The organism is Candidatus Dormiibacter sp. (genome assembly GCF_050999135.1).
Taxonomy (GTDB): Bacteria; Chloroflexota; Dormibacteria; order Dormibacterales; family Dormibacteraceae; genus Dormiibacter; species Dormiibacter spiritus.
Genome location: NZ_JBPCPN010000027.1, coordinates 1 through 114466, shown reverse-complemented (window position 1 = coordinate 114466; position 114466 = coordinate 1). Strand labels below are relative to the sequence as shown.

The window sequence follows — 114466 nt, the reverse complement described above, 5'->3', positions numbered from 1 at the left end:
CAGGGGCTGCCAAACTGGGCGAGGCAGGCGTGCCTGTCGTGGGCGGCCACAGCATTGATGACGCCGAGCCCAAGTTCGGCTATGCCGTCACGGGCGAGGTGCGGCCCGATCAGCTGGTCAGCAACCGCGGCGCCCGGCCCGGTGACCTGCTCTACCTGACCAAGCCGCTGTGCAGTGGACTGGTCGCCACCGCCATCAAGCGGCGGGCCTGCCCGCCGGCCCTGCAGGATGCTGCAGTCGCGCTGATGAGCCATCTCAACCGGCGGGCGTCAGAAGCGATGCTCGCGGCGGGGCCCAGCGCCGCCACTGACGTGACTGGCTATGGGCTGCTCGGCCATCTCCGCAATCTGACACATGGGGCGGAGATCGAGCTCGACAGGGTACCGCTACTGCCGGGCGTGTGGGACCTGGCCGCTGCCGGTCTCTACCCGGACGGCAGCCGGCGCAACTTAGCGGCGATCGAAGACCAGGTGGATTGGGGTGATCTGGACGAGATCGAGCGGCTCCTGCTCTGTGACGCGCAGACCTCCGGTGGTTTGCTCGTGGCGCTGGCGCCGCAGGCAGCCGCGCGCTTCGAGTCGCTGCTGGCGGATGAACCCTATCCGGCGGTCCGGATCGGGAAGGTGACTGAGGGCCGGATTCGGGTGCGGCGGTCGGTCGGTTCCGGCTGAAAAGTGGCGCCCGGCCTACGCGTCCACGGCGGGGAGGCAAGGGGTCGGCGCTTGCTGACGCCGCCGGGCATTCGACCCAGCCAGGGGCTGATCAAGGAGGCGATCTTCAATTCGCTCGGGACTCGCGTCGTCGGCGCCAAGGTGCTCGATCTCTTTGCCGGTTCAGGCGCACTGGGCATCGAGGCGCTCTCCCGTGGGGCCGCGCAGGCAACATTCGTCGACAATGATCAGCGAGCGCTCCAGGTACTGCGTCAGAACCTGGCGCGGCTGGGCCTGGAAGGCCACGGCGCCGCCCGGCAGGGCCGGCTGCCGGGCTGGCTCGAGGTGAATGCGGAGCTGGTCGGAGAGGCAGCCCTGATCCTGCTCGACCCTCCCTACAATGATCCGGCTTTGGCCGGGGTGCTGACATCGCTGGATGGCCTTATCAGAGCGCCGGCCAGCGTGGTCGTGGAGCATTCGGGCCAGCTGGACCTCCCTCGACTCGCCCGGTTGCGGCAGATCCGCTCGAAGCGGTACGGAGACACCGGAGTGACCTTCCTCGAGCTTCCCGCCGCGGCTGTCGGCAGCTGATGCTTCGCCGAGCGCTCTACCCCGGAAGTTTCGATCCCTTCACACTGGGCCACCAGGATGTGGTTCAGCGGGCGCTCAGTCTCTTCGACGAACTGACGCTGGCGGTGGCGGCCAACCCGGAGAAGCGGGCAGCCCTCTTCACCGTGGAGGAGCGAGTGGCGATGATCCGGGAGGTGTTCGCTGAGCGGCCCGAGGTGGAGGTCACCTCGTTCACAGGCCTGACTGTTGACTTCGCCCGCGAGTGCGGCGTCCCCACACTCGTGCGAGGGCTGCGGGCTTATTCGGATTTCGACGCCGAGCTGCAGCAGGCGCTCATGAATCGCAAGCTCGCGCCGGACGTGCACACGGTTTTTCTGATGTCCAGCTTTGCTCACATCTTCGTGTCCTCATCTATCCTGAAGGACATCGCCAGCTACGGCCGTGACATCACAGATTTCGTCCCAGCAGCGGTCGCCAGTCGTGTCAAGGAGAAGTTCAGTTGAAGGTCGACGAAGTCCTCGACCGTATCGAGTACCTGATCCACCACGCCCGCCATGTGCCTTTCTCCAGCCAGGTGATGGTTGACGAGGACGAGGTCATGGACCTGCTGGATCAGCTGCGCTTCAATCTGCCCGAGGAGATCAAGCAGGCGAACTGGACAGTGCAGGAACAGCAGCGTCTCATCACCGAGGCTCACGGCGAGGCTTCCCGGATCCTGAGCCGCGCCAACGAGCGGGCTGAGCAGGCGGTCCAAGAGCACGAGATCCAGCGGCGGGCCAAGCGCGACGCGGACCAGCTGCTGGCTTCGGCCACTGCGCGGGCCGATCAGGTCATCAGGGACTCCGAGACCTACGCGCTGGAACAGCTGCAGCAGCTGGAGGCGCATTTGAGCCGAACCCTGGGCACCGTCAAACGCGGTGTGGAGGTACTGCAGACGAGTACTGCCGCCGCCCCGGCGGAGGAAGCGGAAGCCGACGCCTCCGACAGCCGCTCGGGCTAGCAGGGGCCCGTGGTTTCCGGGAGCCCCGCGACGGGGGCTCTGGTACACTCCGCCGTCGGTCATGGCACATCCCAAAGTCAAGCTGTCCAAGGGACGCAAGGGCCGCCGCCGCTCGCACCTGGCTCTGCTCACCGCCTCGCTGACGCCGTGCCCGCAGTGCCGGCAGCCGCGAGCGTCGCACCGCGTCTGCCCCAACTGTGGCCACTACGCGGGTCGGGAAGTCATCAAAACCGACTGATCCCGACTCCTTTCGACTCGCCGTGACAGTCGCCTTCATCTTCCCCGGGCAGGGGTCGCAGCACGCCGGCATGGGCGCCGGTTTGGTCGCCGATGCGGAGATCGCGGACCTCTGCGACAGGTGCTCGACCGCGGCCGGCGTGGACCTCCGTCACCTGCTCGTCGAGGCCGACGACGAGGAGCTGAAGCAGACTGCCAACGCGCAGCCAGCACTGGTCTTCATGGGGCTGGCGCTGGCGCGCCTGCTGGTCCGCCGCGGCATCCGGCCGGCTGCGGCTGCAGGGCATTCAGTGGGCGAGTACGCCGCCCTCTGTGTGGCGGGGGCGCTGAGCCCGGAGGATGCCGTCAAAGCTGTGCGCGAGCGAGGTCGAGCCATGAAGGAGGCGGCGCCGCCTGGAACCAGCTCCATGCTGGCGATTCTCGGTCTGCCGGAGCAGAGCCTGGAAGCTGCCCTGATCGGCATACCCAGCGTCTGGCCCGCCAACTACAACACGCCCACCCAAACTGTCGTGGGGGGGACGATGGCGGGGCTTGACCGCGCCGCTCAACGGCTGCGGGAGGCGGGCGCCCGGCGCCTGGTGCAGTTGAACGTGGCGGCCGCCTTCCATACGCCTCTGGTGGAGCAGGCGGGGACCTCGCTCCGCGGCCTGCTGGAAACGCTCGAGTGGGGAGCACCGCGGTTCCCGGTGGTGGCCAACCTCAGCGCCGAGCCGTACGAGGAGCCCACGTCCATCGCGGCGGGACTCGAGCGGCAGGTGAGCTCGCCGGTGCGTTGGGGCGCGTCTGTGCTGCGTCTGAGCCGGCTGGGCTGCGAAACCTTCTATGAGCTGGGCCCCAAGCGAGCGCTGAGCGGCATGATGCGAGAGCTGGTGCCAGATGCCAGCGCCCAGCCGATCTCCTCCCCGGAGGCGGCGGAGCAGGTACATTAGTCGCGTTTGCCACCAGCTTGGGCGAGTGCTCAGCCAGGTGAAGTGCCACCCATGCGGAGGGATCGTTGGAAAGCGAGAAAATCAGTTTTGAAGACTTCAAGAACATAGTCGTGGAACGTCTCGGCTGCGAGCCGGAGCAGGTCACGATGGATGCCTCGTTTCAGGAGGACCTGAATGCGGACTCCCTGGACCTGGTCGAGTTGATCTATGCCTTCGAGGAGAACACGGGGCTCGAGATCCCGGATGAGGACGCCGAGAAGATCACGACGGTCGGTCAGGCGTGGGAGTACATCCAGGAGAAGTCGGCCTCATAGTTCGAACCGGACGCCGTCCCGACCTGGACAATCCAGTCCCCGTCGGAACTCTTGAGCAGTTGCAGGAGCGGATAGGGATCGCGTTCAAGAACCCATCGCTCCTGCAGGAGGCGCTGACTCACAGCTCCTTCGCCAATGAGAGCCCGCACATCTCGGCCCGCGACAACGAGCGTCTCGAGTACCTGGGCGATGCAGTCCTGCAGCTGATCACCGCCGACTATCTATTCAAGCTCAGGCCGGGTGCCCATGAGGGCGAGATGACCCAGGTGCGTTCGGCCATGGTCAACACCAACACTCTCGCCCTGCTGGGTGAGAACCTCGGCCTGGGCAGCTTCCTCTATCTCGGCAAGGGCATCGCCAAGGGCGGCGGTCGGAGCCTCAAGTCGCTGCTGGCGAACGCTTTCGAAGCAGTGCTCGGCGCCATCTTTTTGGACGCCGGCTTCGACGCCGCCTATCACCATTACCTGGCTCAGTTTCACGCGCTCCCCGAGCCGCTGCAGGACGAGAATCACAAGGGGCGGCTGCAGCGCGTCGTTCAAGACCTGTTCAACCGCGCGCCCGTCTACGACAGCGTGGGTGCAGGGGTGGGCCGGCGGCGGGAGTACACGGCAGTGGTCTACGCCGGCTCTGAAGCCCTGGGAACCGGCCATAGCTCCACCAAGCAGGGGGCGGAACAGGATGCCGCACTGGCGGCGCTGGCCAGGCTGGAAGGCGCGGGAAGCGCGAGTCTGCCGGGCGCCTTGGTCCTGGCGGCGCCGGCCACTTCGCCGCTGAGCACGGGGAACGGATCTGCAGTGCCGCGGCGCCGCTCGCGCGGCGGCCGCCGCCGAGCTGACGTCACAGCCGCGGCCGATCACCAGGCCGGCGTGGCCCCAGGTGTCAGGGCTGAACCGCGCGAGGCGGCCCAGGAGCCGGCCCAGCCAGTGCCGGGTGAGCCACCGTTCTTGAAGGCCGGCAGAGAGCCGGCTTCGGTGGTGACCCAGCACCCTGTGCCCGGCGAGCCCCCGTTCGTTGCCAAACCGGCCGCATCCCGCGGCTCGCGGGCTGGCCGAGGTCGTTCCACCGCGGCAGGGGCTGAGCAGGAGCCCGCCGCTCGGGCAGGCGCCGGTCCCGGAGGCCAGGAAGAGCCGGCGGCAGCGGCTGATCAGCCCGCGGCCCAGGTGCGGGGCAGAGAACAGCTGACAGGGCCGCCGGTCGGGGTTCAGGGGGCAGGAACGTCAGTCTCGCCGGCCTTGAGCCCTGCCCGCGAGGCCGCGCCTTCTCGCCGCAGCCGGGGCCGCCGGCGACGTGCCGCCAGCGAGGCGCCGGGCGGAATCAACGTAGCCGGGGGAGGTGACGGAAGCGCCACGGCGGCCCCCTCGGCGGCAGCGCCGGCTGGCGCGCCAGCTCTACCGGAGGTCGCGACCGCCCCGAGCCAGACACGGCCAGCTGGTCAGCGGAGCTCTGCTGGCGCCCCAGCGCCCGACGCGGCGGCGGCCACGCCGTCCAGATCCAGTGCTCCTCTTCGCCGGCGGTCGCCCCGACCCCGGCGGGCGCCTTCCCCACAAATCGGCTCAAGTCCCGCAGACACCGACCCGCCCTAAGCGGACGAGCCTTCTCGCTGCGGTGGGCCGGGGTTCCCAGTCGATGGCGGCAAGTTCTTGTAGCAGTTGTACTGCCGGTGCCCCACATGGTGCGGTCCGGAACCAAACCGCCGTTCTATCTGCTAAGGTCAGGGCGCCAGTGCGCCTGCGTTCCATCACCCTCTCGGGTTTCAAGACCTTTGCGCGCCCGACAGAGATCAGCTTCGATCCTGGCGTGACGGCGATTGTCGGCCCGAACGGTTCGGGCAAGAGCAACGCCGTCGATGCCTTCAAGTGGGTGCTGGGCGAGTCGCAGGCCAAGGATCTCCGCGGCAAGAAGATGGAGGAGGTCATCTACTCTGGCGGCCAGCGCCGCAGCCGCGCTGCTCAGGCCGAGGTGACGATCCTGATCGACAACGCCGATGGACGCCTGCCCCTCGACTACGGTGAGGTGGCCATCAGGCGCCGGGTGGACCGCAGAGGCGAGAGCGATTACTTTCTGAACGGCAGCCGGGTGCGCCGGCGGGACCTGCTGGAGCTGCTGGCGCCCACCGGCCTCACTACCGACTCGTACGCCATCGTCGACCAGCGGGACATCGAGTCGATCATCAGCTCGACGCCAGAGCAGAGGCGGCTGCTCATCGAGGCGGCGGCCCAGGTGAAGGGCGTGAAGCTGAAACGTACCCAGGCCGCCGGCGAGCTTCGCGAGCTGGCTCAGAACCTGCTCCGGCTGGAGGACGTGAAGGGCGAGATCGAGCCGCGTTTGGCGGCGGTTGGCCAACAGGCCGAGGCCGCGCGCGAAGCTGCCGGGGCCCAGCGCCGGCTTGAGGTGCTGAGGGGCAGTCTGGCCTGGGAGGAGTGGCGCGAGGCGAGGGACGCCCACCGGCGCGCCACTCAGCAGGTCCAGTCGCTTCAGCGGCGGCACGAGGAGCTGCAGACGGCTGCTGAAGCAGCCGAGTGGCAGTTCAAGGAGGCGCGCGAGCGGCTGAGCCGGGCGCAGGACCGACGTCTCGAGCGGCAGAAGGCGGTGAGCGCCGCCCGGCTCGCACTGCAGCAGACCGAGCACGAACTGTTGCTCAATGAGGAACGGCGCCGGTCGCAGGCGGCACTGGCCGTGGCCTCTGAGGCCGAGGCTGAGCATCTCGCCCAGCGGCTGGCGGCAACTGAAGAGATGCGAGCGGGTCTGGCGGTCGAGCTGAAGGCTGCCGAGAGATCGCTGAGCGAGATCGCGCCGGCGCGACCGCCCCCTCCCACGGATGCAGGCGAGCGAGCGACGGAATCCCGACGGCAGGCAGAGATCGCCCAACGTCGTCTGGGCGAGGCGCGCACGTCCCTGGCCGCGGCTGAGGCCCGGCGCCAGGTCCTGCAGGAGAACGGCGAGCGGCTGGCGCGAGAGGTGACCGCTGCGGAAGCTGCTCTCGCCGGCGCCGAAAGCGAGGCCGAGCGGGCCCTGGGGACGGCTCGCGAGGCGGCCGAGGCGCTGGCTCAGATGGGCCGGCTGCAGGCAGAGTTGCAAGGGCTTGATTCTCTCAGCCCAGCGCCGGGACCTGGTCGACTTCGCGTCGGCGACGTGATCCTCGCCCGACCCGGCTATGAGGCGGCTCTCTCGGCCGTCCTGGGGCCGCTGGTCGACGCCTGGACAGCGCCCACCCAGCCCCTCGCCCGGCAAGCGCTGGAGAGCCGGCGAGAGCAAACTACAGTGCTCTTTCCACTGCCCGGCGAGCCGGCGGCGGAGCCGGGCAGCTTGTTCGACCACGTCACCTGCGAGCCTGGCTTCGAGCCTCTCGGGCGCAGGCTGCTGGGCAGCAGGGTGATCGGCCGCGAGGTGAGCCTCGACGGCACGTACGCCGAGCCCGGTCTGCTGCGATCGGGACACGACCCGCGGGTGGCGAACGCCGCGCGCCGGCGCCAGTTGGTGCACGAGCTGCAGCGTCTCGAGCCGCTGGCGAGCGGCGCGGTCGAGCGCGAGGCAGAAAGCCGCCAGGCCCAGCGCCGGGTGCAGTTGCTCCGAGCCCAGGCAAGCGAGCGCAGCCGTCTCGAACAGCTGCTGGCGCAGATCCGGACCGCCGCCGAGGCTGAGCAGCGAGAGTCCGCCCGGCTGCCTGACCTGGAGCTCGCAGCTGGCCGCGCGGGCGCCGAGGCGGAACAGCTGACGCAGGCGGACGAGCTGCACAGGCGTCGGCTCGAGGAGCACCGCGCCGAACTCCGCCGGTTGGAGCTCGAGAGGCTGCGCTGGCGCGAGCGGCTCGGAGATCTGCGCCGCCAATCCGCCCGGCTGGAGCGAGACAGCGCTGACTTGGAGCGGGCGATCGCGGCGCAGCGCCAACGGTTGGCGGTGGCAGAAGGCGAAGCCGCAGCTACCGAAGCGGGGCTGGGCCGACTCGCGCAGGCGGTGGAGCAGGCGCGGCTGGACCTGGCCCGGGTCGAGGCCTCCCAGCCGGACGAGGAAGAGGAGCTGGCGGCGGCGGCGAAAGCGTTGGTGGCCAAAGAGGAGGCTCGGGTCGCAGCGCGGCTTCGCGTCAGCACCCTGGAGGGCACCATCGGCCTGCATCGCCGCGAGGCCGAGCTCTGCGCTGCCCGCATGGAGGAGCTTCGGGCGCGGATGCCAGAGGGGCTGGCGCCCGAGGAGGTACCGGGCGGCAAAGCTCGAGAGCGGGAGATGAAGCAGCTGGAGCGCCGGCTGACCGAGATCGGTCCCACCAACTCCCTGGCCGAGGCCGAGTTCAGCGAGCTGGAGGAGCGCTACAGCACGCTGTGCAGCCAGCTGCAGGACATCACAGCGGCCCGGGCCGATCTGGAGCAGTTGATCGAGAAGCTCCGCGCCGAGGAGGAGAGTCGCTACGACGCGGTCTTCGGTGCAGTGGCTGCCAACTTTGAGGAGTTCTTCGGCGAGCTGACGGCGGGGGGACGGGGGACGCTGAAGCATGTGCCCGGAGAGGAGGGCCCTCGCAGCGGCCTCGACATCCTGGTTCAGCCGCCGCGGAAGCGGCTGCAGAACGTGTCATTGCTTTCCTCCGGTGAGCGCTCGCTGACAGCGCTCGCCCTTGTGCTCGCGCTGCAGGAGATCAACCCGGCACCCTTCACGATCCTGGATGAAGTGGACGCCGCTCTTGACGACGCCAATGTCGCGCGCTACGGCGAGGTGCTGCAGCGCCTGGGCCGCACTCGCCAGCTGATGATCATCACCCACAACCACCTGACCATGGCCAGTGCCTCGGCCCTGTTTGGTGTTCATCTGGACGAGAGCGGCTGCTCGCACCTGGTCTCAGTGCGCCTGCAGGATGTCCAGCCGGTCGGCCGAGCGGCCGCCGCCCGCACCGCCTAGCAGGGTGATGAAAAGGGTCGTCGAGTGATTTGGCGATCCAGGTGGTCCAGATTCGGGTGCTTTTTCGAGCACCGGAGTGAGCGCATCTGAACGATGCGTGAACGAGAAGCACAGAAAATAAGCCCGAAGATGGGCCGCATGGGCGCCAAGGTGCCGACGAGGCCGCAGGCCCGAAGCCCTTTTTCGTCGGCCTGCTAGAGAACTGCCGTCGCGGGAGCAGCTGCAGTTGCTCATCTCACGGGCTGGAGGCGGGACCCGGCTGGGGTGACTGGCTGAGCAACAGCGGCTTGAGCGGCTTCTGGTTGAAGTCGAAGTCCTTCTGCAGATCCCCCAGCTGGGTGGCAGCTTCGCGGACGGTCGGCCGGGGATCCGGCCGTCCGTCAGTCTTGGGGTCGAGGCGCTGGCCGCCCAGGAAGTCGTCCTCGATGAACTTGGCGTAGGCGTCATGGCTCAGGACCTGGTGGTCGATGAAACCAGGCTTGGCGTAGGGGCTGATCACCATGCTGGGTACGCGCAGACCGTAGCCGTTCTGGTCGACCTCGGGCGGCGTCACATGGTCGAAGAAACCGCCCCAGTCGTCCCAGGAGAGGAAGACAGCGGTGGAGCTCCAATCGGGGCTCTGCGTGATCGAGTTGATCAGCCCTGTCACGTAGGACTGGCCGTCGCTGACCTTCGCCGGCGGGTGCTCGCTGGTCTTGCTGTTGGGCACTATCCAGGAGACTGCCGGCAGTCGGCCGTTCTTGGCGTCGTCTGTGAAGTGGTTCAGATCCTGGATGTTCTGGGTCTGGCCGTCGTCGTGGACTGTGCTGAACCAGGGAAGGGGATTCCAGATGCCCGGTGTGCCGGCGTTCTGCTTCTTCTGGACGCAGGTGTTCTGGCTGGGGTCCTCGCAGTCGGGCTCGGTGCCGGTGGCGACGTAGTACTTCCAGCTGACGTTGTTCTTGTGAAGCAGGTAGGTGAGGTCGGTCCAGGCGTAGAGCGGGTTTACGGGGCCGCTCTGCGTCTTGGCCTTGGTGCTCGAGTCGCCTGGGTTGTTGGGGTTCTGGAGAGCGTTGAGGCAGCTCTGCGGATCCTTGGCGTTGGAGCACTTGGCAGCCCACTCGGAGACCAGGAAGAGGTGCTCAGGCAGACTCCACGACGCGTTCGGCTCGAACATGTGGTCGTGCAGCGTGTAAGCCTGGGCGTAGGCCCAGTAGTTGGGGATGTCGCGCGCGTCCTTGTAGCCCATGACGTCCTCGTGCGCGCCGTTGGTGCAGGCCGGATCGTTCGGGTCCTGGCAACCACGCGCCCCCTTTTCCGCTTGCTTCACAAAGCCATCCATCCTGCCGGCATTGATGTCGGCGGTGGCATCCACCTGTCCATGAGGGCCGCCGGAGTTGATGTCATTGGGGTCGTGAAACGGCTTGATGCAGCTGCCCCTGGCGTCGGGCGAGCAGACGGTGAACTGCCCGTTCTGGCGAGGCAGGCCGTCAACTCCCGGATACATGCCGAAGTACTCGTCGAAGGAGCGGTTCTCCTGCATGACGACGACTATGTGCTGGATCTTGTGGATGCCGCTAACTGACGCCGGCGGCGCCTGCTGCTGGGAGCAGGCCGCCAGCAAGACTGCGCTGAGGGCGAGGAGCGGAAGGGCGCGTCGGTGGCACATGGTCAGCAGACTTAGCTACGTCTGCCAGGAAGCGATACGGGGGAGGTAAAACCTTGGTAAGACGCCCGCCCGCCGGTAAGCAGCCCCGGGCAGCTGACTGGTTGCACGGCCCGTGTCTTCAGGCAGGCACTTACCTCGGGTGGTCCGGCGCCTTGGCGGGTCTCAGCTCGCGATAGGTGCGGGCCAAGTCAGCACAGATCTCGAAATTCTCGCAGAACTTGGGGTTGCTCGAACTCTCGCGCACGCCTTGAATGGTCGCCTTCAGCTGTTCCCAGTAGAGATCTATGGCGAAGGCGTCGAAGAGCAGATCCTCCGAAATCAGGCGGTGGACCGCCAGGGTCGAGACCTCCTCGAAGAGATGGGCCAGCGGCACCAGGTCGCCGGGCAGCGGTTCATCGGTGAGCAGGCGGGCGAAGGAGCCTGCCATCGGCGGCTCGTGGACGATTCGCATGATGCCCAGGAAGGCCGGCAGGTCCGCCTGGCCGGCGGTGCCGAACTCAGGCTCGCGCCGGGGAGGTCGGCTGGGATCGAAGTACTTGGGGCCGGGCAACTTAGTGTCCCATCAGCTCAATTCAGTTACCGCTGGGATCTGATGGGATCTGCCTGGGTCGGGGGCCAGAACCGCCATTGCCTGCACAATCGTAGCCGTGCCATCCATCTGGGAGCGCGTCGCCACCCGCACGCGCAGCTTCTTTCAGGACGGCTTGCACGCCGCCGGCAGTCCGCTGGAGCCCGGCTTCTACGACGAGCTGGAGGAGCTGCTGGTGGGCGGCGATCTGGGCCCCGCGCTCGCTGCCCGCATCACGGCCGGGGTCCGGCAGCGCAAGCCTCGAACGCTGGAGGACGCTCGCCAAGCACTTGTGCAGGAGCTGGCGGCGGCCATGTCACAGCGCCCGCGCGGCCTGTTCATCGACGCTCGACCCTCCTGCGTGCTCTTCTACGGCATCAACGGTTCAGGCAAGACGACCACCATCGGCAAGCTCGCCTATTTGTTGAGCCAGGACGGCTTCAACCCGCTGGTGGTGGCCGCCGACACCTACCGCGCCGCAGCGATCGAGCAGATGCAGGTTTGGGCGGATCGAGCTGGCGTACCCTGCTTTGCCGGCCAGCCGGGTGGGGATCCCGGCGCCGCTGTCTTCGATGGGCTGCAGAGCGCCGTCCGGCGCGGCCACGGTGTGGTGCTGGTGGACACGGCAGGCCGGCTCCAGACCCAGCAGAATTTGCTCCAAGAGCTGGCCAAGATCGGCCGCGTGGCCGGCAAGGCGCTGCCCGGCGCTCCCCATGAATCCCTCCTGGTCCTGGACGGCAGTCTGGGCCAGTCCAATCTGGTCCAGGCGCAGGGATTCAACCAGGCCCTGCCAGTCAGCGGCCTGGTGGTGACCAAACTTGACGGCACAGCCAAGGGCGGGGCCCTGGTCGCCATCGAGCAGGCGCTGGGGGTGCCGACCAAGATGATCGGCGTGGGCGAGGGCCTGGCGGATCTGGGGCCCTTCGAGGTGCAGCGCTTTGCCGAGACGGTCTTCGGCTGATGGGAGTCGCCGACCCCCACTGCCACACGACTGCCTCAGACGGAATGGTCAGCCAGAGTGAACTGGTCGGAGCTGCGGTGGCGTTGGGCCTGGATCTCATCGCCGTCTGCGATCACGACACCATGGCCGCAGTGCGTGAGACGCAGTCGCGCGGTGAGGAGGCGGGCTTGGTGGTGGTCGCCGGCCAGGAAGTGACAACCCGCTGGCCGGCCCAAACCCACCTGGTCGGCTGGTTCCTGAAGACACCTGTGAAGAGCGGCCAGACCTTGGCGGCCACCGTCGAGGCGATCCAGGACCAGGGCGGCCTGGCCATCCTGCCCCATCCCTTCATGCCCACGTACTTCGCCTCCTGCCAGCCTGACGCACTCGTTGCGCTGCTGCAGACGCATCGGCTGGACGGCATCGAACTCGTTCACACCGCGCCGCTCGGCGCTGCTCGGCGGCGCCGGCTGGAGCGCTTCTGTGCCGATCACGGCGACCGGGTGGGGGCACTGATCGGCGCCAGTGACAGCCACTTCGGCGGCCATGATCTGGGCCGGGCTCTGACTGAGTATCCGGGCCGGACAGCGGCCGATTTCCGGCAGGCGGTGCTGGAGCGCCGGACCCTGCCCAGAATCGGCCGCCGGGCCTCGGTGCCGGCTGGAGCGGCGCTTCGCCAGCAGTGGCGGAGCCTGGTGGATCTACCGCTGCGACGATTGCTGGGCCAGTTCGAGTAGGGCCTCGTGCACCCGGGGCGGCCCGGCCAGGATGTCGCCGCTTCGCAGCCACTGCTCGCCACCTGACCAGTCGCTGACGCGGCCGCCCGCCGCCAGCACCAGGCAGGCGCCAGCCGCCATATCCCAGGTGCCCAGCCCCAACTCGAAGAAGCCGTCCAGGGCGCCGGTCGCTGTCCAGCCCAGGTCGAGCGCGGCCGCGCCAGGCCGGCGCAGGTCTTCAAACCGCCGCAGAGCCCCGGCCAGCATCGGCTCGTAGCGATGGAGGCGATCCTTGCGGCGGAAGGGGAAGCCCGTGGCCAGCACGGCGCCAGAAGGCGCTGGGTCGGGCCGGCGGTCCAGGCGCTGTCCGTTGAGGAGCAGATCGCCACCGCGCTCGGCGGCTGCCTCGAAGCTCAGCCAGGGGCCGATGACGACGCCCACCTCGGGTAGACCGTCCCCGATCAGGGCCACCGAAACCGCTACCAGCGGCAGCCCGCGGGTGAAGTTGGTGGTGCCGTCCAGCGGATCGACCGCCCACCTGGTCTCGGCCTGGCTCCCGCCTGACTCCTCGGCCAGCACCGGAATGCCGGGAGCCCCGGTCGCCAGCACCTCCACGATCGCCTCCTCGCTCTCGCGATCAAAGCGGGTGACGTAGTCCCCGGCCGCCTTCAGATCGGCAGTGTGACGGCTCAGACCCGCCCGCTGCAGGACTGCGGCTCCAGCGCGGGCGGCCGCCAGGGCCAGGGGTAGGTAGCCGGCCCCGGCTGCTACCGCTCCGCCTCGAGACCGACCCCGAACAGCGCCTCCAGGTCATGCCGGGAGAACTGCTGAAAGGCAACCATTGTCTGAGTCCGCTCGATGCCCTTGAGAGGCGACAATCCGTGCATCACCACGCTCGCCAGTTCGTCGTGCTGGCGGACTCTGATGATCACCACGAAGTCCCACTCCCCGGTCACCGTGTAGACCTCGGCGACGCCTTGAGCGGCGGCCAGCGCCGGCCCGAGTTCGGCGAGTCCCTCCCGGGTGGCCTGGATCAAGGTCACGGCGGTGAGCACGCTGGAAGTCTAACCTTCAGCAGTGCCGCCCGCCCACCTCGTGCGCGACGATCCGCTGGCGCCTGATCCGGGCTTTGCCCAGCTTTACGGCCAGCTGCCGGAGGTTGAGGATTTGGAGCCCTGGCTCGCCTGGTGCCGTGCGGCCGGCGGGTCTGTGCTGTATCTCGGGGTGGGCGCCGGCCGGCTGGCCCTGCCGTTACTTCGGGCCGGCGTGGAATTGGTGGGGGTGGACGCCCATCCCGGCATGTTGGCCATCCTCCGCCGTCGGTCGCCTGGCCTGCGGTTGCTGCGGGCCAGACTCGAAGACGTGTCCCTGACGACTCGCTTTCCACTGGTTATGGCCCCGTCGGGCCTGCTGCAGACGGAGTCCTTGCTGCGCCGGGCAGCGTCGCTCAGCAGCCGCTGGCTGGCCTTCGAGCTGCTGAATCCGCACTGGCTGCTGGCTTCGCCAGGGCCCGGTGTGAGGGTGCTTGCCACGAGCGGAGACAGAGTTCAGCTGGAGGTCGATTACCTCGGCGGCAAGTGGACCCAGCAGGCTGAGGTGCAGCTGACCTGGCCGGAGGCGATTGAGCACCGGCTGCTCCAATGTGGGCTGGAACTGGTGGTCATGCGCGGCGCCAGCGACAAGGCAGGGCTTAGCGAGAGCCCTACCTTCGCGGTTCTGTCTCAGCTGTTGGAGTAGCGGTGGTAGAGGCGCAGAATGCCGTCGACGTACGTGTGGCTGCCAGGGTAGATGCCTGATTTCTGGGTGGCGCTCTCGCCCTGGTAATAGGAGGCGAGGACGAGCGTCTTGTCGCCGTGGAAGTCGCTGAGGTACTTGCGGAGCAAGGCGGTCCCCAGCAGGGCGTTGTCGTGCGGATTGTTCAGGTCCACCCGACGGCCAAGCAGCGCCGGCCCTGCCCAGTCAGCCGTGTAAGGCTCCACCTGCATCAGGCCGACGGCGCCGGTGGGGGATAGGGCTGCCTGGTTCCAGCCGCTCTCCCACTCCGACACCGCGAGCACGAAGGCCGGTTCGACGCCCAGCTGGGCCGCCGCCCGGCGCAGGATCTGCTTGGCCTGCTCGCCGTGCGTGGAGTCGCGAGGCGGTGCTGCCGCCGGTGCCGGGTTCCCGCTCGGCTGGGCCCCGCTGGGTGCCGGGCCCGGTGCGGCGGCCAGACTCAGGACCTGACCGAGCCGGAGGTGATTGGGGTCACTCAGGTGGTTCAGCTGAGCCAGCAGGGACACCGGCACACCCGTCCGGCGGGAGACGCGATACAAGGTGTCACCCTGGCGCACCGTGTAAGTCCGCCCACCCGCAGCCGAGGCTGACGGTTGGTTCGCCGCGGGATTGCCTGTCACTTTCAGATTCTGCCCCGCGCTCACCTGGTTGGCGTTTCCCAACCGATTCTCGCTGACCAGCCTCGAAACCGGTTCACCGCTGCGCTGGGAGATCTGCCAGAGATCCTCTCCCGGCTGGACCGTGTAAGCCGAGGCTGTACTGCCGCTGGCTGCCAGTGCAGCGGCTACGAATGCGAACGAAGCTACAAGTATTTGCTTACCCACCACACCGCAAGGATGACACCTTTACACCTCGTGTGTCAACTAGTACCGAAATAGTCGCCATTCACGCACATTTGTTCGCGTTCTGAAAACTGGGCAGCGAACTGTGATAATGTGTCAAGTAGTGATCCTTGACAGTCTCGCCTCACGTGAACTGCAGATAGCCCTTTTCGAGCACTATGGAGCCCTGTTGACGGAGCACCAGCAGCAGGTTCTCAACCTCTATCTGAGGCAGGACTGGTCAATCTCGGAAATCGCTCGCAGCCAAGAAACTTCACGCGCCGCGGTGCACGATCTGATCCGGCGCAGCAGCCAGTCTCTGGCGGACTACGACACCCGGCTGGGCCTGCTGGCCGCCGATCGAGCGCGGCAGAATCAGCACTCCGCGCTGGCGCGGGAACTGGCCCGGCTGCGAGCTCGCCTGGAAGGCGTTGAACGGGAGCTGTCGTCAGGTGAGTTCTGACACCGCGGTGAGAGCGGACTCGCTGGCTCACCGATCCCTGCCCCCGGCCGCCGCCGAACATGCGCTCGGTAAAGTGCTCTGATGTTCGAAAGCTTGAGCGAGCGCTTGGGTGGGGTCCTAAAGCGCCTGAGCGGGCGCGGCGTCCTGCGGCCGGAGGAGGTCGACGCCGCCCTGCGCGAGGTCAGGTTGGCGCTGCTGGAGGCGGACGTCAACTTCAAGGTGGTCAAGGACTTCGTGGCCCGGGTCCGCGAACGGTTGGTCGGCGTCCAGCTGAGCGAAGCGTTGACCCCTGCCCAGCAGGTGGTGAAGGCGGTTCAGGACGAACTGGTCGAACTCCTGGGTGGCAATGCGACGGGTCTGCGCTATGCCGCCCAGCCGCCGACTGTGTTGATGCTCTGCGGCCTGCAGGGCTCCGGCAAGACGACCACGTCGGTCAAGCTGGCGCTCCTGGCGAAGCGGGAGGGGCACCGACCGATGGTGGTGGGGCTCGATCTGCGCAGGCCCGCCGCCACCGAGCAGCTCCGGGTGCTGGCTGAGCGGGAAGGCATAGCTTTCTTCTCCGGCCAGGGAGCGGTGGAGGACCTGGCGCAGCAGGCGCTCAGCGAGGCGCGGCGCACCGGGCACGACTTCGTGGTCCTGGACACCGCCGGTCGGCAGGTGGTGGATCAAGAGCTGATGGCCGAGCTGGGCCGGCTGCGAGAGGCCGTGCCGGTCACAGAGTCGCTGCTCGTGGCTGACGCCATGACTGGGCAGGAGGCAGTCCGCACGGGCCAGTCCTTTCACGAAGCGGTGGGTATCGACGGGGTTCTCCTGACCAAGCTCGACGGCGATGCCAGGGGCGGCGCCGCGATGTCGCTCAAGTACGCAACCGGGCAGACAGTGCGGTTTGCCGGAGTGGGCGAGAAGCCCGGCGACCTGGAGGTGTTCCGAGCCGACCGCATGGCCTCTCGCATTCTGGGCATGGGGGACGTGCTGAGCCTGATCGAGAAGGCCGAGCGCAGCGTCGATCGCGAGGCGGCGGAAAAGGTCGAGAAGAACCTGCGCACGGGGCACGTCACCTTCGACGACTTCCTGCTGCAGTTGAAGCAGCTGCAGAGCATGGGCTCGGTTGCCTCGGTGGTCGAGATGCTGCCTGGCGGCAATCAGCTGAAGGGACAGCTGGCCGACGTCAACCCAGAGGCCGAGGTCAAGCGGATGGAGGCGATCATCCTGTCGATGACGCTGCAGGAACGCAGCCGGCCCCAGCTCCTGGACGGCTCACGCCGCCGGCGCGTGGCGGCCGGCAGCGGAACCACCGTCACCGATGTCAACCGGGTGTTGAAAGCGCGCGAGCAGATGCAGCAGGTGCTGAAGCAGATGGGTATAGGTTTGGGGACCGGCAAGAAAGGCGGCAGGCCCCGCGGAGTAGGCAACCTCGGCGGCCTGGGCCGTCTATTCGGCTGAGCCGGCCGTTCAGCCCCGCAATCTTCAGGAGGATTCAGATTTGGTCAAGATCAGGTTGACGAGAAGAGGCGCCAAGAAGCGTCCCTTCTACCGCCTTGTGGTGGCTGACGCGCGGTCGCCACGCGACGGTCGGTTCATCGAGCAGTTGGGCTACTACGACCCGCTGACCGACCCGGCCACTGTAAAGATCGACGAGGAGAAGACGCTGCGCTGGCTCGGTCAGGGCGCCCAGCCCTCCGACTCGGCTCGCGTCCTGCTCAAGAGAGAGGGGATTCTGGAGCGACATGCAGAACGAAAGCCGGCCTCCGTTTAGGCGTGGCGGCTCCTTCGGTGGCCGCCGCGACTTCGGCGGCCGGGGCGAGGGTGCCTACCCCCGCTCTGACGCTCCCAGCGGCTCGGAGACCGATTACAAGGCTCTTGTCGAGTTCATTGCCCAATCAGCTGCCGACAGTCCGGGCGAAGTGGAGGTGCGGGCTGTTGAGCGGGGCCGCGGCACGACCGCGCTGAAGGTGAAGATGGCGGAGGCGGACCTGGGTCGGCTGATAGGTAAGTCCGGCCGCAACATCGAAGCGCTGCGAACCCTGATCCGAGTCGCCTCGCTGCGCGAGCGCAAGCGAGTGTTCGTGGACCTGGTGACAGGTCGCTGACAAGGACCATCGATGGTCAGGGTCGGTCGGGTGGCTGGCGTCTTCGGTCTCCGGGGAGCAGTCAAGGTTGAGTCGTTCACCGATTTCAACGATCGCTTTGCGCCTGGTTCGCAGCTCCTGATCAGGGGCAACAGAGAAACGATCGAGTGGAGTCGCGAGAGCCCGGCCGGCTTTGTGGTGAAGCTGGCCGGAATCGAGGATCGCTCTTCAGCCGAACGGCTGCGGGGTGGCTACCTAGAGGTTCCCGAGGCTGCGGTTCACCAGCTGCCCGCGGACACCTGGTACCACCACGATCTCGTGGGACTGCCGGTCAGCACCGAATCGGGCAGGCCCCTGGGGGTGCTGAGCGAAGTCCAGATGCTGCCTGCCAACGACGTCTGGGTCGTGAGGGATGGGCGCGCCGAGCACCTCGTGCCGGCGACCTCCGGCGCCGTCCTGCGAGTCGACCTCAGCGGCAAGGGCGTCACTGTCGCCGACTGGCTGCTGGAGACTGAGGACTCGTGCTGAAGCCGGCTTCCGCCTCAGCCGCTTTTCGTATCGACGTGCTGAGTATCTTCCCCGAGCTGATCCGGGTGGTGGCCGGCTTCGGCGTGGTGGGCAGGGCGCTTCGCTGCGGGCTCTTGGAGCTGCGAACCCACGACCTGCGCGACCACACTCAGGACAGGCACCGGCAGGTCGATGACGCCCCCTTTGGAGGTGGGGCCGGGATGGTGCTGAAACCCGAACCGATCGTCAGCGCAGTGGAGTCGATCCGAACCGAGAACTCGGGCCCGGTGGTCCTCCTCGAGCCCTGGGGTGAGCGGCTGGATCAGCGGTTGGCCGCTCAGTTGAGCGAGTCGCCGGGTCTGATCATCGTCTGCGGTCGCTATGAGGGGATCGACGACCGGGTCCGGCAGGCCCTGGGGGCGCGCGAGGTCTCGATCGGCGATTATGTCCTGAGCGGCGCCGAGCTGCCGGCGATGGTCCTGATCGATGCTGTGGCGCGGCTGCGGCCGAGGGTGGTGGGGGCTGAGGAGTCCCTGAATCAGGACACCTTCGCGCCCGAACCGGGCGGCTGGCCGCAGTTCACCCGTCCGGCGGAGTACAGGGGCCTCCGGGTGCCCGAGGTGCTTCTGTCCGGCGATCACGCCGCCATCGCGCGCTGGCGGCGCCAGCACGCCCGCCGCCCTGTACCGTCTACAGAGAATCCCTGATGAACGAGAAGACTTGAGAGGTTGAGATGAGCGTCATCGATCAGCTCGAAGCTGAGCAGTTGAAAGAGGATGTCCCGGAGCTCCGGCCCGGTGACACAGTTCGCGTCCACGCCAAGGTGGTGGAGGGCACGCGAGAGCGCATCCAGGTGCTGGAAGGACTCGTCATCCGGGTCACCGGGGGTGGCCTGAAGCGCAACTTCACTGTCCGGCGTGTGGCCAACGGTGTTGGCGTCGAGCGCACCTTCCTCTTGCACTCACCCCGCATCGACAAGGTGGAGGTGATGCGGCACGGTCAGGTCAGGCAGGCGCGGCTCTACTACCTGCGCAGCAAGATCGGCAAGGACGCGCGGATCAAGGAGCGCCGCGAGGGCGGCACGGGCAGCAAGGCCGAAGCCCAGCGAAGCCGCACGAATCGGCGCCAAGCGGTTTCTTTGGCGGCGACGAGCGCAGCCCCCGAAGAGGACGCCGAGTAGGCCACGGGGGGCGTTGCCCGGTAGCCTTCAAGCCGACCAGGTACCGCCAATGGCTCCCGGAAGAGGACGCCGAGTAGGTCGAAGGCTGAACCCTCGGCGCCTTGAGTCAGCCCAACGCTAACGGTGGCCTATTGGCTGAACTCTGGAACCCGTCAGACGTCGGCGTTCTTCGCCTGCCATCCGGTCGCCTCGTGCGGGGCCGTGGCCTGCGTTGGGCGCTGCCGCCGGGATCAGACCCCACGTTCGCCGTCTACCTCCTGGGCAAGTCACCGCCTGGCACCCCATGGGAGAGCCAGTGGTTGCGCTGGTCTGACTTCTGGCTGCCCAGCGACCGGTCGCAGGCGAGGGACCTCCTCGCGGAGGCCTGGCACCGAGCCTCGGCCGAGCGCGTCGAAATCGCATGCGGTGACGGTCGTGGGAGAACCGGTACGGCCTTGGCCTGTCTCGCCGTCATCGACGGAGTCCCAGCCGATCAGGTGGTGGCCTTCGTGCGTCGGAACTACGACGCCCGCGCCGTCGAGACACCGTGGCAACGACGCTATGCCGCGCGCTTCACCCTTCAGTGAGCCCGTGCCACTAGCCGGCGTCGCGTCCGTTGTGCGAGCATGCCGGTTCAACTCCTCTCCGACGATCAGCTAGCCACCCCGACCGCCTTGGCTTCGGGGTTCAATGGGCCGGTGAGGTACTTGGGGTTCATTCCTCACTGACCCGACCGAACGTTCCGTGTCCGATCTTCCTCACGACACGGCTTGGTCTTCACAGATGGCGTTGTCTCCCCGCCAGGGCTGAGGCAGACTTGGGTGACCGTGAAACGACGCCGCCGTCCCGAGCTGTGGGCCTCAGAGCGCATGGCCCGGGAGATGGGCTACCAATGCGTGGCTGGCATCGATGAGGTGGGCCTGGGGCCGCTGGCCGGGCCCGCGGTGGCAGGGGCGGTGGTGCTCCGTCTCGGCGACCGTCTGAGCGGTCTCGACGACTCCAAGAAGCTCACGCCTTTAGAGCGAGAACGCTTGGACAGGGTGATCCGGCGCCGCGCTGTGAGCTGGGCGGTCTTCGAAGTGCCGCCGGCGGACATCGATCGGTTCGGGCTCACCCGGGCTCGGCAGCGAGCCATGGAGGGCGCTGTGCGGGCGCTTGCCCTCCCCGCCGACTACCTCCTGATCGACGCCTGGGACGCACCCGACCTGCCGCTGCCGCAGATGTGCGTCATCAAGGGCGATGCGACCTCCGCCTCGATCATGGCGGCCAGCATAGTGGCCAAGGTGCACAGGGATCGAGCCATGGTCGAGTACGACCGCGAGTACCCCGGCTACGGTTTCGCAGTCCACAAGGGGTACGCCACCGCCTTTCATCGCCAGGCTCTGCGGCGGCTGGGACCGAGTCCCATCCACCGCATGTCCTGGGCGCCGATCCGCTCGGCGTTGGCGCTCCGCAGGGCCGATGGCCAGGCCTGAAGCTGAGCCCGTCAGCGTTGCCCGGGCCGAACGGGCGCGAGCCCTGGGCCGCTGGGGTGAAGAGGCGGCGGCTGCGCTGTTGCAGGCCCATGGCTACAGCATCCTGGGCCGCGGCTTCCTCGCCCGGCGGGGCGAGATCGATCTCCTCTGCCGGCGCGGAGACAGGCTGCTTGTCGTCGAGGTGAAGACCCGCAGCAGCTCGGCTTACGGCAGTCCACTGGAGGCAGTCGGCGTGCGCAAGCGCCGGGCGCTGCTGGCCGCCTTGGCCGAGTACCGGGCGCTGTCCGGCTGGCGCGGCCGCATCGACTTCGCGGTCGTCGCCGTCCAACCGGGCAGCCAGCCGCAGTTGATCGAAACCACCTTCGGCTAGTCGTCTAGAAGGTCCGGTCCGCGAGTAGCTGAGACGCTCTTGGTTGAGGTCGTCCTCCCCCCCGCCCCGGGGGACGGCAGGTGCGGGGCCTTGGATTGCAGCCTGGACCAGCCGCCATTTCGGTCCTGGGCATCTCGCCGCAGCTCCTGGCCGCCCGAGAGGGGTTGGACGGACCTTGGACGCAAGGTCTCACCGAAGGGCGTCGGGCAAGGCGGGCCGCTGACGCCCCCTCCGAGCCTCCCCCGCGCCGCGGGGGGAGGACGCAAAATGCCTGCGCGGCTTCTTAAGATCTCGGGGACCGGACAGGCTAGAAGGGAAACCTCGTCAACTGGTGGGCAGGTGTGTCGGCGGCCGCCCGGCCGGGAAGCACCACCCGCGGTCGGTGGCGCACGCACTCGGCGGGATGGACCTCTGGGCGCAGGCCGTTGAAGATGGGGAAGCGCAGCGTGCCGTCGGGCGCCCACTCTGAGTAGCGCACGCTGATCGCCAATTCGGGGCGGCACCAGCGCACCGCGCCCGCTACGACCGGAGGCGGCAGCAGCGGGCACTCATCGGTCGCGAGCCGAGCGAGCTCCTTGGCGAGAAGAGAGGCGGCGGCGTCGTCGTAACCGCCCACCACCGCCCCGCAGGGCAGGAGGCGGCCCTGCTCGTGGTAGGCGACCAGAAGCGCGCCGAACGGCTCGCCGCCTGCGCCGGGAGTCGAGGCCACAACCACGAAGTCATCGCTCTTCACAGCCTTGATCTTCAGCCAGAAAGGGCTGCGCTGGCCTGGCACGTAGGGACTGCTGCGGTGTTTGGCCACTATCCCTTCCAAGCCACGCTCGAGGCAGGCCTCAAAGAGTTCAGCTCCCTCGCCCTCAATATGGTCGGGGACGAACAGGTGGCCGCCCGTCGTGACAGTCTTCTTGAGCCTCGCCCGGCGCCGGACGAGCGGCTGGCGGAGGAGCGAGCGGCCCTGAGCGAACAGCAGGTCGAAGGCGAGAAAGCCCAGTGAAATCTGCTCCGCCTCGGGGCGCCCGGCGGCGAGGCGCCGGCGCAGGCGGCCGTAATCCGGGCGCCCCTCCTCATCGGTGGCGACCAGCTCGCCGTCGATGATCGCCGGCTGCTTCACCTGCCGGCCGAGCTGGGCCAGCTCGGGCAGAACAGCTGTGAGATCGGTCAGGGCCCGGTCCTGAACGCGCACGGCGCCTTCCGGATCGACGAAGAGGATGCAGCGCAAGCCGTCCCACTTCACCTCGAAGAGATAGTCGGGGGAGCGGAAGGGCGCTTCTGCGGAGACGGCCTGCATGGGCCGGATCTGCTCCGGGAAGCCGTCCAGCTCGATGCTGAGCTGGTCAGCCACGACGGCTGAGCCGGCTATGAGGCCTTCTTGCGAGCGGCGGGCTTGGCGGCCGGCGGCGACTTGTCGGCGCGCTGCTTCTTGGCTGCATCGACCGAGGCCTTCAGTGCTTCCATCAGGTCCATAACCTTAGGCGCAGCCGACGGCTCCGGTGCTTCCACGACCTGGGCGCCCTCCACCTTGGCGTTGACGATGGTCATCAGCGCCTCGTGGTACTCGTCCGTGTAGCGCTTGGGATCGAAGGACTCCTCGGCCAGGCTCTGAACCAAGCTCTTGGCCATCTGCAGCTCCTTGGGGCTGATCTTCACGGCGTCCTCGGCGAGCCCCTTCAAGCCTTCTGTGGACCGGATCTCATCCGGCCAGTGGAGAGTGTTCATGATCAGCATCTCCTCGTGCGGCTGCAGGCTGCAGAGGTGCTCTCGATCCCTGAAGGCCACTTTGGCGACTGCCGTCATCTCCGTCGCAGACAGCGCCTCCCGGAGGAGGTGGTAGGGCTTGCGACCCGCGTCTTCGGGCTCCACGTAGTAGGCGGACTTGACGTAAAGCCCATCCTGGATGTCGGTCCCGGGCACAAACTCAGCGATCTCGATGGTGTGCGCCGTCGGCAGCGGCAGGTTCTCCAGATCCTGGTCTTCGATTACCACGTAGTCATCGCCGCCGACCTGGTAGCCCTTGACGATCTCGCTGTACTGCACTTCGTGCTCGCCCCGCTCACACCAGCGCTTGTAGCGCACTGGCGACATGTGCTCGCCGCAGAGCTGGCGGAACGACGCGGAGTGCGACTCAGTGGCGACATAGAGGCGAATGGGGATGCTCACCATCCCGAAGCTGATAGTTCCTTTCCACATGGAGCGAGGCATTGCGGGTGGATATTACTGCTTTAGCAGGGCTTGCGGCTACTCAACGTAGCCGGGCGCGCGAGATGATCGGTCGGCAGCCGGGACCTGATGCTGCCAGGCCTCAGGGTCCAGGAAACTAACGTTGCAGTGATGAGGCTGGGCGACTTCGAGATCCATCTGCTCCGCGCGGGTGGCTGGCGGAGCGACGGCGGGGCGACGTTCGGAGTGGTGCCGAAGGTTCTCTGGGCGAGGCAGAAGCCGGCCGACGAGCAGAACCTGATCCGCACCGACTGCATAGGCGTGGTAGTGCGGCACAGAGGCCGGGTGATCGTCTGCGAGACTGGCATCGGCACCAAGCTGAGCGAGAAGCGAGCCAGGCAGATGGGTGTCTGGCAGCCGGAGGGGCTGCTGACTGCACTGCGGAAGCTCGGCGTACGGCCCGACGAAGTGGATGTGGTGACGAGCACCCACCTGCACTGGGATCACGCAGGTGGCTTTACCCGCCGATCGCCGAGCGGCGAGGTGGAGCTCACCTTTCCGCGGGCAAAGCACTTCGTGCAGCGGGCGGAGTTCGACTTCGCGCTGTCGCCCGACCCCCGCTCGCGGGCCGGCTACTACGACGAGGACATCCTGCCGGTGGCGGACGCCGGTCTCCTGGAGTTCGTCAGCGGGGAGGCAGAGGTCCTGCCGGGCCTGGTTCTGCGCCAGACCGGCGGCCACACACCCGGCCACCAGCTCGTCGTGTTCCGGGCGTCCGACGAGCTTTCCTGCGCGATGACCGGCGACCTGGTGGGTCTGCGGCCGCACCTGCGGGTGCCCTGGATCCCGGCCGCGGACCTGGACGTCCTTCGCAGTCTGGAAGAGAAGGCGCGGCTCCTGCGCGAGGCTGCCGAGCATCGCTGGCTCCTGGTGCTTGCTCACGAGCCGGACGAGCCCGCTGGCTACGTCGACGCGGCGGGCAATTGGAGCCCTGAGGATAGGCTCGAAGGCTGAGCCGCACCACCGGCGCCGCAGCTACCTGAGCGAAGTCGGGACCGGTGTGCGAATTGCGTCCTTCTTCACAGGCGCCCTTGCCGCCGGCGGCAGCCGCTGGCTAGGCTGCCCGTCGTGCTGGCACGGGCGTTTGCGGCGCAGGTTCAGGGCTTGGCCGGGCGGCCGGTTGAGGTGCAGGTGGACATGAGCACTGGCGCCGTGGCGTTCTTCTTGGTGGGCCTGGCCAGCGGCTCTCTCAGGGAGGCGAAGGAGCGCGTCCGCTCCGCCATCCGCAACAGCGGGCTGCCCTTTCCCCAGCGCCGCCTGACCGTCAACTTGGCGCCGGCGGAACTGCGCAAGGACGGCGCCGGCCTCGATCTGGCCATCGCGGTTGCCATCTGCCTGGCAGCGCTGGGTAAGCCATCCCAACCCGGGCTGGCCTTCATCGGCGAGTTGGCCCTGGAGGGCAGTCTGCGCCACGTCGACGGCGTGCTCGTCCTGGCTGAGGGGCTGCGCCGAGCGGGGCTGGAGAAGCTCTTCGTGGCCGAGGTCGACGCCGCCGAAGCAGCGCTGATCGAAGGTCTCGAGATCTATCCGTGCCGCACTTTGAGGCAGGTCTTGGACCACCTGCTGGGCGGGGAGGCCATCCGCCCCTACCAGGGCCGGCCGCCGGCGGTGGCCGGAACAATCGAGAGCCCCTGGGATCTGAGCGAGGTGCAGGGCCAGGAGGCTGCGCGCCGAGCTGTCGAAGTGGCTGCGGCCGGCGGCCACCATCTGCTGATGACGGGGCCGCCCGGTGCCGGAAAGACCATGCTGGCCCGCTGTCTCCCCGGCCTTCTACCACCTTTGGATCTGCCCGACGCACTGGAGGTGGCGCGCGTCAGGAGCGTTTTGGGCGAGCTGGAGGGCACTTCGCCTCTCACCTGGGAGCGTCCCTTCCGAGCCCCTCACCACAGCATCTCGACAGCCGGTCTGCTGGGCGGTGGCACAGGGTTGCCGCGGCCGGGGGAGATCTCTCGCGCCCACCATGGAGTCCTGTTTTTGGACGAGCTGGCCGAGTTCCCGGCCGCCTCCCTGCAGTCGTTGCGCCAGCCTCTGGAAGATGGCCGCGTAACGCTCATCCGGTCCGCCGGGGCTGTTACCTATCCGGCCAGGTTCCAGCTGGTGGCCGCCACCAATCCCTGCCCCTGCGGCTATCTGGGGGATTCCGGCCGAGCTTGCCGATGCGGCCCTGGCGCCATCCAGAGCTACCAGCGTTCCCTCTCGGGACCTCTGCTCGACCGCATCGATCTGCAGGTCTCAGTGCATCGGACACCCCCGCATCTGCTCGGCCGTCCGGCCGAGGCGGAGCCATCAGTGCTTGTGCGCGAGCGCGTGCTCGCCGCTCGCCAGCTCCAGCTGGACCGCCAGGGATGCCTGAACAGCGAGCTGACGGGCGCCAGTCTGCGGCGCTGGGCTGAACTCGAGGCGGGCAGCAGAAACCTGCTCCAGCGCTGGTCGGAGGAGCGCACCCTGTCGGCCCGGGGCTTTCACCGTGCCTGGCGGGTGGCCCGCACGCTCGCGGACCTTGCGGGGGACGGCCGTATCCGCTCCGGCCACATCCTGGAAGCCCTTGGTTACCGCCTGGATGAGATCGCTGCCTGAGCCGGAGAGCCTCCGGGTCAGGGGCCGCTGGCCGCTGCCGCCCGGCCACCGCGTGGCGGTGGTGGGCGCCCGCCGGCCGACGCCCTATGGCGAGGCGGTGGCGGAACGGCTGGCCGGAGACTTGGCCCAGTTGGGGGCTGTAGTGCTGAGCGGGCTGGCCCTGGGCATCGATGGCGCGGCGCACAGAGGTGCGCTGGCGGCTGGCGGCTGCACAGCCGCTGTGCTGGGGACGGGCCTGGACGTGATCTATCCCCGCTCCCATTCCGGTTTGGCAGAGCAGATCCTGGCCCAGGGTGGTTGCCTCATCAGCCAGTTCCCTGATGGGACGCCGCCGCAGCGAGCGAACTTCCCTCGCCGCAACGGCACCATCGCGGCCCTGGGCGACGTAGTCGTGGTGGTGGAGGCCGGTCTCGGCTCCGGAGCGCTGATCACCGCCGAAGCGGCGCTGGGCTTGGGCAAGCCCGTGCTGGCAGTGCCCGGCAGTGTTTTCTCGCCGCTGAGCGTTGGTTGCCACCAGCTGCTTCGCGACGGGGCCGGGCTGGTTCAGAACGCCCGCGACGTCGTCGCCGAGCTGGGCGGCGACCTGGCGGTGCTGGACGATCCCCTGCAGCCGCCCGCCGGTCTCGGCCTGGAACGACAGAGCGAGCTTGGCCGCGATCCCTTGCTGCCGCATCTCTCCGACAGCCTGCCGGCCGAAGTAGGGCAGCTGGCCGCGCGGCTTCAGCTGCCGCTGCCCGATGTGATGGCGCGGCTCAGCCGGCTCGAACTGGAGGGAGCGGTCCGCCGCTGGGGGGGCGGCTATGTCAGGCTGCCCCGCGGTGGGGGCCGGCCAGCCGTCCGTCGCTAGCCGCTGCCGGGAAGGGCCGCCAGCGCGTCTGCGAAGGGGAAGCCCGAGCGGCGATGGGCAGTCATGAGCTACTGTCCGGAAGCGGAACAAACCGCCCGGCGGCATTGTAGATAGGAAGCTGTGGCACCAGGTCTGATCATCGTCGAGTCTCCCGCGAAGGCCAGGACGCTCAAGCGTTTTCTGGGCGATCGCTTCGACGTGCTTGCTTCCATGGGCCACGTCCGAGACCTGCCGGGTAAGGACCTGGCGGTCGACATCGAGGATAACTTTCGGCCCCGCTACGAGGTGGTGGACAGCCGCAAGCAGGTGCTGAGCGAGCTGAAGAAGGCCGCCGGCAAGCGCAGCGATGTGATCCTGGCCTCCGATCCTGACCGCGAGGGCGAGGCCATTGCCTGGCATCTGTGTGAGGTGCTCAAGCTCCGCTCCCCGCGGCGGATCGAGTTCCACGAGATCACCGACGCCGCCGTCAACAACGCGTTGGCGCACCCGCGAGAGATCGACATGCGGCTGGTCAACGCCCAGCAAGCCCGGCGGGTGGTAGACCGCCTGGTCGGCTACCGGCTCAGCCCCTTCCTCTGGCGGCGGGTCCAGAAGGGCATAGGCGCCGGGCGTGTTCAGTCGGTGGCACTCCGCCTGGTGGTGGACAGAGAGAACGACATCCGCCGCTTCGTGGCAGAAGAGTCGTGGACGGTTGACGCGCTTTTGAGCCAGGCAGGCTCCGAGCAGCGTTTCAAAGCCCGCCTGCACCGGCGGCTGGCTGAGCCCGAGGTCAAGCTCGAGCTCAAGACGGAGGCCGAGGCGCTGGCGGCCGCCGCTGAGCTGGCGGGGGCGGAGTACCGGGTCGCGGGGGTGGAGCGCCGGCAGCGCGCCAAGAGCGCGCCGGCGCCCTACATCACTTCCACGCTGCAGCAGGAGGCCTCCAGCCGCCTTCGCTTCGCGCCCAAGCGCACCATGCGGCTCGCCCAAGAACTGTATGAGGGCGTCGATCTGGGCGCCGAGGGCGCTACGGGCCTGATCACCTACATGCGGACCGACTCCACTCGCGTTTCCGAGGAAGCCGAGAAGAAGGCGAAAACCTGGATCAGGGCCAATGCGGGCGAGAAGTACCTGGGCAAGCCCCGCCAGGAGAAGAGCCGGCCGGGCGCTCAGGACGCCCATGAGGCGATCCGTCCGACCGATCCAGGCCGGCGCCCGGAGGACGTGCGCCAGCACCTGAGTGGAGACCAGTACCGCGTCTATGACCTCATCTGGCGTCGCTTCATCGCAAGCCGGATGGCGCCTGCCCAGTACGCCCTCACCACGGCGGAGGTCGAGGCAGGCGCGTTCGGACTGCGGGCGAGCGGCTCGGTCCTCACTTTCGATGGCTTCTACCGCGTCTGGCAGCGCGGCGAGGATGATGAGGACGGACAGCTGCCTGACCTGAAGCAGGGCGAGCGGCTGGACTTCCACCAGCTGCTGCCCGAGCAGCACTTCACGCAGCCGCCCCCGCGCTACACGGAGGCCACGCTCATCAACGAGCTGGAGAAGCGCGGAATCGGCCGTCCTTCGACATACGCCAGCATCGTGGCCACCATCCAGGACCACACATATGTGGAGCAGAAGGAGCGAAGGCTCCACCCGACAGCGCTGGGTGAAGGCGTGAACCGGATAATGGTCGAGCACTTCGCCGAGATCGTGGACGACCGCTACACGGCCGCCATGGAGGAGCGCCTGGACGAGGTCGAGGCCGGCCGCCGGGAATGGGTGCCAGTCGTGGGTGACTTCTTTGGCCCGCTGGAACGGATGTTGGGCAAGGCCTCGGAGGCCATGCCCAGTGCGACAGGTGAGGAGTGTCCTGAGTGCCACGAGGGCCAGCTCGTCCTGCGGGCAAGCCGGTTCGGTCCGTTCAAGGGCTGCTCCCGATACCCCAAGTGCAAGTACCGGCAGGCGACCTTGCCTGGCGGCGAAGCCCCTCAGCCCAAGCTGCTGGCGGAGGCCTGCCCGGAGTGCGGCCGGCCGCTGCAGCTGCGGACGGGGCGCTACGGCGAGTTCGTTGGCTGCTCCGGCTACCCCGAGTGCAAGTACATCCGGCGCGACACTGATCCCAGCCAGAACAAGCCGACCGGGGAGAAGTGTCCCGAGTGCGGCGAGGGCGAGCTGATCGAGCGCAAGGGCCGTTTCGGCCAGTTCCTCTCCTGCAGCCGCTACCCGGACTGCAAGTACAGGCGGAACGCGGCCCGGGCGGCAGGCGCCAAGACGGCCTCCGAGCCCAAACTGCTGAGCGAGACCTGCCCCCTCTGCGGCAAGCCGATGGCGGAGCGGCAGGGTCGCTTCGGTCCCTTCAAGTCGTGCAGCGACTATCCCCGCTGCAAAGGGCCGCAGAAGGCAGCCGGCCCCCGGCTGCGCCGCGAGAAGGTCAAGGTCTGACGGAGTAGGGAAGGCAGTCCGCTGCCTTTCCGGCCGCCGCTGCTGGGCCAGAGGCTGAAAGCGCCGCAGCCGCGGATGGTGTTGCAGGGTTGCGTAGAATCGGCAGAGCCGGTGCGGCCCTCGGGCCGGCCGAGTAACACACGCACGTCCCTTTCAGACCCCTGCCGGTGCGATCCGGACGGTGGGCGGGCGGAGGCAACAGGAGGTCTTGTCGATGTCTCAGGTCTCTTTGAAACAGCTGCTGGAGGCTGGCGTGCACTTCGGCCACCAGACCAGCCGCTGGAATCCCAAGATGCGGCAGTACATCTTCACTGCCCGCAACGGACTTCACATCATCGACCTGCAGCAGACTGTGAAGCTGCTCGACGTGGCGCTCGACTTCGTGAAGAGCGTGGCTGCGTCCGGCCGCCCGGTCCTGTTTGTAGGCACGAAGAAGCAAGCGCAGGAGACCATCCAGACGGAAGCGGCTCGCTGCGGCATGTTCTTCGTCAACCGCCGCTGGATGGGTGGCATGCTCACCAACTTCAGCACTGTCAAGAAGCGGATCGACAGGCTGCAGCAGCTGCGCAAGATGCAGCAGTCAGGCCAGTTCGAAAGCCTCAACAAGAAGGAGGCCAAGAAACTGCAGGACGAGCTGGATCGCCTGATGTATCACTTTGACGGCATAGCTGACATGAAGAGGCTGCCGGGCGCGGTCTTCGTGGTGGACCCGCGCAAGGAGCACATAGCCGTGCTGGAGTCCAACCGGCTCAAGATCCCGGTGGTGGCGATCACCGACTCCAACTGCGACCCGGACCTGATCGACAAGGTGATCCCCGGCAACGACGACGCGATCCGGGCTGTGAAGCTGCTCACGAGCAAGATGGCTGACGCCTGCTTGGAGGGCCGCCAGCTGGCCATCGAGCGCGGCGCCGACCTGCCCCCGATGGAGGAGCGGGAGTTCCTGGAGCCGACTCGCTACGAGCTGCTCGAGGAGTACATGGACGACGAGGAGGAGTATCTCCCCGACGTGAGCGAGGACGAGTTCGTGAGCACCGGCGAGGAGGTGCGCGCATGATCGACATCTCGCTGGAGCGCGTGAAGCAGCTGCGAGACATGACAGGCGCCGGCATGATGGACTGCAAGAAAGCGCTTGAGGATGCCCAGGGCGACCTTGACAGGGCGGTGGTGATCTTGCGCGAGCGCGGCATCGCCAAGGCAGCCAAGCGCGCGGATCGCGTCACCTCCAACGGCGTGGTCGAGGCCTACCTGCATCGAACAAGTGAGGACTACCCGCCCCAGATCGGCGCGCTGATCGAACTGAACTGTGAGAGCGACTTCGTCGCCAAGGGCACGGATTTCCGCACTCTCGCCCGGGAGCTCGCGATGCACGTGGCGGCGGCCGCGCCCCGCTGGGTGAGCCGGGACGAGGTGCCTAGCGAGCTGGTCGAGCAGGAGCGGACGCTCTATCAGCTGAGAGCCGAGCAGGACGGCAAGCCCGCCCAAGCCATCCCGAAAATCGTCGCGGGCCAGCTGGAGGCGTTCTACAAGGACTCCTGCCTGCTGGACCAGCCCTACATGCGCGACCCCGCCACTCCTGTGAGAGAGCTGGTGGCCTCGGCCGTGGCCAAGCTGCAGGAGAACATAACGGTGCGCCGCTTCCAGCGGTTCAGCATCAAAGAGGGCTAGCTTGACCTCAGGGACACCGCGTTGGCGGCGCGTGCTGCTGAAGCTCAGTGGTGAAGCGCTCGGCGGTCGGAAGGAGTACGGCTTCGACTTCCAGGTGGTCAGCGTCATCGCAGAGCAGGTCGCCCGCGTGCACCAGCTTGGGGTCGAAGTGGCCCTGGTGGTCGGCGGCGGCAACATCTTTCGCGGGCGCCACGCGGAGGAGGGAGGCTTCGACCGCGCGACCGGCGACTACATGGGAATGCTGGCCACGGTGATCAACGCCCTCGCCCTGCAGGAGGGCCTTGAGAAGGTGGGCCTGCATGCGCGGACCATGACCGCCATCCAGATGCCGCAGGTGGCCGAGCCCTACATCCGGCGCCGAGGTATCCGGCATCTCGAAAAAGGTCGGGTGATCATCCTGGCCGGCGGCAGCGGCAATCCCTACTTCACGACTGACACTACTGCCGCCCTCCGAGCTGTCGAGTTGGAGGCGGAGGTGGTGCTGAAGGCAACCAAGGTGGACGGCATCTACTCAGCCGATCCTCTGCGGGAGCCCAGCGCCGAGAGATTTCAGCGACTCGATTACCTGGAGGTTCTGAACCGAGGGATCGAGGTGATGGACAACACGGCTCTGACCCTCTGTATGGACAACGGCGTGCCCATCATTGTCTTCGATCTGCTTCAGGCCGGGAACCTGGAGCGCGTGATTCGGGGCGAAAACATCGGCACCTTCGTCGGAGCGCCGGGGTCGCGAGTAGAACCATCGACGGCAGCGACCACGGGAGGACATTGAGCCATGGCCGTAGACGGCATCCTGAAAGACGCCGAGGCCAAGATGGGCCGCTCGCTCGAGCACCTGGAACATGAGCTGCTGACGATCAGGACCGGGCGGGCGAACCCTGCTCTGCTGGACAGGGTCCAGGTTCCCTATTACGGCACCCTCACGCCGTTGAACCAGCTCGCCCAGATCTCCAGCCCGGAAGCGCGCCTGCTGGTGGTCCAGGTCTACGACCGCGGCCAGCTGGGAGTGACCGAGAAGGCCATTCGCGAGTCGGGCCTCGGTCTGAACCCCGCCAACGACGGTCAGCTCATCCGGGTGCCCATCCCGCCGCTCACTGAGGAGCGCCGCCGGGAGTACGTCAAGATGGCCAAACAGCGGGCGGAGGAAGCGCGGGTGGCTGTGCGAAACATCCGCCGCGAGGAACTGCACAGGGTCCAGGCGGAGGAAAAGGCGGGGGAGATCGCCGAGGATCAGGCGCGCCGCGCCGGCGAGCGTCTGCAGAAGCTCACCGACACGTACGTGGCGAAGATCGAGGGTATCGCCCAGCGCAAGGAAGCCGAGGTAATGGAGGTCTGAAGAGTTGGAGCAAGGGGAGGCAGGCCTCCCCTTCCAGAACCCCTCCCGGCCGCGCATGGATGTCGGCTGGTTGTCCAGGCCGCGTGTACCCCACTCGACAGTTTGTTCTGATCGACGCCGACGCTGGGATCCGGCCGGGATGAACCCGGCCTGTCGACCTGACGCGCGACCAGGCCAGCATGGCTCGAGGGAGAGATGGAGCAAGGGGAGGCAGGCCTCCCCTTCCAGAACCCCTCCCAGCCGGGCCTGGATGTCGGCTGGTTGCCCGGGCCGGGCCGCGTGCTCCCCAATCGACAGCTTGTCTCTGATCGTCGCGGACGCTGGGATCCGGCCGGGATGAACCCGGCCTGTCGACCTGACGCGCGACCAAGCCAGCCTGGCTCGAGGGAGAGGAAAGGCAGTCCACTAGCACAGCCGACCGCGGCGCTGAAGCGGCCACTGTGACGGAGCGGGCGGCGGACGGAGTGCCGCGCCACGTGGGGATCATCATGGACGGCAACGGGCGCTGGGCACGGCGCCACAACCGCCCCCACACGTTCGGCCATCGAGCTGGCGTGCGGGCCATCAAGAAGGTGATGTATGCCTGCGAATCGATGGGGATCGAGATCCTCAGCATCTACGTCTTCTCGACTGAGAACTGGGCGCGGCCGCGGGCCGAGGTGCGAGCGCTCATGCGCCTCTTCCACGAGGCCATCCAGCGCGAGTTCGAGGAGCTGAATCAGCGCGGCATCAGGATAGTTGTCAGCGGCCGGCGCCTAGAGCTCTCGCAGCGCATGCAGGAACGCATAGATGACGCCGAGCTGCGTACCGCTGGCAACCGGCAGGGCGTCCTCAACGTCTGCCTGAACTATGGCGGCCGGGCGGAGCTGGTGGACTCCATGCGGGCGCTGGCGGCGGAGGGTATCGCCGCCTCCGACATCGACGAGAACGCCATAGCAGGGCACCTCTATCACCCGGAGCTGCCCGAACCCGACCTCATCATCAGGACTGCGGGGGAGCGCCGTATCAGCAACTTTCTGCTCTGGCAGGCAGCTTATGCCGAGATGTACTTCACTGACACGCTCTGGCCGGACTTCGACGAAGAGGATCTGGCCCGCGCGGTGGCCGACTTCTCGACCCGGGTCAGGCGGTTCGGTGGCCGGCCGGATAGGGCGGCGGCGGAGGGATGACCACCACGGCTGCCCCGGGCGGATCGGGGGCGAGCCGGCGCCCGCGCAGCCAGCTTCTGATTCGAACCTTGAGCGGCCTCCTCATTTTGGCGATCGTGGTGGTGCTGGTGGCCGTCGGGAGGCCGGGCCTCTGGCTGTTGGCGGCGGTGCTGGGCGGTATCTCGATCTGGGAGTTCCGCCGCCTCTCCGGCCTGATCGGACACCAGGCGCCGCTCTGGCTGCTCTACCCGCTGGCGGCCTACTTCGCTCTGAGCGGGACCGTCCTGAAGCCGGTGCCGGTGCTTGCGGTGCTGGCGGGCGCCCTGGTCGCGGGCCTGACAGCTCTGCTCTTCCTGCCACCGCGCCGGGACGGCCTCGGCCGCTGGGCGTTCGCCTTGGCGGGCGCCCTCTACGTGGGCCTACCCTTCAACTACTACCTGCAGCTCTATGAGGCGCACGCGGGATTCGTCGGCCAGCTCTGGCTGGTGGCCGTCATCTCGACGGTGGTCGTCAGCGACAGCGCCGCCTACCTGATCGGCCGAGCCCTCGGCCGACATCCTTTCTTCCCTGCGATCAGTCCCAAGAAGACCTGGGAGGGTGCCATCGCGGGAGTCGTCTTCTGCGCCCCCGTCATGGGCCTGGCTGGGGCGCTACTGCTGCACATCGGCCCCTGGCACGGCATCGCGCTCGGCCTGCTGGTCGGGCTGAGCGCCGAGTTCGGCGATCTGGTCGAGTCGCAGCTCAAGCGGCTGGCAGGGGTCAAGGACTCCTCGCAGCTGATTCCCGGGCATGGCGGCTTGCTCGACCGATTGGATTCGATCTTCTTCCCCCCGATTGTGGTCTACCTCTACCTGCAGGCGCAGGGGCTGCTGTGACCGGGCGGGTGCAGCGCATAGCCATCCTGGGCGCGACCGGCTCCGTCGGCAGCCAGGCCCTTCAGGTTATCGACCGCTATCCCGACCGTTTCCAGCTGCTGGGCCTCGTGTGCGGCCGGCGGCCGGCGCCGCGGCCGGCGGAGGTCATCATTGCGGGCGGCGAGCCTGATTTCGACGCCCGCCTCGAAGCGCTGGTGACCGATTCTCGCTGCGACATAGTGCTGGTGGCGATCCCGGGCGCCGTTTCACTGAGGCCCACCCTGGCCGCCCTGGCGGCCGGCAAGACAGTCGCGATCGCGAGCAAGGAGGTCCTGGTGATGGCTGGTCAGGCGGTCATGGCGGCCGTGGGACGGCCGGATCAGCTGCGCCCGGTGGATTCCGAACACTCAGCGCTCTGGCAGTGCCTCTGGGGTGAGAGCCCCGCCAGCGTCTCCCGCCTGCTGCTCACCGCCAGCGGAGGCCCGTTCTGGAGCCGGCCCGAGCTCGAGCTCGAGCAGGTAACTGTGGCAGAGGCGTTGAAGCACCCGCGCTGGTCGATGGGACCCAAGGTGACCGTCGACTCCGCCACGCTGATGAACAAGGGGCTGGAGTTGATCGAGGCCCATCACCTATTTCAGGTGGGTCTGGCAGGGATAGACGTGGTCATCCACCCGCAGAGCGTCGTGCATTCGCTGGTCGAGTTCGTGGACGGTTCCCTCAAGGCGCAGCTGGGAAATCCTGACATGCGGCTGCCGATCGGCCTTGCCCTCGCCTACCCAGAGCGGCTGCCGGGCGTGGTCGAGCCGACCCGGCTGGACAGCCTCGAGAGTCTGGCGTTCGAAGCCCTGGACAGCCAGCGCTTCCCAGCTGTCGAGCTCTGCCGAGAGGCGGCACGCCGCGCCCGCGGTTATCCTGCAGTCCTCAACGCGAGCAACGAGGAGGCGGTGGCAGCGTTTCTCGCCGGCCGCATCGCGTTCACGGGCATCCTGGCTGCCGTGGAGTCGGCCCTGGCCGCCTGGCCGGGTGGTGGTGGGGAGGACCTGGCGGCCGTCCTGGCGGCTGACACGTTCGCGCGGAATCACTTCCGAGAGCGGCTCGTTAAGGTGAGCACATGACCCAGATGTTGAGGGCTGGCCGGTGAGCGCAGTTTCGCTCTTGATTGGCGTGGTCGCCATCGTCGGCGTCTTCCTGATCCTGGTCATCCCGCACGAGCTCGGTCACTTCAGCCTCGCCAAGCTGGTCAACGTGAGGATCCACGAGTATTCCGTCGGGATGGGACCCCAGCTTTTCTCGTTCCGGCGGGGCGAGACGCTGTACGCCCTCCGCGCTCTGCCCATCGGCGGCTACGTTCGCCTGGCGGGAATGCAGTCGGGGGAATACGAAGACCCGCGGGGTTTCTACAGCGTCCCGGTTTGGAAGAAGCTCCTCATCCTGGTCGCCGGGGCGGTGGTCAACTTCCTGGTCGCCGCCGCCCTGATGACGGGGATCTACCTGACGCAGATCAACAGTGATCCCGGCTTGGTCGATGCAGTCACTGTTGCCGGCGCCGCCCAGCAGGCGGGTTTGCAACCGGGCGACAGGATCCGCGCTGCCGACGGCCAGCCGCTCCAGCGCAGCGACGACCTGCTCAGGATCGAGAACGATCGGCCGGGCCAGCCACTGACCCTCGATGTCGTGCGTCAGAACGGCACCCGCGCCTCGCTCACTGTTCAGCCTGCCTACGACAGCCAGCGCGGCCGCTGGTTGATAGGTGTTTCGCCGCGACCTGTGGTCTCGGTCACCGACGCGGTGGGAGCCGGGGTCAGCTTTCCGGTGCGCATAGTGGCTCTCACGTTCCAGCACTTCGCCGAGCTGTTCAATGGCCAGATCGCCGGTGGCGTCTCCGGCCCCAACGGCGTCACGGGAGCCGTGGGCATCGGCGCCATCACCTACCAGGCGGCCAATCAGTCGCTGCTCAACTACCTGGCGGTCGCGGCCTACTTCTCAGTGGCGCTGGGCATCGCCAACCTGCTGCCGCTGCCAGCCTTGGACGGCGGCCACATGACAGTGGCGATCGCCGAGGCGCTCCGGCGCAAGCCATTCGATCGGGCCCGGGAGGCGGCGGTGCAGAGGGCGGGCCTGCTCGCGCTGCTAGCCCTCGGTTTGGTGGTCGTCTACCTGGACCTGCAGAGGTTGCTGCTGGGCCAGCTGACGATTCGATGACTCTCGCCGCTCAGCAGGGGCTGGCAACCAGGCGGCGGTCGATCCCCGTCCGGGTGGGTGACGTTGTGGTCGGTGGCGCAGCGCCCATAGCTGTCCAGACGATGACCAAGACCGACACCCGGGATGTGCGGGCGACTCTGAACCAGATCGCCCAGCTCAAGGAGGCCGGCTGCGAGATCGTCCGGCCGGCGGTTATCGACCATCACGCCGCCGAAGCGCTGCGTGAGATAGTGCCCCGCTCGTCGCTGCCCATCATCGCCGACATTCACTACAACCACGAATTGGCCCTGATGGCGATCGCCGCTGGTGTGCATGGACTGCGTCTCAACCCGGGCAACATAGTCGACCCAGACAAGGTCCGGAAGGTTGTGCTGGCAGCCAAGGAGCGGGACATCCCCTTCCGGATCGGAGTCAACGCCGGCTCCTTGCCGGAGGAGGTGCACCGCAATCTGCGAGAGGCGCACGCAATCGACAGGGACGATCGAGTCAGGACGGCTGAGCGCATGGTGGAGGTCGCCCTCGGCCACTGCGAGATCCTGGAGGCGCTCGACTACGGCCCCGGTCACATCAAGGTCTCTCTCAAGGCGACTGACGTCTGGACGAATGTGATGGCCAACCGGCTATTCGCCGAAAAGCGCCCCTATCCCATCCACCTCGGTGTGACCGAGTCGGGACCAGTCGAGGCCGGCAGCATCCGCAGCGCGGTCGGCCTCGGCATCCTGCTCAGCGAAGGCATAGGCGATACCATCCGCGTCTCGCTGGCCACGGCCGATCCGACCGAGGAGATCCGGGTCGGCTACGAGGTGCTGAAGGCGCTCAGCTTTCGTACCCAGAGCGCCACGCTCATCGCCTGTCCGACCTGCGGCCGGCTGGAGTACGACATGGTGCCCACCGTCAAGGCGGTCGAGGCGCACATGGCGAAGATCAAGGTTCCCATCACTGTCGCGGTCATGGGCTGCGTGGTGAACGGGCCGGCGGAAGCCCGCCACGCCGACATCGGCGTAACCGGCGGCCGGGGCAAGGGCGTCATCTTCAAAAAGGGAGTGCTTTGGAAGACGGTGCCGCAGGCTGAGCTGCTCTCCGTGCTGCTGGCTGAGATCGACGCACTGGCCGCTGAGCGCGCGGCGCTGGAACCGATCCCCGAGCCGGCGTAACCGGTTCATGAGGCGCCAGTCGCACGGCGGAAGACCCCGCCGCCCCTTACCCGCTTAGCGGCGGCGCACGACCTGGAGCTTCACGCCGGCCAGTAGGCGCTCGAGCTGGGCGCGGTCCCAGAGCGTGGCGTCGGTCTCGAAGGCAAGCTTGTCGTCAGCCTTCAGGAAGCGGTAGGTGGGCAGGAGCAGGCGTCCCTTCGGCTGCAGGACCACCAGCTTCAGCTCCTTCAACCGGCAGCGCCGGCTGAAGATGCCGCGCAGATGAATGAAGCCACCTTCCAGCCCGATCGAGAAGGGTGTCCGCACGACCTCCATCACGGCGTAGGCGCCGGCCGCGACTGTGATCAGCCCGATCACCGCCTGGCCGCCCAGACCCTGCTCGAAGCCGAGCGCCAGCAGCGCAATCCCGGCCAGCCCGACCAGGCCGCGCAGGGCGAGTGCAGCGCGCGTTGGCCGGAGAAGCGTGGGCATCATGAATAATTGAACCTTCCCATGATTGAAGTGAGGAGCGCCAGCAGAGGCGGCCGGGAGGCCCCGGCCCCTACCGAGCCGCGCTGAGCGGCTCCCTCAACCGGCCCTCCGTGCCGTTGGCACGGCTCTCTCACTCACCTGGCAGGACCAACCATGACCGAAACCTACGACGACTCCTTCGTTAAAGAGCTCACCCGGATGTCCGACGACTTCGACCGCTGGTACACGGATGTCGTCCGCAAGGCAGAGCTGGCCGACTACACCCCAGTCCGCGGCTGCATGGTCATCCGGCCCTACGGCTATGCGCTCTGGGAGGGCATCCAGCGCGCTTTCGACGACATGATCAAGTCCAGCGGCCACGAGAACTGGTACTTTCCGCTGCTCATCCCCGAGGAGCTCTTCATGAAGGAAGCGGAGCACGTGGAGGGCTTCACCCCGGAGGTGGCGTGGGTGACCGAGGCTGGCAGCCACGGCAAGCTGGATCAGCGGCTGGCCATCAGGCCAACCAGCGAGACGATCATCGGCACGCTCATGCGGCGCTACGTCCAATCCCACCGGGACCTGCCCAAGCTGACCAACCAGTGGTGCAACGTCGTCCGCTGGGAGCTGCGCACCCGTCTCTTCCTGCGCACCGCCGAGTTCCTCTGGCAGGAGGGCCACACGTTTCATGCCAACGCCGCGGAAGCGATCGAAGAGGTCGATCGCATCCTGGAGTACTACCGCGTCCTGGCGGAGGACTGGTGCGCCATGCCGGTGTTCGCCGGCTGGAAGACGGCCACCGAGAAGTTTCCCGGCGCGGTGCACACCAAGAGCATCGAAGCACTGATGCGAGACGGTCTGACGCTGCAGGCGGCGACCTCGCACTACTTCGGGCAGAACTTCAGCCGCGCCTACGACGTCTCCTTCGCCAACCGGGAGAATGTGCGCGAGTTCTGCTACACGACTTCCTGGGGCGCCACGACCCGGTTGATCGGAGGGCTGGTAATGGCCCACGGCGACGACTTCGGGCTCATCCTGCCGCCGAAGCTGGCGCCGGTTCAGGTTGTCGTGGTCCCCATCTACCGGACCGACGAGGCGCACCGTGAGGTGGCTGACTTCATCGCCGGCTGGGAGCCGGAGGTTCGAGCCGCCGGCATCCGCCTCAAGGTCGACTGGAGCGATGAAAGGCCCGGCGCCAAATACAACCAATGGGAGCTGAAGGGCGTGCCGCTACGGCTGGAGGTTGGGTCGCGCGAGGTGGCGGCGGGAGAGGTGAGGGTCGTCGACCGGCTGACCCGAGAGAAGCGGCAGCTCGGTGTCAACGCTCTGGGCGAGCAGCTCTCCGCGGAGCTTAGCGCCTTTCAGGCGGCGCTCTACCAGCGGGCGCTGGAGTTTCGGCAGGCGAACACTGCGGTGGTGAAAAGCCTGGCTGAGCTGGTCGAGCATTTCAGGACCCGGGCGGGCTACGTCAGTGCGCCGTGGTGCGGGGAAGCAGACTGCGAGGCGAAGGTCAGGGAGGCCACGGGAGGTGTGAAGAGCAGCAACTATGACCCGGACCGCAAGGCCGAAGGTGAATGCCTGGTCTGCGGCCGCCCCGGCAGGTATCAGATCAACTTCGCCCGTTCCTATTGACCCCGCGCGGATTCGGAACAGCGGAAATCGGGTAAGCTTGAAATCAGTTCGATCACACGGTGGTCGTAGCGCGCATTCTGGGTCCTCTCTCCCCGTCGCTGAACGGTAGTCCTGGTCTCGCCAAAGAACCCCCCAAAGAGAGAGGGACAACCCCAGGAGCACGTTTTGCAGACATTCGCCGAAGCGGGTCTATCGACCCGCACCCTGACAGCGCTCAGCGCTCAGGAAATCGAGATTCCCGTCCCCGTCCAAGTCGAGGCCTTGCCCGCCATCCTGCGCGGCGAGGACTGCGTCATCGAAGCGCCCACCGGGTCGGGCAAAACGCTCGCCTACCTGCTCCCGCTGGTGGAGGGCATCGGCGCTCAGCGGACAGGTCCGCGGGCGCTCATCGTGTCACCCACCCGAGAGCTGGCGCTCCAGATCGCCGAAGTGCTGGAAACGCTTGACCATGGAGTCAGGCTGGCCACGCTGTACGGAGGCGTCGGCTACGCGACCCAGACCAACGCCTTGAAGAAGGGCGTGGATGTGGTCATCGGCACGCCTGGACGACTCCTGGACATGATCGGCAAGAAGCTCCTCAGCTTGAGCCGGGTCGAGTACCTGGTGCTGGACGAGGCGGATGAGATGCTGGACGCGGGCTTCGCGCCAGATGTCGAGCGGATCATCGGCATGACCTACAACCCGCAGACGGTCCTCGCCTCCGCCACGATGCCTGAGTGGGTGGAGAGGCTGATCTCAAAGCACCTCCAGGACCCGGTCAGGGTCAAGGTGGCGGCCACAGCTGAGGACAACACCCTGGAGCACGGCTTGGTCCAGGTGGAACGGGCCAACCGGTTGCGAGTGCTGGGCCAGCTCCTGCAGCAGCTGCAGGGAACTGCCATAGTCTTCGGGCGCACCAAGCACGGCGTCCACGACCTGGCCCGCGACCTGCGCCGCATGGGCATCGACTGCGCGGAGCTGCAGGGCAACCTGTCCCAGAACGCTCGCGACAGGGCAATGGCCGCGTTCCGCGACAAGCGCACGCCTGTGCTCGTTGCGACCAACGTCGCCGCGCGGGGCCTGGATGTGAGCGCTGTGACGCTGGTTGTCAACTTCGAGCTGCCTGACACGCCGCAGTGGCTGACCCACCGCATCGGGCGCACTGCTCGGATGGGCGAGAAGGGCTGGGCGGTCACGTTCCTCTCGCCCGAGGACCATCCCCGCTGGCGGAAGCTGCAGCATCTGGGCGCGCCCAAGCTGCCGGTGCTGGATGTCGATCATCTGCTGGACGAGGGCGGCTGGCGCTACCACGAAGGGCGACCGGAGCCGGCCGTGAGCGAGAATCGCATCCAGCGGCCCACCGGCCATAACGCCCGGCGCGGGCGCTGGCAGCCGCGACGGCCCGGCCGCTCCTCCACCACGCGCTAGCGCTTCCCATGGCGTTTTCCTCGCGTGACACTCAAACTCGCGAGGAAAGTTTGCGGCCGTTTGGTATGAACCAACTACCGTGAGCATCTCGGAGCTGCTGCGCCTGACCGAGCACCTACCGCCCGCCGACCGGGAGGTGGTCGAGCGGGCTTACGAGCGTGCCGTGGACGCCCATGCCGGCCAGCACCGGCTCTCGGGCGAAGACTACGTCGAGCATCCGGTCCAAGTGGCCGCCATCCTGGCGGACCTGAAGCTCGACGCCACCACCCTCGCGGCAGCCCTCCTCCACGACACTGTCGAGGACACGCATTTGGGGCTGGAGGAGGTCGGCCGGGAGTTCGGTCCTGATGTCGCCCAGCTGGTCGGGGGAGTGACGAAGCTCTCTCGGATCTCTTTTCGCTCCGACCAGCAGCGCCATGCCGAGAACCTGCGCAAGATGCTGATCGCCATGGCGGAGGACATCCGCGTGGTGCTCATCAAGCTGGCCGATCGGCTGCACAATATGCGGACTCTGGATTCACTGCCGGAAGTCAAGCGCCGGCGGATCGCCCGGGAGACACTCGACATCTACGCTCCGCTGGCCCACCGACTTGGCATCGGCCATATCAAGTGGGAGCTGGAGGATCTCGCCTTCCGAACCCTCGAGCCGGAGTCGTTCCAGGCTGTCGTCGGCCAGCTCAACAGCAAGCGCCAGGACCGCGAGCAGCTGGTGGCCGATCTAGCCGAGATACTGGAGGGAGAGCTGGCCAAGATCGGCATCACCGCCACGCTCTCGGGCCGGCCGAAGCACATCTACTCCATCTGGCAGAAGATGACGAGGGACGTCAAGGACTTCAGCCAGATCTATGACTTGCTGGCGCTGCGGGTTCAAGTTGATTCGGTCAAGGACTGCTACGGCGTGCTGGGCGTTGTGCACTCGCTCTGGAAGCCGCTGCCGGGCCGGTTCAAGGACTACATAGCGATGCCGAAGTCAAACGGCTACCAGTCCCTGCACACCAGTGTGATCTCTCATGGCGGCGAGCCGATCGAGATCCAGATCCGCACCCACGAGATGCATCAGATCGCCGACTACGGGGTCGCAGCACATTGGGCCTACAAGGAGAGGGGCGCGGATCCCCGGCTCGATGCCAAATTGGGCTGGCTGCGAGTGCTGATGGAATGGCAGAAGGAAGTGGTGGACGCCGAGTCCTTCGTCGACGCCGTCAAGATCGATCTCTTTCAGGACGAGGTCTTCGTCTTCTCGCCCAAGGGCGACGTACTCAACCTTCCGGCAGGCTCGACGCCTGTCGACTTCGCCTACCGCATTCACACTGAGGTCGGCCACCGCTGCGTGGGGGGCAAGGTCAACGGCCGCATGGTGCCGCTGGACTACGAGCTCAAGAACGGCGAGATAGTGGAGATCCTGACCGCCAAGGCGCCGCACGGCCCCAGCCGCGATTGGCTGAACTTCGTGAAGAGCGCCTCCGCCCGGGATCGGATCCGGCGCTGGTTCAAGTCCCAGCGGCGGGAGGAGAACGTGGCCAAGGGCCGCGATCTCCTGGAGAAGGAGCTCCACCGCATGCACCGCATCCCTCTGGTTCAGCTGCCGGACGGAAAGCTGGAGGAGATGGCGCAGCACTACAAGTACTCGAGCGCTGACGATTTCCTGGCCGCGATCGGCTATGGCGATGTCTCGCCGCACGCGGTGGTGATGCGCATGGCGCTGACGAGGGGCACCGATGGCGACGAGCTGACCGCCATCCCGCTCATCCCCCAGACCGTGCCGACCCCGAGAGTTCTGGTGCGGGGCGAGAAGGACATCCTGAGCCGCATGGCGCCCTGCTGTCAGCCGGTGCCGGGCGACGCCATCGTCGGCTTCACCACCCGAGGCAGAGGCGTCACAGTCCATCGCCGGGACTGCGTCAACGCAGTCAATGCGCAGGACCCTGAGCGTGTCGTGCCAGTCGACTGGGACGTCGAGGCGACCAGCATCTACCCGGTGGGGATCAAGATCGAGGCCTTTGACAGGACAGGGCTGCTGCGTGACATCGCCACAGTCGTGGCCGAGCAGCGGGTCAACATGTCAGCGGCAGCTGTGCACGTCTACGACGACAAGACGGCTGTGGTCTCCACCACTGTGGAGATCGACTCCTTGGCTCAGCTTTCGCGGCTGATGGAGCGGCTCGAGTCGGTCCGCGACGTCCATACGGTGGCTCGAGAGGCAACCTGAGAGGCGGAGTTGGACAAGTCGCCAAACTTCAAGGTGCTGTCGACGGCGGACGGGAGTTTCGCCACCAATTCCTACCTGGTTCTGGACGAGGCGACGCGCGATGCCGCTGTGATCGACGCCAACCTGGAGCCGGAGTTGATGGTGGAGCTGGTCCAGAACAACGGAGCGAATGTGCGCGGGATTTTGCTCACCCACACGGACGGCGATCACATCGCAGGCCTGCCGCGCTATCGGGAGGCCTTCGGTGAAGTTCCGATCGCGGTCCACGGCACCGAGCTGGCCACGCTCACCGATGGCGTGCCGCTCCGGCGCAACTGGGACCTCGGCCTGGGTACGTTGGAGAACATAAGAGAGCTCATTCCCGGCACGCCATACGCGGTGGGCTCACTCGTATTCGACGTGCTCCACACCCCAGGCCACAGCCCGGGCGGCGTCACGCTGCGGATCGGCAACGCGCTCTTCACAGGGGATGCCCTCTTCGCCGGGTCCATCGGTCGCTCCGACTTCAGCAACTCCGATGGCGAGGCGCTGCTGGCAGGGATCAGGCGCGAGCTCCTCTCCCAGCCCGACGATTTCCTGGTCTTCAGCGGGCACGGTCCGGTCACGACGATCGGCCAGGAGCGCCGCTACAACCCCTTTCTCTAGTCGACCAGGATCGCCCGGGCACAGCTACTTAGACTTGGGGGCCGTGAGCCGAAGCCAGCCGATCCGCGCCGCCCGGGGCATGCGTGACATCCTGCCGGAGCAGGTGGCACTCTGGCGGGGGGTGGAGATGGCCGGCGAGGCGGCGGCACGCAGCTACGGTTACCAGGAGATCGAGGTTCCCATCATCGAGCCGGTGGCGCTCATCGAGCGGGTGGGCGGCGATACGGACGTGGTGCGCAAGGAGATCTACAGGATTCAGAGCCACGGTGATGCGTCGGGGGAGCGGGAGGGTCACCTGGCGCTGCGTCCGGAAGCCACAGCCGGAGTGGTGCGGGCCTACTTCCAGGGCGGCCTGAATCAGCTGTCGCAACCTGTCCGCCTGACGACCAGTGGACCCATGTTCCGGCACGATCGCCCGCAGGCTGGCCGTTACCGCCAGTTCTACCAATTCGACCTGGAGGTGATCGGCGACCCCTCCCCGGCCTACGACGCCGAGGTGATCGAGGTCAGCCGCCAATGGTTGAGCAGCCTCGGCTTGGCAGGGGTGAGCTTGGTCCTCAACAGCATCGGTGACGGCCGCTGCCGCCCGCCCTACCTGCAGAGGCTGAAGGAGTACTACCGACCGCTCAAGACCCGGCTGCATCCCGACTGCCAGCGCCGGCTGGAGGAGAATCCGCTTCGGCTGTTGGACTGCAAGGAGGAGCAGTGCCAGCCCTTCAAGGCCGCGGCGCCGCGGATCACTGATCATCTCTGTCAGCCCTGTGCCGAGGCCTTTGCCGAGGTCCGCTCGCTGCTGGACGGGGCGGCGATCGAGTACCGGTTGGACGCCCATTTGGTCCGTGGCCTCGACTACTACACACGGACGGTGTTCGAGTTCGAGCACGCAGCGCTCGGCGGAGCCCAGAACGCCCTGGGCGGCGGCGGCCGCTATGACGGCCTCGCAGCGGCCTTGGGCTATCCGGATACGCCCGCCGTCGGTTTTGCCGGCGGCATCGATCGCGTGGTGCTGGCGTCGCCGTTGAGCGAGCCGGTAAAGCCGGCACAGGTCTGGGTGCTGCCGGCGGAGCCGGGGCTGGAAGCCGAGGCCGCCCGCGTCGGCCGGCTCTGCCGCGCTGAGATCCCCGCAGTGGTTGACTTCAGCCGCCGCAGCCTCAGTGCCAAGATGCGCGCTGCCGGTCGCGCGGGCAGCCGCTGGGTGGCGATCATGGCCGCCGACGAAGCTCAGCGCCAGGCAGTGCAGCTGCGCGACATGCGCAGCGGCGACCAGCGCGAGGTGCCCTGGGATCAGCTGGCGGTGGTGATGGCCGGCAGCCTTTCTTCGTGAGCGGGTTCGGCGCTCCGCACTGTGGTGCGCTGCGCGCCGGTGACAGCGGCCGCTCGGTCGAGCTCTACGGCTGGGTGGGTCGACGCCGCGACCATGGTGGTCTGACGTTCGTGGACCTGCGTGACCGCTGGGGCACCGTGCAGGTGGTTTTCAACCCCGAGCTGGCGCCCGCCGCGCACGCCGCCGCAGCCGCGCTGCGGGCGGAATTCGTCATCAAGGTCACTGGCGAGGTGCGACTTCGGCCGGAAGGGATGCGCAACCCGCAGCTTGCCACAGGGGAGGTGGAGGTGGCCGCCGAGCGCCTCCAGGTGCTGAGTGAAAGCCTGACCCCGCCATTCCAGCTCGAGGACGCCACCTCCGCCGACACCGACGAGAAAACGCGCCTCAGCTACAGGTATCTGGATCTGCGCAGGCCCGAGATGCTGAGGATCTTGGAGCTGCGGCATCGTGTCAACAAGATCATCCACACCCACATGGACGAGAACGAGTTCATCGAGGTGGAGACGCCGATTCTGAGCAAGACGTCGCCCTCGGGCGCTCGTGACTTCCTCGTCCCCAGCCGGCTCCACCGGGGCCAGGTCTATGCCCTGCCCCAGGCGCCGCAGGTGCAAAAGCAGCTGCTCATGGTCGCCGGCGTCCAGCGCTACTACCAGATAGCCCGCTGCTTCCGGGACGAGAACCTGCGGGCAGACCGCCAACCTGAATTCACACAGCTCGACATCGAGATGAGCTTCGGCGACGAGGAGGACGTGTTCAGCCTGGTCGAGGGCCTCTTCGTCCGGCTCTGGCGGGAGACGATAGGCGTGGAGCTGCCGCTGCCCTTTCCGCGGCTCAACATCCGCGACGCCCTCCTGCGCTACGGCACCGACAAGCCTGATCTGCGTTATGAACTGGAGATCGCGGAGCTCGGGCCGGTGCTGGTCGAGACGGAGGCCAAGGTCTTCCGGAATGCGCTGGATACCGGCGGTGTCGTGCGCGGCCTGGCAGTGCCTGGCGGCAGTGACCTGAGCCGGCGGGAACTGGACGAGCTGGCGGTCATTGCCAGGGGGGCCGGTGGCCAGGGCCTGGCGTGGCTGCCCGGCGGGCCGCTCGATAAGTTCCTCACAGCGGCCGAGATCGCCGGCATCCAACAGGCGACAGGCGCGGCCGAAGGCGACCTGGTGTTGATCGCCGCCGATCGCCGCCGGCGAGCCGAAACGGTCATGGGCCTGGTCCGCTCGGAAGTCGCCCGGCGCCGGGATCTGATCCGCCGCGACGAGTGGCGCTTCCTCTGGATCAACCCCACCTACCTCTTCGACGAGGACGACGAGGGCCGGCTCACATACGCCCACCACCCCTTTGTGCGGCCCGTGGCGGAGGACCTGGAGTTTGTGGAGGAGCGCCCCTACGATGTTCGCGCCCACGCTTACGACATCGTCTGCAACGGTTACGAGCTGGGTGGCGGGAGCCTGCGAATCTACGATCCCGCCATGCAGGAGCGCGTCTTCAAGCTGCTCGGCATGCCGGAATCCACCATCCGCGAGCGCTTCGGCTACCTGCTGGAGGCCTTCAACTACGGTGTCCCACCGCACGGCGGCATCGCCTGGGGCGTGGACCGGGTGGTGATGATGCTGGCGGGCACTGAGAACATTCGGGACGTGATCGCCTTTCCCAAGACGCAGTCGATGACTGATCTCATGATGGAGGCGCCCAGCGCGCCGGATCCTGAGCTCATGGAGGAGCTCGGTCTCAGGTTCGCGCCGCCCCCCGGAACAAGCCGCCAGAGCGGCCGGTAGTATCAAAAAAGTCCCGGTCGGAGCGAGGGCATACGTGCGCGTTGCCCAATACAGATCACATAGGGACCCCGGAGTCACGGGTGTGGACCACAAGCCCGCTGAGACGGGAAGTGGAAAGCACCCGGCAGGGGACCCACCTGAGTAACTCAGGACAATCCACCGCTCTTGCTCCGGCGGGATGCCTTCCTTGATGGCTGTGCCGCCGGTTGTCATCACCGGTCTGCTCTTCACACTGCTGCTGACCGGGCTCTTCTACAGCCTCTGGCCCTATGCCCGGCGGGTCTTCATCCAGGTGCTGCTGCTGACGGCGGTGGGCGTGCTTCTCGGCCAGGGCTGGTCCTGGCTGGAGCTCCCCTCTCTCCACCTGGGCGAGCTGGACCTCGTGCCCGGTCTGCTCTTCGCCGCCGCGCTGCAGCCACTGGGAGGACGGCTGCCCTTGCGCCTCCCTGCCGGCCTGGCCGGAGGGCCAAAGCCTAAGATCTGAATCGCGCCGGTTGTTTGGCCGGGGCGAAGCAAAGGAACATATGGCACAGGGATTCTTATGGATTGCGCTTGGCGTCGCGGCCCTACTCGTGGCGCTGGCGCTCGTGCTCGTGCTGCTGCGGCTGAACCGCACGCTGGCGGTGCTTGAGTTGACGCTGATCAGCGCGGACCAGGCTCTCCAGGAGGTCGTGCCAGAGGTGCGGGCCAGCCTCGGCAATGTGAGTGCCATCACCGGCGGCGTCAACGTGGCCCTCCATGTGGCCGGGACGCAGGCCGACAGGATGGGCGGCGAGGTGGGTCAGGTGACTGCTCGCTCGGCCCGCGGCGCGGCAGCCATGCTGCACGGCCTGCGCGTTGGCACCGACAGCCTCGTCCGCGCAACTCACCAGAGTTCGGCTGAACAGTTGGAACAAGGAGAAAGACATGAGTGAAAGCAATTCCGGCGGTGGTTTCAGCTTCGGCTTCCTCCTCGGCCTCGTGGTCGGGGCAGGTGGGGCCATCTACCTGGCCACAGGTCCCGCTCGGGAGCAGGTGACTGAGCTGCGCCAGCGCACCATCGAGCTGAGTGGGACCGCTCGGGAGGCAGCGGTTGATCCCGAGAGTCCTGTCCGGCGGGCGATCGCCGACGGCGTGGCGGCTGCTCGTCGCCGGCGGCAAGAGCTGGAGCAGGCGGCGGCTACCGCCAAGGGTTCGACCGAAACTGCTGGTCAGCGGGAGCTGGGCGGGGACATCCAGGGAACCGTCAGCGATGCCTGAGCTGCTGCCGGGAACGCCAGTTGAGCTGAAGATCCCGGCTCGAGATGAGTTCATAGGGCTGGCCAAGCGGGTGGCCAGCTCCCTGGGCGGACAGCTGGGCTTCAGCCTGGACGAGATCGATGAGCTCAACATAGCTGTCGCCCAGGCGTGCGCCAACTCCATCTCCGACGCGCAGGACTTCTGGGGCGAGGGCGCGACTCTGCAGCTCAGCTTCATGACCACTGAGATCGGCATCCGCGTGGACGTCGACGTGCTGCCGCCGGATTCGCCCCGGGCCCTGGCGCTACCGCCCAGCGACGCCCGGGAGCGAGAGGAGCTGGTTGCTGCCACTGACGCGGCAGCCGACCAGAGACTGCTCGCCAAGGCAATGATCAGAGTCTTTGTCGACGACTTTCGCGAGCATGTCAACCAAGGCCGGCGCGAAGCTCATTACCGGATGGTCAAGTACCTGATCAGTTGAGCTCGACTCCGAGCCAGGCGCGCGAGGAGCTGCGGCAGCTGCACCGTGAGTACAGCCAGGCGACCTCCGAAGCAGAGCGTGAACGGATTCGGTCCCGGCTGGTGCCCGGCTACGATGGGTTGGTTCATTTCCTAGCGCGGCAGTTCGCCAACCGCGGTGAGCCGTTGGACGACGTCCTCCAGGTCGGCTACGTGGGTTTGATCAAGGCGATCGATCGCTTCGATCCCGACCTCGGCAACGAATTCACCACGTTCGGCACGCCCTACATCAAGGGCGAGATCCAGCGCTATTTTCGGGACAAGGGCTGGGCGATCCGCTTTCCCCGTCGCTTGCAGGAGACCTACCAGCAAGTGGTGCGCGCCAATGAGGCGCTGCGTCAGGAGCTGGGGCGGCAGCCCACCGTGGCCGAGGTGGCCGCTCGGTTGGGCCTGCAGCCGGAGGAAGTGCTGGAGGCGATGGAGATGTCAAGCGCCATGGCGCCCACGTCCTTCGACGCCACCATCGGGGGCGAATCCCAAGAGGGTGGGCGCCAGCTCGGCGAGGCGGTAGGGGCCAGAGACGCAAACCTCGCGCGGGTCGAGATGCGGGAGGCCCTGGAGCGAGCCATGCAGCATCTGACTGAGCGGGAACGCCGCATTCTGATCCTGCGCTTCGTCGACGAGCTGTCGCAGTCGGAGGTGGCCAAGAAGCTGGGTATCAGCCAGATGCACGTCTCCCGGCTCCAGCGCGCCGCCACCGAACAGCTGAAGCAACTGCTGCCGACCGAGAGCCTGGGGTGACGGGCAAGGGGAGGCAGGCCTCCTTTGCCAAAACCCTTCCCGGTCAGCGCGGGAGGCAAGCTGGTCTCGGAGCCGCCCGATGGTTTTTGAATCCATCTTCTGTCGTCGATACGGACGTCGTGTACCGGCGGGGATAAACCCCGCCTGGCAACCTAACGAGGGGCAAGAGACGATCAACCATCACGGCGCTGCCTCTCCTCGCCAGGCCGGTTGTACCGCTCGCCTGAAGCTGGAGTTGGGTTGGGCGCAACACCAGCTCGGCAGGTAGACTCAGCCAGTTCCGTGACCGGAGCCGAGATCCGCGCCCGCTTCCTTCGCTACTTCCAGAGCCGCGATCACCTGATCATCGAGAGCGCCTCGCTCGTCCCCGTAGACGACCCGACCACGCTCTTCAACTCGGCTGGGATGCAGCCGCTTCAACCCTATTACAGGGGCCTGCGGCAGCCTCCGCATGGCCGCTTGGTGGGCTGCCAGAAGTGCTTTCGGGTAGTGGACCTCGATGACGTGGGCCGCAGCGACAGACACTGCACGTTCTTCGAGATGCTGGGCAACTTCGCCCCGACCGGCGACTACTTCAAGGAGAGCGCCATCCCCTGGGCGTGGGAATTTGCTGTCGATCAGCGCGTCGGATTGGGGCTGGACAGAGAGCGGATCCGCGTCACCACCCATCCCGAGGACGACATGGCGCGCGAGATCTGGCGCCGGGAAACCGATCTCCGAGCGGACTTCGTCTACGACAACCAGGAGAACTGGTGGGGCCAGGAGCTGGGGCCCTGCGGCTATGACTCGGAGCTCTGGTGGGACCGCGGCCGGGCGGTTGGCTGCGGCCGGGACGACTGCTATCCCGACCACTGCGAGCGCTTTGTGGAGTTCTGGAACCTCGTCTTCCCGCAGTTCGACAAGCAGCCTGACGGCAGCTTGCCCGAACTGCCCAGCGGCGGCGCCATCGACACGGGCATGGGCCTGGATCGGATCAGCAGCATTCTGCAAGACGTCGAGACAGTCTTCGAGACCGATCTGTTTGCTCTCATCCAGGACCACATCCGCCAGTCGTCCAGCGTCTCCGCCACGGTTTCAGAGCGAGTGGTGGCCGACCACCTGCGCGCGATGACGTTTCTCATCGGCGACGGGGTCCTCCCGGCCAAGGAGGGTCGCGGCTACGTGCTCCGCCGCGTGATCCGTCGGGCCGCCCTGCACGGCCGGCGGCTCGGCCTGCGAGACGGTCTGGTGGCGGGCGTGCCGGCGGTGCTGGAGACTTTTGCGGAGGCCTATCCACTGCTGGCTCAGCGCCAGGCTGAGATCGAGCAGGCCGTCCGAGCCGAAGAGGAGAGCTTCAACCGGACGCTGGAGCGCGGTATGGAACTCTTCGAGCGCCTCGTCGAGCAACCTGGCTTGGAGCTGAGCGGGGACGAGGCGTTCCGGCTCCACGACACCTTCGGCTTCCCTCTCGAGCTCACGCTGGAGCTCGCCCAGGAACGGGGCAGGACTGTCGACCTGGCAGGTTTCCGCGCCGCCATGACCGGTCAGCGCGAGCGGTCGCGGCGCGCTCTGAGCCATCGTTGGAGCGAACTCCAGACTCTGCCCGACACCGAGTTCACCGGCTACCAGCGCCTGGAGGAGAGTGCCCGGGTGCTGGCGTTGCGCCGGGATGGCCAGGACGTGGCGGCGGCCACGGAGGGCGAGGAGGTGGAGGTCTACTTGGACCGCAGCCCCTTCTTCGCGGAGAGCGGCGGCCAGGTCGGTGACACAGGCCGCATCCAGGGTCCTGGCGGCGAGGTGCTGGTGGAGGACACCCGCCGACCGCGCGCCGGAGTCACAGCCCATCTGGGCCAGGTGCTGGTCGGTCGCCTCAGCACCGGCGATCAGGTGCGGGGGGTCGTGGACGCCGAGCGACGGCGGCGCATCATGCGCCACCACTCAGCCACTCACCTGTTGAACCGCGCCTTGGAGGAAGCGCTCCAGCGACCGAACCTGCAGCGAGGCTCCTGGGTGGGACCTGACCACACCACCTTCGACTTCCCGCTCGACCGCTCACTGAGCGCCGACGAGCTGGGCTCGCTGGAACGGCGAATCAACGCCCAGGTCCGCGCCGCCCTGCCCATGACGGCCCGGGTGCTGCCATACGCCGAAGCTGTGGCGACCGGCGCCACCCACCTCTTCGATGAGAAGTACGGCGACCTGGTGCGCGTTGTCTGCTTCGGGGAGTGGAGCTGCGAGTTCTGCGGCGGCACCCACTGCAGCAGCTCGGCGGAGGTGGGGATGGCGATAGTGACCGGCGAGTCCAGCGTGGGCCAGGGGCTGCGCCGCATCGATCTCACCGTCGGCGAGTCAGCCGAAGAACTCGTGCGGCTCAGGCTGGGCCAGCTGCAGCAGGCAGGCCGAGTCCTCGGCGTGGCCCCCGGTGACGTCGCCAGCAAAGCGGAGCAGCTGCGACGTGAGCAGCGCCGGCTGGAGCGGGAGATGGCTCGGCTGCGGGACGAGCTGCGAACCGTCAGCATCCGGGGCGCCGGCGCCAGTGGTCCGAGCCGGCGCCAAGCCCGGCTGCCGCTGGTCATGGAGCAGGTGAGCGCAGAGGGGATGGAGGACCTGCGCGGTTGGGCTGATCGGTACCTGGAGCAGCTGGGAGGCAGCGGCGTGGTGGCGGTAGCCGACGGCACCAGCTTCGTGATCAAGGTCTCCCGAGACCTTGCCCAGGAGAACCCCGCCAACGAGCTCGCCCAGGTGCTTGGACGCGGCGGCGGTCAGCCCCAGCTGGCCCAGGGGCGCCTGGCCGGGGACGTGGGAAAAGCCTTCGCGGCCCTGGCGGCACGGCTTCAATGAGCCCGCTCTTCCGCCAGAAGCACAAGCCTGACTACTACCAGCACTTCACCGTCCTGGACATAGGCAGCGAGTTCGTCAAAGTCCTGATCCTCACTCGCCAGGGGTCCGACGCGATGGTGCTCGGAGTGGCCAAGGAGCCACAGGCCCCAGCCTCGATCGAGAACGGTGCGATCATCGAATTGGACAGGGTGATCGAAGCTGCCAACCGCGCACTGGAGACAGCCGAGGACATGGCGGGCGTAATCCCCGGCCTGGCGACAGTCGGCCTGGCCGGCGAGCTGGTCAAGGGCTTTTCCTCGTCAGTTGCCTATCCCCGTGAGAGGCCTGATTCACGGGTGAAGGAATCCGAGCTGCGAAACATGCTGCAGCTCGTCCAGCGGCGGGCGCTGCACGAGGCCGAGCATCTGCTGGAGCTGGAGCGCGCCTACGGCAACCTGGAGGCCAGGCTGATTCAGTCCAACATCACAAGGGTGCGGATAGACGGCTACCCGGTGGCCAACCCGATCGGCTACGAGGGACGGCACATGGACCTGACAGTCTTCAACACCTTTGCCCCGGTCATGCAGGTCGGAGCCGTGGAGACAGTCGCCAAGGATCTGGACCTGGATCTGGTCAGCATGGTCTCCCAGCCCTATGCCGTCGCCCGGGCCTGCGCCGGCGACGACGCCTGGGAGGAGGGCGGGATCTTCATCGACATGGGTGGCGCGACCACCAACGTGGCGCTGCTGCGCGAGGGTGCTGTCGAGGGCACGCGCATGTTCAATCTCGGCGGTCAGGCACTCACCCGCCGGATTGCGGGCGAGTTCGGTCTCTCGGTCCAGGATGCGGAGGCGCGTAAGCTCAGACATTCGGAGGGGGTACTGAGCCCTGCTGAAAGGCAGCGGATCTCGCGGCTCTTGACAGGCGACGTGGAGGTCATGCTGCAGGGGCTGCACCTGAGCCTGGTGGAGCTGGCCCGCGATGAGCTTCTCCCCGCCAACCTCTACATCAGCGGCGGGGCCAGCCTGCTGCCGGAGATGGGGCGGGAGCTGCTCAAGCCTGCCTGGCGGGAGGGCCTGAGCTTTATCCGGGAACCCGACGTGCGCCGGCTCGGTCCGGCGGACGTGCGCAACGTGACCGACGCGACAGGGCTGCTGCAGAGTCCGCAGGACGTCACGCCGCTCTCGCTCGCCAACCACTTCCTTCACCAGGGGTCGGAGCAGGACGAGCTGATGAACTCGGTCATGGAGGGTGCGGTGAAGGGCCTGCGGCTTTAGGCAGCAGGCGGCTTTCGCCTGCTCGTCCAGACCCAGAGGTGCGGCCGGCAAGCCCGGCCGAACCCCTGGAGTTCCGGCGCAGGGCCCGTGGTAGCCTCTAGGCGGACTTGAGGTTTTCACAGCGGCCCGGGGCCGCCGGAAGCCGGGGAGTAGGGTGATGGGACTAGAACCGATCTTCGTCGATGGCGAAGAGGAACTCCCGGCAGTGATCGAGCGACTGAAGCAGGTCGGGAGCGAAGAGGTGCCCCTTGTCCTGTCCGGCCATTCCCGGGTGGGCCGGAGCAGGTTCTCATTCCAGCTTCTGAGCAGGTACGCCCGCCAGACGGGCAAGCGGCTGAGCGTCGTCTCGCCTGATCTCGCCGTGCAGCAGATGGCGCAGGAGGCAGGGTTCCGCTCGGCAGGTTCGCTGGACAGTCTCGGTACGGGAGTGGTTCCGGAGCCGGCGCCGGCGCTTGCCTACCAAGCCGCCTTGCCACAGCCAGAGCCGGCGTTCCTGGACCCCGCCGCCTCACCGGCTGTTGTTGAGACCCCAACCCCGCCTGTGCTCCCGCAGTCGAGCAGCGTGGCGGTTGGTCCGCGGATCCGGGCGGCGCCACCGACGACCGCCGGTCGCAGCCAGCCGCGGCCGTCGCGGGCGCTCCTCTATGGTGGTGTGGCCCTCGTCTTGGGGGTTATCCTCGTCGGCCTCCTGGTTTTCGTGCCTTCGGCCAAGGTCATAGTGGTGGCGCAGGCGCAGCCTTTCTCGGCCGACCTGGCTGTCACCGCCGCACCCAGCGGCGCTCCGATCCACGTGCGGACGGCCACAGCCGGCAAGAAAGCTACTCAGAGCTTCAAGGCGACAGGTGTGAAGACGACGCCCGGCCAGCCCGCTACAGGCGGCATCGCTTTCGATGGAAGCGGCTGCAACCTGTCCGAAGGGAGCGAGATACGGGTGCCCAACGGAACCCGGCTGCGCTCCTCCACCGGCGTCCAGTTCGCGACCAACGGCGGCGACGTGACAATCCGGCCCGACACCGCGGCCACCACCACTATCATTGCCACCTCGCCAGGTCAGAACGGCAACCTGCCGGCCGACACGGTGTTCGCGTTCGAGAACGCCGGGAACACGGGCGGCTGCCTGGTGGCGCGTGGCGGTCCCACCAGCGGCGGTCAGGACGAGGTGAAGAAGACAGTGGTGGGTCAGTCGGACGTCGACAACGCGCGCAGCCAGCTCAACGCCCAGCTCCAGGCCCAGCTCAGCAATGACCTCCGCACCGGCGTGCAGAGGGGAGAGAAGATCAATGACGAAATCCAGTTCAGGGATGCCCAGCTGAGCACCGACCACAAGGTGGGGGATGAGGTGCGCAGCTTCAATGCGACGATGGATCTGCAGGCTGAGGGGGATTACTACCGGCCAGATGAGGTGACTGCGGCTTTTGTCGGCCTGCTGGCCCAGAAGGTGCCCGCGGGTCGCCAACTCGCCGGTCAGTCGACCGCCAGCTACCAGGCCACAGCGACCGCGGGTGGTCAGCTGACCTTCAACGGAAAGGCGTCAGGCTTCTCCGCGCCCAAGATCGATCGCAGCGCAGTGAACGCCCTGGTGACAGGCAAGTCAGTCGCGCAGGCCCAGCAGAACCTGAAGCACTTGCCAGTCCAGTCAGTGGTGATCGAACAGCATCCTTTCCGGCTGCCGTTCATGCCGCTCTCTTCTTCCCGCATCGAGGTGGAGTACGACGTGACGGTGGCGCCGGCCGCCCAAACGCCGAAGTGATGGCGCCGGCAGGCCGCGTCCTGGCCATCGATCCTGGCAGCAAGCGAGTTGGGGTGGCGCTGAGCGACCCCGGCGGTGTGCTGGCGACGCCGCTGCTGACCCTTCCCGCCGAACCCGGCGCCACCCTTGTCGACCGACTGCTGGCAGTGGCCGCCAGTCACCAGGCGGTCGAGCTGGTGGTGGGCCTGCCGCGCCGACTGGACGGTAGCTCAGGACCCGAGGCTCAGGCGGCCAGCCGGCTGGCGTCTGAGCTGCGGGCGCAGAGCGGGCTGCCGGTCAAGCTCGTGGATGAGCGGCTGACCAGCGTCATCGCTGAGCGGGCCCTGCTGGCCAACGGACGCAGGCGCGATCGGCGCAAGGAGCTCTCCGATCCGGTGGCGGCCGCCGTGATCCTGCAGGGACACCTCGACTCCAGGCGAAAGCAGGAGTGAACCAGCCTGGCCACGAACAGCCAGTGGTGCTGATCGATGAGGCGGGGAGGCAGCGCTCCTTCCGCGTCCACGACGCATTCGACCTGGAGGGCCGCTCGTACTACCTGGTGGAAGCCGCAGATGATCCTGAGCAGGTCATGTTTCTGAAGGAGTCCAACGGCACCCTTGAGACAGTAGATCCAGATGAGCTCCAAAGCCTGCTGGCGTTCCTCGAAAACGATGATTCCCAGTACAGCGAGTGAGGAAGCTGCTGGTAGTGCTGGTGCTCCTCGTCGCCGTCGGCTACGCCGGCAGCCAGGGGTATGGCTGGTACCAGAGCCAGATCAACGACCCGGTCGGCGGAGACACCCGGCCTGTCGCCGTCCACATTGCAAGCGGCGAGCCGGCAGACGCCCTGGCCGCAGACCTGGTGGCCAAGGGCCTGGTGCGCAATCGAGACGTGTTCCTCTTCTACCTTCGTTCGCGGGGCAACGGCGCCAACATTCAGGCCGGTGACTTCCAGCTCAGCCCGAGCATGTCGATGGCCGCCATCGTGGAGCGTCTAACCTCAGGGACTCCCAACACTCTCCAGATCAGACTGGCCGAGGGGCTGACCCTGGCCAAGATGGCGGAAGCGGTCCAGGCCTCCGGCTTGGCCAGCGCGCAGCAGTACACCAACGCCGCTCAGCTTGCCGGCCACCAAGAGAGCTTCCTGCAAGGTCGACCCCAGGGGGCCCCGCCAACGCTGGAGGGCTTCCTCTTTCCCGACACCTACCAACTTGCCCCCAGCGCTGGGGCGCCGGCCTTGGTTCAGCTGCAGCTCGACCGCTTCGGACGCATAGTGGGCGCCGGCCTGAGCCAGGAGATCCAGGCGCCCGCCGCCGGCCGGCCCCAGCTGAGCCTCTACCAACTGGTCAGCGCCGCCTCCATCGTTGAGCGCGAGGTGAACCGCGACCCGGATCGGCGGATAGTCTGCGGCATCATCTTCAACCGGCTGCAGCAGGGAATGCCACTCCAGATCGACGCCACTGTGCTCTACGGCCTGGGCCGCTTTGGCGGGCAGCTCACACAGGCTGACCTGGCCCAGGACACGCCCTACAACAGCTACCTGCACCAGGGCCTGCCGCCAGGACCGATCGCCAACCCGGGTGAGGCTGCGCTCAAAGCCTGCGCCGAACCGCAGCCCTCCAGCTACCTGTTCTATTTCTCCGATCCCAGTGGAGTTACCCACTACGCCACGACTGGCGACGAATTCGAGCGTCTGAAGCGGCAGTTCGGCGTCGCCGGCGGCTGAGTGGCCACCGGGATAGTGGCCTTGCTCGGGCAGGGCATCTCCTACTCCGCCAGCCCAGCGCTCCAGGCGGCGGCGTTTGCAGCGACCAACCTGGATTGGCACTACGAGCTGGTGGACGTGGCGCCCTCTGAGCTTGCCGCTGCTGTCGAACACCTCCGGCAGGATCCCTACCAGGGCGCCAACGTCACGATCCCGCACAAGGTGGCTGTGATGCCGATGCTGAACGCTCTGGAGGCGGACGCGCGCGGAGCTCGAGCCGTCAACACCATCCGCCGCGAGGGTCGCCGGCTGATCGGCTCCAACACCGACGTCACCGGGCTCAGGGCCGCGTTGGGGGCTGCGGGTGTGGAGGTCACCGGCGCCACGGCCGTGGTGCTGGGCGCCGGTGGGGCAGCACGAGCCTGTGGGCTGGCCCTGAGCGGAGCGGCCGTGACCTTCGTCGCGCGGAATCCCTCACACGCAGTCGGGCTACCCGGGACGGTGCTGAGTTGGGGCGACCCCACCTGGCAGGCGCTGGCCCGGCGGGCGGACGTGCTGATCAACGCCACACAGCTCGGCCGCCGGGGAGAGATGCCGATCCGGCCCGGCGGTCTGCCCCTGTCGGGAGCGGTGATCGACCTTGTCTACGTGGCGGGGGGCACGCCGCTGGTCCGCAGGTCGCGCCGGCTGGGCCTGCGCTGCGTCGATGGCTGGAGCATTCTGCTCGCCCAGGGTGCGGCTGCCTTCCAGGCCTGGACCGGCCGCGAGGCGCCGCTGGCCGCAATGCGGGCGGCCCTGCCGCCGGGAGCGATCGAGGCGGCCGGCAAGCCCGACCTGCGTTGAGCGTCCCGGCCACGGTGCTGGTCCCGCTCGCCGTTCTGGTCGGAGGCCTGGCGGGAGCCGGACTGATGATAGTTTCGGCCCACCTCGCCGGGAGCCAAGGCTTGGCGGAGCGCGCTCCGCGTTGGGAGCGGATCGCCACGCCGCTGCTCTCAGCCCTGGTTCTCGCCTCGCTGGCCTGGCGTTTGGGTGCCGGCTGGTCTCTTCTGAGCCGGAGCCTGTGGGCCTTGATCCTAATTCAGATATTCGTCTTCGATCTTCGCCACGGGCTGATCTTGGATCGGGTGCTGCTGCCGGCAGGCGTGCTGGCGGCACTCTTGAGCTGGCTCGGGCCGGCCCTCAGCTGGCGCGAGTCGCTGCTCACCGGCGCACTCACAGGTCTGGCCTTTCTCGCCGTCGCCAGAGCCGGCCGGGCACTTTTCAAGGCGGACGCGCTGGGCCTGGGTGACGTCAAGCTGAGCGCCTTCATGGGGCTCTGCCTCGGTTTCCCCGGGGTGGTCTGGGCGGTGATCGCGGGGGTGCTGGCCGGGGGCGTGGCCGCCGCCGTGCTGCTGGTCACGGGCCTGGCTGGGCGCCGCGATCACTTCGCCTATGGGCCGTTCTTGGCCGGTGGCTCTTTACTTGCCCTGTTCCTGCTGCCCCCGGGCCGGACCTAGAATCCTCGCGATGCCGCGCCAACTGCTCGAAGGTGAGGATCTCGTCCTGCGGCTGCACAGGCATTGGATTCTGCTCGGCCGCTGGCTGGGACTTCCAGTGGCCTTGGTGGCGCTCTTCTGCGCAGCCCTTTATGTGGCCGGCAATCGTCTGCCAGGTGATGTAAAGCTGTTCCTGCTCCTGCTGGCGCTGGCGGCCCTCGGCTTTTGGACGATAGTCGCGTGGCTGCGCTGGACGGCAGTGAGCCTGACTCTGACCGATCAGCGCGTGATCTTGGAGAGCGGAGTGATCGGCCGCGCCAGCAAGGTCATCGCCTTGGACCGCGTGCAGGACGTCGCCACCCGCCAGTCTCCCTGGGGCCGGCTCTTCGGCTACGGGACCGTGCAGATCGACGCCATGGGCGCCAGTGGCACGGAGCTCGTGCCTTATGTGCCGGGCCCTGAGCGCCTGCGCGATGAGGTCTTCGTGCAGTCGGGCGCGAGCCGGCGCGCGGGCCGGACCTGAACCGGCGGCCGCCCCTGGCCCTGATCGGCTTCATGGGCTGCGGCAAATCGACTGTCGGCCGCCGCGTCGCCGAGATGGCCGCGGCGCCGTATTTTGACCTGGACCAGATGCTCGAAGAGTCCAGCGGCCTGGCCCTAGGGACGTACTTCGCCCGCCACGGCGAGGCGGCATTCCGGGCGCTCGAAGCACGGCTGCTGCCCGAGGTGCTGCAGCCAGGAGCCGTCACCTCGCTGGGGGGTGGCACGCCTGTGCCCGAAGCCAACTGGCGCCTGCTCCAGGAGCGAGCCAGGACCGTTTACCTGGCGGCCCCACTGGGGGTGTTGCTCGCCCGAGCTGGAAGCCAGGCCAGCCGACCCCTTCTCTGGGGGCGGAGCACGCAGGAGCTGGAGCAGCTGTGGCGCGCCCGGCTGCCGCGCTACGAGGCGGCTCACGGGCGCGTCGATGCCGCGCGGCCGGTCGAAGAGGTGGCGCGGGAGGTGCTGGCGCTCTGGGACTCGTGAGTGTCCAGCTGGCCGAGCGCGCCTACCCGGTGCTCATCGGTTCCGGCGCCCTCCAGGAGTTACCTCGCCGGCTGCGCGAGAAGGCCGCGTCGAGCGCAGCTGTGGTGAGTGACAGCAATGTCGCCGGCGAGTGGGGAGAAGCTGTGGTGGCGGGATTGACGGGGGTCGGCATCCGCTCCCAGCTCCACGTTGTACGACCTGGCGAACAGGCGAAATCCCTCTCCGAGCTGAGCGGAGTCCTCGACTTCATGGAGCTCTTCGGGCTGGATCGCTGGGGCGTCGTCGTGGCTCTTGGCGGGGGCACCGTGGGCGATCTGGCCGGGTTCGCCGCCGCCGTCTGGCAGCGGGGCGTTCGCTATGTCCAGGTGCCCACCACGCTGCTCGCGATGGTCGACGCCAGCGTGGGCGGCAAGACAGGGGTCAACAGCAAGCGGAGCAAGAACTCGATAGGCGCCGTCTGGCAGCCGCTCGCGGTCTTCTCCGACCTGACCACACTGCGCACCCTGCCGGAAGCCGAATATCTCGCCGCCTTCGGCGAGATCGTGAAGTACGCGGTGAGCCTGGATCGGGACCTGGCGGAAACCCTGAGACTGCAGGCGCCGGCGCTCCGAGAGCGAGACCTGACAGCTCTGGAGTCGGTGGTGACCCGCGGCATCGAGCTGAAAGCCCAGGTGGTCGCGGCCGACGAGAGAGAGGCCGGCCCCCGCGAGGTCCTCAATTACGGCCACACTGTCGGGCATGCGCTGGAGATCGCTTCCGACTTTGCCATCCCCCACGGCCGCGCCGTCGCCGTGGGCCTGCGGGCGGCTGCTCGCCTGGGTGTCGAGTGCTGTGGCTGTCCCCAATCAGTGGTAGAGGTCCAGGACGAGCTGCTGGCGGCCTTCGGCCTGCCCGGTGACCTGCCGCCTGTGCGGGAGTCTGAAGTGCTGGCGGCGCTGCCGCGAGACAAGAAGGCCCGCGAGGGCCGGCTCCGCTGGGTCCTGCCCCGGGAGCTGGGCAAGGTTCAGGTCGGCGTGAGCGTGCCTGCGACGGCCGTCGAGCGCGTGGTTCACGAGGTCCTTTCATGAAGCGCCTCCTCGTGGTCAACGGTCCCAATCTGAACCTGCTGGGCACCCGAGAGCCGGAGATCTACGGCTCCCTGACGCTCGCCCAAATCGAGGCCCGGCTGCAGCAGAGGGCACGCGCCAGAGACTGCGAGCTCCGCTGTTTCCAGTCCAACTCGGAGGCCGCCATCCTTGACTTCATACAGTCGGAGGCCGCCGCCGCCCAGGGCCTGGTTCTCAATCCCGGCGCCCTGACCCACAGCTCGGTGGCCCTCTACGATTGCCTCAAGGCGCTCGCCCTCCCCACAGTTGAGGTCCACCTCTCCAACATCCACGCTCGAGAGGAGTTTCGATCTCGCAGCGTCACGGCGGCAGCGGCCCTGGGCGTGGTGACGGGGCTGGGTGCGAGCGGCTATATCTACGCCATGGAGTACCTGATTGATCGAGACGAATAACTTCCGAAATGGCACAGCCTTCGAGATGGACGGCAAGCTGCTGACAGTGGTCAGCGTGGAACACATCAAGATGGCTCGAGCCGGCGCGGTGATCAAAGCCAAGCTGAAAAACATCCGCGACGGCTCCATCTACGAGCAGAGCTTCCGCAGTGGGGACAAGTACAGGACTGTCCGGATCGAGAAGTTGGCAGCCACCTACCTCTACGGGGACGGTGACAACCACCACTTCATGGACGCCCAGAACTACGAGCAGTTGGCCCTGGCCACGGACAGGCTGGCGGACGTCCTGCCGTTCCTGAAGGAGGGCAACTCGGTCAGCCTCCTGCGCTATGAGGATGAGGTGATAGGAGTTGAGCTGCCGATCACGCTGGAGCTGATCGTGGCGGAGACGGAGCCCGGCGTGCGTGGGGACACTGTATCCGGCACCAGCAAGCCGGCAACTCTCGAGACTGGCGCGCAGCTGAGCGTCCCGCTGTTCGTCAACCGTGGCGACCGAATCCGCGTGGACACGCGCACCGGCCACTACATCGAACGCGCCTAGGCCGATGAGAAGGGGCTTCGGCCTGCGGTCTCGTCGGCGCCTTGGCGCCCATGCGGCCCATCTTCGCGCCTACTTTCTGTGCTCCTCGTTCACGCATAGTTCAGATGCGCTTACTCCGGTGCTCGAAAAGGCACCCGAATCTGGACCACCTGGATCGCCAAATCACTCGACGACAGTTTTTTCATCACCCTGCTAGGGCTGACCTTGCGTTGTCGAGGCTGCCGGCAGGCTGAAAAGGCCTAACCTGCCGGACATGGCGGAGCCGGGCATCACTTTCTCCGCCAGCCGGCTGGCCAATATCGTCGCCCACGCCGTCTTCAGCGCGTTCGTCGATTACGCTGGCGCCTTCGAGCAGATCACCCGCCGCGCCCAGGACAGGTTCGTCAAGCGGGACTGGCCGGGCGCCGCTGCCGACGCATCCGAGCGGCTCGATCTCTACACGGGAGTGGTCGACCGAGCCCAGACGCAGGTGGAGACCATGCTTGCCGCGCGGTCGGCTGAACGCCTGATCTGGGCAGGGCTGAAGGCCGTCTACTCAGGTCTCATTGCGGGCCGGCCGGATTGGGAGCTGGCCGAAACCTTCTTTAACTCGGTGACCAGGCGAATCTTCGCCACCGAGGGCGTGGACGCCAACATCGAGTTCGTCGACTCCGACTTTGCAGTCCCCGACGAGGCGCCCGCGGGAGAACTTTGGAAGACCTACGAGGGTGATGAATGCGCGGCGATTTTGCGTTCCGTGCTCAGGGACCCCTGGTTCAACTGCGCGCTTGCCGAGCCAGAGGGCGACGCCAGTCGTGGTGGCGCCCTGCTGCTCGAGCAAGTTCGGTCGGCCGGCTTTGAGGATCCGGTGCGACGGGCGGAGGTGATCAGGGCGCCCTTCTTCCGCCGCAAGGGCGCCTATCTGATCGGTCGGCTCATCCTCGGCGATCGCCGCCTGCCGTTCGGCCTCGCCTTTCTCAACTCAGCGGCCGGCGTCACCTTGGACGCCGTCCTGACCGGCGAGGACGACATCAGCATCGTCTTCAGCTTCACCCGCTCACACTTCTTCATCGACCTGGGGCCGCCGCATCAGCTGGTCACGCTCCTGAAGGAGCTGATGCCGAAGAAGCCAGTCGCTGAGCTCTACATCGCCCTGGGTCATCACAAGCACGGCAAGACCGAGCTGTACAGGGACCTGCTGCGCCATCTGGCTACCTCTGATCGCCGGTTCGAGCCGGCTCCGGGGACACCCGGCACCGTGATGCTGGTCTTCGCGATGGAGGGCTATGACGTGGTCTTCAAGGTGATCCGCGATCGCTTTCCGGTGGTCAAGCCGGTGACGCCGCAGCAAATTCGCGACAAGTACAGGCTGGTCTTCCACCACGACCGCGCCGGCCGCCTGGTCGAGGCCCAGGAGTTCGAGCATCTGCAGTTCGACAGCGCCAGGTTCGCCCCCGAGCTGCTGGAGGAGTTCCGGCGCGACGCCGAGCGCACCGTCGAGTTGGCAGCGGATCGCGTGGTCGTCCACCACGCCTACCTCGAGCGGCGGGTGACCCCCCTCGACTGGTACCTGCGCCAGGCCGACCCGGCGGCGGCGGCCGCCGCGGTCAGCGATTTCGGTCAGGCAGTCAAGGAACTCGCGGCCAGCGGCATCTTTCCCGGCGAGCTGCTGCCCAAGAACTTCGGGCTGACCCGTCACGCACGCGTGGTCTGCTACGACTATGACGAGCTCGGTCTGCTTTCAGAGTTCACTTTCCGGACCCTGCCCGCCGCCGTCGACGACCAGGATGACCTCGCCGACGAGGCATGGTTCGGGATCGGTCCGAGAGACCTCTTCCCGGAGGAATTCGGACGCTTCCTGGGCTTCACGCCCGATCAGCGAAAGGCCCTGGAGGTGCTCCACCGCGATCTTTACGACGTCACCTTCTGGCAGTCCACTCAGGCTTTGGTCCGCAGCGCCGAGATCATTGACATCTTCCCTTACCCGGCTTCCCGGCGGCTGCCGGCCAGGTGAAAAATGCCGGCCTGGGGCGGGCAGCCGTGGGCGGTCCCCTCAGGTAGCATCGGGGCGATGGCGCAGGCGACTTCCGGCAGCGTGCGGGTGGCCAACGAGGTCATCGCCAGCATTGCCGCCCTGGCTGCCCGAGAGGTGGAGGGCGTGCAGGACGTGGATCAGCCCAGCGCCCGGCAGCTGATGGACTGGCTGAAGCGGCAGACTGTTCACAGTGGCGTGCGCGTCGCGCTGGACGGCGAGCGCAAGATCCATCTCGACGTCTTTCTGACAGTGGTTTCAACCGCGGCGCTGCAGGAAGTCGCTGCGCGTGTGCAGGCCAATGTGGTCGAAGCCGTGGAACGCATGCTGGGCCTGGAGGTCGCCGAGGTCAGCGTCTTCGTGTCCAGCGTCGCCTTCTGATGTCATCCGCCACAGCCGTAAGCAGGCGCCAGATCCGGTTCGTGAAGGGGCCGCCAGGTTCCCCGCGACCCCTCTGATTGCTGGTCATGGCTGGTTCTCGCCACCGTGCTCGAGAGCTGGCGCTGAAGGCTCTCTTTCAACTCGAGGGCAGCCCGGAAGGCCCCCTGGCCGCTGTCGAGTACTTGGCCGGAGAGGAGGCGGCCGAGCCAACCGAGCGGGAATTCGCTGGGCGGATCGTGGCGGGGGTGCTCGAACATGGTGAGGAGATCGACGGGCTGATCCGGGCAGCCTCCACCAACTGGAGTCCTGAGCAGATGGGCAGGGTGGATCGCACGGTCCTTCGGATCGCCGTCTACGAGATCCGCTTTGGCGGGGAGGTGCCGCTGCGCGCAGCGCTCAACGAATCGATCGACCTGGCGAAGACATTCGCGGGCGAGGAGTCGGGCCGTTTCGTCAACGGAGTGCTGGGCCGGATCGTGGCGGGGGCCGCGCGTGAGGTCCCCAGCTGAGGCCGCCCCCGGGCCTGAGCCGGTGGATGGGTTGCTCGATCGGCTGGAGGCGGCACTGCAGCGCCTGAACGACCCCCGAGCGCCCGTGCAGCAAATTGTGGCCGATTACGAGCTGGCGGAGCGCCTGCTCAGGGACGCGGAAGACAGGCTGGAGCAGGCTCGGACCGCGCTCGGTCAGGGTCGGTCAGGCGCCTAGAGTCGTGCAGCGGTACCTGTTGCCGGCAGCCGTGGCGTGGCTCATCGCCCAAGGCCTCAAGCTGGGCCTCTACAGCGCCAGGCGCCGGCGGCTGGACCTGCGCATTCTGGCCGAGATGGGCGGAATGCCGAGCTCCCATTCGGCGCTGGTCATGGCTCTGACTGCCGCCCTGGGCCGCGTCAACGGCGTCAACTCGTCGGTGTTCGCTGTCGCGTTGGTGCTGTCGATAGTCGTCATGTACGACGCGCAGGGTGTGCGGCGGGCGGCCGGCCTGCAGGCTTCCGTGCTGAACCGTTTGATGGATGACCTGATGGCTCAGCGGGGCATCCGCGAGGACCGGCTGCGGGAGTTGGTGGGCCACACGCCGGTTCAGGTACTCGTGGGCGCGGCGCTGGGCATCGGGATCGGCCTGCTGCCGTTTTAGTGGTGGCTCCGTCGCGACAGCGGCTGGATCTGGCTCTCGTCAAAGCGGGAATGGCCGAGTCGCGCAGCCAGGCCCAGGCTCTCATCCTGGCGGGCAAGGTCAAGGTCGGGGAGGAGACAGTGCGCAGGTCCGATCGGCTGGTGGCAGCCGAACCGCTCCACGTGGTGGCGCCCCCGGCGTTCGTGAGCCGAGCAGGCGCCAAGCTGGCCGGAGCGTTGACAGCCTTCGGAGTGGCGGTCGCCGGCCGCATCTGTGCAGATGTCGGCGCTTCGACAGGTGGTTTCACCGACGTTCTGCTCCAGCGCGGAGCCGCCCGCGTTTACGCCATCGACGTGGGCAGGGGACTGCTGCATTGGCGGCTGCGGCAGGACCCCCGCGTGGTGCTGCTGGAGCGCGTCAACGCCCGAACGTTGGAGCAACTCCCCGAGCAGCCGCAGCTGGTCGTCGTGGACGTCTCCTTCATCGGGCTGGAGCTGGTCCTCCCAGCACTCTGTCGCTCTGCCCCGGGCGCAGAGCTGGTGGTGCTCTTCAAACCCCAGTTTCAGGTAGGTCGGCGCGAGGTGGGAAAGGGCGGCGTTGTCCGCGACGAAGCTGCCATCGCCGCCGCTCTCGTTCGCTTCCGCGCCTGGTGCCAGGAACAGGGCATAGCCGTCCTGGGCGAAGTCGTGTCCAGCCTCCCTGGCGCTGAGGGAAATGTAGAAAGACTCCTCCATCTGCGTGCGCCCGGGCGGCGGGCGACCCCTGCCGAATCGCGTCCGGCGAGTGTCCAGAAAGATTAGGATGGGCCTGTGAAAGAAGCAGTCGGCATCCTCTTCCACCCAGGTGTTGACCGGAAGCTGCCGGCCATCGAGGAGGCGCGCCGGCTGCTGGTCGGAGAAGGCTTTGAGTGCTGGGAGGCGCCGCGCGGCGGCAGCCGCCGCGTGTTGAGGCCGCGCACCCGCCTCCTGCTGACACTGGGCGGGGATGGCACTCTCCTTTCCGGAGCTCGGCTGGCGGCACCGGCGGGGGTGCCGCTGCTCGGCGTCAACCTGGGCCGGCTCGGCTTTCTCACCGAGCTGGAGCTGGCCGGGCTGAAGCGCGGTCTGCAGGCCTTCCTGGCTGGACGCTTCCGACTCGAGGAGCGCACGGTTTTGCAGGTGTCGGTGACCACGCAGACCGGGGCCACGCGCCGCCAGGTGGGCGTCAACGAAGTGGTCATTCAGCGCGGCGCCGACGGCGGCCTTCTCCGGCTCCATATCGGGGTGGATTCCGAACAGGTGGGCGTGATCGACGCGGACGGCCTCCTCGTGGCCACCGCCACCGGCTCAACCGCCTACGCTCTGGCGGCCGGGGGTCCGATCCTGGAGCCGAGCGTCGAGAACCTTCTTCTGGTGCCCATCAACCCCTTCGCCCTCACGGTGCGGCCCATAGTCTTCCCGGGCCGCCACCAGTTGAGCCTGCAGCTGAGCCGCGCCGCCGGCCTGCTGGCAGTTGACGGCCAGAAGGCTCGTCGGCTGGCCGAAGGCGACAGGATCGAGGTGGCGGCCCATCCCCGCCGTCTTCAGATGGTGCGCTTGAGCCAGGCCGATCGGTTCTACGGACTGCTGCAGCAGAAGCTCGGCTGGGGCCTGCCGCTCGTGCCGACCCCCTGAAGCCGGCTGTGCTGGCTCAGCTGGAGGTGCAGGAGCTGGCGCTCATCGAACGGGCCACTGTTCAGTTCGGTCAGGGCTTGAACCTGCTCACCGGCGAGACGGGCAGCGGAAAGTCGCTGCTGGTTGACGCACTGGGGTTGGCGCTGGGCGCCAGAGCCGGCCAGGACCAGGTCCGTCAAGGCGCCGAGCGAGCGGCTGTGACAGCGCACTTCGTTCGTCCGGAGGGGCGGCTGACGCTCAGTCGAGAGGTGGGCAGGCGGGCCGCGGCGCGGCTCGACGGCCGGCCCTCGAACCCTGCCCAGCTGCGCGAGCTCGGCAGCCGGCTCGTTGGCGTGCATGGCCAGCATGATCAGCGGCTCCTTCTGGAGCCGCAAACGCAAACGCAGCTGCTGGACGAGTTCGCCGGCAGCCAGGTGCCGCGAATCGCCGTGGCTGCAGCCTTCGCTGCGTGGCTGCAGGCGCTTAGCGCCCTGCAGGAGCTGGAGACGACCGCCACTCGGAGCCGGCGGGACGAGGATTACCTGCGCTGGCAGCTCGACCAGCTCCGCAGCGTCGACCCCCGCATGGGCGAGGATGAGGAGCTGAGTGCCGAGCGGGCTGCCGCCCGGCACGCCGTCAGGCTGGCTCAACTCGTGGCTGACGCAGGCCAGAATCTACGCGGCGACGGTACCCTGGCCGCGGCCGTTGCCGCTCTGCGCTCGGCGGCCGCGCTGGACTCACGCCTGGCCGCCCTGCCCGAGCGGCTGGCGCTCCTGGCGGAGGAGGTGGTTGAGGTCGGCAGCGAGCTCCGCCACTACCTGGACTCGCTCAACAGCGATCCTCGGCGCCTGGCCGAGATCGAGGACCGGCTGGCGGAGCTGGAACAGCTGAAGCGTCGCTACGGCGGCAGCCTTGAGGTGGCGATTGACGAGCGTGCTCGGCTCGAGACCCAGCTGGCGGCGACAGGTGATTTGGGATCGGCGCTGAGCCAGGCGCGCGCCGCGGTCGACGCCAGTCGTGGGGAGCTCGAAGCTGCTGCCTCGGTGCTGACCGACGCCCGAGCCGAGGCCGCAGATCGGCTGGCCCAGGCGGTGGCGGCAGAGCTGGAGGGATTGCGCCTGGAGGGCGCTCGCTTCGAGATCCGCTTGGCGCGAAGGCCCGACGTGGCCGTGGACGGCGCGGAGCAGGCTGAGATGCTGTTTGCCGCCAATCCGGGCGAACCGCTGGCGCCGCTGGCTCGGGTCGCCTCGGGCGGTGAGCTGTCGCGCGTGATGCTGGCCCTCCGGACTGCGGCCGCCGAGGCGGACCGGCTGCCGACGCTGGTCTTCGACGAGGTGGACGCCGGCATTGGCGGAGAGGCGGCGCGTCAGGTAGGTCTGCGCCTCCAGCGCCTCGGCCGGGGGCATCAGGTGCTGGTGGTGACGCACCTGGCCCAGATCGCCTGCTACGCCGATCACCATCTGGTGGTGGAGAAGACGCTGCGCGGCTCAGGCCGCAACGTTGTGCAGGTGCGCGAGCTCAAGAGTGATGCGGAGCGAGCGGCAGAGTTGGCGCGCATGATGTCGGGCGGCGTGACCGAGAAGGCGCTGGCGCGAGCCCGGGAGCTGATCCAGGAGGCCCAACCGGCCTGAGACATGCGATCCTCGGTGCCGCAGGAGTGGGCGGGCTGCTGGCGGCCTACTTGGCTCGATCTGGTGTGCCAGTGACCCTGCTCCGCTGTACCTGGCTTGCCGGTTGGCGGCGCGCACGCGCTGCCGCTCGCCCGTTTGCCGGTTAACATTGCCAGCCGATGCACGACGAGGCCCGCGCGGTCGAGGTGGCCCCGCAGCTCCGCGTCAAGTCCCCCCTTTTCGAGGGACCGCTGGAGCTCCTGCTGGCCCTCGTCGAGCGGAGCGAGATCGACATCTTTCAACTCCAGCTGGCCGATTTGACCGATGCCTATCTGGCGCAGGTGGCGGAGCTGGAGACGAAAGACGTCGACGAGATGGCTGAGTTCCTCTGGCTCGCCTCTCGGCTGCTGCTCCTGAAGTCGATCCGACTGCTGCCCGGCGAGGAACCCGAACCTGAGGAGACCGAACTGCTGGACTGGGAGGAGGAGGTCCGCCTCAGGCTGCTGGAGTACAGGGCCTACAAAGAGATGGCGCACGAGCTCAGCCGCCGGGCCGAGCGCGACGAAACCAGCTTCCCACCGCCCGTCAGGGAGATCGAGACCGAGGGCCAGGAGGTGCCCTTGCGGGTGGACGCACTGGTCGTGGCCTTCCAGAGTGCGCTGGCGCGCGTGCCGCCCCGATCACTGGTCTTCACTGGGCACACCTGGACGCTGGAGGACAAACTGAAGGCTCTGCGCTCCCGGCTGGCGCAGGGCGGCTTTGATTTGACTGAGCTGATCCTGGAATCACTGGATCGCCTGGAGGCTGTTGTCACCTTCGTCGCCATCCTGGAGCTGCTGCGCCGGGGCGAGATCCGCGTGCGGCAGCGGGAGAAGTTTGAGCGGATCTGGGTGGAGCCGGCGTGAGCGAACGGCAGCGACTCTCGGCAGCGGTTGAGGCGATCCTCTTCTCCTCCACTCGGCCGCTCGAGCTGCGCGAGCTGCAGCGGGCGACCGAAGCCGCGCGGCCGGACCTGGAGGAGGCCCTCGGCCAGCTGCGAGAATCCCTGGAGACGCGAGGTCTCATGCTGCAGCGCCAGCAAGACCAGGTCCAACTGGTCACGCGCCCGGAGGTGGCCGCAGAAGTGCGCCGCGCGCTTCGGCCCGAGGTGGCGGGCAGGCTCTCGCCCGCCGCCTACGAGACGCTTGCGATAGTCGCTTACCAGCAGCCGGTGACCAGGGCGCGAATCGAGGAGGTCAGGGGCGTCAGCTGTGAAGGCGTCCTGGCCAACCTGGAGCTGAGGGCGCTGATCAGCGAAGTCGGCAGGGCGCAGGCGCCGGGCCTGCCCAAGCTGTACGGCACCACCATGCGCTTTCTCCAGCTGCTGGGCCTGGAATCGCTCCAGGAACTGCCGGTTCCAGCTTCGGTGGGCGCCGAGCTTGACACTTCTCCAGTCAGCCCGGTCGAGGTCGCTGAGCAGCGGGCGCTGCTCTTGTCAGGTCGGGAGCGAACGGCATCACGGAACGCCTGAACCGCTTCCTGGCCCGCTCGGGCATCGCCTCCCGGCGCGAGGCCGATCGACTCATAGCCGGCGGCTTCGTCAAGGTGAACGGCCGCATGGCGCCGGCTGACGGGCGTCTGATAGATCCCGAGCTGGACAGGGTTGAAGTCGAGGGCAGACCCGTTGAGCGGATCACCGAGCGGCGCTGGCTGGCCTTCCACAAGCCGGCCGGGGTGGTGGTCACGACTCGCGATCCGCAGGGTCGCACGACCGTCTTGGATCTGCTGCCGCCGGAGCATCAGACCAGCCGTCTATTCCCGGTGGGCCGGCTCGACGCCGAGACGACAGGCCTGCTGTTGGTCACCGACGACGGCGAGCTTGCCAATCGCGTCCAGCACCCCAAGCACAAGGTGGCCAAGGAATACCTGGCCACGGTTCGGGGGGTGCCGGGAGAAGCGGATCTGCGCCGGCTTCGGCAGGGCGTCGAGCTTTCCGACGGTGTGACCCAACCGGCGGAGGTCCAGCTCTTGACCAGCCGCGGTCAGTACAGCCAGCTGCGAGTCACTCTGAGAGAGGGCCGCAACCGCCAGATCAGGCGCATGTTTGCGGCTGTGGGGCACCCGGTCGAGGGCCTGACCCGGGAGGCGTTCGGCCCCATCAGGCTCGGCCGGCTCCATCCGGGCGGTTGGCGCCGGCTGCGTCCCCCGGAGCTGAAGGCGCTGCGCGAAGCAGCCGGCCTAACGGTTGGCTAGCCTGCTCCAACCGCAGCAGGTGGCCATCGATGGTCCGGCCGGTTCTGGCAAGTCAGCGGTCGGCCGCCGGGTGGCGGCGGAGCTTGGCCTGCCTTTCATCGACAGCGGCATCCTCTATCGCGCAGTTGCCCTGGCGGCGCTGCAGAGGGAGACTGACACGTCGGCGGCCAGCGCCGACTGTCTGGCCGGAGTGGCGGTGAGGTTGCGCCTGGAGCTGCTGCCAGACAGGCTGGCGATCGATGGCCTGGAGGTCGGGCAGGCGCTTTACGCGCCAGACGTCAGCGAGGCGGCGTCACGCGTGGCCGAGCTGCCCCAGGTGAGGGCTGCGCTGCTTCCCCAGCTGCGTCGGCTGGCCCGCTTTGGGGCGGTGATGGCCGGCCGTGACATCGGCACAGTAGTGCTCCCCCAGGCCCGGCACAAGTTCTTCCTCAATGCCAGTGTCGAAGAGCGGGTGCGGCGCCGGCAGCTCCAGCAGCACGGCCGGGGGCTGACGCCAGACGCGGCGGCGCTGCGGAGGGAGATCGAGGAGCGCGATCGTCGCGATCGGGAGCGAAGTGCCTCACCGCTCAAGGTGGCCCAAGACGCGAAGACCCTGAACACTGACCGGCTGGATCTCGATCAAGTGGTGAACTCCATCCTCAACACAGTTCGCAGCAGCTGAACATGTACCGGCTGCTGCGGGCGATGATGAGGCTTGCTGTCAGCGTCTACCTGGGCCGGCGATTTGTTGTCTCCGGCCAGAACCTGGTTCCGGCGGAGGGCGGTCTTCTGGTCTGCGCCAACCACCGCTCGACGATTGATCCGCCGCTGGTGCCCGCTTATCTGCCGCGGCCACGAGCCTGGAGCCTGGCGAAGGTCGAGTACTTCCAGAGTTCTCGCTTCACCGCCTGGGTGTTCCGCAGCTATGGGGCCATCCCTGTCGCGCGGCACAGGGCCGACCGTCGCGCCGTGCGGCAGGTGCTCGACCTGCTGCGGGCGGGGGAGGCGTTGGTGGTCTATCCGGAGGGGACGCGCGTTCGGGAAGGGGGCATGATTCGGGCCGAGCCGGGAGCTGGCTTCTTTGCCCGCTCGACAGGGGTGGCCGTCCAGCCGGTGGGGCTGATCGGGACCCGCGAATGCTTCCCGACAGGGGCTCATTGGCCGCGCCGGGTTCGGGTCGAAGTCCGCTTCGGACCTCCCTTCCACGTCCATTCGCGGCGGCCCGACGGCAGGCCGGTCCAGTACCAGGAGGCAGCGGATGCGATCATGCTGGCCATCGCGGAGCTGCTGCCGGCGGAGCTGCGCGGCGATTACTCAGATCTGGATCGGCTCCGAGCCGAGCTGGCAGGCGTCATCCAGGCCGCGCCTGGGATCAGCGCTTAGCATCGGCCGGCCTGTGCAGTACGCCGCCTTCGACTTGGAGACGACGGGGCTGGATCCGGCACTCGACCAGGTGATCGAGATAGGCGCCGTCAGCTTCGACGGAGACGGCGTGCAGGAGCGGTACGAGGAGCTGGTCAGGCCGGGCCGTCAGGTCCCATCGGAGGTCCTGGCCTTGACCGGCATCGACCCCGCTGCGTTGGCCCTGGGCACCGAGCCGGGGCTTGCCCTGGAGAGGCTGCGCAGCTTTCTCGCCGGCCGCATCCCCGTCGCCCACGGAGGTGGTTTCGACCTGAGCTTTCTCCGCCAGAACGGAGCCTGGCCCGATGAGCAGGAGGTTCTCGACACGCTGGATGTCGGCCGCATCCTGCTGCCTGCGGCGGCCAGCCACAGTCTTCCCCGGCTCGCCGCGGAGCTCGGTCTTGACCAACCCCGGCCGCACCGTGCTCTTGACGACGCTGATGCGACCCGCCAGCTGCTGCTCAGGCTCCGAGAGCAGGCCCGAACCCTGCCGCCGGCAGTGAAGTCGGCATTGCTTGATCTCTGTCAGCCCTACGGCTGGCCGCTCGCCAGGTTCTTCGCTGAGGCGCTCGCGACCTCACCACTGGCCGAACCACCGGGCGCCAGGTCGACCGCAAAGGGTCTGCCCGCTCGCCCGGCGGCTGCCGCGCAGCAGCCCAAGCCGCCTGACGACCCCACAGCGCTGGCCGCCCTGCTGGCGCCTGATGGCCCGCTGGCCGCGCACCTGGAGGGCTATGAGCCGCGAGAGGCGCAGGTCCAGATGCTGCTGGCGGTGGCGCAGACTATGCGGCGGGGCTCCACCCTGGTGGTGGAGGCGGGAACGGGGACCGGAAAAAGCCTGGCCTATCTGATCCCGGCCGCCGCCCGCTCAGTTTTGTGGCGCGAACGGGTGGTGATCGCCACCCACACCCACAGCCTGCAGGAGCAGCTCATACGGCGCGACATCCCAGCCCTGCAGAGCTGGCTGCCCTGGAGCTTCAGCGTCCACCAGCTGAAAGGGCGTTCCAGCTACATCTCACTGCGCCGGTGGCGCCGCTATCTGACCGAGACCTGCCCCGACCAGGCTGAACTCGCCTTCCGGCTCAAGCTGACCGTCTGGCTCGCCACCACCGCCAGCGGCGATCGGGCGGAGCTGAAACTGCAAGACGCGGAGCACCTGCTCTGGGCCCGGATTGCCTCTGACCGCCTCGACTGCCTGGGCTGGCGCTGCACGCCGGCGACGGACGGTCTCTCGGTCAACCCTTCCGACTGCTTCGTTCACGGGGCTCGCGCCCAGGCCGAGGCGGCCGATCTGGTCATAGTCAATCACGCCCTGCTGCTCGCCGACGTGGCGCTGCAGGGTCAGGTGTTACCGGGCTATGCCCACCTGGTGGTGGACGAGGCACACCACCTGGAGGACGCGGCTACTGAGGAGGGCACTGAGACTTTCGCCGCTGCTGCGACTGCCGCCCTTCTTTCCCGCCTGGTTGGCGGCGCAGACACTGATTCCGGGCTGCTGGTCGAGCTCGCCGCTGCGCCCCGGCTAGGAGGCGGGGGCGCCGACTTCGAGGCCGCGAGATCGGCTGCGCTGCAGGGCCGGCTCAGGCTCGAACAGCTCTGGGCGGCCCTGCTCGAATGGAGCCACCACCGCGCGGAGCAGGAAGGCCAGCGAGAGACGAAGGTGCGGCTCACCGACAACGTCAGGGCAGAACCGGGTTTCGAGCAGCTGTCAAGACTGGCCGAGGATGCCGCCACAGCGCTGTTCGCGCTCGACGGCGAAATCCGTCGCAGCCTTGCGTTGAGCCGAGAGGATCTGAGCGGCGAGCAGCCGGACGCGGGGATCCGCGAGCTGGAGACCATCCGCGGCGAGCTCTGGGCGGCGGCAACCCTCCTCCAGGCGGCGTTCGCCGGCGGTTCGCCGGGAAGCGTGAAGTGGCTGACCCTCCGCGAAGGCGGGCCAACCCTGCACTCCGCCCCGCTGGAGGTGGCCGAGCTGCTGGCGGACAGCCTCTTCGCGCCACTGACGAGCGTGGTGCTCACCTCGGCCAGCTTGGCAGTGGCCGGCAGCTTCGACTACTTCCTGGCCCGCTGCGGCGTCAGCCCGGCCGCCGAGACACTGCTGCTGGCTTCGCCGTTCGACTATCTCGAGCAGTCGCTGGTCTGTCTGGCGGCGGACCTGCCGGAGCCGCAGGAGTCCAGCTTTGAGCTGGCGGTGGTCGAACTGGTGGCCGAGCTGGCCCGGCGCTTGGGCGGCCGCACGCTGGCCCTCTTCACTTCCCATACCCAGCTGCGGGACGTCTACGCGGCCTTGAAACAGCGGCGGGATCTGGATCAAGTGCTGATCTTGGGCCAGGGCTTGGACGGCAGCCGGCGCCACGTCCTCCAGGCGTTCGAAGGCAGCGAGAGAGCGCTGCTGCTGGGGACCGCCAGCTTCTGGGAGGGCATCGACGTCCCTGGCGACCGGCTCAGCTGTGTGGTGGTGGTGCGCCTGCCCTTCCCGGTGCCAACCGATCCCCTCTACGCAGCCCGAGCTGAGCGTTTGCGAGACCCCTTCTTGCAGGCGGCGCTTCCGCTGGCGGCCCTGCGCTTGAAGCAGGGCTTCGGCCGCTTGATCAGGCGCCGCGCCGACCGCGGCGCAGCCGTGATCCTGGACAGCCGGATGGTCACGCGCGAATACGGCCGGGCATTCTTGGCCGCGCTGCCGCCCGCAGAGCGGTTCATCGGCCCCGCCTCCGAGGTGGGGGAGAGAGTGGAGGCCTGGCTCGCCCGCGCGGCCACCACCCCATGAGCACGCTGTATGTCCTGGCGACTCCGATCGGGAACCTCGAGGACCTGTCTCAGCGCGCGCTGCGGATCCTGGCCGAGGTGAGCGCGGTGGCCGCTGAGGACACGCGGCTGACCGGCAGGCTGCTCTCGCGTCATGGGCTGCGCAAGCCGCTGCTCAGCTACCGCGCGCCGGTCGAGCGGAGGGGCTTGCCGCGCGTTCTCGCCGCGCTGGCAGCCGGCGATGTGGCGCTGGTCAGTGATGCCGGCACGCCGGCGGTCAGCGACCCCGGCCAGCAGCTGGTGGCGGCCAGCTGGCGCGAGGGGCATACGGTCGTGCCGCTGCCCGGTCCCAGCGCGGTCACCACCGCGCTCTCGGCGGCGGGCTTTCCTGGGGCCGGCTTCAGCTTTGTCGGCTACCTGCCGCGCAAGCCGGGTGAGCTGCGGCGCTTCTTCGCCGGCCTGGCCGAGACACGCCAGCCGACAGTCGCCTTCGAATCGCCCCACCGTGTGCTCAAATCACTTGCCGTCCTGGCCGAGACGCTGCCCGAGCGACCCCTGCTGCTCGCCCGGGAGCTGACCAAGCTGCACGAGGAGCTGCGGCGCGGGACCGCGACCCAGGTGCTGGAGGAGCTCGGCGGCCGGGCCCGAGGTGAGTTCACTCTCGTCATCAGCGGCAGCGAATCCTGAGAGGGAGCGGCAAACCAGGTTAGCCCTGGCCGATTGCTACAGTCCAGACGTGCCCGACCACATTCTGGTAGCCGTCGCCTGGCCCTACGCGAACGGGCCGCGCCATCTGGGGCACGTCGCCGGATTCGGAGTCCCCTCGGACGTGTTTGCCCGCTATCACCGGCTCCGCGGCAACCGAGTGCTCATGGTCAGCGGCACCGACGAGCATGGCGCTCCCATCACCTACGGCGCCGACAGCGAGGGTGTCTCGGCCCAGGAGTTCGCCGATCGCAACAACGAGATCATCGTCAAGGAGCTGCAGGCGCTCGGACTCGCGTACGACATCTTCACCCGGACCACCACCTGCAACCACGAGCGTGTGGTGCAGGACCTATTCCGCCGGCTCTACGAAGCCGGCTTCATCGAGCCGCAAACCGTGCTCGGCGCGTTCTCGCCCAGTACCGGGCGCACGCTGCCCGACCGCTACGTCGAAGGCACCTGTCCGATCTGCGGCTTCCCCGAAGCACGCGGCGATCAGTGCGACAACTGCGGCAACCAGCTCGATGCCACCGACCTGATCAACCCCCGCAGCCGGCTGAATGGCGAGGTGCCGGAGTTCAAGCAGGCCGAACACTTTTACTTTGAGCTGCCCGCCTTCGCGGCGGAACTGGAGCGCTGGGTCCGACGCCAGAAGCACTGGCGGCCGAACGTTCGCAACTTCACTCTGCGGCTGTTGGAGGATCTGAAGCCAAGACCGATCACCCGGGATCTCGACTGGGGGGTACCCATCCCGCTGCCGGGCTGGCAGGAACGCCCTGACAAGCGCATCTATGTCTGGTTCGACGCGGTGATGGGCTATCTCTCGGCCTCCATCGAGTGGGCCCACAACCGCGGCACGCCCGAGGCTTGGCAGGAGTGGTGGCGCAACCCCAACTCGCGCGGCTACTACTTCATGGGCAAGGACAACATCACCTTTCACACCGTCATGTGGCCGGCCATCCTCCTGGGCGTCGGCGAGCTGAACCTGCCCTACGACGTCGTCGCGACCGAGTTCCTGACACTCGAGGGCAAGCAGTTCTCCACCTCTCGCGGCCACGTCATAGAGGTGAGCGACTTCCTCTCCCGCTACGATCCCGACCCGCTTCGCTACTACCTGATCAGCGCCGGTCCGGAGACCTCGGACAGCGATTTCACGTGGGCGGAGTTCCTGCGTCGCAACAACGACGAGCTGGTGGGCACCTGGGGCAATCTGGTGCACAGGACGCTTGTCAACGCGCAGCGGAACTTTGGCGGCGTACCTGAACCCGGTGAACTGAGCGAGCGCGATCAGAGGGTGCTGGACCAGGTTGAGGCAGGCTTTGATTCGGTGGCTGAGCTCCTGGAGGCCGCCCACTTCAAGGCGGCCTTGGCTGAGGCACTGCGGCTGGCTGCCCTGGTCAACCAATATCTGGGTGAGGAACAGCCCTGGCATGCGATCAAAACGGATCGGCGCCGAGCAGCGACCACTCTCTTTGTGGCGGTCCACTGCGTCGACAGCCTGAAGACGCTCCTCACCCCCTTCCTGCCCTTCACCTGCCAGCACCTCCACGAACTGCTCGGGTACGGAGACGTGCTGGCGCCTCAGCCCCAGCTCTCAGAGCAGCTGGAGCAGTGCGGCCGGAGCCACCTGGTGCTGGGCGGCGGGGCCGGATATGAGGAACAGGATCGCTGGCAGCCCAGCCGGATTGAGTCAGGCCGGCGCCTGCCTGTGCCCGAGCCGCTGTTCAAGAAACTCGAACCCACCATCGTGGCGGCTGAGCTGGCCAGGCTGGCCGGCGGTGATTGAACCGGGCTTGGTCGATACCCACCTCCACCTCGAGAGCCTGAACGAGCCTGGTCAGGCGCTGCGCGAAGCCCGCCTGGCGGGTGTCAGCGACTTCATAGCCATGGGGGTCGACGGCGAGACCAGCCGCCAGGCGCTGGCCATGGCCTCCGCGGGCGAGGGCGTTTGGGCCGCTGTCGGGCATCATCCGTTGAACCAGCAGGGGCCGGACCTGGGCCTTCTGCGCGAGCTGGCCGTCCACCCGCGCACTGTCGCGATCGGCGAAGTGGGCCTGGACCACGTGGATGAGCACCGGGGGCCTCACGGTGAGCAGGTCAAGTGGTTTCGCGCCGCGTGCCGGCTGGCGCTGGAGCTGGGTCTGCCCGTCTCGGTTCACACCCGTGGCTGCGAGCAGGCGGTTTATGAAGTGCTGCGGGAGCATGCCGGCATCACCGGCGTCATGCACTACTGGACGCTCGATCGAGGCTGGGCCGAGCTCTTCCTGGAGCTGGGTCTCTACATCTCTTTCGCGGGGGTCCTGACCCGCGCCAGCCAGGCGGATCTTCGTCAGGTGGCGGCGAGCGTCCCCGGCGATCGCATCCTGCTAGAGACTGACGCGCCCTGGGGAACGCCCCGCGGCCGCAGCGGCTCCATGCAGCCCGCCTGGCTGCTGGACACCGCACTGGTGTTGGCAGGGCTGCGCGGTCTGGAGCTGGCCGAGCTCGCCCGGCTGGAACGGGCCAACGCGCAGGCGCTCTTTCCCAAGCTGAAGGCGGCAAGACCGGCGGTCGCCCGCTGAGCAACACGTTCGAGCCGCGGGCAAGGAAGAGCCTGGGCCAGAACTGGCTGGTCGATCCCGACCTGCTGCGGAGGGTGATCGAAGCGGCTGGCATTCAGCACGAGGATGAGGTCCTGGAGATCGGAGCCGGCCCTGGCACGCTGACCGCCTATCTGGTGCGGCTCGCGCGCCGGGTGGTGGCCGTGGAGGTCGATCAACGCCTTATATTCCGCCTCAGGGCGGCCGCCCCGGGGGCCGAGGTCCTCGCCGCTGACATCCTCGAGCTTGATCTTGGCAGGCTCTTTCCTTTGGGAGGGGAAGTGGTGGTGGGCAACATCCCCTACTACCTGAGCGGTGCGCTCCTCCGCCGCCTGCTGGAGCCTGAGCCGCGGCCGAAGCGCCTGAGCCTCGTGGTGCAGCGCGAGGTGGCTCAGCGCTGGTGCGGTGAGGACGGCTGGAGTCTCGCCACAGTGGTGGTGCATGCCTTCAGCCAGCCCCGGCTCGCCTTCACGCTGCCGCCGGCGGCCTTTCGGCCGGCGCCCAAGGTTCACTCAGCCTTGGTGGTGTTGGAGGTGCTGCCTCGGCCGGCCCTCCGGGTGCCGGATCCGGCGCAGTTCTTCAAATTCTCCGCTTCGCTGTTTCAGTTTCGCCGAAAGCAGCTGCAGGGCAGCCTGGCCAGGCTGAGTGGACTGCCCGCGGCGGCTGTGGCCGAGCGGCTGCGATCTCTGCAAATCGATCCCGCCCGGCGGCCCGAAACGCTCCGGCTGGCAGAGTGGGAGGCTCTGCACACAGCCTTCGGGGCACCCAAGTGCTCCAGCCCGGAGCACTAAGCTTCAGCCAAGTTGACGGATTCCCCGCTGCCGCCGAGCGCTCGCACTGGCTTTCGCTACGTACTCGGCCAGCGCAACTTTCGCCTGATCTGGTTCGCCCAGATAGCCGCCCAGCTGGCCGACAAGTTCCTGATGTTCTCGCTCATCATCCTTGCTTACAGGGTGTCCGGTGCCAACACAGGGGTGGCCATCACGCTTCTCGCCTACACGCTGCCGGCGGTGGCGATCGCGCCGCTGGCCGGGGTCTTCGCCGACCGCCACAACCGCAAGGGCTTGATGGTCTGGACCAATCTGGTCAGGGCAGTTCTGATTGCGCTCATCCCGGCGGCCAGCCTCGTTCCGGCTCTCCGCGGCGAGTACGTGCATCTGCTGGTGCTGACGTTTGCCTTTTCCGCCGTCGGCCAGCTCTTCAGCCCCGCCGAGGCCGCTGCGATCCCCACAGTCATCTCCAAGGAGGCGCTCATCACCGCCAACTCCATGGTCCTGGGAACCATGGTCATCACCCTGGTGCTGGGCGCGCCGCTGGCTCCGATCGTCTCCCGGGTTGAGATCTATGCCCCCTACTGGATAGCGACCGGGCTCTTCCTGGCGGCGGCTGGCCTGATCGCATTGGCGCGCATCCCCAATCCCGAACGGACCCAGCACACAGGCGAGCGCCACCCCTTCAAGCAGCTGGCCCTGGAGCTGCGTGAGGGGATGGGGGTGCTGACCAGCTCGCCTGTGCTGCTGCTCGCCTTCGCCGAGCTGGCTCTGGCGGTCCTCGTGATGTTCATGATGTTCACGCTGGCGCCGGGCTACGTGACCCGCGTGCTGGGAGTGGCCGAGCAGGACACCTACCTGATAGTGGTGCCGGCCACCATCGGGACTTTGCTTAGCGCGGCCACCCTGGGCCAGCTCGGCCGCCGCTGGAACCGAGCTCGGCTCCTGATGGCGGCGCTGATCGCCACCGGGGTCACCCTGCTGGCCCTGGCGGTCTTGCCGGCCGTCCTGCGCAACTTCGTCGAGCTGCAGCCGCTCACCCGCGCCTTTGGCGCCGCTGCCAGCCTCCTGCTCGGATTGGAGTTCGGAGCGCTCATGATCCCTGCGCTCAGCGCACTCATGGAGGGGACCGCCGAGAGTGTCCGGGGCCGGGTCTTCGCACTTCTCTTCATGGTCGTGAACGGCGTCAGCGCCATCCCTGTGCTGCTGGGCGCAGTGCTCTCGGACGTGTTGGGCCCGGATCGGGTGATCGGCTCACTCGGCGTGCTGCTGGCGGCGGCCGGAGTGCTCAGCGCCGGCTACGCGCGGCGCGTCTTCGCCGCGCCGCGACCGCCTGCACCAGGGCAACAACACCGCCAGATCCCCCCGGCCTGAAAACCCGGGAGCCGTTTGAAGGGTCCCATAACTATCGCGGGGGCCACGTTCCTTATCCTCGGAGACCAATTGGCCAGTGCCGCCGACGAACTCCGCTCGGAGCCGCTCTACGTGCTGCGGCACTCGACAGCGCATCTGCTCGCGGCTGCAGTCACCCAGCTCTGGCCGGGCACCAAGTACGCAATAGGTCCTCCGGTCGAGAACGGCTTCTACTACGACTTCCTGCTTCCGGAGCCGGTCGGCGAGGCGGACCTCCGCCGGATCGAGAAGAAGATGGAGGAGCTGGTCCGGCGCAACCTGCCCTATGAGCAGGTGGTGCTCAGCCGCAAGCAGGCGATCGAGCGATTCCGGGCGCTCGGCCAGGATTTCAAGCTCGAGATCCTGGCGGGGGAGGCGGCGGCCGAGCAGGAGATCAGCTGCTATGCGACGGGAGAGTTCTTCGACCTCTGCCGGGGACCCCACGTCGATTCGACGCGACGCCTGGCCAATTTCAAGCTGACCAAGGTCTCGGGAGCTTATTGGCGAGGTGAGGAGAAGAACGCCCAGCTGACTCGCATCTACGGCACCGCCTGGCCCGACCGGGAGTCGCTTGACGACTACCTAAGGGCGCTGGCCGAGGCCGAGAAACGGGATCACAAACGGCTCGGCCCCCAGCTGAAGCTGTTCCGGCTCGACGAACGGACCGGTCAGGGCATGGTTATCTGGCTGCCTCACGGCGCGACAGTTCGGCGGGAACTGGAACGCTGGATAGTGGACGAGGAGCTGGCCCGTAGCTACCAGCACGTCGTCACTCCTGTCGTCGCGAAGCTCGACCTCTTCCGCCAGAGTGGCCACTATCAGAAGTTCCAGGAAACCATGTTTCCGCCCATGCGGACCCCCGAGGGCGAGGAGCTGGAGCTGCGGCCGATGAACTGTCCTCATCACATTCTCGTCTATGAGGCTGAGCCCCGCAGCTACCGCGACCTGCCGCTGCGGATCGCCGAGATCGGCAACATGTACCGCTGGGAGAAGTCGGGCGAACTGATGGGCATGATCCGGGTCCGCTCGATCGCCCTGAACGACGCTCACATCTTCTGCACCCCCGACCAGCTGCAGGAGGAGCTCCGTGGCGCCATCGAGCTCGCCCAGTACTTCATGCGAACGCTGGGCGTCCAGATCCATCGCTACAGGCTTTCAATCCGCGACGACCAGGCGGCGAAGTGGGTGGGCGCTGACGAACAGTGGCGCCACGCCGAGTCGGCGCTGGCGGAAGCCTTGGACGCCAGCGGCGAGCGCTACGAGGTGGGCCGCGGCGAGGCCGCGTTCTACGGGCCGAAGCTCGACTTCCAGATCCTCGATGCGCAGCGGCGGGAGTTCACCAACAACACGGTCCAGGTGGATTTCCAGCTGCCGCTTCGATTCGGCCTGGAGTACATCGCCCCTGATGGCTCGCGGCAGACTCCCATCATGGTCCATCGGGGGGCCCTGGGCGCTCTCGAGCGCTTCACCGCCTATCTGATCGAGCACTACGCGGGCGCTTTCCCAACCTGGTTGGCGCCGGTCCAGGTAGGGGTCCTGCCCATAACCGACGCCCACGTTCCGTACGCGCAGCAGGTGGCTGAGCGGCTGCGAAGGGAGCGCCTGCGGGTGGAGGTCGACGCCCGGCCGGAGAGGGTGGGCAAGAAGATTGCCGAGGGCCGGAACCGGCGCCTGCCCTACCTGGCGGTGGTCGGTGAACGAGAGGCTGAATCGGGCAGCGTCCAGATCCGCGATCGGGCCGGAGAGCAGAGCAGCGAGGAGCTGGAGGCTTTTGTCGAGCGAGTCGCGAGCGAAGTCCGCCAGAAACGGCTCTGAAGCGTTCGGAGGACCGACCTGGTAACATGCAGGACGTCTTTGAAGCAGGGGTATCCGCCCCTCACCTCGCGGGCCGCATGGCTCTTAAGAGGTTCGGCGCTGGCGGATGGCACCTGTGCCGTCCGTTTTTTTGTTAGGAGAATAAAGCGACACTGAATTTGACCAAGGGATCGTCTCATCCCGTTTAGAGAGCTTCGTATCAACGATCAGATCCGCTCCCAGGAAGTGCGCCTGATCGACGACCAGAACAACCAGCTCGGCGTCCTCAGCACTGCGGCGGCGCTCCGCATAGCGGGGGAGAAGGGCCTCGACTTGGTCGAGGTGGCTCCTCAGGCAAGTCCGCCAGTCTGCAAGCTGCTTGATTACGGGCGCTACAAGTTCGAGACCATCAAGCGGGAGAAGGACCAGCGGCGGAAGCAGAACACCACCAAGCTGAAGGAGATGAAGCTCCGACCGAAGGTGGCCGACCACGATTTCCAGACCAAATTCAAGGGTGTTCGCCAGTTCATCGAGCAAGGTGAGAAAGTCAAGGTGACGATTATGTTCAGGGGTCGGGAGATGGTCCATCAGGACATCGGCCGGCGCCTGCTGGACCGAGTGGCCGACGCGGCGAAGGAGATCGCCACTGTCGAGCGCGCGCCCATCATGGAGGGGCGGAACCTCTTCATGATCCTGGCGCCCAATCACCGTCCGCACCCTCAGCCGTCCGCGCCAGTACAGGTCAAGGAAGGAGTTTGATGCCCAAGCTGAAGACCCGTAAAGACGTGGCCAAGCGCGTGCGGGTGACCAGAAACGGCAAGTTGGTCCGCCGGCACGCCTGGAAGAGCCATCTGCTGGAGCACAAGTCGGCCAAGCGCAAGCGCGGGTACCGAAGCTCGCCGTTGATTCATCCCTCGGACGTGCGCCAGGTTCGTCAGGCGCTGGGGATTTAGGAAGTTACATGGCCAGAGTCAAGCGAGGCGTCAGCGCCCATCGACGGCACAAGGCAATCCTGGAGCGGGCCAAGGGTTTCCGCTACTCCAAGAAGCTGCTCTTCCGGTCCGCTAACGAGGCGGTCCTGCATTCGCTCGCCTATGCCTTCCGGGACCGGCGTCAGCGCAAGCGCGACTTCCGCCGGCTCTGGATCGCCCGCATCAACGCTGCCGCCCGCCAGAGCGGCATGCCCTACAACCGCTTCATGCACGGACTCCGCCAGGCCGGAGTGGAGATCGACCGCAAGGTGCTGGCCGACCTGGCTGTCGCCGACAGCGGCTCCTTCGCTCGGCTGGTCGAGGTTGCCAAGCAGAGCCAGTAGGGCCGCTCCGGCCGCGCCGGAAGCTGTTCTCTCGCCCGAGAACCGGGCTGTCAAGCGGCTGCGCCAGCTGGCCAAGAGGCGGGAACCTGGCCTGGCTTTGATCGAGGGTCCACGCGTGGTCGCGGAGGCCGCGGCGCGGGGCGTGCGCTTGGAACTGCTCGCGCTGCGGAAGGGCAGCGAGTCAAGCATCCCCGCCGAGCGTGTGATCGAGCTCGCTCCCCAGGTGTTCAGCGCGGTGAGTCAGACGGTCAGCCCACAGGGCGTCCTGGCAATAGGGGCCGTCAGGGAGTTGAGCGTCCCCGAAGCCCTGGCGGCGGCGCGGACAGCCGGCTGGCCGCTGGTGGTCCTGGACGGCGTGCAGGACCCCGGCAACGTGGGGACCATCTGCCGCAGCGCGGTGGCGGCGGGCGCCCCGGCGATCGCGGTGCTCGGCGGCGCCGACCCCTTCTCCGCGAAGGCGGTGAGGGCTTCGGCGGGGGCCGTGTTCGGTCTGGGCGTAGCTCGGGGTACCTGGGCTGAGCTCGCCGGTGCGAGGGGATTGGGCGCCACTCCCCGCGGTGGCGGTGACATCCGCCGCCTGGACCTTCGCGGAGTGGAGGTTCTCGCGCTGGGCAGCGAGGCGCACGGGCTCAGCAACCCGCGACTTGAACCGGTGACCATCCCCATGCAGCCGGGGGCAGAATCGCTCAACGTGGCGGCGGCGGCCGCTGTGCTGCTGTTCGAGCTGCGAAGGCGGCTCGCATGAGCGATTTCGAGCAGACGGCGGCGGAAGCGCGCAGCCTGATCGCCCAGGCTCCTCATGCCGCTGAGCTGGAGCGCCTGCGCATCCATTACCTCGGCGCACGCGGAGTGCTGGTGCCACCGGACTTCTCGCAGCTGGCGCCGGACGAGAGGCAGGCGGCCGGCAGAGCCTACAACCTGGCCAAGCGTTCGCTCCAGGAGTCCCTGGCGGGGCGCCTGGATGAGCTGCGGCGTCGGCGGCTGGCCGACTTGGCCGACAGCGAGAGGATCGACGTCACACTGCCCGGCCAACCGCCTCGGCTGGGCCGGCTGCATGTGCTGACAGTTGTCCAGCGAGAGATCGAGACGATCATGGAAAGGATGGGGTACCAGGTGGAGATCGGCCCCGAGGTCGAGACTGACTGGTACAACTTCGAGGCGCTGAACCTGCCCCGCGGTCATGCCTCCCGCGACATGCAGGAGACCTTCTTCCTCAACCGCTCGGAGACGCTGGTGCTGCGCACGCACACCTCGCCCATGCAGATCCGGACCATGCTGAAGCATGGCGAGCCGCCAATCTATGCGGCGATGCCCGGCCGGGTCTACAGGCAGGAGGCGACCGATGCCAGCCACCTGGCTCAGTTCATGCAGGTGGAGGCGCTGGCAGTGGATGTCGGCATCACTGTGGGTGATTTGAAGGGAACTGTGCAGTACTTCTCACAGTCGCTCTGGGACGAGGAGCGGAGGGTGCGTTTCAGGCCCAGCTACTTTCCCTACACGGAGCCCAGCTTTGAGTTCGACGTCTCCTGCTTGGTCTGCGGCGGCCGGGGCTGCCGCAGCTGCGGCGGCGACGGCTGGCTGGAGGCCGGCGGCTGCGGCATGGTCCATCCGGCAGTCCTCCGGAACGGGAACATCGATCCCGAGCGTTACAGCGGCTTCGCCTGGGGTTTCGGCATCGAGCGGATCGCGATGCTGAAATACGGGGTGGAGGACCTGCGCCTGTTCTACGAGAACGACCACCGCTTCTTGGAGCAGTTCTAGGTGCCTGTACCGGTCGAAAGGGCGCAGCATCTGAGGGCTCGGGGGGCTGAGTGAGGGTTTCGTTCCAGTGGCTGTCTGAGCTGGCCGGGATCGAGGATCTGACTCCCCAGGAGGCCGCCCAGACGCTGACGATGGCCGGCTGGACCGTGGAAGAACTGAGATTGATCGACCTGTCCCAGATCAGGGTGGGCCGGATCATCTCGCAGGAGCCGCATCCCGCTTCCAAGAAGCCGCTCTGGGTGCACATGGTCGATCTGGGTGACGAGCAGAGACAGATCGTCGCGGGCGCTGCCAACGCTGTCGTCGGCTCACTGGTCCCGGTCGCTCTGCCGGGCACCACTGTGCCGAGCGGAGTCAAGGTCCGCGACGCTAACATCGCCGGTTTCGAAGCCCGTGGCATGCTCTGCTCGCAGGCTGAGCTCGAGCTCTCCGACGAACACGACGGCATCATGCTGCTGGATTCGGGGGAGCCGGGTCAGCCGCTCAGTGCGATAGTGCCGAGCGACGCCATCCTGGAGGTTGAGGTCACTCCCAACCGGCCTGACTGCCTCTGCCACCTGGGTCTGGCCAGGGAGCTGGCAGCCGCCCGCGGGCGGCGCCTGAAGCACGATTTCATGCCGCTCTTCACCGGCGGCATTGAGCCGCCGGGCACGGATCTCGTCAGCATCGCGATCGAAGACCCCCGGTTCTGCCGGCGCTATATAGGCGCTGTCGTGAGTGACATCCGAGTGGGTCCCTCACCCCAGTGGTTGCAGCGGCGGCTCAGGGCGGTGGGGGTGAGGCCGATCAGCAACGTGGTCGACATCACCAACTACGTGGCGCTGGAGTACGGCCAGCCCCTCCACGCCTTCGACCTGGACCGGTTGGGTGCGCGCAGGATTGGTGTGCGCGAGGCCCGGGAAGGCGAGCATCTGCTCTGCCTGGACGGTCAGGACCGGCAGCTCGGGCCCGACAGCTTCGTGATCACCGACGGCGACCAACCGGTTGCGCTGGCCGGTCTCATCGGCGGCGCGGAAACGGCTGTGCAGGTCGGCACCACCCAGATATTGCTGGAAGCCGCCAATTTCGAGGGCATCGCGGTTCGCGGCATGTCGCGGCGGTTGAAGCTGCGCACGGAGGCGTCGGTCAGGCTCGAGAAGAACATCTCGCCGGAGCTGGCGCTGGCCGGCGCGCGGCGGGCGGCCGGGCTGCTGCAGGAGGTCTGCGGCGCCAAGGTCCATACGAGCTGGGCCGAAGCCTATCCGCGGCCGCAGGAACCCGTCCCTGTGCGCTTCCGGCCGGAGCGGATCGACGCGATCCTGGGCTTGCACGTGCCGCTGGAGGAGATGGAGGCGATCCTCGATCGCCTGGGCTTCCAGGTCCGCGTCGAGACAGAGGGCGAGTGGTACGTGCTGCCGCCGGTGTTCCGGCTTGACGTGACAAGCGTGCAGGACGTCGCCGAAGAGGTGGGCCGCATCTACGGCTACGACAACGTGCCGGCCACGCTGCCCGGCCGGCGGCGCAGCTCCTGGCGCGCCGCCACGCCGAGCGTGGAGCGGCGGCTGGACCCCTGCCGGCAGGCGCTCGCCGGCGCCGGCTTCGACGAGGTGGTGACGCCGGCGTTGGTGGCGGCCGAGATGTTGCGCCGGTTGGGCCTTGACGGGCGAGCGCTGCGAATGGTCAACCCGCTCAGTGACGACCAGGACACGCTGCGGACATCTCTGCTCCCCTCACTCCTCAAGGTGGCGCAGCTGCAGCAGAAGCACGGTCGCCAGGCCAGCCGGCTCTTCGAGATCGGCCGGGCCTATCTGCGGAGTCGGGGAGACTCAGAAGAGCCGGAGGAGCAGCCCGACGAACCGCAGCTACTCGGCGTCCTCAGCACCGGTCACGAGGGAGCAGACGCCGCTCGGAAGGCTTTCTATGAGCTCAAGGGTGGTCTGGAGCGGGCGGTGAACGCCCTGGCGCCCGCGAGGTTGCGCTTCGAGCGGGCCGAAGACCGGCTCTATCACCCTGGCCGGACCGCGCGCATTCTGTCCGGCCGGGAGGCCATCGGCTGCATCGGCGAACTGCACCCCACCACCTCTCAAGCATTTGGCCTGCCGGGGCGAGCGGTAGCCGCTCAGCTGGAGATCGCGCCCCTGCTTGAACTGGATTCGACCCGAAAGGTCAAGGCCCTGCCGCGTTACCCAGCGGTAACGCGCGACCTGGCTGTGGTGGTGCCCCTGGACTTGGAGGCTGCCACTCTCGCCGGGGCGATTCGCTCGAAGGGTGGCGAGCTCCTGACCGACGCAGCGGCTTTCGACGACTACCGCGGCAGCCAGGTGACCGAGGGTCGCAAGAGCGTCGCCTTCGCGCTGACGTTCCGCAGCCCCGAGCGCACGCTGACGGATGAGGAGGTGGACAGCCGGTTGGAGCAGATTCGGGCCACGCTCAGCAAGCGCTTTGAGGCGAGCTTCCGTGACTAAGACGGGAGCCGCGGAGCGGCTCTGGGCCAGGCTGCAGCACATAGCTGTCGAGATCCACAGCGCTGAGCACCTGCAGGCCCGGCTCTCGCGCGGAGACAGGCTCCGGGTCAAGCTGGGGCTGGACCCGACGGCGCCCGATCTCCACCTCGGCCACACGATCCAGCTGGGGGTATTGCGCGCCTTCCAGGACGCGGGTCACACCGCGGTACTGATAGTGGGCGACTACACAGCCCAGATCGGCGACCCCAGCGGACGCTCCGAGACCAGGCCGATGCTGACCGCTGAACAGGTAGAGGTGAACGCCCAGACGTACTTCGCGCAAGCGGGCCGCATTCTCGATCTGGAGCGCGCCGAGGTCCATCGCAACGCCGAGTGGCTGGGCCGCATGACGGCCGCCGACGTGCTCCGTCTGCTCGGCAGCCAGACGCTGCAGTCGGTGCTGCAGCGAGAGGACTTCAGCCACCGCTTGCAGTCGGGTGCAGCCATCGGCGCTCACGAGATTCTCTATCCCTTCAGCCAGGGCTATGACTCGGTTGCAGTCCGAGCCGACGTGGAGATCGGCGGTACCGACCAGCTCTTCAACCTGCTCTTCGGCCGCGAGGTTCAGCGCGCCTACGGCCAGGCGCCACAGGACGTGATGGTTTTCCCTCTCCTGGTCGGCCCCGATCGACGGCGGATGAGCAAGTCGCTCGGCAACTACATAGGCGTTGCGGCTCCTGCGCCGGAGATCTACGGCAAGGTCATGTCCCTTCCCGACTCGCTGATCGAGCCGTATCTGCGCCTGGTATCAGGTCTGGGCCCCGCCGAGATCGCGGCTGCGCTGCAGCTGCCGGCGCGAGAGGCCAAGGCGGCGCTGGCCCGCGCGGTGGTGACCCGGTTGGCGAATCCGGAGGCGGCGGCGGCCGCGGAGCGCGACTTCGAGGCAAAGTTCAGGAGCCGCAATCTGGACGAAACCGAGATTCCTCTGCTCCAGGTCCGGGCCGGGACCACAGTGGCGGCGGCGCTGGTTGCGGCCGGTCTCTATGGCAGCCTGAGCCAGGTCCGGCGGCTGGCTGAGCAGGGCGGCCTTTCGCTGAACGGTGAGAAGGTGGCCTCCGATCACCCGGTCGAGGACGGGGGGATGGTCAAAGCCGGCAAGCGAAACTTCTTTCGTCTGAGCGTTGGCTAAAATGCCCGAAAGCATGTTCGCAGCATTGCACCAGTCTGGAGCTGGGGTCTGAAATGTCAGGTCACTCCAAGTGGGCGGGAATCAAGCACAAGAAGGCGATAGTTGACGCCAAGCGGAGCCAGACTTTCACCCGGGTGACCAGGGAGGTAACCATCGCCGCGCGCGAGGGTGGGCCTGATCCGACCAGCAACTTCCGGCTTCGCCTGGCAGTGCAGAAGGCGCGGGAGGCGAACATGCCCGCCGACAAGATCTCGGGCGCCATCGACCGTGGTGCCGGCGCTGGCAAGGGGGACGCCCTGGAAGAGGTTCGCTACGAGGGCTACGGCCCAGCTGGGGTGGCGGTGATGGTCGACGCGGTCACCGACAACCGCAACCGCACGGCACCGTCGATGCGGCACATCTTCGCCAAGAACGGCGGCAATCTGGCCGAGGCCAACTCCGTGGGCTGGATGTTCAGCCGCAAGGGAGTGCTGAGCCTGGATGCCGGCAGGCTCGACCCGGAGGAGGTGGGCCTGGCGGCGATCGAGGCAGGCGCCGAGGACATCAAGGTGGAGGGCAACAGCGTCGAGATCACCACCGAGCCGAACTCTCTGGAACCTGTGAAGTCGGCCGTCGAAGCGCTGGGAGTCAGGATCGAGGAGGCCGAGATCACCATGCAGCCCGGTCAGACGGTCCCCGTGCCCGAAGAGCAGGTGCCCCAGGTGCTGCGGCTGCTGGAGGCACTGGAAGAGGACGACGACGTCCAGGCGGTCTACGCCAACTTCGACGTCCCCGCGGAAGTTCTCGAACGCGTCTCAGCCGGCGTTTAGTGGTCGACTAGCTGCCGATGGCTCTCCCGGAGCCGCCGCTTCTCCTGGGGATCGACCCCGGGCTGGCCAATACGGGCTGGGCGGTGGTTGATGGACGCCAGCAGGTGGTGGCCAGCGGCACCATCAGGACCAAGCCCGGACCGCCGGCTCCCCGGCTGGTGCTCCTGGTCACCGAGCTGCGTCAGGTGCTGGCCAGCTACCAGCTTCAGGAGGCGGCGCTGGAGGAGCTCTTCCTCGGCCGCAATGCGAGCAGCGCCATCGGCGTCGCTCAGGCGAGGGGCGCCGTGCTGGCCGCCCTGGGCGAGGCGGGCGTAACCGTGCACGAGTACAAGCCAAGCCATGTCAAATCGGTCATCACCGGATACGGATTGGCCGGCAAGACCCAGATGGGCCGCATGCTGGGCCTCCAGCTGGCCGGCAGCACCGGTGACCACCACGCGGCCGATGCGGTGGCGATCGCCGTCTGCCACGCCCGGACCCGGCGGGTGGCCGAAGGCGTACCCGGCGCGGTCGGTCGGCAACCCGGTTGATCGGCCACCTGCGGGGCCGGGTCATCCGGGCGGCCCAAGACCAGGTGGTGCTGGACGTGGGCGGGGTCGGCTATCTGGTTTCCCTGCCCGCCTCGGCCCGCGAATCAGTTCCGGCAGTGGGAGCGAGGGAGGAGGCGGCGCTTCACATCCACACGGTTGTGCGTGAGGACCAGCTGGCTCTTTACGGATTTGCCAGCGCTGAGGATCTGGAGCTCTTCCAGATGCTGATCCAGGTGGATGGGGTGGGGCCCAAGGTGGCACTGGCCATTCTCAGCGTGGCCAGCCGGGACGTCCTGAAGCGCGCGATCCTTGCCGATGATGTGGCCCCAATCAGGAGGGCGAGCGGCGTGGGCGCTCGCACAGCCCAGAAGGTGATCATCGATCTGAAGCCCAGGCTGCAGGCCGAGGCTGCGCTGCTGGCTCTGCCGAGCACGCCCCACGGGGCTTCGGATGGAGAGGCGCAGACCCAGGTCGAGAGCGCGCTCCGCTCCCTAGGCTTCAGCGCCCAACAGGCCAAGCAGGGCCTGGACGCGGTCGACTGGAAGGCAGAACCCGCCGCCCAGGCAGCACTGGCGGCCGCTCTGAAGGCTCTGGGCAGGTGAGCGAGTCTGAGAACTTGGTCGACCCGAATGTGCAGAGCGAGGAAGAGCAGCTCGACCGCACGCTCCGCCCGCGCACCCTGCAGGACTACATAGGCCAGGAGCAGGTCAGGGCCAATCTCAGCATCCTGATCGAGGCGGCGCGACGCCGGGGCGAACCGGTGGAGCACGTGCTCCTGTCGGGGCCCCCCGGACTCGGCAAGACGACGCTCGCGAACATCATCGCCAACGAGCTGGGCGTCAGCATCAAGACCTCTTCCGGGCCTGCCATCGATCACGCGGGCGCCCTGGCTTCGATACTCACGAACCTGAACGATCGCGACGTCCTCTTCCTGGACGAGATCCACCGGCTGAACAAGGTGGTCGAGGAAGCGCTCTATCCCGCCATGGAGGACTTCACCTTCGACATCGTGTTGGGCAAGGGGGCGGGCGCCACCTCGGCCCGGCTGCCGCTGGCACAATTCACATGCGTCGGCGCCACGACGCGGCAGGGCCTCCTGAGCGGACCTATGCGCGACCGCTTCGGCGCAGCGTTTCGGCTCGAGTTCTACAGCGAGCCGGAGCTGGAGCGAATAGTGCGCCGTTCGGCCCGCCTGCTCGAGCTCGAAATCGAGCCCTCGGCAGCGGGCGAGCTGGCCCGCCGCTCAAGAGGAACGCCGCGCATCGCCAACCGCCTGCTCCGCCGCGTGCGCGATTATGCGCAGGTGCGCGCGGAGGGGGTGGCAACCCAGGCGGTGACGATCAAGACGCTCGAGATGCTCAAAGTCGACGAACTGGGCCTGGAAGCGCTCGACAGGCGCTTGCTGGAAACCGTGATCCACAACTTTCGCGGCGGCCCCGTCGGCCTGGACACCATAGCCACGTCTCTGGCCGAGGAACCGGAGACCATCGAGGACGTGCACGAGCCGTTCCTCATCCAGTGCGGGCTGCTCGCCCGCACGGCTCGGGGGCGCGTCGTCACCGAGCTCGCCTACCAGCATCTCGGGCTCACGCCACCCGCCGCCAACCCGGCCCAGCAGACGCTGCTCTAAGAAGAGGAAGAGGGCCCGGCTTTCAGCCGGACGGCGAGCCTGACACCGGAGCAAATGCCGTCGCGCGCGGAGGTGCTGTTCGTGGGTGGCGGCTCGTCTCCGCCGAGCGAGTGGTGGGTAGGCGACGAGCGATCTGTCGTGACCCTCCGACAGCCACCACAACAAGGGCGCGCTTGTCGGCGCTTGCCATCCACCGAGCTTGCTGACTGCGGAACGACCAGTGGGCGCCAGAAGGGATGCGTTGTAGGTCTCGATGACCGGCTGCTCGTCCACCAACCCACAGCAGGGTCCGATCTGAGGCGGGCAATCCGACTGAATACCTAGTCGCCGGTCGCTTCCCCAGCCTGCTGTAAAAGCGGAGACGTTTCTCCGCCCGGCGTGTGCATCTTAAGCGGTCATCTCGACGTCTGATTGGGCGGGCTTGGCGGCGCGCATCTGAGCGAGTTGCTGGCGCTCGAAATCGATGAGCGCGAGGCCGCGGCCGGCCGCGATCACCAGGTCCATGACCGCCCAACCGAGGCTGAGGCAGCTGGTCTCGCCGGGGAAGCGGCCGATGACCTTCGTCCGACGTTTGACCTCGCCCAACGAGCGTTCGAGCAGGTTCGTCGAGCGCAGCCGCTTGCGGAGTCGGAGTGGGTAGCCGAGATGGGCGCCGAGCGCCGGCAGATCCTCAGCGAGAGCGGCCCGGCGCTACTCTCTTCTTCACGGCGTAGTCCTCCTTGCGATGGTTGGTCAGACCTTCCGCGGCAGACTACGTCGTTTCACTTTTACAGCGCCTGGGGGACGCAACCCAATTGCTGCCCATGCTTGACAGATTGGGCAGATAAGCCGATCATTAGAGGGCTCCACACAACCCGGCCGGAATGGGAGCCTGACAAAGAAGATGGAAGCGGCGCTCGTCCTTACAGCCACAGTGCTCGCTGCGGCTCTGGGTGGCGTGCTACTACTCTCCGTGGTTGGCAAGTTGCGGAATTTCAACACATTTTCGATCGTCACTCTTGGACAGTTGGGAGTCCCTGCCCGCATGGCCCCGACTACGGCAGTCACGGTACTCGTCCTTGAGGCGGGGCTAGCCGCAGCGCTTGCGACGGCCTCGTATCCCGCGGCTGCCGGCCTTGCAACTGCTGCCCTCTTGACCGCCTATGTTCTCGTAGGCCTTTACGCAGCCTGGTTAAAACGACCCATTCCATGTGCTTGCTTCGCAGGTGGCCGTATGACGCTTGGGATCCAGACCGCTATGCGAGCCGGCACCCTGGCCCTCCTGGCAGCGGTGCTTACATTGTGTTCGACTGCGGGAGGTCATCCTAGTGGCGGGGGTACGTTGACCATGATTGCGGTATTGCTGACGACTAAGTGGCTTCTGGACTGGCGGCAGCTGTCAAAGCCTCTCGGATGGCGATGAGGAATGACTACTATGCCAGACTTGATCGCTGCTGCACTCGTCGCGACCCTTGTCTTGGTCGCACTTCAGGGTAGTGCGATTGTTGAGCAGCATCGTCGAATTGCGATGATTCGCCGACAAGTGTTGGTCTTGCAGGGTCCTCTTCCCGCTACAACAGATACCATCGGCAAGGCTCTACCACCGCTCGATGGAGTCGCAGCTGACCGACTTGTGCCGGTCGACTGGAGGGAGTATCTACCAGACCTGTCCGGTCTGGTTGTGGTCTTAGATCCAATCGATGAATCTAGTTGGTTCATAGCAGAGGGCTTGAGAGACGCTGAAGTGCAAGTAACGGACGACCGATATGTCGTGCTGCTGGCTGGCACTGCATTGGCAGCGGAGCGATTCATAAGGGCCACCAGGCTGCCGACTGTGGCCCTTGTACTCGTTGGACCGAGAAGCACAGCACTGCAGCACTTGGCCGTTCGCTGGCGTCCAGCGGTGCTAAAAATTCAGTCCTGTAAGGTAGTTGCGGCTGCACAATTCCATGACGCAAAACAGTTGCGCAACTTTGGCCTGCATCGAGCACAATCGGGAGGTGACGCCGTATGACTTAGCACTTGGAAGCAGTTCGCTCGTATCTCAAGTATGAGTTGGAGGAACAGATGGTCAATTTAGAAGAGGTGTTGGAAGTCAGAGATCGAACATCGACGCCTGACAAGGGGACGCAGAGGCTTCATCATTGGCTGCGGGCGATCGGGATCACCTTTGGGGAACCTGCCGGTCGATTGGCCGGCTCCCGAGGCGAGTCACCTATCGCCTGTATTTCGTGCTGTTATGATTGTTCATGGTCATTGTGCAATCCGAGGAACCCGGCGTGTGGCTACATCTGTTATGATAATTGTTGTGGTCACTACTGCTACGATAATTGTTGCTAGAAGCCGTGCCAACAAGAAGAACCGCTGCCGCCTGATACTTGGGTAATCAGGGCACAATCGTGCCCTTGGTCCATGGGCTACCGGGGACATGTGTCGCCGGCAGCCCACTTAACTTGGTGGTTGCTCCAGAAGAGCCAATGCTGCGCGCCGCCCCGCTAAAGCATGCCTGAGTACCACGATTCCTCGGCACCGCGGTGCAGCTGACAGTTGGGCGGCTGGCGTGGCGCCGCCTTGGCTACGAGGGTCATGTAACTTTGGCGGTGCTGATCGCTCTGAGCGCGACTCTGGGCTTGGCCGCGGCCGTTCCGTTAGTACAGGCGACCGCCGCAGAAGCGGGCGTCCACACAGTGGTTGGCGGCAGCCAGGAGGGCAAGGTCATCCTGATCGGGGCCCCAAGCGGCGGGGTCGGAAGTCCCAGCGGCTTCGACGCATTCCAAGCAGACGTAGAAAAGCAGATTGCCCGCAATGTCGGAGGCTACGTTCAAGCGGGAGCTGCTGTCGCATCACTGTCGGGGCTGCAACTCGCGTCCATCGATGGACAATCCACCGCCTCCGAGCACGGACAGGCCGCGCCGACGTTGATGTACGTCCGCGATCTAGCTCGGCACGTGGAAATGGTGTCGGGTGACATTCCTGCTGAGGGAAGCCAGTCCTCAGCCGTAACGCCTGTCAGTCTGCCCCAGAGGGCTGCTGCTACATTTGGTTTGCGCCTCGGCAACCACTTCTGTTTGCGCTTCACGAGTAATTCCCGGGCACCTTTCTGTCTTCGCGTAGCTGGGGTATGGTCGGCTCGAGATGCTAATGAGGCGTTCTGGGGTGGTCGTCCGCCTGAGACCGTGGTTACCATGGGCAAGGAAGCACTGTTCGGCCTCCAAGCTGGGGACACTCCTGACATTCAAGTCATGCACTTTTATGTGGCCGATCTCAAGAGTCTTCACGCAGCCGAGGTGCCGGCTGTTGTTGCACAACTACATCAACTGCGTGGATATTTCGTCGTAGAGCGCGGCGGGTCCTTCTCGACCCAACTCGACGGTGAGCTGCGGAACTTCGATATACGTCGGCAAAGTGCCGCGTACACGATCGAGCTAGTGACGGTCGCCATGCTTGTGGCGGCTCTCTATGCCACAGGATTCTTGGTCGCTGGCTTCCTCGGCGGTCAGTCCGCGGATCTTAGTGTGCTGAGAGCTCGCGGTTGGCCCAGAAGGCGCATTTGGCTCGTGGCATTAATGCAGCTACTCGTCCTGGTTTTGCCAGCCAGTGCACTGGGCCTAATCTTTGCCAGCTTGCTCTGCGGCGTTCTAGCGCTGACCACCTTTGGGCTAGGCGCAGACTTGATCGGGGCTGCCGGGGATCTACTGCGTGCAGCTGCCCCTACCGTCTTGGTCTGCCTGCTCTGCGAGACGCTGATCCTAGTCTCGCAGACTTGGCGAGCAGCCGGAGCCGAGGTGCTGGAGGTACGAAGGGACGCCTCCCGTCCGAGCTCACAACCCTGGTGGCGACGACACTATTTCGATCTTGGTCTTGGCGTACTGGCCCTTGGGCTCCTTCAAGAGGCTCGTGTGCGGGGCTTCCAACAGGGAGGCGACGATCCACTGGTCGTTACCTTTCCTGCCCTGGCGCTGGGCCTATTGGCGGTCGTTGGTCTCAGACTGCTGGGGCCCATCGCCGGCTTGGTAGAGCGGCTCCTGCACGATTTGCCGGCAAGCCTGGCGAGCGTTCAACTGGTCAGGCGACCCGGTCGGTATCTGCCCTTAGCGCTCCTGCTGACGATCAGCGTCGCCCTGGCGGTCTTCAACGGCATATGTCTTGCCACTGATCGTCAGAATGCGATTGACCGAGCCGATTACGCGGTTGGAGCGGACGTGCGGACGGCGTATCAGACGGCCGCAGGCCCGCCACGCCTGGCCGCCGTTCGAAACCTTCCCGGCGTGGCTGGAAGCAGTTGGGTCTATCGGGCCCTCGGCTCGCCCGCGACATCGGCCACTTCCATGACGGTGCTCGGGGTCGACCCAGCCAGCCTCGCCGACGTCGCTTGGGCGCGATCGGACGCCTATGCTCAACCGCTACGGCGGCTACTGCGGCCTCTGGTGGTACAAGACGTCGATGGGCTCCGGCTGCCGGGCCGCCCATCCGAGTTGTCCGTATGGACGTTCGCCAGCGGACTCTCCGGCAGCCTGGCGGCGCTAGTCGAAGATGATGCTGGCCGCCTCTGGTCGGTCCCCCTTGGTCAGCTCCACCCACCGGGTTGGCGGCTGCTCCAAGCCTCGCTACAGCCCACAACAGGAGCACCGGTATTCCCTTTGAAGCTCCGGGAACTCACGTTGAGCCAACAGCCAGCCGTGGGCCAGATTGCCCTGAGTGATCTGGCGGTCGATGGTCACGTCGTCCAGTCGTTCACTGCAGCTGACGGTCCATGGTATTCCCGAACGACCGTTGCGTCCTCACGTCCGCTCGGCCGGGTGCCAGATGCTCAACAGACCCGTGAAGGCCGAGAGACTCTATCAATTCCAGTTGATGGCGGTAGTGATGTATCAATCTGGCCCGCTGGAGGCCGGCGACCACTGCCGGTGCTGGTGAGCCCAGGCCTCCTGGATGATCTCGGACTGAAAGTCGGTCAGGAGCTGGAGGCAGTCGTGGCTCAGCAGACTCTCAGAGTCTCAGTTGTGGGAACGATCAGCGCCTTCCCGTCGACCTATCCAACGCGTGAGTACATTATGATCGCTCCGCGAGATTCTTTGATCCAGCGTCTGGGCGAAGGCGGCACGACCGCATGGCCCACCGAACTCTGGTTAAAGACCGCTGGCTTACCCCCCCATCTGGAGGAAGCGCTGCGAAGTCTTGGCCCTGTTTCGGCACTTTACGACCGTCGAGCGTTGGAGCAGAGCACACTAACCGATCCCAACCGCCGCGCACTCGAAGTAGGGCTGGCGCTCGGATTTGGCTCGATGATGGTGATCATGGTGCTTGGCTTTGGAGTGAACGTGATGGCTCTGATCCGCGAACGGTTAGGCGAATACGCAGTCATGCAGGCGAATGGCCTGTCACAGAAAGAGATCCGCCGGAGTCTCGCCATCGAACGTGTTGTGGTTTTAATCTACGGGATGTTCGTCGGTACCATGCTCGGCCTGGCTTGTGCAGTCGTTCTGCTGCCGACACTCCATCTTGGCTCGGATCCCGTGGACACCATTCCTGCCACCACTATCACCATTCAGCCACTGATCGTTGCGGGCGGACTTACGGTGCTTCTGGCTCTGAGCCTGGCCGCGGGCCGCTGGACCCAGCGCACCGCGCTCCGATTCGACCTGCTCCAGGAACTTCGCCTGGTGGCATGATGGCGCACCCGGGCCGCGTCGCAGCCTTGGTCGAGGCTGATGGACTCGTCCACATCTACAAGAAGGATGATCTGGAGGTAGTTGCTCTGCAGGGGCTCGACCTCAGATTAGAAGAGGGCGAGTTGATCGCCGTGGTGGGACGCAGCGGCAGTGGGAAAACCACGTTGCTAAACGTCCTAGCGGCTCTCGAGGCACCAAGTGCCGGCCGGTTGATGGTGGCTGGGCGTGACTTGACTCGGCTAATCCCGTCAGAAAGGGAGGCCTACCGTCGGGATACGGTCGGTTACATGTGGCAGCACAGTCAACGCAATCTGTGGCCGCCCCTAAATTCCCTGGAGAACGTGCAAGTGCCGATGCTTGCAACTGCCGCCGAACCTTCCCGAGAAGAGAGGGCTCGAGGTCTGCTCGATGCTCTGGGCCTTGGACACCGTTTGAAGCATCGCCCAGTCCAGCTTTCAGGAGGAGAGCGGCAGCGCTTGGCGCTGGCGGTTGCTCTCGCAAATCAGCCCCGGCTACTGCTCGTGGATGAACCTACTTCGGAGTTGGACACGGAGTCTTCGGAGGACTTGATGCGAGATGTGGCCGCACTGCTCATGGACCTGAGGGTGGGCACTATAATGGTCACCCACGACCCGGCATTAGGACGCCACGTCGATCGGGTCGTTCAAATCCGCGATGGCAGGACATCGACCGAGACTCGCTACATCGAACGAGATCGGGGCTTAGTTGCCGACGAGCTGACTATCGTGGATCGCTTTGGGCGACTGCAGATACCCCTTCACCTTCTGGAAGAGCTCGGTTTGGACAGCTTGGTGCGGATACAGCGCGATGGCGATGGTCTGCGAATCTCTCCGGCCCGGGGGCGACGTGGCCGGGAGTGAAGTCCTCCGGGCGGACGGGCTTTATCGATCCTTCCAGGTTGGGGGCGCGAGTGTGAAGGCAGTTGTCGCAGTCACTCTCTCGGTATGGGAAGGGGAAGTGGTCGTGCTGGTGGGTCGTTCTGGATCCGGCAAGTCGACGTTGTTAGCACTGTGCGGTGGCCTCGATCGACCGGATCGTGGTCAAGTCGAGGTCGGAGGAGAGAAGATTGTTCCGGGCGAGGAGTCGGTGCCGCCTGAACGTCTTCGCAACCAGGTCGGATGGATCTTCCAGACCGCCGGTTTGTTGCCGTTGTATTCTGCCGTTGAGAACGTAAGCCTTTCGCTGCGTCTCCGAGGTATTCCGGTGGCCGAGTCCCTAAAGCAGGCGCATGCCGCTCTTGCAGCGGTTGGCCTAGCAGAACGATCGGCTCACCGAGCGCATGAACTATCAGGAGGTGAGCAACAGCGAGTTGCCTTGGTGCGGGCGCTTGTGAAGGGTCCTTCTCTCCTACTTGCAGACGAGCCAACATCCCAACTAGATACCGATACCGGGCGCGGGGTGCTGGAAGTTATTCGCCAAGCAGCGGACGCGGGAACCGGCGTTCTCCTGGCCACGCACGACAACAGCGCCTGCTCAATCGCCGACCGCGTGCTACTGATGGAGGACGGACGAGTGAGAGTTCATAGAGGGCAAGAACGGGGTTCGATGCAACCGTCATGACTCCCAGGGCCGGTCGGACCATAGATCGCAGCCAGAGGGGTCGCGAGCCCATCTCAGCCGAGAGCACGAGCGACATCTTGCTCAAGTGAGTCGTTATTCTGGACCGCCCCCTGCTCGGCCGCCCGTACAAGACCAGGGACAGGTCGAGTTCGGCGGAGACGGGTGCAGGATCATCGAAGCGCTTGCTCGCACACGTGCGGCGAGAGGGGTACGCTCGGCCGCAGGAGGCGCTTCCATCGACAAGCGACGCCAAGCTGCGCCGGGCTAGGCTACCTCATCCGGCATAGGAGGGATATGCGTCGATAAACTGCTACAGGTTTGCACTACCTCCTCTCCTGGCCGGTCCGCCTCCTTGTGGTCGGCCTGCTCATCCTCTCGATAGCCGTGGACGGCGCCGGTTACATCCAGCGCGTCCTGAACCACCAGCCGCTGACCGGCCAGGTGAGCGGAATGCCGCCCCAGCTCTTCGGCAACCAGGTCTACATCCATCGCGGGCTGGATTTGCAGGGCGGCACGGACCTGCTGCTGCAGATCACCGACGTTCCGCCCGGCCGCGACATGAGCCAGGTGCAGCGCGACACCATCGACGTCATCTCCAAGCGCATCAACAAACTCGGCGTGAGCGAGCCCGTCATCAACCCCGTCGGCAGGGATCGAATCGAGGTTCAGCTGGCGGGCGTCTCCGCCGCCAAGGCCCAGGCCACCATCGGCAACACCGCCCGGCTGGTCACGACCAAGTGGGTGGCCGATGCGAACGTCAAGGGCGGCCCCTTTCCCGGCAACCGGCCCCAGATCACGGCGCTCACCTCGGAGATGCTGACCGGGGCCGACGCCTCGCTCGATGCTCAGAACGGCAACCAGTGGGTGATCAACGTCACCTACAACTCTCAGGGCGCAGCTATCTTCAGCCAGCTCTCGACTGAAGCCTTCAACGCCACCTGCCCCAACGGCGCGACCGACTGCCCTCAGCACTCGATCACCAATTGGCTGAATTTGACCGCTGACGACGTCGCCCACTGGGACCAGCGGGCGGCTGACCTCTACCGGCCCTTCGACCAGGGCGGCAAGCTGCTGGTCGACGCGCGCATCCTGCAGCCGATCACCGGCGGACAGTCGCAGATCACCGGCAACTTCACTGCTGACAGCGCCAAGAATCTCGCCATCCTGCTCAACTCTGGCGCCCTCCCGGGCAATCTCCAGGTGATTCAGTCGACCGAGGTGGGGGCCACCCTCGGCGCCGACTCGATCAAGCGCAGCCTCGCGGCCGGGGTGCTCGGCCTGCTGATAGTCATCGTGTTCATGATCTTCTTCTATCGCCTGCCGGGGCTCGTCGCCAGCGTGGCTCTACTCTTCTACGCCGGCCTGACGTTGGCGGTGTTCAAGATGATCCCCGTCACGCTGACACTGGCCGGCCTGGCCGGTTTCATCCTGAGCGTGGGCATGGCTGTGGACGCCAACGTGCTCATCTTTGAGCGCTTCAAGGAGGAGGTCCGCTCAGGCGTTTCAGTGGGGGCCGCCGTCGAGACAGCGGTGGGCCGGGCCTGGCCGGCGATCCGGGACTCGAACACAGCCACGTTGATCACGACCGGTTTGCTCTATCTGGCCGGCAACGGACCTGTCAAGGGCTTTGCCATCACCCTGTTCCTGGGCGTGCTGGTCAGCATGTTCTCCTCCATCATCGTGACCCACAACCTGATGGCCCTGGTGGTCGAGAACCACAACGCCGAACGCAGCTTCCTGATGGGCGTCACGCTCCCCCTCCGCCGTGGCCGAGCTTAGCCGGCCCGGAGCCGCCCGCCGGCCGCTGAGCGGCGAAGAAGCAACCGGGGAGCCGGTAGCCACGCCGAGCCGCCGGCTCGACATAGTCGGCCGCCGGAACGTGTTCTTCGCCCTCTCCCTACTCATCATCGTCCCCGGCATCTATTCCATGCTCACGCGGGGCTTCCTGCTGGGCATTGATTTCCAAGGCGGCACCGAGCTGTTCCTCAAGTTCAGCCAGCCCGCGAACCAAGCCCAGGTGGAGGCGGTCGTCGCTTCCGAGAATGTCAACGGCACTGTTCAGAAGGGCGCCAACGGCACCTACATAGTGCGCACTCGTGCGCTCGACCCGGCCCAGCAGAAGAAGATAGTCGACGACCTGGACAGCAAGGTGGCGCCGGTCGACCGCAACCAGATCCAGGCCAACCAGGTGGGACCCTCAGTCGCTCGCGAGATAGTCACCTCCGCCCTGCTGGCGGTTCTCGCCGCCGCCATCCTGATCCTGCTCTATCTCGCCTTCCGCTTCCGCCGGGTGAGGGGCGGCTGGCGGGCGGGCTTTCAGTTCGGCGGCAGCGCCCTGCTGGCGCTCCTGCACGATGTCTTTCTCCTGACCGGCATCTTCTCGATCCTGGGCAAGGTGCTGAACCTGCGCATAGGGGAGATCGACAGCCTCTTCCTGACCGCGGCCTTGACAGTCGTGGGTTTCTCGGTTCACGACACAATAGTCGTGTTCGACAGGATTCGCGAGAACCTTGTCCTCTCCGACCGGCTCGGGGCCAGCCGGTTGACCTTCGAGCAGGTTGTGAATCTGAGCATCCTGCAGACGGCGGCCCGCTCCATCATCACCAGCTTCACTGTCGTGCTCGTGCTCGCCGCGCTGCTCTTATTCGGTGGGCAGACGCTGCAGGGCTTCGTCCTCGCGCTCCTGATAGGCATCCTGTCGGGTACCTACAGCTCGATCTTCAACGCCTCGCAACTGCTAGTCGTTTGGCGGAAGCTCCAGCCGGTCAGGTAGGGGGCACAACAAGCTCATCGGCTGCCGGAGCGCAGACTTGCCGTATGACCACGTGGCCGCTGGATAGGATCGAAAGCCTGCTCGCCCCAACCCTGAAGCACATGGGCTACAGCATCTACAGCCTGCAGCGCACCGGCCAAGGCGGCCGTACCTTGCGGATAGCCATCGACAAGCAGGAAGGCTTTGTCGGCATCGATGATTGCGAGGCGGTGAGCCGGGTGGCCGGACCACTCCTCGACCAGGCGGACCTGATAGCAGAGCGCTACCTGCTGGAGGTGTCCTCACCCGGCGCCGAGCGTGAGCTGCGAGATCGCGCCGAGTATGAACGCCATGCCGGGCGAACCGTCAACTCCCGCTACCGGCTGGGCGACAGCGAAGCCGTGATCGAGGGTCTGCTGGCGACGGTGGACGACGCGGGCATCGAGATCGCTGTGCCCAAGCGCGAGCCGCTGCGGCTGCCCTGGTCGGACGTCATCGGTACTCGCCTTGTAGCCTCCCTCAAACGCTCGTGAGCACAGCACCAGAGAACCTGCTCAACGCGCTGGAACAGCTGAGCGGGGACGTGGGCGTGCCTCTGACCGAGCTGCAGAGGACTGTGGAGGGCGCCCTGGCGATGGCATATCAGCGCGCTTTCACGCCAGAGGGCGCCGTCACCGTCCGACTCAATCCGGAGACGGCTGAGCTGTCAGTCTCCGAGCGCTTCGTCGACGCAGCCGGCGAGGTGGCCGAGCGCGAGCTTCCGGTGGCCGACTTCAAGCGTCTCGCCGCCCAGACGGCGCGGACGGCTGTCCTGAGAAACCTGCGCGACCTGGAGCGCGATCGCGCTCTCTCGGACATGAGCCGGAATCGGGGCCGGCTGGCCAGCGGCTTCGTCGATCGCCTGACCGGCGGGAACGTCTTCGTGGATTTGGGCAAGGTGGAGGGCTTTCTGCCGCCGGAGGAGCAGATCCCGGGCGAGCAGCTGTCGATCGGCCGGCCGCTGACAGTTCTGGTTCTCGACTCGCTGCCCTCGCCAAAGCACGCGCAGGTCCTGGTCTCCCGGGCCAGCCGAATGTTCGTCGCCCGGCTGATGGAGGCGGAGGTGCCGGAGATAGCGGTTGGAGTGGTCGAGATCAAGTCGATCGCGAGGGACGCCGGGCTGCGGACCAAGGTGGCGGTGGCCAGCGCCGAGGCCGGCATCGACCCGGTCGGCGCTTGCGTGGGGCCCAAGGCGGTCAGGCATCGCTCGCTACTCCAGGAGTTGGGTGGCGAACACGTCGACATAGTGACCTGGCATGCGGAGCCCGAGCGCTTCGTGGCTTCCGCACTCCGGCCGGCAGCCGTCCTGGAGGTCCAGCTCGACCCGGACGGCCGGACAGCGCACGTGCGGGTGGCCAAGGGCGAGCTCTCCCTGGCCATCGGCAAGGACGGCCAGAACGCCCGCCTCGCGGCGCGCCTGACAGGCTGGCGGATCGACATCCAGGCATGAAGCGGAGAGAGCCGCAGAGAACCTGTGTGGCCTGCCGCCAGGAGGCCGGAAAGCGGGGTCTCATCCGGCTGGTGCGCCTACCGGACGGCACCGCCGGGTATGACGCCGGCGGTCGGGCCCCGGGCCGGGGCGCCTACCTGCACCCGGAGCAGGATTGCCTAGCCCAAGCCCGCAAGCGCCGGGCCTTGGAGCGAGCGCTCAAGGCCAGAGTGGACGAGGTCCTCTGGCAGACTTTGGCAGTCGTCAGCCAGGTAGCTGAAGGTGGAGGAGTGAAGTGAGCCGAGAGGTGAAGTATGGCGTCTTCGTGCCCCAGGGCTGGAAGCTGGAGTTCGTCGACCTGAAGGACCCCATCGAGCAGTACGAGACAATGGTTCGCTGCGCTCAGGAAGCCGAGCGAGCTGGTTACGACTCGCTCTGGCTCTTCGACCACTTCCACACAGTGCCGACCCCGGAGTTGGAGTCCACCTTTGAGTGCTGGACCAGCATGGCGGGCCTGGCGAGGGACACCAAGACCATCAGGCTGGGCCAGATGGTCACCTGCAACAGCTACCGACCGCCCTCACTGCTGGCCAAGATGTCCAGCTGCATCGATGTGATGAGCCACGGCCGGCTCATCGTCGGCATCGGCGCCGGCTGGTATGAGCACGAGTACAACGCCTATGGCTATCAGTTCGGCGAGATGCCCAACCGGCTCCGGATGCTGCGCGAGTCGGTCCAGGTCCTGCATGCGATGTGGACCGAGCCCAGGGTCAGCTTCGAAGGCCGCTTCTATCAAGTCAGGGGAGCCATCAACCAACCGAAGCCTGTCCAGAAGCCGCATCCTCCGCTCTGGATCGGCGGGGGCGGCGAGAAGGTCACCCTGAAGCTGGTAGCTCAGTACGGCGAGGCCTGCAACATCGGGACGACGCCGGAGGTGGTCCGCCACAAGCTGGACGTCCTGCGCCGGCACTGCGAAACAGTCGGCCGGAACTACGACGAGATCATCAAGTCCAGCCACTCGCCGGTGATCCTGGGCGATGAGGCGGAGGTGCGCCGAGTCTGGGAGCAGACTGCCCGGCAGACGGGGGCTGACGATGCGACCATGCGCAACAACTTCCCCTGCCAGGGCACTGCCGAGCAGGTCGCCGAGCATCTGTCAGGCCTGCTCGATGCGGGCGTCGACTACCTCCTGGTCTCGATGCCCAACGCCTACGAGGGGGAGATCATCCAGCGCGTGGCCGAAGAGGTGCTGCCACTGCTTCGCCGGCGCTGAGCCTGGGCGGGCCGAGATTGGCAGGGCCCTTGGTCGGGCATAATCAACTGTTCTCAGTGTCCTGTCTCAAAAATTCGTCGGCATCCTGCGGCTCCAGACGACGATGCGTGCGTCATGGGGCCCGTACCGTCGTCGTCACGCATCTAAGATGCGTTCCTCCTAGTTCCACCCCTTCCTGCGCCTCCTCGCCTGGACCGGCAGCCTCCGGCTGCCTGCCACAATCTGCTCGCCGAACCTCTGAGACAGGACACTAGATGAAAGCACACGAACTCGCGCGCGAACTGAACATCAGCCACAAGGAGCTGCTCAACTTCCTCCAGCAGCGCCGGCTGACGCGCAACCCGTCGGCTCCGCTGATGCCGAAGGCGATCGACGCCGCCCGGGGCCAGTTCCGCACCACCAGCACGGCTTCGCGGCCGGTTCCTGTCAACGGCGAACGCACCATTGTGCTGCCACCCGCGATCACGGTGAAGGATCTCGCCGACAAGCTGGCAGTGGCGCCGCCTGAGATCATCAAGAAGCTGCTTCAGAGCGGCGTCATGGCGACGTTGAACCAGGCGCTGGACTACGGCACCGCCGAGATCGTGGCCGACGACTTCGGCTACAAGGTCGAGCCGATCGCCTCCGAGGACCTGGTCCAGACCGAGGCCGAGGGCGGCGGCGGCGAGGTCACCACCACCCGGGAAGAATTGTTCTCGGTCGAGCACGAGGACCCCGCGAAGCTGCGCGAGAGGTCACCGATAGTCACCGTGCTGGGGCACGTCGACCACGGCAAGACCTCAATCCTCGACGCCATTCGCAAGACCGACGTGGCCGGCGGCGAGGCGGGCGGCATCACCCAGCGGATAGGCGCCTACAAGGTGCAGACGGCCGAGGGCGGGAAGGTGGTCTTCATCGACACTCCAGGTCATGAAGCCTTTACAGCCATGCGGGCGCGGGGCGCCTCTGTCACCGACGTGGCGGTGCTGGTGGTCGCCGCCGACGATGGAGTGATGCCGCAGACAGTCGAGGCCATTCAGCACGCCCGCGCTGCGGACGTGCCCATCGTGGTGGCCATCAACAAGATCGACAAGGACAACGCCAATGTGGATCGAGTTCACGCCGAGCTGGCCGAGCAGGGCCTGGTCACCCGCCACTACGGTGGCGAGCACGAATGCGTGCACGTTTCGGCCCGCACGGGGGAGGGACTGGCCGACCTCCTCACCACCATCCTGCTCTCCAGCGAGATCCTGGACCTGAAGGCCAATCCCGATCGACCGGCCTTGGGAACTGTCGTGGACGCCAACCTGGAGCGGGGCCGCGGCCCCGTGGCCACCATCCTGGTCCAGAACGGCACCTTGAAGATCGGCGATCCCTTCGTTTGCGGCCACATCTACGGCCGCGTCCGCGCGCTGAGCAACGACCGCGGGGAATCCGTGATCGAGGCCGGGCCGGCCACGCCTGTGCTGGTGAGCGGACTCTCCGAGGTACCCAGCGCCGGCGACATTTTCCAGGTGGCGGGTTCCGAGAAGACAGTGCGCCAGATCGCTCTCGCCAAGCTGCAGGACAAGCGCGCCCAGGAGGCGGCCGTCAGCGGCACGCCCCGGATCACGCTGGAAGAGCTGGCGCGTAGGGCCAAGGAAGGCGAGGTCAGGGATCTCAACCTGGTGGTCAAGGCCGATGCGCATGGCACCCTGGAAGCGGTCCTCAGCGCACTGCAGAAGATCGCGGACCCGGTCGTCAACATCAAGGTGGTCGGCCAGGGTGTCGGTCCCGTAAGCGAGCCCGACGTGCTGCTGGCAGGGGTATCCAGCGCCATCATCCTGGGCTTCAACATCAAGAGCACCCCCGCGTCCGAGCGGGCGGCGGAGCGCGAAAAGGTCGAGATCCGCTACTACGACGTGATCTACCAACTGACCGAGGACGTGGAGCGGGCGGCCAAGGGCCTGCGCGAGCCCACCTACCGACAGGTTCGCGAGGGCAGGTTGGAGGTGGTCATGCCGATCAGGATCCCTCGGCTCGGACTCATCGCCGGCTGCCGCGTGGCCGAGGGCAAGGTTTCTCGAGACGGCCTCGCCAAGGTGCTGCGCGGCCGCGAGCAGGTCTGGGAAGGAAAAATCAATTCGCTCAAGCACTACAAGGACGACGTGAGGGAGATGGCTGAGGGCCAGGAGTGCGGTGTAGGCCTCGTGGGCTTCGACGCTTTCCAAGCTGGGGACGTGCTGGAGACCTATCGGCTCGAACTGGAAGAGATCTAGTGGCCGTGTCCGGTTGCCCGGACGCAAACGCCAGTCTCCGAGAAGGCCGGCCGGGCCGGGGCCAGTGACGTGGTGAGTCATCGCGCCGAGCAGGTCGGCGGTCAGCTTCAGGAGGAGATCATGGCGATCATCCGTCGCGATCTCAAGGACCCACGCATCGGATTCGTCAGCATCACGCAGGTGAGGATGTCGGCAGACCTCCGCTCAGCGCGGGTTCGGGTCAGTGTGCTGGGCGACGCCGAGCAGCAGCGCTCCTCTCTGGCCGGACTGCGCAGCGCGGTCGGCGTGATCCGCCACGAGCTCGGCCGGCGTTTGGTAAATCTCAAGGTGGCGCCTGAGCTGCGCTTTGAGCTGGATCCCTCCATCGAATACTCGGCTCACATCGCCGAGCGCCTCCGCGAGATACTGCCCCAGACCGCCGCAGAATCGACAGAGCCGGCGGCGCCAGACGATCTCAGCAAGAGGCGGGCTTGAGTCCCCAAGAAGTGGCCCGACAGCTGCGCCAGCTGAAGCGCCTGATCGACGGCAGCCAGGAGCCTGTGATCTTGAGCCACAAGGATGCCGACGGGGACGCGCTGGGCTGTGTGCTCGCCTTCGCCGAGGCTCTGCGACAGCTGGGCAAGACTCCACACATAGTGTTGACAGAGCCATTGCCGGCTCAGTACTCGTGGCTGCCAGGCTTCGACCAGGCCGGCTCTCGGCTGCCTCCCGGTGCGACCCCCGATCTGGCGATCTTTCTGGACGCCGCCAGCCGAGAGCGCAGCGGAGTTGTCGCGCAGAACCTGCCTCCCGAGGTCCAGATAGTCAACATCGACCACCACCCGTCGAACACGCTCTACGGCGACCTCAATTGGATCGACCCGGACGCGGCGGCCGTGGGCCAGATGTGTCTCGAGATGTTCAGCGTGTACGGCTGGGCGATCACCGCCAGCATGGCGACCAACCTCTACACGGCCCTGATGACTGACACAGGCGGCTTTCGGCACGAGAACACCAACGCTCGCGCGCTGGAGGACGGGGCCCGGCTGGTCGCCCTGGGTGCCAATCCCAGCCAGTGCGCCACTTTTGTCTACAAGTCGCGGCCGCTGTCGACCCTGAAGCTCTCGGCGCTTTCGCTGGCCACCATGCGAGTGGAGATGAAGGGCAGGTTGGTCCACGCCTGCGTGACCAGGCAGATGCTGCACAGGGCGGGGGCCGTGATGGCCGAGTCGGAGGGCATCATAGACACCCTCAACAGCATCGAAGGCGAGCTCGTCGCGATCATGTTCAAGGAGGTGTCCGACCGGCTCACCAAGATCAGCCTGCGCAGCCGGGAGCCAGTCGACGCCGCCGCCCTCTGCGCCAACTTCGGAGGTGGTGGTCACGTGCGGGCGGCGGGAGCAGAGATCCGGCTGCCGCTGGAGGAAGCTGTGAAGCGAGTGGTCCGAGTGGTCCGGCACACGATCGGGGAGCTAGACGAGATGCCCGGTGCCGGACCGACCGCAGCCGGGGCCGGGGCCGGGGTGTGAAGGCCGGCGTTCTGAACGTCGACAAGCCAGTTGGGGTCAGTTCGTTCGCAGTGGTGCGCCGGCTTCGCGAGCTGACTGGCGCCCGGCGGGTCGGCCACGCCGGCACGCTCGACCCGCTGGCAAGCGGAGTCCTGCCCATCCTCTTCGAATCCGCCACCCGCCTCTCAGATCTGGCCCACCAACTGCCCAAGACCTATGACGCGGCAGTTCACCTCGGTTTTCGCAGCGCCACCGACGACGCGGAAGCTGAGCTCGAGCTGGGCGGCAGCACCGCTGGCTTGAACCGGGAACACATCGCGCAGGCCCTTCGTCAGTTCGTGGGCGCCATCCAGCAGGAACCACCTGCCTTCTCTGCCGTCAAGGTCGAGGGCCGACGCGCCTACCGCAGGGCGCGCGAGGGAAAGCCCGAGCGCCCGCCGGCGCGCCAGGTGCAGATCCACTCCGCTGAGCTGCTGGACTTTCGGCCCGGGCCGCCGGCAGTGGCGGTGATTCGGGTCGTCTGCGCCAGTGGGGTCTATCTCCGCTCGCTGGCGCGCGATCTGGGCGAGAAATTGGGCTGCGGCGGCTACCTTGGCGAGCTGGTCCGCTCGGCCTATGGCCCGCTCAAGGTCGCGGACGCAGTGCAGCCCGAGCAGCTCTTGGACAGAGCGGCGCTGGAGGCCAGGCTGCTACCTTCGGAGGTGCTGCTGCCGGAGATGCCGCCGGTCCGCCTCACTGTCGAGCAGGAGGCCCAGGTGCGCCAAGGCCGGGCGGTCCGTGTTTTGCCAGAGCCCGGCCCCGGTCTGCTCAGCGCCCACGACGAAAGCGGCCGCCTGGTGGCTCTCGGCCATACCGACCTGCTTCGGCGCACGTTCGTGCCTGACAAAGTCCTGGCTTGAGAGCGCATTTCGGCCTGCCGGAGGCGCGGCTAGGCCGAGTGGCGCTGGCGGTAGGCAGCTTCGACGGCATTCACCTCGGCCACCAGGCTGTGCTGCGGGCGCTGAACCGCCAGGCCGCTCGGCGGGACCTGGGCCGAGCCTGGATCACTTTCGATCCCCATCCTCGCTGCGTCTTGGACCCAGCCAACTGTCCGGCCCAGATCACCAGCTTGGACGAGCGGCTGCAGTTGGTCAGGGAGTTGGGGGTGGACGAAGCGATAGTGGTCGCGTTCGACAGGGCGCTGGCCGGACTGCCGGCTGATGAGTTCATGGCGCGCGTACTCGCCGCGGTGGACCTGCGCTGCCTGGTGGTCGGCTACGACTTCGCCCTGGGCAGGGCTCGGACAGGCAATGTCGGCTGGCTCCGTGAGCATGGCAGTTCTCACGGCTATGAGGTGGAGGTGGTTCCGCCACTGCAGCTGGACGGCGAGACCGTCCACTCCTCGGCGGTGCGCCGGCTCTTGACGCTGGGCGAGTTGGAGGCGGCCAATGGGATGCTCGGGCGGCAGTTCAGTCTCAGCGGGTTGGTCGAGCCGGGCGACAAGATCGGCCGGGAGATGGGCTGGCCCACTGTCAACCTGGCTGTGCCGCCCGGAAAGCTGGTCCCGGCGCGCGGCATCTACGCCGGCTGGGCTCGCACCCCGCTGGGCGACTTTCGGGCCGCGATCAGCATCGGCTACCGCCCGACCTTCGACAAGACCGAGCTGCGCGTCGAGGCCTACCTGCTTGACTTCGAGGGCGACCTGTACCAACGCCGGGTCGAGCTGCGCTTTGCCGCCTGGATCCGGGCGGAGGCGAAGTTCCCTGACTCGGGGAGGCTCAGCAGCCAGATCGCCAGGGACGTCACGGAGACCCGCCGGCTCACTGACGCTCATCCCCTGAGCTAGTACCAGCCGAACGGGCCATGTCTGGAAGCTCAGGGCGTCGAGGGGTCGGCTAGAAGGACGCGAACATCGGCCTGCGGCGATGATTGCTCACATGCCGATCTCCGAGTCTGATCTCTGGCCGCTGGGGCTGATGCGGCGCCGCGCCGGCCACCTGGGCCCGGCGGTGGACGCTCGGCGGCCAGGTTCCATCGCCGAGCTGCAGGAGATCATGAGCTCAGCGCGCTCGGGCGCGATCGTCCCGCGCGGCGGCGGCAGCGGCGTCTGCGGCGCAGTGAGTCCGAGCTCAGGAGATCTGCTGCTCGATCTGACAGGGCTGAGCGAGATCGAGGTCGACGAGGACAACCTCTGCGTGCGGGCCCAGGCGGGCGTCGTGCTGGGCAAGTTGGAAGAGCAGCTGAACGGGCTTGGCCTGACGCTCGGTCACCATCCCGCCTCCCAGCCCGTGGCGACGGTGGGCGGTCTCATCTCGACCCGTTCCTCGGGCCAGGCCTCCAGTTTCTACGGCTCCATCGAGGACATGCTGCTCGGCCTGAGCGCCGTGCTGGCCGACGGCCGGCTGGTCGCCGCCCGGGCGCCCATTCGGTCCGCCAGCGGTCCGGCGCTGCAGCAGCTCTTTTGCGGCGCCGAGGGCGGGCTGGGAGTCATCGTCGAGGCGAGCCTCAAGCTCCACCGGCTGCCGGAGGCGGTGCTCGGCACGGCTTACGCGGCAGATAGCGTCGAGCAGGGCCTGGCGGCGCTTCAACAGCTGACCCAGGCAGGCCTCAACCTTTACGTGGGCCGGCTCTATGACGAGGCGGATTCAGTCCTCCAGGGCCAGGCTGACGGCTGCCTGCTGCTCATCTCGAGCGCTGGGCCCTTGAGGCGCGCCCAGCTCGAGCTGGAGCTGATGGAAACGGAGCTGACGGGTTTGCGCCCGCTCGGCGACGCCCTCTGGCGGCGCTGGCTGGAGCACCGCTACGATCTCTCCGCCGAGCGCCTCCAGGAACTGCTGGCGGGAGCTGGTTCCTACCTCGACACCATCGAGCTGGCCCAGAAGTGGACGGGCATGCCCGAGCTCTATCGCGAGGTTCGGGCGCGCCTGGCGGAGACTGCCCAGCTGGTCCTCTGCCACTTCAGTCACGCTTCGGAGCAGTGCTGCTGCGCGTACTTCACCTTTGCCGGCTCAGCCGGAGCGGAAGAAGATGCGGAGAAGCTCTACCGCGGGAGCTGGCACGGCGCGCTCAGGGCGGCGCTGGCCCAGGGCGCGGTGCTGAGCCACCACCACGGTGTCGGGCGGCTGAAGGCGCCCTACGTGGCGGCCGAGATGGGCGGCTGGAGCAAGATCTGGACGGCTGTGCAGGACGCCCTGGACCCGCAGGGTCGGCTGAACCCGGCCGCCGTCGGGGGGATCGGTCGGCGTCCCCGCGCATGAAGGAGATCATGATCGTCATGAATCCGGCCGCCGCCGGCGGCCGGAGCGGGCGGAGCTGGCCTGAGCGCGCCGCCCGGCTGAGGGCCGCAGGCGTCGACTTCGACGTGGCCCTGACCGACCGCCGCGGGCACGCTACCGAGATCGCCCGGGGGGCTGTCCGGGAGGGCAGGCGCGTGGTCGTGGCGGCGGGGGGCGACGGCACCATCAACGAGGTGGCCAACGGTTTCTTCGAAGGCACCGAGCCGGTCGGCGGCCGCACCTGCCTGGGCGTCCTGCCCATGGGAACCGGCGGTGACTTTCGGCGCAGCTTCGGCTTTCCAACCGATCCGGAAGCGGCCGCCGCGATGCTGAAGCGGGGGCGCTGCCGGCCGATCGACGTCGGCCGGGTGCGCTGCACGACAGCCGCGGGCCTGCCGGTCAGCCGCGCGTTCGTCAACATCGCCGACGCAGGGATCGGCGCGGAGGTGGTGGAGAGGGTGGAACGATCCGGCCGGCTCGCCGGCGGCGAGGCAACGTTTCTGATGGCGTCGGTGGCAACCGGCCTACGCTGGCGGAACAAGGCAATGCGTGCCATCGTGGACGGCCGCGAACATGCGCTGGTGGCCCAGCAGGTGGTGGTCGCCAACTGCAGGTACTACGGCGGCGGCATGTTGATTGCTCCTGGGGCCCGCCCGGATGACGGTCGGCTGGACGTGATCTTCATAGGCGATCTCACAGTTCTGGAGGCTGCCCGAGCTGTCCGCCAGTTCCGGCGCGGCACGCACCTGGAGCGCGGCGGAGCGAAGATCTGGCGCGTCCTGGCGGAGGAGATTCAGCTGAGCGCCCCGGAAACTGTGCGCTTGGACGTGGATGGTGAACTCCCGGGTCAGCTGCCAGCGAAGTTCGACGTGCTGCCGCACGCGTTGGACCTGGTGGTCCCCTGACTCACGGCATCGCCGCCACACCCCACCACCTGGCCAGCGAGGCGGCGGCCGACATCCTGCGCTCGGGCGGCAACGCGATAGATGCGGCGATCGCCGCCAACGCTGTGCTCTGCGTCGTCTACCCGCACATGACAGCCATTGGCGGCGATCTCTTCGCTCTCATCTGGCCGGCCGGCGCCCAAGAACCTATAGGCCTCGCGGGCGCCGGGCGGTCAGGTTCGCTGGCCTCCTGGCAGGCGCTCCGCAACCGAGGCTTGAGCCGGATGCCCGAGGCTGGCTCTCTGACTGTCACTGTGCCGGGTACCGTCGAGGCCTGGGGCCGGCTGCTGGAGCGCTTTGGCAGCCTGGGCTTTGCGCCACTGCTGGCACCCGCGGCGAGCGTCGCCCGGGACGGTTTCCTCGTGACTCCGGGCCTGGCTCAGGCGCTGGTCGAAAGCTCGCTTCTGCTGGGCGGAGATGCCGAATCGGCCCGCCTGCTGCCACCGCTTCGCTCGGGCATGCTGCTCCGGAACCAGGACTTGGCGGAAAGCCTTGCTGCGATCGGCCGTTCTGGCTTCAACGATTTCTACAGGGGCGCGATCGCCGGCCGCATAGTCGGCGCACTGGAGCGCAGAGGCGGCGTGCTCACCGCCGAGGATCTCGCCCAGCATCGCTCGGCCTGGGTGCGGCCGGTCGCCTTCCGCTATCGCGACCTGGTCGTCTACGAGATGCCCCCGCCAACCCAGGGCCTGGCCGCGGTAGGCCTGATCCGACGCTTGGAGGCGGCAGCTCAAGCACCGCCGCTCGTCTACGTCCAGGCCTTGCAGAGGGCCCGCGACGCTGTCTATCCACTGCGGGACAGCTACATCACCGACCCCGACTTCAGCCCGACCCCGGAAGCGCCGTTTCTCGACCTCGAGGCGCGGGGCTGGGGACCGGGCGAGGAGCTCTTAGAGGGCGACACCATCTACCTCTGCACCGCTGATGAGCACGGCAACGTGGTCAGCCTGATCCAATCCCTGGCCGGCACTTTCGGCTCCGGCATCGTCGCCGAGGGCACAGGCGTGCTGCTGCAGAACCGGGGATCCTACTTCAGCCTTGAGCCCTCCCACGTCAATCGGCTGGAGCCGCGGAAGCGGACCATGCACACGTTGATTCCGGCGCTGGCCGGCCGCGAGGGCAGCTGTTGGGCAGCCTTCGGCACCATGGGCGCCGACGGCCAGCCCCAGATCCAGGCTCAGGTCTGGCACAACCTGGCTGATCACGGCCTGTCAGCCCAGGAAGCTGTGGCGAGGCCGCGAGTGAGGGTCGCGCCCGGCGGCCAGCAGCTCTGGCTGGAAGCTGACCATCCGGCCGCCCGGCAGCTGCTGCGCTCAGGTGCTGCCGGCGTGCAGGTGCTGCCGCCCCGGTCCAGCCAGCTCGGGCACGCCCAGGCCCTGGTCCGGGGCGCCGACAGCGGCTGGCAGGGCGGCGCCGATCCTCGTGCCGACGGCTCGGTGGTCGAGGTTTAGGAAGAAGCTGCCCTCCGGGTTGGCCGGCCTTTCGGCCCGGAGCCGATCCTGGGTTCGGTACGCTGCCCCCGGCGGGCGACAAAAGCTGTGTAGTATCGTCCGACCCCTGATATGTCAGGTTTCTGGAGGAGGAATCGATGAGATTTGGTCGGATCGCCACGGTGCTGGCGGTGGTGGCGGCGATAACCGCTTCCGCCTGCGGTGGCAGCAGCAGTTCCAGCGGCAGCTCGAGCGGCGGCGGCGCCAAGAAAATAGCGCTCCTGCTGCCTGAATCCAAGACTGCCCGTTACGAAAGCAAGGATCGCCCGCTGTTCGAGGCCAAGGTCAAGTCGCTCTGCAGCGACTGTCAGGTCCTCTACAGCAACGCCAACCAGGATGCTGCCGCGCAGCAGTCCCAGGCGGATGCTGCCCTGACCAACGGGGCCAACGTTCTCGTGCTGGACGCCGTCGACGGTAAGGCTGCGGCGGCGATCGCCCAGAAGGCGAAGCAGCAGAAGGTCCCCGTCGTCTCCTACGACCGGCTGATTCAGAACACCAGCGGCGTCGACGTGTACATCTCGTTCGACAATCACAAGGTGGGTCAGCTCCAGGGCCAGGCGCTGCTCCAGGCCCTGGCCAGCAAGCCGGACCCGACGGTCGTGATGATCAACGGCTCGCCGACCGATGCCAACGCCGCGCAGTTCAAGGCCGGGGCCCACAGCGTGCTGGACGGCAAGGTCAAGATCGCCAAGGAATACGACACGCCTGATTGGAGCCCCGACCAAGCTCAGAACGAGGCGCAGCAGGCGCTGACGGCGCTGGGCAACAAGGTCGACGGCATCTATGCGGCCAACGACGGTACCGCCGGCGGGGCGATTGCGGCGATGAAGGCAGCTGGCATCAAGGCTCCTTTCCCGCCCGTT

General features: G+C 67.1%; 117 protein-coding genes, 1 other RNA gene and 2 pseudogenes (1 of these 120 cut by a window edge). 111 read left to right on the top strand and 9 right to left on the bottom strand.

Annotated features, from left to right (window positions below; all coding sequences use genetic code 11):
- From selD to ACR2MZ_RS07325, 9 genes are all read left to right on the top strand, one after another.
- Positions 1 to 671, top strand: the 3' portion of a protein-coding gene (gene selD / locus ACR2MZ_RS07365; protein WP_434004409.1) for a selenide, water dikinase SelD. Its footprint begins 364 nt before the window's first position; only the last 671 of its 1035 coding nucleotides appear in the window; the start codon falls outside the window, past its left edge; the stop codon is at positions 669 to 671.
- A 3-nt stretch (positions 672 to 674) separates the two neighbouring features.
- Complete coding sequence (gene rsmD, locus ACR2MZ_RS07360; RefSeq protein ID WP_434004408.1) at positions 675 to 1241, top strand: 16S rRNA (guanine(966)-N(2))-methyltransferase RsmD; 567 nt, start codon at positions 675 to 677, stop codon at positions 1239 to 1241.
- Complete coding sequence (gene coaD / locus ACR2MZ_RS07355; RefSeq protein WP_434004407.1) at positions 1241 to 1723, top strand: pantetheine-phosphate adenylyltransferase; 483 nt, start codon at positions 1241 to 1243, stop codon at positions 1721 to 1723. The genes rsmD and coaD overlap by 1 nt, the downstream gene beginning before the upstream one ends.
- On the top strand, positions 1720 to 2220 hold the full coding sequence (locus ACR2MZ_RS07350; protein ID WP_434004406.1) for an ATP synthase subunit B family protein: 501 nt from the start codon (positions 1720 to 1722) through the stop codon (positions 2218 to 2220). Before coaD ends, ACR2MZ_RS07350 begins: the two co-directional genes overlap by 4 nt.
- A 61-nt stretch (positions 2221 to 2281) precedes the next feature.
- Complete coding sequence (rpmF, locus tag ACR2MZ_RS07345) at positions 2282 to 2458, top strand: 50S ribosomal protein L32 (protein ID WP_350340767.1); 177 nt, start codon at positions 2282 to 2284, stop codon at positions 2456 to 2458.
- 22 nt (positions 2459 to 2480) lie between these two features.
- Positions 2481 to 3386 (top strand): ACP S-malonyltransferase, encoded by a 906-nt coding sequence (locus ACR2MZ_RS07340; RefSeq protein ID WP_434004405.1) that lies wholly within the window; start codon positions 2481 to 2483, stop codon positions 3384 to 3386.
- 65 nt (positions 3387 to 3451) lie between these two features.
- Positions 3452 to 3700 (top strand): acyl carrier protein, encoded by a 249-nt coding sequence (locus ACR2MZ_RS07335; RefSeq protein WP_434004404.1) that lies wholly within the window; start codon positions 3452 to 3454, stop codon positions 3698 to 3700.
- A gap of 59 nt (positions 3701 to 3759) precedes the next feature.
- The gene (gene rnc / locus ACR2MZ_RS07330) at positions 3760 to 5283 is read left to right on the top strand and encodes a ribonuclease III (RefSeq protein WP_434004403.1); all 1524 of its coding nucleotides are present in this window, start codon (positions 3760 to 3762) and stop codon (positions 5281 to 5283) included.
- Positions 5284 to 5422: 139 nt separating this feature from the next.
- Positions 5423 to 8587 (top strand): AAA family ATPase, encoded by a 3165-nt coding sequence (locus ACR2MZ_RS07325; RefSeq protein WP_434004402.1) that lies wholly within the window; start codon positions 5423 to 5425, stop codon positions 8585 to 8587.
- Between the two features lie 235 nt (positions 8588 to 8822).
- Here the strand turns inward: ACR2MZ_RS07325 and ACR2MZ_RS07320 are convergent, their stop codons facing one another.
- On the bottom strand, positions 8823 to 10235 hold the full coding sequence (locus ACR2MZ_RS07320; protein WP_434004401.1) for a phospholipase C: 1413 nt from the start codon (positions 10233 to 10235) through the stop codon (positions 8823 to 8825).
- 130 nt (positions 10236 to 10365) lie between these two features.
- Positions 10366 to 10785 carry a DUF4760 domain-containing protein gene (locus tag ACR2MZ_RS07315; RefSeq protein ID WP_434004400.1) on the bottom strand — a complete coding sequence of 140 codons (420 nt, stop codon included), beginning with the start codon at positions 10783 to 10785 and terminating at the stop codon, positions 10366 to 10368.
- A gap of 97 nt (positions 10786 to 10882) precedes the next feature.
- Here ACR2MZ_RS07315 and ftsY point away from each other — a divergent pair, with 97 nt between their 5' ends.
- Together ftsY and ACR2MZ_RS07305 are read left to right on the top strand one after the other, a co-directional pair.
- The gene (ftsY, locus tag ACR2MZ_RS07310; protein ID WP_434004399.1) at positions 10883 to 11764 is read left to right on the top strand and encodes a signal recognition particle-docking protein FtsY; all 882 of its coding nucleotides are present in this window, start codon (positions 10883 to 10885) and stop codon (positions 11762 to 11764) included.
- Positions 11764 to 12480: a PHP domain-containing protein gene (locus ACR2MZ_RS07305; RefSeq protein ID WP_434004398.1), complete on the top strand. Its 717-nt coding sequence runs from the start codon at positions 11764 to 11766 to the stop codon at positions 12478 to 12480. The genes ftsY and ACR2MZ_RS07305 overlap by 1 nt, the downstream gene beginning before the upstream one ends.
- On the opposite strand, the gene ACR2MZ_RS07300 is transcribed toward ACR2MZ_RS07305, so the two are convergent.
- A complete protein-coding gene (locus ACR2MZ_RS07300) occupies positions 12445 to 13152 on the bottom strand; it encodes an inositol monophosphatase family protein (RefSeq protein ID WP_434004433.1) in 708 nt (235 codons plus the stop codon). The genes ACR2MZ_RS07305 and ACR2MZ_RS07300 overlap by 36 nt on opposite strands.
- A 74-nt stretch (positions 13153 to 13226) precedes the next feature.
- Complete coding sequence (locus tag ACR2MZ_RS07295) at positions 13227 to 13514, bottom strand: Lrp/AsnC family transcriptional regulator (protein WP_434004397.1); 288 nt, start codon at positions 13512 to 13514, stop codon at positions 13227 to 13229.
- Between the two features lie 22 nt (positions 13515 to 13536).
- Here ACR2MZ_RS07295 and ACR2MZ_RS07290 point away from each other — a divergent pair, with 22 nt between their 5' ends.
- Positions 13537 to 14196: a class I SAM-dependent methyltransferase gene (locus ACR2MZ_RS07290; RefSeq protein ID WP_434004396.1), complete on the top strand. Its 660-nt coding sequence runs from the start codon at positions 13537 to 13539 to the stop codon at positions 14194 to 14196.
- Here the strand turns inward: ACR2MZ_RS07290 and ACR2MZ_RS07285 are convergent.
- Positions 14181 to 15056 (bottom strand): lytic transglycosylase, encoded by an 876-nt coding sequence (locus ACR2MZ_RS07285; protein ID WP_434004395.1) that lies wholly within the window; start codon positions 15054 to 15056, stop codon positions 14181 to 14183. The genes ACR2MZ_RS07290 and ACR2MZ_RS07285 overlap by 16 nt on opposite strands.
- 121 nt (positions 15057 to 15177) lie before the next feature.
- On the opposite strand from ACR2MZ_RS07285, the gene ylxM reads away from it, so the two are divergent.
- The 10 genes and pseudogenes from ylxM to ACR2MZ_RS07235 all read left to right on the top strand — a co-directional run bounded on the left by ylxM (position 15178) and on the right by ACR2MZ_RS07235 (position 21096).
- Positions 15178 to 15516, top strand: coding sequence for a YlxM family DNA-binding protein (ylxM, locus tag ACR2MZ_RS07280; protein WP_434004394.1), 339 nt, complete (start codon positions 15178 to 15180; stop codon positions 15514 to 15516).
- Positions 15517 to 15597: 81 nt separating this feature from the next.
- Positions 15598 to 16959, top strand: coding sequence for a signal recognition particle protein (ffh, locus tag ACR2MZ_RS07275; protein WP_434004393.1), 1362 nt, complete (start codon positions 15598 to 15600; stop codon positions 16957 to 16959).
- 40 nt (positions 16960 to 16999) lie between these two features.
- The gene (rpsP, locus tag ACR2MZ_RS07270) at positions 17000 to 17272 is read left to right on the top strand and encodes a 30S ribosomal protein S16 (protein ID WP_338179641.1); all 273 of its coding nucleotides are present in this window, start codon (positions 17000 to 17002) and stop codon (positions 17270 to 17272) included.
- The gene (locus tag ACR2MZ_RS07265) at positions 17244 to 17606 is read left to right on the top strand and encodes a KH domain-containing protein (RefSeq protein ID WP_434004392.1); all 363 of its coding nucleotides are present in this window, start codon (positions 17244 to 17246) and stop codon (positions 17604 to 17606) included. Before rpsP ends, ACR2MZ_RS07265 begins: the two co-directional genes overlap by 29 nt.
- A gap of 12 nt (positions 17607 to 17618) precedes the next feature.
- Entirely contained in the window at positions 17619 to 18113 is a 495-nt protein-coding gene (gene rimM, locus ACR2MZ_RS07260) for a ribosome maturation factor RimM (protein ID WP_434004391.1), read from the top strand.
- Positions 18107 to 18799 carry a tRNA (guanosine(37)-N1)-methyltransferase TrmD gene (gene trmD, locus ACR2MZ_RS07255; RefSeq protein WP_434004390.1) on the top strand — a complete coding sequence of 231 codons (693 nt, stop codon included), beginning with the start codon at positions 18107 to 18109 and terminating at the stop codon, positions 18797 to 18799. The genes rimM and trmD overlap by 7 nt, the downstream gene beginning before the upstream one ends.
- Before the next feature lie 26 nt (positions 18800 to 18825).
- Positions 18826 to 19164 (top strand): annotated as a pseudogene (gene rplS, locus ACR2MZ_RS07250) (50S ribosomal protein L19); the annotation flags it as partial.
- A gap of 239 nt (positions 19165 to 19403) precedes the next feature.
- On the top strand, positions 19404 to 19838 hold the full coding sequence (locus tag ACR2MZ_RS07245) for a protein-tyrosine phosphatase family protein (RefSeq protein ID WP_434004389.1): 435 nt from the start codon (positions 19404 to 19406) through the stop codon (positions 19836 to 19838).
- 240 nt (positions 19839 to 20078) lie between these two features.
- Positions 20079 to 20726, top strand: a complete 648-nt coding sequence (locus tag ACR2MZ_RS07240) for a ribonuclease HII (RefSeq protein WP_434004388.1) — start codon at positions 20079 to 20081, stop codon at positions 20724 to 20726.
- Positions 20713 to 21096, top strand: a complete 384-nt coding sequence (locus tag ACR2MZ_RS07235) for a YraN family protein (RefSeq protein WP_434004387.1) — start codon at positions 20713 to 20715, stop codon at positions 21094 to 21096. Before ACR2MZ_RS07240 ends, ACR2MZ_RS07235 begins: the two co-directional genes overlap by 14 nt.
- 307 nt (positions 21097 to 21403) lie before the next feature.
- Here the strand turns inward: ACR2MZ_RS07235 and ligD are convergent, their stop codons facing one another.
- Both ligD and ku read right to left on the bottom strand, forming a co-directional pair.
- Positions 21404 to 22438 carry a non-homologous end-joining DNA ligase gene (gene ligD / locus ACR2MZ_RS07230; RefSeq protein ID WP_434004386.1) on the bottom strand — a complete coding sequence of 345 codons (1035 nt, stop codon included), beginning with the start codon at positions 22436 to 22438 and terminating at the stop codon, positions 21404 to 21406.
- 14 nt (positions 22439 to 22452) lie between these two features.
- Positions 22453 to 23283 carry a non-homologous end joining protein Ku gene (gene ku / locus ACR2MZ_RS07225; RefSeq protein WP_434004432.1) on the bottom strand — a complete coding sequence of 277 codons (831 nt, stop codon included), beginning with the start codon at positions 23281 to 23283 and terminating at the stop codon, positions 22453 to 22455.
- 141 nt (positions 23284 to 23424) lie between these two features.
- On the opposite strand from ku, the gene ACR2MZ_RS07220 reads away from it, so the two are divergent.
- The 13 genes from ACR2MZ_RS07220 (at position 23425) to ispG (ending at position 37505) form a co-directional block, all read left to right on the top strand.
- Positions 23425 to 24267: an MBL fold metallo-hydrolase gene (locus tag ACR2MZ_RS07220; RefSeq protein ID WP_434004385.1), complete on the top strand. Its 843-nt coding sequence runs from the start codon at positions 23425 to 23427 to the stop codon at positions 24265 to 24267.
- Positions 24268 to 24381: 114 nt separating this feature from the next.
- On the top strand, positions 24382 to 25890 hold the full coding sequence (locus ACR2MZ_RS07215; protein ID WP_434004384.1) for a YifB family Mg chelatase-like AAA ATPase: 1509 nt from the start codon (positions 24382 to 24384) through the stop codon (positions 25888 to 25890).
- Positions 25874 to 26737: a DNA-processing protein DprA gene (gene dprA, locus ACR2MZ_RS07210; RefSeq protein ID WP_434004383.1), complete on the top strand. Its 864-nt coding sequence runs from the start codon at positions 25874 to 25876 to the stop codon at positions 26735 to 26737. Before ACR2MZ_RS07215 ends, dprA begins: the two co-directional genes overlap by 17 nt.
- A 120-nt stretch (positions 26738 to 26857) precedes the next feature.
- Entirely contained in the window at positions 26858 to 29143 is a 2286-nt protein-coding gene (topA, locus tag ACR2MZ_RS07205; RefSeq protein ID WP_434004382.1) for a type I DNA topoisomerase, read from the top strand.
- A gap of 214 nt (positions 29144 to 29357) precedes the next feature.
- A complete protein-coding gene (gene rpsB / locus ACR2MZ_RS07200) occupies positions 29358 to 30200 on the top strand; it encodes a 30S ribosomal protein S2 (RefSeq protein WP_434004381.1) in 843 nt (280 codons plus the stop codon).
- Positions 30197 to 30811: a translation elongation factor Ts gene (gene tsf / locus ACR2MZ_RS07195; protein WP_434004380.1), complete on the top strand. Its 615-nt coding sequence runs from the start codon at positions 30197 to 30199 to the stop codon at positions 30809 to 30811. Before rpsB ends, tsf begins: the two co-directional genes overlap by 4 nt.
- A gap of 1 nt (position 30812) precedes the next feature.
- Complete coding sequence (gene pyrH / locus ACR2MZ_RS07190; protein ID WP_434004379.1) at positions 30813 to 31583, top strand: UMP kinase; 771 nt, start codon at positions 30813 to 30815, stop codon at positions 31581 to 31583.
- Positions 31584 to 31586: 3 nt separating this feature from the next.
- Positions 31587 to 32147, top strand: coding sequence for a ribosome recycling factor (gene frr, locus ACR2MZ_RS07185; protein WP_434004378.1), 561 nt, complete (start codon positions 31587 to 31589; stop codon positions 32145 to 32147).
- A 440-nt stretch (positions 32148 to 32587) separates the two neighbouring features.
- Complete coding sequence (gene uppS, locus ACR2MZ_RS07180) at positions 32588 to 33316, top strand: polyprenyl diphosphate synthase (RefSeq protein WP_434004377.1); 729 nt, start codon at positions 32588 to 32590, stop codon at positions 33314 to 33316.
- Positions 33317 to 33384: 68 nt separating this feature from the next.
- Positions 33385 to 34170, top strand: coding sequence for a phosphatidate cytidylyltransferase (locus ACR2MZ_RS07175; RefSeq protein ID WP_434004376.1), 786 nt, complete (start codon positions 33385 to 33387; stop codon positions 34168 to 34170).
- On the top strand, positions 34167 to 35264 hold the full coding sequence (gene dxr, locus ACR2MZ_RS07170) for a 1-deoxy-D-xylulose-5-phosphate reductoisomerase (RefSeq protein WP_434004375.1): 1098 nt from the start codon (positions 34167 to 34169) through the stop codon (positions 35262 to 35264). Before ACR2MZ_RS07175 ends, dxr begins: the two co-directional genes overlap by 4 nt.
- A 22-nt stretch (positions 35265 to 35286) precedes the next feature.
- Positions 35287 to 36351 carry a M50 family metallopeptidase gene (locus tag ACR2MZ_RS07165; protein WP_434004374.1) on the top strand — a complete coding sequence of 355 codons (1065 nt, stop codon included), beginning with the start codon at positions 35287 to 35289 and terminating at the stop codon, positions 36349 to 36351.
- Positions 36348 to 37505 carry a flavodoxin-dependent (E)-4-hydroxy-3-methylbut-2-enyl-diphosphate synthase gene (gene ispG / locus ACR2MZ_RS07160; RefSeq protein ID WP_434004373.1) on the top strand — a complete coding sequence of 386 codons (1158 nt, stop codon included), beginning with the start codon at positions 36348 to 36350 and terminating at the stop codon, positions 37503 to 37505. Before ACR2MZ_RS07165 ends, ispG begins: the two co-directional genes overlap by 4 nt.
- 54 nt (positions 37506 to 37559) lie before the next feature.
- Here ispG and ACR2MZ_RS07155 read toward each other — a convergent pair whose 3' ends face one another.
- Positions 37560 to 37979, bottom strand: coding sequence for a hypothetical protein (locus ACR2MZ_RS07155; protein WP_434004372.1), 420 nt, complete (start codon positions 37977 to 37979; stop codon positions 37560 to 37562).
- Between the two features lie 150 nt (positions 37980 to 38129).
- Here ACR2MZ_RS07155 and proS point away from each other — a divergent pair, with 150 nt between their 5' ends.
- The 56 genes from proS to ruvB all read left to right on the top strand — a co-directional run bounded on the left by proS (position 38130) and on the right by ruvB (position 91466).
- Positions 38130 to 39587, top strand: a complete 1458-nt coding sequence (gene proS / locus ACR2MZ_RS07150; RefSeq protein WP_434004371.1) for a proline--tRNA ligase — start codon at positions 38130 to 38132, stop codon at positions 39585 to 39587.
- 165 nt (positions 39588 to 39752) lie between these two features.
- Positions 39753 to 40994 carry a DEAD/DEAH box helicase gene (locus ACR2MZ_RS07145; RefSeq protein WP_434004370.1) on the top strand — a complete coding sequence of 414 codons (1242 nt, stop codon included), beginning with the start codon at positions 39753 to 39755 and terminating at the stop codon, positions 40992 to 40994.
- A gap of 79 nt (positions 40995 to 41073) precedes the next feature.
- The gene (locus ACR2MZ_RS07140) at positions 41074 to 43203 is read left to right on the top strand and encodes a RelA/SpoT family protein (RefSeq protein WP_434004369.1); all 2130 of its coding nucleotides are present in this window, start codon (positions 41074 to 41076) and stop codon (positions 43201 to 43203) included.
- Positions 43204 to 43212: 9 nt separating this feature from the next.
- Positions 43213 to 43848, top strand: a complete 636-nt coding sequence (locus ACR2MZ_RS07135) for an MBL fold metallo-hydrolase (protein ID WP_434004368.1) — start codon at positions 43213 to 43215, stop codon at positions 43846 to 43848.
- Positions 43849 to 43891: 43 nt separating this feature from the next.
- Entirely contained in the window at positions 43892 to 45172 is a 1281-nt protein-coding gene (gene hisS, locus ACR2MZ_RS07130) for a histidine--tRNA ligase (RefSeq protein WP_434004367.1), read from the top strand.
- On the top strand, positions 45169 to 46947 hold the full coding sequence (aspS, locus tag ACR2MZ_RS07125) for an aspartate--tRNA ligase (RefSeq protein WP_434004366.1): 1779 nt from the start codon (positions 45169 to 45171) through the stop codon (positions 46945 to 46947). The genes hisS and aspS overlap by 4 nt, the downstream gene beginning before the upstream one ends.
- Positions 46948 to 46988: 41 nt before the next feature.
- A non-coding RNA gene (gene ssrS, locus ACR2MZ_RS07120) (6S RNA) lies at positions 46989 to 47102 on the top strand.
- Positions 47103 to 47137: 35 nt separating this feature from the next.
- On the top strand, positions 47138 to 47431 hold the full coding sequence (locus tag ACR2MZ_RS07115; protein WP_434004365.1) for a hypothetical protein: 294 nt from the start codon (positions 47138 to 47140) through the stop codon (positions 47429 to 47431).
- Positions 47432 to 47471: 40 nt separating this feature from the next.
- Positions 47472 to 47861, top strand: coding sequence for a hypothetical protein (locus ACR2MZ_RS07110; protein ID WP_434004364.1), 390 nt, complete (start codon positions 47472 to 47474; stop codon positions 47859 to 47861).
- A complete protein-coding gene (locus ACR2MZ_RS07105) occupies positions 47854 to 48186 on the top strand; it encodes a hypothetical protein (RefSeq protein ID WP_434004363.1) in 333 nt (110 codons plus the stop codon). The genes ACR2MZ_RS07110 and ACR2MZ_RS07105 overlap by 8 nt, the downstream gene beginning before the upstream one ends.
- Entirely contained in the window at positions 48179 to 48646 is a 468-nt protein-coding gene (locus ACR2MZ_RS07100; protein ID WP_338179725.1) for an ATP-binding protein, read from the top strand. Before ACR2MZ_RS07105 ends, ACR2MZ_RS07100 begins: the two co-directional genes overlap by 8 nt.
- Positions 48643 to 49425 carry a SigB/SigF/SigG family RNA polymerase sigma factor gene (locus ACR2MZ_RS07095; protein ID WP_434004362.1) on the top strand — a complete coding sequence of 261 codons (783 nt, stop codon included), beginning with the start codon at positions 48643 to 48645 and terminating at the stop codon, positions 49423 to 49425. Before ACR2MZ_RS07100 ends, ACR2MZ_RS07095 begins: the two co-directional genes overlap by 4 nt.
- Before the next feature lie 282 nt (positions 49426 to 49707).
- Positions 49708 to 52245 carry an alanine--tRNA ligase gene (gene alaS, locus ACR2MZ_RS07090; protein ID WP_434004361.1) on the top strand — a complete coding sequence of 846 codons (2538 nt, stop codon included), beginning with the start codon at positions 49708 to 49710 and terminating at the stop codon, positions 52243 to 52245.
- Entirely contained in the window at positions 52242 to 53501 is a 1260-nt protein-coding gene (locus ACR2MZ_RS07085; protein WP_434004360.1) for a cell division FtsA domain-containing protein, read from the top strand. Before alaS ends, ACR2MZ_RS07085 begins: the two co-directional genes overlap by 4 nt.
- Before the next feature lie 157 nt (positions 53502 to 53658).
- Positions 53659 to 55251, top strand: a complete 1593-nt coding sequence (locus ACR2MZ_RS07080) for a baseplate J/gp47 family protein (protein WP_434004359.1) — start codon at positions 53659 to 53661, stop codon at positions 55249 to 55251.
- Positions 55251 to 55682 (top strand): Holliday junction resolvase RuvX, encoded by a 432-nt coding sequence (gene ruvX, locus ACR2MZ_RS07075; RefSeq protein ID WP_434004358.1) that lies wholly within the window; start codon positions 55251 to 55253, stop codon positions 55680 to 55682. The genes ACR2MZ_RS07080 and ruvX overlap by 1 nt, the downstream gene beginning before the upstream one ends.
- On the top strand, positions 55679 to 55924 hold the full coding sequence (locus ACR2MZ_RS07070) for a DUF1292 domain-containing protein (protein WP_434004357.1): 246 nt from the start codon (positions 55679 to 55681) through the stop codon (positions 55922 to 55924). The genes ruvX and ACR2MZ_RS07070 overlap by 4 nt, the downstream gene beginning before the upstream one ends.
- The gene (gene mltG / locus ACR2MZ_RS07065) at positions 55921 to 56955 is read left to right on the top strand and encodes an endolytic transglycosylase MltG (RefSeq protein WP_434004356.1); all 1035 of its coding nucleotides are present in this window, start codon (positions 55921 to 55923) and stop codon (positions 56953 to 56955) included. The genes ACR2MZ_RS07070 and mltG overlap by 4 nt, the downstream gene beginning before the upstream one ends.
- Positions 56956 to 57777: a shikimate dehydrogenase family protein gene (locus ACR2MZ_RS07060; protein WP_434004355.1), complete on the top strand. Its 822-nt coding sequence runs from the start codon at positions 56956 to 56958 to the stop codon at positions 57775 to 57777.
- Positions 57774 to 58430 (top strand): prepilin peptidase, encoded by a 657-nt coding sequence (locus ACR2MZ_RS07055; RefSeq protein WP_434004354.1) that lies wholly within the window; start codon positions 57774 to 57776, stop codon positions 58428 to 58430. Before ACR2MZ_RS07060 ends, ACR2MZ_RS07055 begins: the two co-directional genes overlap by 4 nt.
- A 10-nt stretch (positions 58431 to 58440) precedes the next feature.
- Positions 58441 to 58932: a PH domain-containing protein gene (locus tag ACR2MZ_RS07050; protein ID WP_434004353.1), complete on the top strand. Its 492-nt coding sequence runs from the start codon at positions 58441 to 58443 to the stop codon at positions 58930 to 58932.
- Between the two features lie 32 nt (positions 58933 to 58964).
- On the top strand, positions 58965 to 59432 hold the full coding sequence (locus ACR2MZ_RS07045; RefSeq protein WP_434004352.1) for a shikimate kinase: 468 nt from the start codon (positions 58965 to 58967) through the stop codon (positions 59430 to 59432).
- On the top strand, positions 59429 to 60499 hold the full coding sequence (gene aroB / locus ACR2MZ_RS07040; RefSeq protein ID WP_434004351.1) for a 3-dehydroquinate synthase: 1071 nt from the start codon (positions 59429 to 59431) through the stop codon (positions 60497 to 60499). Before ACR2MZ_RS07045 ends, aroB begins: the two co-directional genes overlap by 4 nt.
- Positions 60496 to 60930, top strand: coding sequence for a type II 3-dehydroquinate dehydratase (aroQ, locus tag ACR2MZ_RS07035; protein WP_434004350.1), 435 nt, complete (start codon positions 60496 to 60498; stop codon positions 60928 to 60930). The genes aroB and aroQ overlap by 4 nt, the downstream gene beginning before the upstream one ends.
- Positions 60914 to 61471 (top strand): elongation factor P, encoded by a 558-nt coding sequence (efp, locus tag ACR2MZ_RS07030; RefSeq protein ID WP_434004349.1) that lies wholly within the window; start codon positions 60914 to 60916, stop codon positions 61469 to 61471. The genes aroQ and efp overlap by 17 nt, the downstream gene beginning before the upstream one ends.
- A gap of 253 nt (positions 61472 to 61724) precedes the next feature.
- Complete coding sequence (gene aceK / locus ACR2MZ_RS07025) at positions 61725 to 63464, top strand: bifunctional isocitrate dehydrogenase kinase/phosphatase (protein ID WP_434004348.1); 1740 nt, start codon at positions 61725 to 61727, stop codon at positions 63462 to 63464.
- 57 nt (positions 63465 to 63521) lie between these two features.
- Complete coding sequence (locus ACR2MZ_RS07020) at positions 63522 to 63863, top strand: Asp23/Gls24 family envelope stress response protein (protein WP_434004347.1); 342 nt, start codon at positions 63522 to 63524, stop codon at positions 63861 to 63863.
- An 86-nt stretch (positions 63864 to 63949) separates the two neighbouring features.
- On the top strand, positions 63950 to 64372 hold the full coding sequence (nusB, locus tag ACR2MZ_RS07015; RefSeq protein ID WP_434004346.1) for a transcription antitermination factor NusB: 423 nt from the start codon (positions 63950 to 63952) through the stop codon (positions 64370 to 64372).
- Positions 64356 to 64568, top strand: a complete 213-nt coding sequence (locus ACR2MZ_RS07010) for an exodeoxyribonuclease VII small subunit (protein ID WP_434004345.1) — start codon at positions 64356 to 64358, stop codon at positions 64566 to 64568. Before nusB ends, ACR2MZ_RS07010 begins: the two co-directional genes overlap by 17 nt.
- Before the next feature lie 4 nt (positions 64569 to 64572).
- Positions 64573 to 64992 (top strand): divergent PAP2 family protein, encoded by a 420-nt coding sequence (locus ACR2MZ_RS07005; RefSeq protein ID WP_434004344.1) that lies wholly within the window; start codon positions 64573 to 64575, stop codon positions 64990 to 64992.
- Between the two features lie 2 nt (positions 64993 to 64994).
- Positions 64995 to 65771 (top strand): TlyA family RNA methyltransferase, encoded by a 777-nt coding sequence (locus tag ACR2MZ_RS07000; RefSeq protein ID WP_434004343.1) that lies wholly within the window; start codon positions 64995 to 64997, stop codon positions 65769 to 65771.
- 9 nt (positions 65772 to 65780) lie between these two features.
- Positions 65781 to 66623, top strand: a complete 843-nt coding sequence (locus tag ACR2MZ_RS06995; RefSeq protein ID WP_434004342.1) for an NAD(+)/NADH kinase — start codon at positions 65781 to 65783, stop codon at positions 66621 to 66623.
- Between the two features lie 8 nt (positions 66624 to 66631).
- Positions 66632 to 68233, top strand: a complete 1602-nt coding sequence (gene recN / locus ACR2MZ_RS06990; protein WP_434004341.1) for a DNA repair protein RecN — start codon at positions 66632 to 66634, stop codon at positions 68231 to 68233.
- 158 nt (positions 68234 to 68391) lie between these two features.
- On the top strand, positions 68392 to 69117 hold the full coding sequence (locus tag ACR2MZ_RS06985; RefSeq protein WP_434004340.1) for a segregation and condensation protein A: 726 nt from the start codon (positions 68392 to 68394) through the stop codon (positions 69115 to 69117).
- On the top strand, positions 69114 to 69722 hold the full coding sequence (gene scpB / locus ACR2MZ_RS06980) for an SMC-Scp complex subunit ScpB (protein WP_434004339.1): 609 nt from the start codon (positions 69114 to 69116) through the stop codon (positions 69720 to 69722). The genes ACR2MZ_RS06985 and scpB overlap by 4 nt, the downstream gene beginning before the upstream one ends.
- The gene (locus ACR2MZ_RS06975; protein ID WP_434004431.1) at positions 69707 to 70444 is read left to right on the top strand and encodes a pseudouridine synthase; all 738 of its coding nucleotides are present in this window, start codon (positions 69707 to 69709) and stop codon (positions 70442 to 70444) included. Before scpB ends, ACR2MZ_RS06975 begins: the two co-directional genes overlap by 16 nt.
- Positions 70437 to 71105: a (d)CMP kinase gene (cmk, locus tag ACR2MZ_RS06970; RefSeq protein ID WP_434004338.1), complete on the top strand. Its 669-nt coding sequence runs from the start codon at positions 70437 to 70439 to the stop codon at positions 71103 to 71105. The genes ACR2MZ_RS06975 and cmk overlap by 8 nt, the downstream gene beginning before the upstream one ends.
- Before the next feature lie 2 nt (positions 71106 to 71107).
- Positions 71108 to 71806 carry a lysophospholipid acyltransferase family protein gene (locus ACR2MZ_RS06965; protein WP_434004337.1) on the top strand — a complete coding sequence of 233 codons (699 nt, stop codon included), beginning with the start codon at positions 71108 to 71110 and terminating at the stop codon, positions 71804 to 71806.
- Positions 71807 to 71819: 13 nt separating this feature from the next.
- Positions 71820 to 74591 carry a helicase C-terminal domain-containing protein gene (locus tag ACR2MZ_RS06960; protein ID WP_434004336.1) on the top strand — a complete coding sequence of 924 codons (2772 nt, stop codon included), beginning with the start codon at positions 71820 to 71822 and terminating at the stop codon, positions 74589 to 74591.
- Positions 74588 to 75256: a 16S rRNA (cytidine(1402)-2'-O)-methyltransferase gene (rsmI, locus tag ACR2MZ_RS06955; RefSeq protein ID WP_434004335.1), complete on the top strand. Its 669-nt coding sequence runs from the start codon at positions 74588 to 74590 to the stop codon at positions 75254 to 75256. Before ACR2MZ_RS06960 ends, rsmI begins: the two co-directional genes overlap by 4 nt.
- 49 nt (positions 75257 to 75305) lie before the next feature.
- The gene (metG, locus tag ACR2MZ_RS06950) at positions 75306 to 77060 is read left to right on the top strand and encodes a methionine--tRNA ligase (RefSeq protein ID WP_434004334.1); all 1755 of its coding nucleotides are present in this window, start codon (positions 75306 to 75308) and stop codon (positions 77058 to 77060) included.
- The gene (locus tag ACR2MZ_RS06945) at positions 77053 to 77835 is read left to right on the top strand and encodes a TatD family hydrolase (protein WP_434004333.1); all 783 of its coding nucleotides are present in this window, start codon (positions 77053 to 77055) and stop codon (positions 77833 to 77835) included. The genes metG and ACR2MZ_RS06945 overlap by 8 nt, the downstream gene beginning before the upstream one ends.
- Complete coding sequence (rsmA, locus tag ACR2MZ_RS06940; RefSeq protein WP_434004430.1) at positions 77832 to 78644, top strand: 16S rRNA (adenine(1518)-N(6)/adenine(1519)-N(6))-dimethyltransferase RsmA; 813 nt, start codon at positions 77832 to 77834, stop codon at positions 78642 to 78644. The genes ACR2MZ_RS06945 and rsmA overlap by 4 nt, the downstream gene beginning before the upstream one ends.
- A 12-nt stretch (positions 78645 to 78656) precedes the next feature.
- Positions 78657 to 79997: an MFS transporter gene (locus ACR2MZ_RS06935; RefSeq protein ID WP_434004332.1), complete on the top strand. Its 1341-nt coding sequence runs from the start codon at positions 78657 to 78659 to the stop codon at positions 79995 to 79997.
- A gap of 69 nt (positions 79998 to 80066) precedes the next feature.
- On the top strand, positions 80067 to 81830 hold the full coding sequence (thrS, locus tag ACR2MZ_RS06930) for a threonine--tRNA ligase (protein ID WP_434004331.1): 1764 nt from the start codon (positions 80067 to 80069) through the stop codon (positions 81828 to 81830).
- A 177-nt stretch (positions 81831 to 82007) separates the two neighbouring features.
- Entirely contained in the window at positions 82008 to 82568 is a 561-nt protein-coding gene (infC, locus tag ACR2MZ_RS06925) for a translation initiation factor IF-3 (protein WP_434004429.1), read from the top strand.
- Positions 82568 to 82762, top strand: coding sequence for a 50S ribosomal protein L35 (gene rpmI, locus ACR2MZ_RS06920; protein WP_434004330.1), 195 nt, complete (start codon positions 82568 to 82570; stop codon positions 82760 to 82762). The genes infC and rpmI overlap by 1 nt, the downstream gene beginning before the upstream one ends.
- Before the next feature lie 8 nt (positions 82763 to 82770).
- Entirely contained in the window at positions 82771 to 83124 is a 354-nt protein-coding gene (rplT, locus tag ACR2MZ_RS06915; RefSeq protein ID WP_338179820.1) for a 50S ribosomal protein L20, read from the top strand.
- Positions 83105 to 83869 carry a TrmH family RNA methyltransferase gene (locus tag ACR2MZ_RS06910; protein WP_434004329.1) on the top strand — a complete coding sequence of 255 codons (765 nt, stop codon included), beginning with the start codon at positions 83105 to 83107 and terminating at the stop codon, positions 83867 to 83869. Before rplT ends, ACR2MZ_RS06910 begins: the two co-directional genes overlap by 20 nt.
- Positions 83866 to 84885: a phenylalanine--tRNA ligase subunit alpha gene (gene pheS / locus ACR2MZ_RS06905; RefSeq protein WP_434004328.1), complete on the top strand. Its 1020-nt coding sequence runs from the start codon at positions 83866 to 83868 to the stop codon at positions 84883 to 84885. The genes ACR2MZ_RS06910 and pheS overlap by 4 nt, the downstream gene beginning before the upstream one ends.
- Positions 84886 to 84935: 50 nt before the next feature.
- Positions 84936 to 87329 (top strand): phenylalanine--tRNA ligase subunit beta, encoded by a 2394-nt coding sequence (gene pheT / locus ACR2MZ_RS06900; protein WP_434004327.1) that lies wholly within the window; start codon positions 84936 to 84938, stop codon positions 87327 to 87329.
- Complete coding sequence (tyrS, locus tag ACR2MZ_RS06895; RefSeq protein WP_434004326.1) at positions 87322 to 88497, top strand: tyrosine--tRNA ligase; 1176 nt, start codon at positions 87322 to 87324, stop codon at positions 88495 to 88497. Before pheT ends, tyrS begins: the two co-directional genes overlap by 8 nt.
- Positions 88498 to 88550: 53 nt before the next feature.
- Positions 88551 to 89306: a YebC/PmpR family DNA-binding transcriptional regulator gene (locus tag ACR2MZ_RS06890; protein ID WP_434004325.1), complete on the top strand. Its 756-nt coding sequence runs from the start codon at positions 88551 to 88553 to the stop codon at positions 89304 to 89306.
- A gap of 17 nt (positions 89307 to 89323) precedes the next feature.
- The gene (locus ACR2MZ_RS06885) at positions 89324 to 89836 is read left to right on the top strand and encodes a crossover junction endodeoxyribonuclease RuvC (protein WP_434004324.1); all 513 of its coding nucleotides are present in this window, start codon (positions 89324 to 89326) and stop codon (positions 89834 to 89836) included.
- Entirely contained in the window at positions 89833 to 90438 is a 606-nt protein-coding gene (ruvA, locus tag ACR2MZ_RS06880) for a Holliday junction branch migration protein RuvA (RefSeq protein ID WP_434004323.1), read from the top strand. Before ACR2MZ_RS06885 ends, ruvA begins: the two co-directional genes overlap by 4 nt.
- Positions 90435 to 91466 (top strand): Holliday junction branch migration DNA helicase RuvB, encoded by a 1032-nt coding sequence (gene ruvB, locus ACR2MZ_RS06875; protein WP_434004322.1) that lies wholly within the window; start codon positions 90435 to 90437, stop codon positions 91464 to 91466. The genes ruvA and ruvB overlap by 4 nt, the downstream gene beginning before the upstream one ends.
- A 387-nt stretch (positions 91467 to 91853) precedes the next feature.
- On the opposite strand, the gene ACR2MZ_RS06870 is transcribed toward ruvB, so the two are convergent.
- Positions 91854 to 92132, bottom strand: coding sequence for a transposase (locus ACR2MZ_RS06870; protein WP_434004428.1), 279 nt, complete (start codon positions 92130 to 92132; stop codon positions 91854 to 91856).
- A 217-nt stretch (positions 92133 to 92349) separates the two neighbouring features.
- On the opposite strand from ACR2MZ_RS06870, the gene ACR2MZ_RS06865 reads away from it, so the two are divergent.
- The 20 genes and pseudogenes from ACR2MZ_RS06865 to ACR2MZ_RS06770 form a co-directional block, all read left to right on the top strand.
- Positions 92350 to 92868, top strand: a complete 519-nt coding sequence (locus ACR2MZ_RS06865) for a MauE/DoxX family redox-associated membrane protein (RefSeq protein WP_434004321.1) — start codon at positions 92350 to 92352, stop codon at positions 92866 to 92868.
- Between the two features lie 1177 nt (positions 92869 to 94045).
- Positions 94046 to 97117, top strand: coding sequence for an FtsX-like permease family protein (locus ACR2MZ_RS06860; RefSeq protein ID WP_434004427.1), 3072 nt, complete (start codon positions 94046 to 94048; stop codon positions 97115 to 97117).
- Positions 97114 to 97644 (top strand): annotated as a pseudogene (locus tag ACR2MZ_RS06855) (ABC transporter ATP-binding protein); the annotation flags it as partial. The gene ACR2MZ_RS06860 and the pseudogene ACR2MZ_RS06855, both read left to right, overlap by 4 nt.
- Positions 97645 to 97659: 15 nt before the next feature.
- Complete coding sequence (locus tag ACR2MZ_RS06850) at positions 97660 to 97998, top strand: hypothetical protein (protein ID WP_434004435.1); 339 nt, start codon at positions 97660 to 97662, stop codon at positions 97996 to 97998.
- The gene (locus ACR2MZ_RS06845; protein ID WP_434004320.1) at positions 97946 to 98698 is read left to right on the top strand and encodes an ABC transporter ATP-binding protein; all 753 of its coding nucleotides are present in this window, start codon (positions 97946 to 97948) and stop codon (positions 98696 to 98698) included. Before ACR2MZ_RS06850 ends, ACR2MZ_RS06845 begins: the two co-directional genes overlap by 53 nt.
- A 318-nt stretch (positions 98699 to 99016) precedes the next feature.
- A complete protein-coding gene (gene secD / locus ACR2MZ_RS06840) occupies positions 99017 to 100477 on the top strand; it encodes a protein translocase subunit SecD (RefSeq protein ID WP_434004319.1) in 1461 nt (486 codons plus the stop codon).
- Complete coding sequence (gene secF / locus ACR2MZ_RS06835) at positions 100464 to 101471, top strand: protein translocase subunit SecF (protein ID WP_434004318.1); 1008 nt, start codon at positions 100464 to 100466, stop codon at positions 101469 to 101471. Before secD ends, secF begins: the two co-directional genes overlap by 14 nt.
- 44 nt (positions 101472 to 101515) lie before the next feature.
- Positions 101516 to 101983 (top strand): ribosome maturation factor RimP, encoded by a 468-nt coding sequence (locus ACR2MZ_RS06830; RefSeq protein ID WP_434004317.1) that lies wholly within the window; start codon positions 101516 to 101518, stop codon positions 101981 to 101983.
- Positions 101980 to 102939, top strand: coding sequence for a transcription termination factor NusA (gene nusA / locus ACR2MZ_RS06825; protein ID WP_434004316.1), 960 nt, complete (start codon positions 101980 to 101982; stop codon positions 102937 to 102939). The genes ACR2MZ_RS06830 and nusA overlap by 4 nt, the downstream gene beginning before the upstream one ends.
- Positions 102936 to 103217 (top strand): RNase P modulator RnpM, encoded by a 282-nt coding sequence (gene rnpM, locus ACR2MZ_RS06820; RefSeq protein ID WP_434004315.1) that lies wholly within the window; start codon positions 102936 to 102938, stop codon positions 103215 to 103217. The genes nusA and rnpM overlap by 4 nt, the downstream gene beginning before the upstream one ends.
- The gene (locus ACR2MZ_RS06815) at positions 103214 to 104191 is read left to right on the top strand and encodes an LLM class F420-dependent oxidoreductase (protein WP_434004314.1); all 978 of its coding nucleotides are present in this window, start codon (positions 103214 to 103216) and stop codon (positions 104189 to 104191) included. The genes rnpM and ACR2MZ_RS06815 overlap by 4 nt, the downstream gene beginning before the upstream one ends.
- Before the next feature lie 254 nt (positions 104192 to 104445).
- Positions 104446 to 106428 (top strand): translation initiation factor IF-2, encoded by a 1983-nt coding sequence (gene infB, locus ACR2MZ_RS06810; RefSeq protein ID WP_434004313.1) that lies wholly within the window; start codon positions 104446 to 104448, stop codon positions 106426 to 106428.
- A gap of 72 nt (positions 106429 to 106500) precedes the next feature.
- Positions 106501 to 106902: a 30S ribosome-binding factor RbfA gene (rbfA, locus tag ACR2MZ_RS06805; protein ID WP_434004312.1), complete on the top strand. Its 402-nt coding sequence runs from the start codon at positions 106501 to 106503 to the stop codon at positions 106900 to 106902.
- The gene (locus tag ACR2MZ_RS06800; RefSeq protein ID WP_434004311.1) at positions 106899 to 107936 is read left to right on the top strand and encodes a DHH family phosphoesterase; all 1038 of its coding nucleotides are present in this window, start codon (positions 106899 to 106901) and stop codon (positions 107934 to 107936) included. The genes rbfA and ACR2MZ_RS06800 overlap by 4 nt, the downstream gene beginning before the upstream one ends.
- Positions 107933 to 108814: a tRNA pseudouridine(55) synthase TruB gene (gene truB, locus ACR2MZ_RS06795; RefSeq protein ID WP_434004310.1), complete on the top strand. Its 882-nt coding sequence runs from the start codon at positions 107933 to 107935 to the stop codon at positions 108812 to 108814. Before ACR2MZ_RS06800 ends, truB begins: the two co-directional genes overlap by 4 nt.
- Entirely contained in the window at positions 108811 to 109740 is a 930-nt protein-coding gene (locus ACR2MZ_RS06790) for a bifunctional riboflavin kinase/FAD synthetase (RefSeq protein ID WP_434004309.1), read from the top strand. Before truB ends, ACR2MZ_RS06790 begins: the two co-directional genes overlap by 4 nt.
- Positions 109741 to 109831: 91 nt before the next feature.
- On the top strand, positions 109832 to 111151 hold the full coding sequence (locus tag ACR2MZ_RS06785; RefSeq protein WP_434004308.1) for an FAD-binding oxidoreductase: 1320 nt from the start codon (positions 109832 to 109834) through the stop codon (positions 111149 to 111151).
- Positions 111148 to 112074, top strand: coding sequence for a diacylglycerol/lipid kinase family protein (locus tag ACR2MZ_RS06780; RefSeq protein WP_434004307.1), 927 nt, complete (start codon positions 111148 to 111150; stop codon positions 112072 to 112074). Before ACR2MZ_RS06785 ends, ACR2MZ_RS06780 begins: the two co-directional genes overlap by 4 nt.
- Positions 112071 to 113564, top strand: coding sequence for a gamma-glutamyltransferase family protein (locus ACR2MZ_RS06775; RefSeq protein WP_434004426.1), 1494 nt, complete (start codon positions 112071 to 112073; stop codon positions 113562 to 113564). The genes ACR2MZ_RS06780 and ACR2MZ_RS06775 overlap by 4 nt, the downstream gene beginning before the upstream one ends.
- Positions 113565 to 113701: 137 nt before the next feature.
- Positions 113702 to 114466: substrate-binding domain-containing protein (locus ACR2MZ_RS06770; protein ID WP_434004306.1), on the top strand; the 765-nt coding region annotated here is incomplete at its 3' end.

Excerpts from the sequence above, each read along its gene's own strand:
- rpmI (WP_434004330.1), top strand. The coding sequence starts at position 82,568 with ATGCCCAAGCTGAAGACCCGTAAAGACGTGGCCAAGCGCGTGCGGGTG.
- ACR2MZ_RS07085 (WP_434004360.1), top strand. The coding sequence starts at position 52,242 with ATGAGCCCGCTCTTCCGCCAGAAGCACAAGCCTGACTACTACCAGCAC.
- ACR2MZ_RS07305 (WP_434004398.1), top strand. The coding sequence starts at position 11,764 with ATGGGAGTCGCCGACCCCCACTGCCACACGACTGCCTCAGACGGAATG.
- ACR2MZ_RS06780 (WP_434004307.1), top strand. The coding sequence starts at position 111,148 with ATGAAGGAGATCATGATCGTCATGAATCCGGCCGCCGCCGGCGGCCGG.
- ku (WP_434004432.1), bottom strand. The coding sequence starts at position 23,283 with ATGTGGAAAGGAACTATCAGCTTCGGGATGGTGAGCATCCCCATTCGC.
- ACR2MZ_RS07110 (WP_434004364.1), top strand. The coding sequence starts at position 47,472 with ATGGCACAGGGATTCTTATGGATTGCGCTTGGCGTCGCGGCCCTACTC.
- aceK (WP_434004348.1), top strand. The coding sequence starts at position 61,725 with ATGGCGGAGCCGGGCATCACTTTCTCCGCCAGCCGGCTGGCCAATATC.
- dprA (WP_434004383.1), top strand. The coding sequence starts at position 25,874 with ATGAGATCGCTGCCTGAGCCGGAGAGCCTCCGGGTCAGGGGCCGCTGG.
- aroQ (WP_434004350.1), top strand. The coding sequence starts at position 60,496 with ATGAAGCGCCTCCTCGTGGTCAACGGTCCCAATCTGAACCTGCTGGGC.
- nusB (WP_434004346.1), top strand. The coding sequence starts at position 63,950 with ATGGCTGGTTCTCGCCACCGTGCTCGAGAGCTGGCGCTGAAGGCTCTC.
- ACR2MZ_RS06785 (WP_434004308.1), top strand. The coding sequence starts at position 109,832 with ATGCCGATCTCCGAGTCTGATCTCTGGCCGCTGGGGCTGATGCGGCGC.
- ffh (WP_434004393.1), top strand. The coding sequence starts at position 15,598 with ATGTTCGAAAGCTTGAGCGAGCGCTTGGGTGGGGTCCTAAAGCGCCTG.
- coaD (WP_434004407.1), top strand. The coding sequence starts at position 1,241 with ATGCTTCGCCGAGCGCTCTACCCCGGAAGTTTCGATCCCTTCACACTG.
- ACR2MZ_RS07050 (WP_434004353.1), top strand. The coding sequence starts at position 58,441 with ATGCCGCGCCAACTGCTCGAAGGTGAGGATCTCGTCCTGCGGCTGCAC.
- infB (WP_434004313.1), top strand. The coding sequence starts at position 104,446 with ATGAAAGCACACGAACTCGCGCGCGAACTGAACATCAGCCACAAGGAG.
- ACR2MZ_RS06885 (WP_434004324.1), top strand. The coding sequence starts at position 89,324 with ATGGCTCTCCCGGAGCCGCCGCTTCTCCTGGGGATCGACCCCGGGCTG.
- rimM (WP_434004391.1), top strand. The coding sequence starts at position 17,619 with ATGGTCAGGGTCGGTCGGGTGGCTGGCGTCTTCGGTCTCCGGGGAGCA.
- ACR2MZ_RS07080 (WP_434004359.1), top strand. The coding sequence starts at position 53,659 with ATGGGACTAGAACCGATCTTCGTCGATGGCGAAGAGGAACTCCCGGCA.
- ruvX (WP_434004358.1), top strand. The coding sequence starts at position 55,251 with ATGGCGCCGGCAGGCCGCGTCCTGGCCATCGATCCTGGCAGCAAGCGA.
- rplT (WP_338179820.1), top strand. The coding sequence starts at position 82,771 with ATGGCCAGAGTCAAGCGAGGCGTCAGCGCCCATCGACGGCACAAGGCA.
- ACR2MZ_RS07100 (WP_338179725.1), top strand. The coding sequence starts at position 48,179 with ATGCCTGAGCTGCTGCCGGGAACGCCAGTTGAGCTGAAGATCCCGGCT.
- ACR2MZ_RS07155 (WP_434004372.1), bottom strand. The coding sequence starts at position 37,979 with ATGATGCCCACGCTTCTCCGGCCAACGCGCGCTGCACTCGCCCTGCGC.
- ACR2MZ_RS07265 (WP_434004392.1), top strand. The coding sequence starts at position 17,244 with ATGCAGAACGAAAGCCGGCCTCCGTTTAGGCGTGGCGGCTCCTTCGGT.
- ACR2MZ_RS06890 (WP_434004325.1), top strand. The coding sequence starts at position 88,551 with ATGTCAGGTCACTCCAAGTGGGCGGGAATCAAGCACAAGAAGGCGATA.
- rpmF (WP_350340767.1), top strand. The coding sequence starts at position 2,282 with ATGGCACATCCCAAAGTCAAGCTGTCCAAGGGACGCAAGGGCCGCCGC.
- ACR2MZ_RS07115 (WP_434004365.1), top strand. The coding sequence starts at position 47,138 with ATGGCTGTGCCGCCGGTTGTCATCACCGGTCTGCTCTTCACACTGCTG.
- proS (WP_434004371.1), top strand. The coding sequence starts at position 38,130 with ATGACCGAAACCTACGACGACTCCTTCGTTAAAGAGCTCACCCGGATG.
- frr (WP_434004378.1), top strand. The coding sequence starts at position 31,587 with ATGGCCGTAGACGGCATCCTGAAAGACGCCGAGGCCAAGATGGGCCGC.
- rsmI (WP_434004335.1), top strand. The coding sequence starts at position 74,588 with ATGAGCACGCTGTATGTCCTGGCGACTCCGATCGGGAACCTCGAGGAC.
- ACR2MZ_RS06845 (WP_434004320.1), top strand. The coding sequence starts at position 97,946 with ATGGCGATGGTCTGCGAATCTCTCCGGCCCGGGGGCGACGTGGCCGGG.
- ACR2MZ_RS07105 (WP_434004363.1), top strand. The coding sequence starts at position 47,854 with ATGAGTGAAAGCAATTCCGGCGGTGGTTTCAGCTTCGGCTTCCTCCTC.
- ACR2MZ_RS07045 (WP_434004352.1), top strand. The coding sequence starts at position 58,965 with ATGGGCTGCGGCAAATCGACTGTCGGCCGCCGCGTCGCCGAGATGGCC.
- rnpM (WP_434004315.1), top strand. The coding sequence starts at position 102,936 with ATGAAGCGGAGAGAGCCGCAGAGAACCTGTGTGGCCTGCCGCCAGGAG.
- ACR2MZ_RS06965 (WP_434004337.1), top strand. The coding sequence starts at position 71,108 with ATGTACCGGCTGCTGCGGGCGATGATGAGGCTTGCTGTCAGCGTCTAC.
- ispG (WP_434004373.1), top strand. The coding sequence starts at position 36,348 with ATGACTCTCGCCGCTCAGCAGGGGCTGGCAACCAGGCGGCGGTCGATC.
- tsf (WP_434004380.1), top strand. The coding sequence starts at position 30,197 with ATGATCGACATCTCGCTGGAGCGCGTGAAGCAGCTGCGAGACATGACA.
- ACR2MZ_RS07220 (WP_434004385.1), top strand. The coding sequence starts at position 23,425 with ATGAGGCTGGGCGACTTCGAGATCCATCTGCTCCGCGCGGGTGGCTGG.
- ACR2MZ_RS07235 (WP_434004387.1), top strand. The coding sequence starts at position 20,713 with ATGGCCAGGCCTGAAGCTGAGCCCGTCAGCGTTGCCCGGGCCGAACGG.
- ACR2MZ_RS06830 (WP_434004317.1), top strand. The coding sequence starts at position 101,516 with ATGACCACGTGGCCGCTGGATAGGATCGAAAGCCTGCTCGCCCCAACC.
- ACR2MZ_RS06985 (WP_434004340.1), top strand. The coding sequence starts at position 68,392 with ATGCACGACGAGGCCCGCGCGGTCGAGGTGGCCCCGCAGCTCCGCGTC.
- ACR2MZ_RS07020 (WP_434004347.1), top strand. The coding sequence starts at position 63,522 with ATGGCGCAGGCGACTTCCGGCAGCGTGCGGGTGGCCAACGAGGTCATC.
- ACR2MZ_RS07320 (WP_434004401.1), bottom strand. The coding sequence starts at position 10,235 with ATGTGCCACCGACGCGCCCTTCCGCTCCTCGCCCTCAGCGCAGTCTTG.
- pheS (WP_434004328.1), top strand. The coding sequence starts at position 83,866 with ATGAGCGATTTCGAGCAGACGGCGGCGGAAGCGCGCAGCCTGATCGCC.
- ACR2MZ_RS06865 (WP_434004321.1), top strand. The coding sequence starts at position 92,350 with ATGGAAGCGGCGCTCGTCCTTACAGCCACAGTGCTCGCTGCGGCTCTG.
- rpsB (WP_434004381.1), top strand. The coding sequence starts at position 29,358 with ATGTCTCAGGTCTCTTTGAAACAGCTGCTGGAGGCTGGCGTGCACTTC.